Source organism: Rhodococcus sp. 06-221-2 (genome assembly GCF_002258365.1).
Lineage (GTDB): Bacteria > Actinomycetota > Actinomycetes > Mycobacteriales > Mycobacteriaceae > Rhodococcoides > Rhodococcoides fascians.
Map to the genome: position 1 here is coordinate 399,058 of NZ_NOYJ01000035.1, position 112,937 is coordinate 511,994.

The 112,937-nt window shown below is 63.8% G+C and carries 121 protein-coding genes and 1 pseudogene (2 of these 122 only partly in view); 56 read left to right on the forward strand and 66 right to left on the reverse strand.

What is annotated here, in order from left to right; genetic code table 11:
- Both CH281_RS23565 and CH281_RS23570 read left to right on the forward strand, forming a co-directional pair.
- Positions 1-390: the 3' portion of a glycosyltransferase gene (locus CH281_RS23565; RefSeq protein WP_094621402.1), read on the forward strand. Its footprint begins 726 nt before the window's first position; the window shows 390 of its 1,116 coding nt (coding positions 727-1,116); its start codon lies beyond the left edge, outside the window; it ends in the stop codon at positions 388-390.
- A gap of 4 nt (positions 391-394) precedes the next feature.
- Positions 395-1,423 carry a hypothetical protein gene (locus tag CH281_RS23570; RefSeq protein ID WP_094695653.1) on the forward strand — a complete coding sequence of 343 codons (1,029 nt, stop codon included), beginning with the start codon at positions 395-397 and terminating at the stop codon, positions 1,421-1,423.
- Between the two features lie 114 nt (positions 1,424-1,537).
- Here CH281_RS23570 and CH281_RS23575 read toward each other — a convergent pair whose 3' ends face one another.
- Both CH281_RS23575 and CH281_RS23580 read right to left on the reverse strand, forming a co-directional pair.
- Positions 1,538-3,079, reverse strand: coding sequence for an MFS transporter (locus CH281_RS23575; RefSeq protein ID WP_094695654.1), 1,542 nt, complete (start codon positions 3,077-3,079; stop codon positions 1,538-1,540).
- Positions 3,080-3,406: 327 nt separating this feature from the next.
- A complete protein-coding gene (locus tag CH281_RS23580; RefSeq protein WP_094695795.1) occupies positions 3,407-3,805 on the reverse strand; it encodes a GNAT family N-acetyltransferase in 399 nt (132 codons plus the stop codon).
- Between the two features lie 77 nt (positions 3,806-3,882).
- Between CH281_RS23580 and CH281_RS23585 the strand changes: the two genes are divergently transcribed.
- The gene (locus tag CH281_RS23585) at positions 3,883-4,557 is read left to right on the forward strand and encodes a TetR/AcrR family transcriptional regulator (RefSeq protein ID WP_032389735.1); all 675 of its coding nucleotides are present in this window, start codon (positions 3,883-3,885) and stop codon (positions 4,555-4,557) included.
- On the opposite strand, the gene CH281_RS23590 is transcribed toward CH281_RS23585, so the two are convergent.
- The gene (locus CH281_RS23590) at positions 4,541-5,155 is read right to left on the reverse strand and encodes a LysE family translocator (protein ID WP_032392167.1); all 615 of its coding nucleotides are present in this window, start codon (positions 5,153-5,155) and stop codon (positions 4,541-4,543) included. The genes CH281_RS23585 and CH281_RS23590 overlap by 17 nt on opposite strands.
- On the reverse strand, positions 5,152-6,165 hold the full coding sequence (locus CH281_RS23595; RefSeq protein WP_218829793.1) for a redoxin family protein: 1,014 nt from the start codon (positions 6,163-6,165) through the stop codon (positions 5,152-5,154). The genes CH281_RS23590 and CH281_RS23595 overlap by 4 nt, the downstream gene beginning before the upstream one ends.
- A 136-nt stretch (positions 6,166-6,301) precedes the next feature.
- On the opposite strand from CH281_RS23595, the gene CH281_RS23600 reads away from it, so the two are divergent.
- Positions 6,302-7,456: an FAD-dependent oxidoreductase gene (locus tag CH281_RS23600; protein WP_094695655.1), complete on the forward strand. Its 1,155-nt coding sequence runs from the start codon at positions 6,302-6,304 to the stop codon at positions 7,454-7,456.
- On the opposite strand, the gene CH281_RS23605 is transcribed toward CH281_RS23600, so the two are convergent.
- Positions 7,419-8,282 (reverse strand): helix-turn-helix transcriptional regulator, encoded by an 864-nt coding sequence (locus tag CH281_RS23605; protein WP_094695656.1) that lies wholly within the window; start codon positions 8,280-8,282, stop codon positions 7,419-7,421. The two genes, CH281_RS23600 and CH281_RS23605, sit on opposite strands and share 38 nt — an antisense overlap.
- A 150-nt stretch (positions 8,283-8,432) precedes the next feature.
- Here CH281_RS23605 and CH281_RS23610 point away from each other — a divergent pair, with 150 nt between their 5' ends.
- A complete protein-coding gene (locus CH281_RS23610; RefSeq protein WP_094695657.1) occupies positions 8,433-9,212 on the forward strand; it encodes an NAD(P)H-dependent oxidoreductase in 780 nt (259 codons plus the stop codon).
- Here the strand turns inward: CH281_RS23610 and CH281_RS23615 are convergent, their stop codons facing one another.
- The gene (locus tag CH281_RS23615; RefSeq protein WP_094695658.1) at positions 9,213-9,782 is read right to left on the reverse strand and encodes a CGNR zinc finger domain-containing protein; all 570 of its coding nucleotides are present in this window, start codon (positions 9,780-9,782) and stop codon (positions 9,213-9,215) included. It abuts the gene before it with no gap.
- 66 nt (positions 9,783-9,848) lie between these two features.
- Here CH281_RS23615 and CH281_RS23620 point away from each other — a divergent pair, with 66 nt between their 5' ends.
- Positions 9,849-10,262, forward strand: coding sequence for a hypothetical protein (locus tag CH281_RS23620; RefSeq protein ID WP_256984019.1), 414 nt, complete (start codon positions 9,849-9,851; stop codon positions 10,260-10,262).
- Between the two features lie 71 nt (positions 10,263-10,333).
- Here the strand turns inward: CH281_RS23620 and CH281_RS23625 are convergent, their stop codons facing one another.
- Positions 10,334-10,729 (reverse strand): DinB family protein, encoded by a 396-nt coding sequence (locus CH281_RS23625; RefSeq protein ID WP_256984020.1) that lies wholly within the window; start codon positions 10,727-10,729, stop codon positions 10,334-10,336.
- Between the two features lie 133 nt (positions 10,730-10,862).
- Between CH281_RS23625 and CH281_RS23630 the strand changes: the two genes are divergently transcribed.
- Both CH281_RS23630 and CH281_RS23635 read left to right on the forward strand, forming a co-directional pair.
- Positions 10,863-11,285, forward strand: coding sequence for a hypothetical protein (locus CH281_RS23630; protein ID WP_094695659.1), 423 nt, complete (start codon positions 10,863-10,865; stop codon positions 11,283-11,285).
- A 96-nt stretch (positions 11,286-11,381) separates the two neighbouring features.
- Positions 11,382-12,404 carry an ABC transporter substrate-binding protein gene (locus CH281_RS23635; protein WP_094695660.1) on the forward strand — a complete coding sequence of 341 codons (1,023 nt, stop codon included), beginning with the start codon at positions 11,382-11,384 and terminating at the stop codon, positions 12,402-12,404.
- On the opposite strand, the gene CH281_RS23640 is transcribed toward CH281_RS23635, so the two are convergent.
- Positions 12,379-13,662, reverse strand: coding sequence for an MFS transporter (locus tag CH281_RS23640; protein ID WP_256984021.1), 1,284 nt, complete (start codon positions 13,660-13,662; stop codon positions 12,379-12,381). The two genes, CH281_RS23635 and CH281_RS23640, sit on opposite strands and share 26 nt — an antisense overlap.
- Before the next feature lie 333 nt (positions 13,663-13,995).
- On the opposite strand from CH281_RS23640, the gene CH281_RS23645 reads away from it, so the two are divergent.
- Positions 13,996-15,243 carry an SMI1/KNR4 family protein gene (locus tag CH281_RS23645; protein WP_143544859.1) on the forward strand — a complete coding sequence of 416 codons (1,248 nt, stop codon included), beginning with the start codon at positions 13,996-13,998 and terminating at the stop codon, positions 15,241-15,243.
- A 191-nt stretch (positions 15,244-15,434) separates the two neighbouring features.
- Here CH281_RS23645 and CH281_RS27445 read toward each other — a convergent pair whose 3' ends face one another.
- On the reverse strand, positions 15,435-15,596 hold the full coding sequence (locus tag CH281_RS27445; RefSeq protein ID WP_256984022.1) for a hypothetical protein: 162 nt from the start codon (positions 15,594-15,596) through the stop codon (positions 15,435-15,437).
- A 388-nt stretch (positions 15,597-15,984) separates the two neighbouring features.
- Here CH281_RS27445 and CH281_RS23655 point away from each other — a divergent pair, with 388 nt between their 5' ends.
- Together CH281_RS23655 and CH281_RS23660 are read left to right on the forward strand one after the other, a co-directional pair.
- Positions 15,985-16,677: a hypothetical protein gene (locus CH281_RS23655; RefSeq protein WP_143544860.1), complete on the forward strand. Its 693-nt coding sequence runs from the start codon at positions 15,985-15,987 to the stop codon at positions 16,675-16,677.
- Between the two features lie 45 nt (positions 16,678-16,722).
- The gene (locus CH281_RS23660) at positions 16,723-17,031 is read left to right on the forward strand and encodes a hypothetical protein (protein WP_094695665.1); all 309 of its coding nucleotides are present in this window, start codon (positions 16,723-16,725) and stop codon (positions 17,029-17,031) included.
- On the opposite strand, the gene CH281_RS23665 is transcribed toward CH281_RS23660, so the two are convergent.
- Genes CH281_RS23665 through CH281_RS23675 form a run of 4 tightly spaced genes read right to left on the reverse strand, consistent with a single transcriptional unit; the run spans position 16,992 to position 20,770 of the window.
- On the reverse strand, positions 16,992-18,308 hold the full coding sequence (locus CH281_RS23665) for a hypothetical protein (RefSeq protein ID WP_094695666.1): 1,317 nt from the start codon (positions 18,306-18,308) through the stop codon (positions 16,992-16,994). The genes CH281_RS23660 and CH281_RS23665 overlap by 40 nt on opposite strands.
- Positions 18,305-18,724 (reverse strand): hypothetical protein, encoded by a 420-nt coding sequence (locus CH281_RS23670; protein WP_306427560.1) that lies wholly within the window; start codon positions 18,722-18,724, stop codon positions 18,305-18,307. Before CH281_RS23670 ends, CH281_RS23665 begins: the two co-directional genes overlap by 4 nt.
- Before the next feature lies 1 nt (position 18,725).
- A complete protein-coding gene (locus CH281_RS27035) occupies positions 18,726-18,890 on the reverse strand; it encodes a hypothetical protein (protein WP_167326471.1) in 165 nt (54 codons plus the stop codon).
- On the reverse strand, positions 18,887-20,770 hold the full coding sequence (locus tag CH281_RS23675; protein WP_094695667.1) for a hypothetical protein: 1,884 nt from the start codon (positions 20,768-20,770) through the stop codon (positions 18,887-18,889). Before CH281_RS23675 ends, CH281_RS27035 begins: the two co-directional genes overlap by 4 nt.
- 139 nt (positions 20,771-20,909) lie before the next feature.
- Here CH281_RS23675 and CH281_RS23680 point away from each other — a divergent pair, with 139 nt between their 5' ends.
- Entirely contained in the window at positions 20,910-21,704 is a 795-nt protein-coding gene (locus CH281_RS23680; RefSeq protein WP_094695668.1) for a hypothetical protein, read from the forward strand.
- Here CH281_RS23680 and CH281_RS23685 read toward each other — a convergent pair whose 3' ends face one another.
- On the reverse strand, positions 21,705-22,112 hold the full coding sequence (locus CH281_RS23685; RefSeq protein ID WP_094695669.1) for a hypothetical protein: 408 nt from the start codon (positions 22,110-22,112) through the stop codon (positions 21,705-21,707).
- A gap of 297 nt (positions 22,113-22,409) precedes the next feature.
- Here CH281_RS23685 and CH281_RS23690 point away from each other — a divergent pair, with 297 nt between their 5' ends.
- Together CH281_RS23690 and CH281_RS23695 are read left to right on the forward strand one after the other, a co-directional pair.
- Positions 22,410-23,192: a GAF and ANTAR domain-containing protein gene (locus CH281_RS23690; protein WP_094695670.1), complete on the forward strand. Its 783-nt coding sequence runs from the start codon at positions 22,410-22,412 to the stop codon at positions 23,190-23,192.
- Positions 23,193-23,256: 64 nt separating this feature from the next.
- Positions 23,257-24,396, forward strand: coding sequence for an alpha/beta hydrolase family protein (locus tag CH281_RS23695; RefSeq protein WP_094695671.1), 1,140 nt, complete (start codon positions 23,257-23,259; stop codon positions 24,394-24,396).
- Here the strand turns inward: CH281_RS23695 and CH281_RS23700 are convergent, their stop codons facing one another.
- On the reverse strand, positions 24,397-24,939 hold the full coding sequence (locus tag CH281_RS23700; protein ID WP_094695672.1) for a MarR family winged helix-turn-helix transcriptional regulator: 543 nt from the start codon (positions 24,937-24,939) through the stop codon (positions 24,397-24,399).
- A 74-nt stretch (positions 24,940-25,013) separates the two neighbouring features.
- On the opposite strand from CH281_RS23700, the gene CH281_RS23705 reads away from it, so the two are divergent.
- Positions 25,014-25,736, forward strand: a complete 723-nt coding sequence (locus CH281_RS23705; protein ID WP_027495473.1) for an SDR family NAD(P)-dependent oxidoreductase — start codon at positions 25,014-25,016, stop codon at positions 25,734-25,736.
- Here the strand turns inward: CH281_RS23705 and CH281_RS23710 are convergent.
- Positions 25,733-27,496 (reverse strand): 2-isopropylmalate synthase, encoded by a 1,764-nt coding sequence (locus CH281_RS23710; RefSeq protein WP_027495472.1) that lies wholly within the window; start codon positions 27,494-27,496, stop codon positions 25,733-25,735. The genes CH281_RS23705 and CH281_RS23710 overlap by 4 nt on opposite strands.
- Before the next feature lie 51 nt (positions 27,497-27,547).
- Here CH281_RS23710 and CH281_RS23715 point away from each other — a divergent pair, with 51 nt between their 5' ends.
- Together CH281_RS23715 and CH281_RS23720 are read left to right on the forward strand one after the other, a co-directional pair.
- Positions 27,548-28,228 carry a FadR/GntR family transcriptional regulator gene (locus tag CH281_RS23715; protein ID WP_027495471.1) on the forward strand — a complete coding sequence of 227 codons (681 nt, stop codon included), beginning with the start codon at positions 27,548-27,550 and terminating at the stop codon, positions 28,226-28,228.
- A gap of 118 nt (positions 28,229-28,346) precedes the next feature.
- The gene (locus CH281_RS23720; protein ID WP_201245346.1) at positions 28,347-28,685 is read left to right on the forward strand and encodes a bile acid:sodium symporter family protein; all 339 of its coding nucleotides are present in this window, start codon (positions 28,347-28,349) and stop codon (positions 28,683-28,685) included.
- Here CH281_RS23720 and CH281_RS23725 read toward each other — a convergent pair.
- A complete protein-coding gene (locus CH281_RS23725; protein WP_027495469.1) occupies positions 28,672-29,052 on the reverse strand; it encodes a VOC family protein in 381 nt (126 codons plus the stop codon). The two genes, CH281_RS23720 and CH281_RS23725, sit on opposite strands and share 14 nt — an antisense overlap.
- 42 nt (positions 29,053-29,094) lie before the next feature.
- On the reverse strand, positions 29,095-30,165 hold the full coding sequence (locus CH281_RS23730) for an NAD-dependent epimerase/dehydratase family protein (protein ID WP_032367017.1): 1,071 nt from the start codon (positions 30,163-30,165) through the stop codon (positions 29,095-29,097).
- 105 nt (positions 30,166-30,270) lie between these two features.
- On the opposite strand from CH281_RS23730, the gene CH281_RS27040 reads away from it, so the two are divergent.
- From CH281_RS27040 to CH281_RS23745, 4 genes are all read left to right on the forward strand, one after another.
- Positions 30,271-30,423, forward strand: coding sequence for a hypothetical protein (locus CH281_RS27040; RefSeq protein WP_167326464.1), 153 nt, complete (start codon positions 30,271-30,273; stop codon positions 30,421-30,423).
- 74 nt (positions 30,424-30,497) lie between these two features.
- Positions 30,498-31,550 carry a YihY/virulence factor BrkB family protein gene (locus CH281_RS23735; RefSeq protein WP_094695673.1) on the forward strand — a complete coding sequence of 351 codons (1,053 nt, stop codon included), beginning with the start codon at positions 30,498-30,500 and terminating at the stop codon, positions 31,548-31,550.
- A 94-nt stretch (positions 31,551-31,644) separates the two neighbouring features.
- On the forward strand, positions 31,645-32,409 hold the full coding sequence (locus CH281_RS23740) for a GAF and ANTAR domain-containing protein (RefSeq protein ID WP_032383110.1): 765 nt from the start codon (positions 31,645-31,647) through the stop codon (positions 32,407-32,409).
- 70 nt (positions 32,410-32,479) lie between these two features.
- Complete coding sequence (locus CH281_RS23745; RefSeq protein WP_094695674.1) at positions 32,480-34,618, forward strand: catalase; 2,139 nt, start codon at positions 32,480-32,482, stop codon at positions 34,616-34,618.
- A gap of 2 nt (positions 34,619-34,620) precedes the next feature.
- Here CH281_RS23745 and CH281_RS23750 read toward each other — a convergent pair whose 3' ends face one another.
- The 5 genes and pseudogenes from CH281_RS23750 to CH281_RS23765 form a co-directional block, all read right to left on the reverse strand.
- Positions 34,621-35,028 carry an ankyrin repeat domain-containing protein gene (locus CH281_RS23750; RefSeq protein WP_230592012.1) on the reverse strand — a complete coding sequence of 136 codons (408 nt, stop codon included), beginning with the start codon at positions 35,026-35,028 and terminating at the stop codon, positions 34,621-34,623.
- Between the two features lie 80 nt (positions 35,029-35,108).
- Positions 35,109-35,612, reverse strand: coding sequence for a hypothetical protein (locus CH281_RS23755; protein ID WP_032392152.1), 504 nt, complete (start codon positions 35,610-35,612; stop codon positions 35,109-35,111).
- 21 nt (positions 35,613-35,633) lie between these two features.
- Entirely contained in the window at positions 35,634-36,845 is a 1,212-nt protein-coding gene (locus CH281_RS23760) for a GMC family oxidoreductase (RefSeq protein ID WP_032406097.1), read from the reverse strand.
- Positions 36,846-36,938: 93 nt separating this feature from the next.
- Positions 36,939-37,049: pseudogene (locus CH281_RS27585) on the reverse strand (NAD(P)-binding protein); the annotation flags it as partial.
- Positions 37,046-37,738, reverse strand: coding sequence for a carboxymuconolactone decarboxylase family protein (locus CH281_RS23765; protein ID WP_143544861.1), 693 nt, complete (start codon positions 37,736-37,738; stop codon positions 37,046-37,048). The pseudogene CH281_RS27585 and the gene CH281_RS23765, both read right to left, overlap by 4 nt.
- A gap of 136 nt (positions 37,739-37,874) precedes the next feature.
- On the opposite strand from CH281_RS23765, the gene CH281_RS23770 reads away from it, so the two are divergent.
- The gene (locus tag CH281_RS23770) at positions 37,875-38,624 is read left to right on the forward strand and encodes a TetR/AcrR family transcriptional regulator (RefSeq protein WP_256984023.1); all 750 of its coding nucleotides are present in this window, start codon (positions 37,875-37,877) and stop codon (positions 38,622-38,624) included.
- A gap of 67 nt (positions 38,625-38,691) precedes the next feature.
- On the opposite strand, the gene CH281_RS23775 is transcribed toward CH281_RS23770, so the two are convergent.
- From CH281_RS23775 to CH281_RS23810, 8 genes are read right to left on the reverse strand one after another with little or no spacing between them, the layout of a single operon-like run.
- Positions 38,692-39,528 (reverse strand): methylamine utilization protein, encoded by an 837-nt coding sequence (locus tag CH281_RS23775; RefSeq protein WP_094695798.1) that lies wholly within the window; start codon positions 39,526-39,528, stop codon positions 38,692-38,694.
- Between the two features lie 32 nt (positions 39,529-39,560).
- Entirely contained in the window at positions 39,561-39,869 is a 309-nt protein-coding gene (locus tag CH281_RS23780; RefSeq protein WP_094695677.1) for a biphenyl 2,3-dioxygenase, read from the reverse strand.
- Positions 39,866-40,204: a plastocyanin/azurin family copper-binding protein gene (locus CH281_RS23785; protein ID WP_032387665.1), complete on the reverse strand. Its 339-nt coding sequence runs from the start codon at positions 40,202-40,204 to the stop codon at positions 39,866-39,868. Before CH281_RS23785 ends, CH281_RS23780 begins: the two co-directional genes overlap by 4 nt.
- 10 nt (positions 40,205-40,214) lie before the next feature.
- Entirely contained in the window at positions 40,215-41,780 is a 1,566-nt protein-coding gene (locus tag CH281_RS23790) for a multicopper oxidase family protein (RefSeq protein ID WP_094695678.1), read from the reverse strand.
- 20 nt (positions 41,781-41,800) lie between these two features.
- Positions 41,801-43,054 (reverse strand): hypothetical protein, encoded by a 1,254-nt coding sequence (locus CH281_RS23795; RefSeq protein ID WP_256984028.1) that lies wholly within the window; start codon positions 43,052-43,054, stop codon positions 41,801-41,803.
- 56 nt (positions 43,055-43,110) lie between these two features.
- On the reverse strand, positions 43,111-43,809 hold the full coding sequence (locus tag CH281_RS23800) for a methylamine dehydrogenase light chain (RefSeq protein WP_032387663.1): 699 nt from the start codon (positions 43,807-43,809) through the stop codon (positions 43,111-43,113).
- A 34-nt stretch (positions 43,810-43,843) separates the two neighbouring features.
- Positions 43,844-44,458, reverse strand: a complete 615-nt coding sequence (locus CH281_RS23805) for a redoxin domain-containing protein (RefSeq protein ID WP_032374910.1) — start codon at positions 44,456-44,458, stop codon at positions 43,844-43,846.
- Positions 44,459-44,484: 26 nt separating this feature from the next.
- Positions 44,485-45,066 carry a MauE/DoxX family redox-associated membrane protein gene (locus tag CH281_RS23810; protein ID WP_179274278.1) on the reverse strand — a complete coding sequence of 194 codons (582 nt, stop codon included), beginning with the start codon at positions 45,064-45,066 and terminating at the stop codon, positions 44,485-44,487.
- 339 nt (positions 45,067-45,405) lie between these two features.
- Here CH281_RS23810 and CH281_RS23815 point away from each other — a divergent pair, with 339 nt between their 5' ends.
- The 3 genes from CH281_RS23815 to CH281_RS23825 all read left to right on the forward strand — a co-directional run bounded on the left by CH281_RS23815 (position 45,406) and on the right by CH281_RS23825 (position 48,197).
- Entirely contained in the window at positions 45,406-46,905 is a 1,500-nt protein-coding gene (locus CH281_RS23815; RefSeq protein WP_094695681.1) for an APC family permease, read from the forward strand.
- Positions 46,902-47,678 (forward strand): IclR family transcriptional regulator, encoded by a 777-nt coding sequence (locus CH281_RS23820; RefSeq protein ID WP_094695799.1) that lies wholly within the window; start codon positions 46,902-46,904, stop codon positions 47,676-47,678. Before CH281_RS23815 ends, CH281_RS23820 begins: the two co-directional genes overlap by 4 nt.
- Positions 47,679-47,762: 84 nt before the next feature.
- The gene (locus CH281_RS23825) at positions 47,763-48,197 is read left to right on the forward strand and encodes a GNAT family N-acetyltransferase (protein WP_094695800.1); all 435 of its coding nucleotides are present in this window, start codon (positions 47,763-47,765) and stop codon (positions 48,195-48,197) included.
- Positions 48,198-48,294: 97 nt separating this feature from the next.
- Here the strand turns inward: CH281_RS23825 and CH281_RS23830 are convergent, their stop codons facing one another.
- A complete protein-coding gene (locus CH281_RS23830) occupies positions 48,295-49,464 on the reverse strand; it encodes an MFS transporter (protein ID WP_094695682.1) in 1,170 nt (389 codons plus the stop codon).
- The gene (locus CH281_RS23835) at positions 49,464-50,303 is read right to left on the reverse strand and encodes a MurR/RpiR family transcriptional regulator (protein WP_080729394.1); all 840 of its coding nucleotides are present in this window, start codon (positions 50,301-50,303) and stop codon (positions 49,464-49,466) included. Before CH281_RS23835 ends, CH281_RS23830 begins: the two co-directional genes overlap by 1 nt.
- Before the next feature lie 143 nt (positions 50,304-50,446).
- Here CH281_RS23835 and CH281_RS23840 point away from each other — a divergent pair, with 143 nt between their 5' ends.
- The 4 genes from CH281_RS23840 to CH281_RS23855 are packed head-to-tail and all read left to right on the forward strand — an operon-like array spanning position 50,447 to position 54,163.
- Positions 50,447-51,022, forward strand: coding sequence for a tripartite tricarboxylate transporter TctB family protein (locus CH281_RS23840; RefSeq protein ID WP_094695683.1), 576 nt, complete (start codon positions 50,447-50,449; stop codon positions 51,020-51,022).
- 3 nt (positions 51,023-51,025) lie between these two features.
- Positions 51,026-52,549: a tripartite tricarboxylate transporter permease gene (locus CH281_RS23845; protein ID WP_032406095.1), complete on the forward strand. Its 1,524-nt coding sequence runs from the start codon at positions 51,026-51,028 to the stop codon at positions 52,547-52,549.
- A complete protein-coding gene (locus CH281_RS23850; protein ID WP_032371761.1) occupies positions 52,546-53,538 on the forward strand; it encodes a tripartite tricarboxylate transporter substrate binding protein in 993 nt (330 codons plus the stop codon). The genes CH281_RS23845 and CH281_RS23850 overlap by 4 nt, the downstream gene beginning before the upstream one ends.
- A gap of 22 nt (positions 53,539-53,560) precedes the next feature.
- On the forward strand, positions 53,561-54,163 hold the full coding sequence (locus CH281_RS23855; RefSeq protein WP_094695684.1) for a methyltransferase: 603 nt from the start codon (positions 53,561-53,563) through the stop codon (positions 54,161-54,163).
- A gap of 118 nt (positions 54,164-54,281) precedes the next feature.
- Here the strand turns inward: CH281_RS23855 and CH281_RS23860 are convergent, their stop codons facing one another.
- The 10 genes from CH281_RS23860 to CH281_RS23905 all read right to left on the reverse strand — a co-directional run bounded on the left by CH281_RS23860 (position 54,282) and on the right by CH281_RS23905 (position 63,042).
- Positions 54,282-54,614 carry a DUF3140 domain-containing protein gene (locus CH281_RS23860; protein WP_032387659.1) on the reverse strand — a complete coding sequence of 111 codons (333 nt, stop codon included), beginning with the start codon at positions 54,612-54,614 and terminating at the stop codon, positions 54,282-54,284.
- Between the two features lie 134 nt (positions 54,615-54,748).
- Positions 54,749-55,492 carry an EAL domain-containing protein gene (locus CH281_RS23865; RefSeq protein ID WP_179274279.1) on the reverse strand — a complete coding sequence of 248 codons (744 nt, stop codon included), beginning with the start codon at positions 55,490-55,492 and terminating at the stop codon, positions 54,749-54,751.
- Between the two features lie 258 nt (positions 55,493-55,750).
- Entirely contained in the window at positions 55,751-57,043 is a 1,293-nt protein-coding gene (locus tag CH281_RS23870) for a lipase family protein (protein ID WP_236253894.1), read from the reverse strand.
- A 20-nt stretch (positions 57,044-57,063) separates the two neighbouring features.
- On the reverse strand, positions 57,064-58,653 hold the full coding sequence (locus CH281_RS23875) for a GMC oxidoreductase (protein ID WP_094695686.1): 1,590 nt from the start codon (positions 58,651-58,653) through the stop codon (positions 57,064-57,066).
- Between the two features lie 107 nt (positions 58,654-58,760).
- Positions 58,761-59,306: a TetR/AcrR family transcriptional regulator gene (locus tag CH281_RS23880; RefSeq protein ID WP_032383122.1), complete on the reverse strand. Its 546-nt coding sequence runs from the start codon at positions 59,304-59,306 to the stop codon at positions 58,761-58,763.
- Between the two features lie 34 nt (positions 59,307-59,340).
- Positions 59,341-60,099, reverse strand: a complete 759-nt coding sequence (locus CH281_RS23885; RefSeq protein ID WP_094695687.1) for a 1-acyl-sn-glycerol-3-phosphate acyltransferase — start codon at positions 60,097-60,099, stop codon at positions 59,341-59,343.
- Between the two features lie 6 nt (positions 60,100-60,105).
- Positions 60,106-60,498 (reverse strand): hypothetical protein, encoded by a 393-nt coding sequence (locus CH281_RS23890; protein WP_032367038.1) that lies wholly within the window; start codon positions 60,496-60,498, stop codon positions 60,106-60,108.
- An 8-nt stretch (positions 60,499-60,506) separates the two neighbouring features.
- On the reverse strand, positions 60,507-61,649 hold the full coding sequence (locus tag CH281_RS23895; RefSeq protein WP_094695688.1) for an NAD(P)/FAD-dependent oxidoreductase: 1,143 nt from the start codon (positions 61,647-61,649) through the stop codon (positions 60,507-60,509).
- On the reverse strand, positions 61,646-61,843 hold the full coding sequence (locus CH281_RS23900) for a ferredoxin (protein WP_032367040.1): 198 nt from the start codon (positions 61,841-61,843) through the stop codon (positions 61,646-61,648). Before CH281_RS23900 ends, CH281_RS23895 begins: the two co-directional genes overlap by 4 nt.
- Positions 61,840-63,042 carry a cytochrome P450 gene (locus tag CH281_RS23905; protein WP_032367041.1) on the reverse strand — a complete coding sequence of 401 codons (1,203 nt, stop codon included), beginning with the start codon at positions 63,040-63,042 and terminating at the stop codon, positions 61,840-61,842. Before CH281_RS23905 ends, CH281_RS23900 begins: the two co-directional genes overlap by 4 nt.
- A 157-nt stretch (positions 63,043-63,199) precedes the next feature.
- Between CH281_RS23905 and CH281_RS23910 the strand changes: the two genes are divergently transcribed.
- Positions 63,200-63,862, forward strand: coding sequence for a TetR/AcrR family transcriptional regulator (locus CH281_RS23910; protein ID WP_032374898.1), 663 nt, complete (start codon positions 63,200-63,202; stop codon positions 63,860-63,862).
- A gap of 251 nt (positions 63,863-64,113) precedes the next feature.
- Here the strand turns inward: CH281_RS23910 and CH281_RS23915 are convergent, their stop codons facing one another.
- On the reverse strand, positions 64,114-64,962 hold the full coding sequence (locus tag CH281_RS23915; protein WP_141214915.1) for a GAF and ANTAR domain-containing protein: 849 nt from the start codon (positions 64,960-64,962) through the stop codon (positions 64,114-64,116).
- 174 nt (positions 64,963-65,136) lie between these two features.
- On the opposite strand from CH281_RS23915, the gene CH281_RS23920 reads away from it, so the two are divergent.
- Both CH281_RS23920 and CH281_RS23925 read left to right on the forward strand, forming a co-directional pair.
- Entirely contained in the window at positions 65,137-65,619 is a 483-nt protein-coding gene (locus tag CH281_RS23920) for a DUF2975 domain-containing protein (RefSeq protein ID WP_094695689.1), read from the forward strand.
- Complete coding sequence (locus CH281_RS23925) at positions 65,619-65,825, forward strand: helix-turn-helix domain-containing protein (protein ID WP_027495448.1); 207 nt, start codon at positions 65,619-65,621, stop codon at positions 65,823-65,825. Before CH281_RS23920 ends, CH281_RS23925 begins: the two co-directional genes overlap by 1 nt.
- Before the next feature lie 12 nt (positions 65,826-65,837).
- Here the strand turns inward: CH281_RS23925 and CH281_RS23930 are convergent, their stop codons facing one another.
- Positions 65,838-68,195, reverse strand: a complete 2,358-nt coding sequence (locus tag CH281_RS23930) for a transketolase-like TK C-terminal-containing protein (protein ID WP_094695802.1) — start codon at positions 68,193-68,195, stop codon at positions 65,838-65,840.
- 237 nt (positions 68,196-68,432) lie between these two features.
- A complete protein-coding gene (locus CH281_RS23935; protein ID WP_094695690.1) occupies positions 68,433-69,062 on the reverse strand; it encodes a TetR/AcrR family transcriptional regulator in 630 nt (209 codons plus the stop codon).
- 118 nt (positions 69,063-69,180) lie between these two features.
- Here CH281_RS23935 and CH281_RS23940 point away from each other — a divergent pair, with 118 nt between their 5' ends.
- Genes CH281_RS23940 through CH281_RS23950 form a run of 3 tightly spaced genes read left to right on the forward strand, consistent with a single transcriptional unit; the run spans position 69,181 to position 71,726 of the window.
- Positions 69,181-70,161 (forward strand): SDR family oxidoreductase, encoded by a 981-nt coding sequence (locus tag CH281_RS23940; protein WP_094695691.1) that lies wholly within the window; start codon positions 69,181-69,183, stop codon positions 70,159-70,161.
- Positions 70,158-70,943 carry an SDR family NAD(P)-dependent oxidoreductase gene (locus CH281_RS23945; RefSeq protein ID WP_094695692.1) on the forward strand — a complete coding sequence of 262 codons (786 nt, stop codon included), beginning with the start codon at positions 70,158-70,160 and terminating at the stop codon, positions 70,941-70,943. The genes CH281_RS23940 and CH281_RS23945 overlap by 4 nt, the downstream gene beginning before the upstream one ends.
- A gap of 12 nt (positions 70,944-70,955) precedes the next feature.
- Positions 70,956-71,726, forward strand: coding sequence for a TetR family transcriptional regulator (locus CH281_RS23950; protein WP_094695693.1), 771 nt, complete (start codon positions 70,956-70,958; stop codon positions 71,724-71,726).
- Here CH281_RS23950 and CH281_RS23955 read toward each other — a convergent pair.
- Positions 71,695-72,354 (reverse strand): enoyl-CoA hydratase/isomerase family protein, encoded by a 660-nt coding sequence (locus tag CH281_RS23955; protein WP_027495442.1) that lies wholly within the window; start codon positions 72,352-72,354, stop codon positions 71,695-71,697. The two genes, CH281_RS23950 and CH281_RS23955, sit on opposite strands and share 32 nt — an antisense overlap.
- A gap of 28 nt (positions 72,355-72,382) precedes the next feature.
- The gene (locus tag CH281_RS23960) at positions 72,383-73,006 is read right to left on the reverse strand and encodes a TetR/AcrR family transcriptional regulator (RefSeq protein WP_080729392.1); all 624 of its coding nucleotides are present in this window, start codon (positions 73,004-73,006) and stop codon (positions 72,383-72,385) included.
- Positions 73,007-73,160: 154 nt separating this feature from the next.
- Here CH281_RS23960 and CH281_RS23965 point away from each other — a divergent pair, with 154 nt between their 5' ends.
- The 3 genes from CH281_RS23965 to CH281_RS23975 are packed head-to-tail and all read left to right on the forward strand — an operon-like array spanning position 73,161 to position 76,515.
- Positions 73,161-73,796, forward strand: a complete 636-nt coding sequence (locus CH281_RS23965) for a VOC family protein (protein ID WP_032371747.1) — start codon at positions 73,161-73,163, stop codon at positions 73,794-73,796.
- Positions 73,797-73,822: 26 nt separating this feature from the next.
- Positions 73,823-74,749, forward strand: coding sequence for a fumarylacetoacetate hydrolase family protein (locus CH281_RS23970; RefSeq protein ID WP_032389694.1), 927 nt, complete (start codon positions 73,823-73,825; stop codon positions 74,747-74,749).
- Positions 74,746-76,515: an FAD-dependent monooxygenase gene (locus tag CH281_RS23975; protein WP_094695694.1), complete on the forward strand. Its 1,770-nt coding sequence runs from the start codon at positions 74,746-74,748 to the stop codon at positions 76,513-76,515. Before CH281_RS23970 ends, CH281_RS23975 begins: the two co-directional genes overlap by 4 nt.
- Here the strand turns inward: CH281_RS23975 and CH281_RS23980 are convergent.
- Entirely contained in the window at positions 76,503-77,264 is a 762-nt protein-coding gene (locus tag CH281_RS23980; protein WP_094695695.1) for a TspO/MBR family protein, read from the reverse strand. The genes CH281_RS23975 and CH281_RS23980 overlap by 13 nt on opposite strands.
- A 66-nt stretch (positions 77,265-77,330) precedes the next feature.
- Between CH281_RS23980 and CH281_RS23990 the strand changes: the two genes are divergently transcribed.
- The 4 genes from CH281_RS23990 to CH281_RS24005 all read left to right on the forward strand — a co-directional run bounded on the left by CH281_RS23990 (position 77,331) and on the right by CH281_RS24005 (position 81,444).
- On the forward strand, positions 77,331-78,197 hold the full coding sequence (locus CH281_RS23990) for a hypothetical protein (protein WP_143544870.1): 867 nt from the start codon (positions 77,331-77,333) through the stop codon (positions 78,195-78,197).
- A 9-nt stretch (positions 78,198-78,206) separates the two neighbouring features.
- A complete protein-coding gene (locus CH281_RS23995; RefSeq protein WP_094695698.1) occupies positions 78,207-79,424 on the forward strand; it encodes a lipase family protein in 1,218 nt (405 codons plus the stop codon).
- Between the two features lie 19 nt (positions 79,425-79,443).
- Complete coding sequence (locus CH281_RS24000) at positions 79,444-80,277, forward strand: alpha/beta fold hydrolase (RefSeq protein ID WP_094695699.1); 834 nt, start codon at positions 79,444-79,446, stop codon at positions 80,275-80,277.
- Between the two features lie 84 nt (positions 80,278-80,361).
- Positions 80,362-81,444 carry a M20 family metallopeptidase gene (locus CH281_RS24005; RefSeq protein WP_094695700.1) on the forward strand — a complete coding sequence of 361 codons (1,083 nt, stop codon included), beginning with the start codon at positions 80,362-80,364 and terminating at the stop codon, positions 81,442-81,444.
- On the opposite strand, the gene CH281_RS24010 is transcribed toward CH281_RS24005, so the two are convergent.
- Positions 81,405-82,430, reverse strand: a complete 1,026-nt coding sequence (locus tag CH281_RS24010; protein WP_027495434.1) for a LacI family DNA-binding transcriptional regulator — start codon at positions 82,428-82,430, stop codon at positions 81,405-81,407. The genes CH281_RS24005 and CH281_RS24010 overlap by 40 nt on opposite strands.
- 202 nt (positions 82,431-82,632) lie before the next feature.
- On the opposite strand from CH281_RS24010, the gene CH281_RS24015 reads away from it, so the two are divergent.
- Genes CH281_RS24015 through CH281_RS24050 form a run of 8 tightly spaced genes read left to right on the forward strand, consistent with a single transcriptional unit; the run spans position 82,633 to position 89,631 of the window.
- Positions 82,633-83,499 carry a BtpA/SgcQ family protein gene (locus CH281_RS24015; RefSeq protein WP_230073156.1) on the forward strand — a complete coding sequence of 289 codons (867 nt, stop codon included), beginning with the start codon at positions 82,633-82,635 and terminating at the stop codon, positions 83,497-83,499.
- A gap of 3 nt (positions 83,500-83,502) precedes the next feature.
- A complete protein-coding gene (locus tag CH281_RS24020; RefSeq protein WP_094695701.1) occupies positions 83,503-84,399 on the forward strand; it encodes a carbohydrate kinase family protein in 897 nt (298 codons plus the stop codon).
- The gene (locus tag CH281_RS24025; protein ID WP_045841061.1) at positions 84,396-85,409 is read left to right on the forward strand and encodes a substrate-binding domain-containing protein; all 1,014 of its coding nucleotides are present in this window, start codon (positions 84,396-84,398) and stop codon (positions 85,407-85,409) included. Before CH281_RS24020 ends, CH281_RS24025 begins: the two co-directional genes overlap by 4 nt.
- A 4-nt stretch (positions 85,410-85,413) precedes the next feature.
- Complete coding sequence (locus tag CH281_RS24030) at positions 85,414-86,199, forward strand: ATP-binding cassette domain-containing protein (RefSeq protein WP_032367058.1); 786 nt, start codon at positions 85,414-85,416, stop codon at positions 86,197-86,199.
- Positions 86,196-87,230, forward strand: a complete 1,035-nt coding sequence (locus CH281_RS24035) for an ABC transporter permease (protein WP_094695702.1) — start codon at positions 86,196-86,198, stop codon at positions 87,228-87,230. The genes CH281_RS24030 and CH281_RS24035 overlap by 4 nt, the downstream gene beginning before the upstream one ends.
- Positions 87,227-88,252: a phosphotriesterase family protein gene (locus CH281_RS24040; protein WP_094695703.1), complete on the forward strand. Its 1,026-nt coding sequence runs from the start codon at positions 87,227-87,229 to the stop codon at positions 88,250-88,252. The genes CH281_RS24035 and CH281_RS24040 overlap by 4 nt, the downstream gene beginning before the upstream one ends.
- Before the next feature lie 9 nt (positions 88,253-88,261).
- Positions 88,262-89,014, forward strand: a complete 753-nt coding sequence (locus tag CH281_RS24045) for a glutamine amidotransferase (protein WP_027495427.1) — start codon at positions 88,262-88,264, stop codon at positions 89,012-89,014.
- Positions 89,011-89,631, forward strand: coding sequence for a TenA family protein (locus CH281_RS24050; RefSeq protein ID WP_094695704.1), 621 nt, complete (start codon positions 89,011-89,013; stop codon positions 89,629-89,631). The genes CH281_RS24045 and CH281_RS24050 overlap by 4 nt, the downstream gene beginning before the upstream one ends.
- Positions 89,632-89,699: 68 nt before the next feature.
- On the opposite strand, the gene CH281_RS24055 is transcribed toward CH281_RS24050, so the two are convergent.
- The 7 genes from CH281_RS24055 to CH281_RS24085 form a co-directional block, all read right to left on the reverse strand.
- The gene (locus tag CH281_RS24055; RefSeq protein ID WP_027495425.1) at positions 89,700-90,140 is read right to left on the reverse strand and encodes an Hsp20/alpha crystallin family protein; all 441 of its coding nucleotides are present in this window, start codon (positions 90,138-90,140) and stop codon (positions 89,700-89,702) included.
- Between the two features lie 175 nt (positions 90,141-90,315).
- Complete coding sequence (locus CH281_RS24060; RefSeq protein ID WP_027495424.1) at positions 90,316-91,713, reverse strand: MFS transporter; 1,398 nt, start codon at positions 91,711-91,713, stop codon at positions 90,316-90,318.
- Between the two features lie 159 nt (positions 91,714-91,872).
- On the reverse strand, positions 91,873-92,532 hold the full coding sequence (eda, locus tag CH281_RS24065; RefSeq protein WP_094695705.1) for a bifunctional 4-hydroxy-2-oxoglutarate aldolase/2-dehydro-3-deoxy-phosphogluconate aldolase: 660 nt from the start codon (positions 92,530-92,532) through the stop codon (positions 91,873-91,875).
- Positions 92,529-93,941: a mannitol dehydrogenase family protein gene (locus CH281_RS24070; protein WP_094695706.1), complete on the reverse strand. Its 1,413-nt coding sequence runs from the start codon at positions 93,939-93,941 to the stop codon at positions 92,529-92,531. The genes eda and CH281_RS24070 overlap by 4 nt, the downstream gene beginning before the upstream one ends.
- A complete protein-coding gene (locus CH281_RS24075; RefSeq protein WP_094695803.1) occupies positions 93,938-94,873 on the reverse strand; it encodes a sugar kinase in 936 nt (311 codons plus the stop codon). The genes CH281_RS24070 and CH281_RS24075 overlap by 4 nt, the downstream gene beginning before the upstream one ends.
- 8 nt (positions 94,874-94,881) lie before the next feature.
- Positions 94,882-96,087: a D-mannonate dehydratase ManD gene (gene manD / locus CH281_RS24080; RefSeq protein ID WP_032374833.1), complete on the reverse strand. Its 1,206-nt coding sequence runs from the start codon at positions 96,085-96,087 to the stop codon at positions 94,882-94,884.
- Positions 96,084-97,130, reverse strand: a complete 1,047-nt coding sequence (locus CH281_RS24085; RefSeq protein WP_094695707.1) for an alcohol dehydrogenase catalytic domain-containing protein — start codon at positions 97,128-97,130, stop codon at positions 96,084-96,086. The genes manD and CH281_RS24085 overlap by 4 nt, the downstream gene beginning before the upstream one ends.
- 119 nt (positions 97,131-97,249) lie before the next feature.
- On the opposite strand from CH281_RS24085, the gene CH281_RS24090 reads away from it, so the two are divergent.
- On the forward strand, positions 97,250-97,963 hold the full coding sequence (locus CH281_RS24090) for a GntR family transcriptional regulator (protein ID WP_032392123.1): 714 nt from the start codon (positions 97,250-97,252) through the stop codon (positions 97,961-97,963).
- A 69-nt stretch (positions 97,964-98,032) separates the two neighbouring features.
- Here CH281_RS24090 and CH281_RS24095 read toward each other — a convergent pair whose 3' ends face one another.
- Positions 98,033-99,202 (reverse strand): thiolase family protein, encoded by a 1,170-nt coding sequence (locus tag CH281_RS24095; protein ID WP_032371733.1) that lies wholly within the window; start codon positions 99,200-99,202, stop codon positions 98,033-98,035.
- Positions 99,203-99,295: 93 nt separating this feature from the next.
- Between CH281_RS24095 and CH281_RS24100 the strand changes: the two genes are divergently transcribed.
- Positions 99,296-99,766, forward strand: a complete 471-nt coding sequence (locus CH281_RS24100; protein ID WP_094695708.1) for a winged helix-turn-helix transcriptional regulator — start codon at positions 99,296-99,298, stop codon at positions 99,764-99,766.
- A 217-nt stretch (positions 99,767-99,983) separates the two neighbouring features.
- On the opposite strand, the gene CH281_RS24110 is transcribed toward CH281_RS24100, so the two are convergent.
- On the reverse strand, positions 99,984-100,574 hold the full coding sequence (locus CH281_RS24110; protein WP_094695709.1) for a LysE family translocator: 591 nt from the start codon (positions 100,572-100,574) through the stop codon (positions 99,984-99,986).
- Positions 100,575-100,626: 52 nt separating this feature from the next.
- On the opposite strand from CH281_RS24110, the gene CH281_RS24115 reads away from it, so the two are divergent.
- Positions 100,627-101,181 carry a CGNR zinc finger domain-containing protein gene (locus CH281_RS24115; protein ID WP_094695710.1) on the forward strand — a complete coding sequence of 185 codons (555 nt, stop codon included), beginning with the start codon at positions 100,627-100,629 and terminating at the stop codon, positions 101,179-101,181.
- Positions 101,182-101,397: 216 nt separating this feature from the next.
- Here the strand turns inward: CH281_RS24115 and CH281_RS24120 are convergent, their stop codons facing one another.
- The 7 genes from CH281_RS24120 to dcd form a co-directional block, all read right to left on the reverse strand.
- Positions 101,398-102,477, reverse strand: coding sequence for a fused (3R)-hydroxyacyl-ACP dehydratase subunits HadA/HadB (locus tag CH281_RS24120; protein ID WP_032374830.1), 1,080 nt, complete (start codon positions 102,475-102,477; stop codon positions 101,398-101,400).
- Positions 102,478-102,560: 83 nt separating this feature from the next.
- Positions 102,561-103,529, reverse strand: a complete 969-nt coding sequence (locus tag CH281_RS24125; protein WP_179274280.1) for an Hsp70 family protein — start codon at positions 103,527-103,529, stop codon at positions 102,561-102,563.
- A 137-nt stretch (positions 103,530-103,666) separates the two neighbouring features.
- Positions 103,667-103,954, reverse strand: coding sequence for an ANTAR domain-containing protein (locus CH281_RS24130; protein ID WP_027495414.1), 288 nt, complete (start codon positions 103,952-103,954; stop codon positions 103,667-103,669).
- A gap of 150 nt (positions 103,955-104,104) precedes the next feature.
- Positions 104,105-105,181, reverse strand: coding sequence for a hypothetical protein (locus CH281_RS27050; RefSeq protein WP_179274281.1), 1,077 nt, complete (start codon positions 105,179-105,181; stop codon positions 104,105-104,107).
- Positions 105,182-105,264: 83 nt separating this feature from the next.
- On the reverse strand, positions 105,265-106,704 hold the full coding sequence (locus CH281_RS24140; RefSeq protein ID WP_032369581.1) for a CYTH and CHAD domain-containing protein: 1,440 nt from the start codon (positions 106,702-106,704) through the stop codon (positions 105,265-105,267).
- Between the two features lie 85 nt (positions 106,705-106,789).
- Positions 106,790-108,319, reverse strand: a complete 1,530-nt coding sequence (locus CH281_RS24145) for an Hsp70 family protein (RefSeq protein ID WP_179274282.1) — start codon at positions 108,317-108,319, stop codon at positions 106,790-106,792.
- 105 nt (positions 108,320-108,424) lie between these two features.
- On the reverse strand, positions 108,425-109,003 hold the full coding sequence (dcd, locus tag CH281_RS24150; protein WP_027495411.1) for a dCTP deaminase: 579 nt from the start codon (positions 109,001-109,003) through the stop codon (positions 108,425-108,427).
- A gap of 140 nt (positions 109,004-109,143) precedes the next feature.
- Here dcd and CH281_RS27055 point away from each other — a divergent pair, with 140 nt between their 5' ends.
- The 3 genes from CH281_RS27055 to CH281_RS24160 form a co-directional block, all read left to right on the forward strand.
- Complete coding sequence (locus CH281_RS27055; RefSeq protein ID WP_051364987.1) at positions 109,144-109,872, forward strand: hypothetical protein; 729 nt, start codon at positions 109,144-109,146, stop codon at positions 109,870-109,872.
- Positions 109,869-111,983, forward strand: coding sequence for an Rv1355c family protein (locus CH281_RS24155; protein WP_162247557.1), 2,115 nt, complete (start codon positions 109,869-109,871; stop codon positions 111,981-111,983). The genes CH281_RS27055 and CH281_RS24155 overlap by 4 nt, the downstream gene beginning before the upstream one ends.
- A gap of 143 nt (positions 111,984-112,126) precedes the next feature.
- Positions 112,127-112,937: the 5' portion of a putative bifunctional diguanylate cyclase/phosphodiesterase gene (locus CH281_RS24160; RefSeq protein WP_094695714.1), read on the forward strand. It continues 983 nt past the right edge of the window; 811 of the gene's 1,794 nt are visible here — the first part of the coding sequence; the start codon lies at positions 112,127-112,129; the stop codon falls past the right edge of the window.

Below are 112,937 nucleotides of genomic sequence, written 5' to 3' on the forward strand. Positions count from 1 at the left end.
GCCAAGGATCCTGTCTACCCGGCGGGTGTGCGAGACCTCGGCTTCGTCGACGACCTGCAGGAATTCCTCGGCACGTGCCGTGCTCTGATCGCGCCGGTCGCCACCGGCGGCGGGGTTCGCGTCAAGATTCTCGACGCGGCGAGCAAGGGCCTGCCCGTCGTCGGTACGTCGGCGGCCGTCGGGTCGCTCGATTCCATCTTCGAGCTCCCCACGTTCGACGACACAGAGCAGTTCATCGCCGAGTGTCGCCACTACTTGCTCGACCGCACCGCTGCGGTCAAGGCGGGCGAACGCATCTACGAACTCAATACCGCCCGCTGGCACGACCGCGTCCCCCATACGACAGTCGAAGCCCTGATCAGCGCGCCGCTGACAACGACCAGAGGATGACCGCATGACTTTTCGCTCCCGCGTGCTGACCGTTGCCGCGGCCGCTGTTGTCGCCGTCGGGCTCTCGGCTCCCGCCGCCCATGCCGGCCCGCCTGCGGGTCTCGGGTTCACCAGCGGTGCAGCCTTTCTCGGCCTCGACGACGCCACGTTGAACAACGAGTTCGGTGCCGGCCGTGAGATAGGTGCCTCGTGGGTACGAGTGGTCGTCAACTGGGCGGCAATCGAAGCCGCACCGGGTGTGTTCGATTGGGGCAACACCGATCGCGTGATCAATGCTGCAACAGCGCTGGGCTATTCGGTACTCGCAGTCCTCGGCGGTACGCCCGGATGGGCTCAGGGCGGCGTCGCGTCACCGCTGCCCGGTGCAGTTCCCCTCGACCCCAACGCCTTCGGTGCGTTCGCCGGGGCCGCAGCCGCCCATCTGGGCAATCGCGTCGACAGCTACGAGGTGTGGAACGAGCCGAACATTCCGACGTTCTTCGCACCCGTCGATGCCGCTCGCTACACCGGCCTGCTGCGTGCTGCCTACCCTGCAATTCACAACGCCGACTCCGACGCGACGGTGCTCAGCGCCGGGCTTGCCACCACCATGGACTTCGGGTCGTGGACCGTCGCCCCAGTGACGTTCCTGCGGCAGATGTACGCCGCCGGGGCAGCCGGATTCATGGATGCTGTTGCGCTGCATCCCTACACGTTCCCCTTCACCGTCGAGAACGACCCCAACGGTCAATGGGCGCAGGTGGATCAGGCCTACGCCACCATGGCCACCAACGGTGACGGGGGCAAGAAGATCTGGATCACCGAGCTGGGCGCACCCACCGGCAACGGCCCCATGGCCGTGTCCGAGGACGCGCAAGCAGCCATTATCGGATCGAGCCTGAACAAGGCGTCGACCCTGCCCTACATCGGACCGGTCTTCGTCCACTCGCTGCGTGACTCCGGAACCGACCCCGCCGACTCCGAACAGAACTTCGGACTACTGCGGGCAGACTTCACCCACAAGCCGGCATTCGACGTGGTGCGGGGGCCGTAGCACTGCAACTCGCGCTCCACTCTGGGCCCTATGTCGCGGAATCCCGGCTGCAGAACCGTCGAGTGGAGCGTTCTGTGCGACGACCCTTTCTGCATGCGTCGCGTCGGATCATCCCTACTTCGTGAATTGCTCGATCGGCCGGCGAGATCGGTGCAGCGGGTGTCGCACTCGAGCTTCGACGGCGGCGCCGCGATCTGACCGCGCCCGCATCATGCCGAGCAACACGAGCGCTGCGGCTACCGCGGCGATGGCGAACCCCGCTACGGTGACTCCGGTTTGGAACGAGGCCGCTTCGTCGGCACTCCACGTTGTGGACGAGATATTGCCCGTGAAGAGCGCCGCAAGGATGGTGCCGGTGACAGCGATCCCGATGCCGGTGGCGACCTGGCTCGACGTATCGACCATGGCGGCACCGATTGTCGTGCGATTCTCCGGAAGGCCGGTCATGACATTGGTACCTGCGACGACACCCACGATGCGCATCCCGACGGCGACGAGAACGAGGGCGAGCGCGATCCAGATATAGCCGAAACGGCTACCCCCGGCGAAGACGGCGAGGCCCAGAACGACCGCCGCCGCGCTGATCCAGGCTGCGTGGTTCATCCCCACCCTGCGCAGGAATGGTGCGACGAGTCGGCCGCTGAAGAGCAACACGATGACCTGAGGGAGCATCCCTATCGATGCGAGAGCCGGCGACCAGCCCCATGCGAACTGCAACTGAAGGGTGACCATGTAGCCGAGGCCTGCGATTGCCAGACCGGAAGCGGCTTTGTAAGCGAGGCCGCTGGACACGAGTGGGAGGGCCACGAGTTCGAGGTCCAGGAGCGGGAACGTAGCGGTGCGTGCGCGGACGACGAAGAGGACTGCCGCTGCCACGGCACCGGCAGTTGACGCCCATGGCATCCACGAACCTGCGCTCTGTTCGACGAGCAGGGTCGGCGCTACGAGCACCAGGACGATGGTGGCCGTGCCGAGGAGTGCCCCCACAACGTCGAGAGGGTCGCGGTGCAACTCCTCGGGGAGGTCTTCGGCTACGCCCATGCGGATTCCGATGAATGCAAGGATCGCGATGGGTACGTTCATCAAGAGTAAAACCTGCCAGGGTGCGAAGGCCAGAACGAATCCGCCGACGGTCGGCCCGACCGCCAGTCCCACCAGGCCGACCGTCGAGATGAGGGTGAGCGCCCTCACGCGTAGCGGCTCCTCATCGAAGAGTCGGAAAGCCAGCGCCATGGAACCGGGGGTGGTCATCGCCGCAGCGACACCCATGACGGCACGGACTGCGACGAGTTGCTCGGGTGTTGTGACGAGGACGATGGCAGCGCTGGCGACGGCCAGCAGCGTCAGTCCGAGCAGCATCACACGGCGTCGGCCGAATTGGTCTGCGATGGCGCTGAACAGCAGCATCAGTCCGCCGAATACGACCGCGTAGGCACCGGTGACCCACTGGAGCGCGGTGGTCGACGCGTCGAGTTCACGCCCGATGGCGGGAAGAGCAACGTTGAGGATGGAGTTGTCGAGCATCTCGAACAGGAACACAGCCGAAAGGCCGGCTAGAGCTACCGCCGCGGCTTTCAAGGTGTGCGGACGGTGCCGCGGCGAGGGGACGTGCGCCTCGTCAGTATTGTTTGTAGCTCGCTCTTTTTTCGGGCTCATGGCACCTCTCCGGTCAAGGGAGAAGTGGCGGCTCGATAGAGCGGCGTGCGAACGCGGCTGACAGCCAGCGCTTTTACTTCCGGTGCAGTCAAATTAGCAGGCGATCGGGTCAGCAGCAACCGAACATGCCATCTTCACGGACCGCTCGCCTCGGCTCGGCTGACCACGGACTTACCGCCCGCGTTCGCCTTCGATTGCCGAACCTTCAGCTTGGACTTCGATGCCCGCGTCACCCAACAGCGCTGCCGGGACCGGGAACTACCGGTGAACCCGCGGTGAAATCGGATAACAGCCTTACCCTTCGGCTCGAATTCACGGTCGACTCAGTCACTTCAGCCGCAGCAGTCCAGCGGAGGTTGCATCGAATCCGCATGCCACAGAGTAGAATTCGACTAGATGTTCCTCGTAATCGACGTGCAGCCACTCGATATCGGTTGTACGCAGATCGGAAACGACATGAGAGACGAGCCTGGTGCCGATCGCCTGGTGTCGCCATTCCGTAGCAACTGCTGTGTCGAGCAGGAACGCGTGCTTGCCACCGTCCCATGCTGCGTTCACGAATCCGCACAGCACACTGCCATGGAAGGCACCGACCCACGACTTGCTGTGTCTGTGCAACCGAGATCCCCACGGCACCAACTCGTAGTTCCCCCCGAACGCATCGTGATGGAGCTGCGAAAGCTGGACATCATCGACGTCGAAGCGGACTCGGAAATCGATAGCCATGCCGAACAGCATAGAAATGTTGACGATAGCCCGCATTCGGTCATGGAACAACGTTCCAGTTGTGACAGGATTTGCGCATGCCCGAGAAGAAACCGACACCCACGCGACGGTCCGATGCCCTGTCCAAAGGACGCATCGTGCAGGCAGCGATCGAGATGCTCGACGAGGGTGGAACCGACGCTTTGACGTTTCGCACTCTCGCCGCACACCTGTCCACAGGTGCCGGGGCGCTCTATCACCACGTCGGCAACAGGGAAGATCTGCTCACGGCAGCGGCCAAAGCCGTCATGGCGTCGGTCTTGGAATCCTCGCCCGAAAACGAGCCGACAGAGCAGGGCGTTCGCGGCGTGATGATGAGGGTGTTCGACATGATCACCACGCGATCATGGGTGGCGACGCAACTTGCCGGTGCGCCGTGGCAGCCGGCTGTCATGCATCTGTTCGACCGCATCGGAACCGAACTGGACGTACGCGGAGTTCCGGAGAATGCGCAGTTCGACGCCGCGTCCGTGCTCATGTACCACGCCCTCGGGGCTGCGAGTCAGCGCGATGCCGGAAGGCAACTGGCCGCCACGGTGACGGACCGCGCGACATTTCTCGACTCCACACGCTCGGCGGTGACGGATACCGGCGACTATCCGTTCCTGACCCGAATCGCGTCTCAATTCGCCGAACATGACGACAGAGAACAGTTTCAGGCCGGTGTCGACATCATCCTGGCCGGCATCGACCGAACTAGCGCAAGACGATGAAGACAGCGCACAGGAGAAATACTCCGGCGGTGGTTCGGTCCACTATGCGTTGACCGCCGCGGTCGAAGAAGCGCCGAAGGCGCAATCCAGCGAGACCGTAGAGCCCGATGATCACCGCCATGACCGTGGTGAGGGTGAGTCCGAGCAACAGATAGTCGTCGAGGTGCACTTGTGTGAGGTCGATGACGCTGGGAAGTAGCGCAACGTAGAAGCCGATGGCCACGGGATTGGACATGGTGAGCACTATTCCGAGGCCGACACTGTGAGCTCGGCGGGGCGTGTCGAGTGTGGGCACTGATAGCGCCGGCGCTCCGGCTGTCCTCCACTTCTTCGCGGCGAGGTAACAGAGATACCCAGCGCCGGCCCAGGTGAGGACGCGAAGGATCGGCTCGTAGGCCGCCGTCGCCGCGGCGAGTCCTGCCATGGCCATGCCGAGGAGAGTCAACTTTCCGACGACGATGCCGGCCGCCAGTCCAGGAACGCCCCGGAACCCGGAGTCGAGGGATCGAGCCATCACCGCAACAACTTCGGGGCCGGGGGTGGCAGCCGATGCCGCGAACACTCCGGCGAACAGCGCGAGATCGGCGATGCCGATCACTGCCCGCCGCCGTCGACAGTGCGCGATGCGATCCGCGTCGGTGCCGTCTGCCGGGGGTGTTGATCGAGCCAGTCGAGGACGGTCTGCGCGTGGCGGTCCGGTGGGAACACAGGGTAGAACACGTGCTCGATGCTTCCCCCGGTGATGACGAGAGCAAGTCGTCGGTAGACCGTGAGATCGTCTGCGCTGAACGTCGGTAGTCCGATCACGTCGTGCAGAATCAGTTCGCTGTCGGTGAGCAGCGGATAGGGAAGTCGCAGTGCCCCAACCAGTTCCGATTGATATTCGACGGGTTGACTCGACAGTCCATAGACCGCGCTGATCCCGGCCTGCACCAGCTCTGCATAGTGATTACGCATGTCGCAGTTGTGCGGGCTGCATCCGCGGGCACCGGGGATGGCGTCCCAACCGTCGGGCATGTCGTGCCCTGGTGCACCGGTCATCGGAAATACATAGACCAGGACACGGCCCGTTCCGAGAGCGGCGAGGTCGACGTGACCACCGTCGGTGGACGGCAACCGGGTCGTCGGCATTGCCACCCCGCGCAGATGATCGGTCGCTCCGTCGTCGTGTGGAACGTCGAGGTCGGCCGGCAGCGGGACGAGATTGGGATTGTGCGCATCGGCGGTGGCCCACTCGTCGGCCATCCGTGCGCTTGCCTCGGCGAGGTTGGCGACCAGCGCGACGCGTTGGCGATCGAGGTCGTCGATGGCCTGTTCGACCCGCTGGATCGCCCGGCGATACCCCGACAGCGAGGCGGGGCAGGTGTCCGCGTGCAGACTTCCGGCGTTCAGGCAGTCGACGAACGGGTGCATGTCCGCGAGCGGAATTCCGAGTGCATTCAGCCGGTGGATCTGCGCGACGACTCGAATCTGGTGGCGGTCGTACATGCGGTAGCCGTTGGTTGCCCGTTCGGGGACAACGAGATTCAGTGCCTCGTAGCCACGCAACGCCTTCGACGAGGCACCGGTCTCGCGGGTCACATCTCCAACACTCAGCAGGTCGTCCATCTCCGTACCGTAAACCCGGCCCCCAGGGGACAGGTCAAACGCGAAAGGCGACCGAGGGCGTCCGCCTACTTGACAGCATTGGAACAGTGTTCCATTCTTACTTGGAACAACGTTCCAACAATGAGCGGAGACATTCATGAAGACATCCATCTCGATCATCGGTGCAGGACTCGGCGGCCTGGTGCTGGCACGAGTACTGCACGTGCACGGAATCGCCGCCACGGTGTACGAGGCCGACGCCACGCCTGACGTGCGCACCCAAGGCGGGCAGCTCGACATCCACGAGGACGACGGACAGGTCGCCCTCGCCGCGGCCGGGCTGACGGAACAGTTCCGCGCCATCATTCACGAGGGAGGCGAAGCGACTCGCGTCTTGCGTCCGAACGGTGAGGCTCTGCTCGACGAAGCCGACGACGGCACCGGAGGTCGACCGGAGGTACTGCGCGGCGACCTGCGACGCATTCTGCTCGACTCACTGCCGGCCGACACCGTTCAGTGGGGGCACAAGCACACCTCCGTCCGCCCACTGGGCAACGGGCAACACGCACTCGAGTTCGCGAACGGCGTCACTACAGTCAGCAATCTGCTCGTCGGCGCCGACGGCGCGTGGTCACGAGTCCGCTCTCTGCTCTCGGCTGCCCAACCCACCTACGTGGGCACCGTCTTCGTCGAGACCTACCTCCACGATGTCGACGTACGTCACCCCGCGACGGCCCGCGCAGTCGGCGGTGGCGCGATGTTCGCCCTCACCCCGGGCAAGGGGATCTCCGTACATCGCGAGGCAGGCGACATCCTGCACACGTACGTTCAGCTCACCCGTAGCTCCGACTGGATCGACGCGATCGACTTCACCGACACCGACTCCGCCAAAGCCGCGATCGCAGCCGAATTCGACGGTTGGGCACCGGAATTGACAGCGCTGATCACCGACGGCGAGACCGCGCTGGTTCCCCGCAAGATCTTCACGCTCCCCAACGACCACCGCTGGGACGCCACGCCGGGAGTAACCCTCGTGGGCGATGCCGCACACCTGATGCCTCCCTCCGGAGACGGCGCCAATCTGGCGATGTTCGACGGTGCCGAACTCGCTCTCGCCATTGTCGATCACCGCGACAACATCGATGCAGCCGTGTCCGTCTACGAGAAGGCCATGTTCACCCGCAGTGAAGCGGTGGCCATCCAGTCACACGAAACGCTCGACCTCTGTCTCGGGGAACGCTCCCCGTTCGGAATGATCGACCTGATCACCGGCGTCATCCCTGTGAGCTCGGGTGATCGTCTCTCGCAGTAGAAGATTCACTGCCCGACGCCGTATCGAGCGTGAGGGCTGCAAGCAGCCGCAAGCCGTCCTCGCTGGCACTGCCCGCCGCGGCACTCAGGACGATCATCTCCATGCCCGGCTCACCCGGCAGAGCGAAGTTCTCCTGATGAAGCTCCAACAAACCCACCAGCGGGTGACGGTAGGCCTTGCGCCCGTGCGTTCGAGCGCACACATCAGCGCGTGCCCACAGTCGACGGAATCGGTCACTCCTCATGGACAATTCACCGATCAGTGACGCCAACTGCGCGTCGTCCGGGTACTGCCCCGCAGCAAGCCGAAGGTGTCCGACGACATCCATGGTGCAGGTGTTCCAGTCGTCGTACAGCCCCCGCTCGGTTTCCTCGAGAAAGATGTGCCGCGCAGTGTTCAACCCCGGGATGGGTTGGCCGTACAGCACACGCGCAAGTCGGTTGCCCGCAAGCACATTCATGCGGTGATCCATGATGAACGCAGGCGCTCCCTCGACCAGATCGAGGACGCGCAGAAGTTCGGGGCGCACGCGCCCCTTTGGGGTATTCGCAGGTCGACGACGCCGACGGGCAAGCCGATCCAGGTGCGCCCGTTCGGTGTCGTCCAGAGCGAACACCCGTGCCAAGGCATCGAGAATCTGGTCGGATGGCTGTGTGGCGCGGCCCTGTTCGAGACGAACGTAGTAATCAATGCTGACGCCCGACAGGTGAGCGACCTCCTCGCGCCGCAGCCCGTCGACGCGGCGATATCGGTCGACGGGAATTCCGACGGAGGCCGGATCGACCCGGGCCCGCCGAATCCTCAAGAAGTTCGCCAAATCGTCCACACCTGAAGTATCCCTCGGATTCGTCGATCGAGAGTGGTACCGCCGATACCAGGAACACCGACCACAGGACATCGCGCCCCTGAACGAGACGGACAGAACGAGACAGGGTGAAGGCGTCACTCGAACACAACTCGACAACAGGGAGCACCCGTGAAGACGCTCATCGTCTACGCCCACCCAGAACCGCTGTCGCTCAACCACTCTCTCAAAGATGTTGCCGTCACCACATTGGAAGCCGCAGGCCACGAAGTGCAGGTGACCGATCTGTACGGATCGAAGTGGAAAGCTGCACTCGACGCGTCGGACTACGGACCTGCCGCGTCCTCGCCACTGCGGGTGGCTGCCGATTCCGGACGGGCCTTCGACTCCGGCACTCTCACGTCCGACGTCCGCACCGAGCAGGAAAAGCTGTTGTGGGCCGACACCATCATCTTCCAATTCCCCCTGTGGTGGTACTCGATGCCCGCAATCCTGAAGGGATGGGTGGACCGAGTGTTCACCTACCACTTCGCTTATGGCGTCGGCGAACACAGCGACACCAAGTACGGTGAGCGCTTCGGCGAAGGAACCCTCGCCGGCAAAAGAGCACTGCTGTCGGTCACCGTGGGCGGCCCGGAAGCCCACTACTCCGATCGGGGCATCAACGGCCCCATCGACGACCTGTTGTTCCCCATCCACCACGGTATCCTCTACTACCCGGGGATCGACGTGCTGCCTCCGTTCGTCGTCCACGGATCCGATCGATTGACGGCCGAGGAGTACGCGGTTGCAGCGAAGAACTGGGAACGGCGACTACTCGAACTCGAGACAACCGAACCAATAGCGTTCAGGAAACAGAACTTCGGCGACTACGAGATGCCGTCCCTTCGTCTCAAAGAGGGCCTCGAAGAACCCGGGCAGTCGAGTTTCGCCTTGCACGTGCGATCGTGATCATTTGTCGCCGAGCGCATTTCTGCGTTGCCGATGGTTGGCCACGTTGATCCGGTTACCGCACAGGTCGGGCATGCAATAGCGGCGTCGACCACCGCGACTGACGTCGACGAACACGCCGTTGCATGTCGGTGACGCGCACGCACGGAATCGCTCGAACCCGAGAATTCGCAGAGCACTCAGCAGGGCGTAGCCCGTGAACACGGTCAACTCCTCCGCCAGTGTGCCGACGCTCCCGGTCGTCGCTTTCCATCGCCACACGGTGCCGTCCAGCTCGACGAGTTCGACGTGATGCCGAACCGTCGACAGTAGCTCGTGCGTGAGGTCGACCAACTCCCCCGGCGACGACGCGTCGACGATCGGTCGCAAGCGCTCACGTAGCGCCCGGACCTGTTCCAGATCGCGTTCGTCGAGCGCTTCTGTTCGTACGTCGCTGTCGGCGAGGAACGCCTGTAGTGCCTGCGGGTCGCGCAGCTGGTCACCGGCGACCACCCACACCGCCGGAGAGGTGTTCACCAGTTCCGTCGCGAACGCGGCACCGTGGGTGTAATCGTCCAAAAGGGCTTGCACCGCTTACCTCCTGTCGCTACCGTAACCGAATAAAGCCACATTACTCCCTTACGGACGGATCTCGGTATGACGACGCGACAGCACTGCAGCTCCACCGCCGACGGCTATGCGCATCCCCTGACCGATCATCTTGCCGATGCACGCGATCACCTACGCCGGGCCGCGGCGTCCGCATCCCGAGCGCCTCTGGCTGGTGCCGACTTGTATTGGGCCTTAGGGATACTCGCCCAATGCACGTCGGCCGCCAACGACGTCATCCAAAGGATCGGGGTCGAAGCAGGCCAGCAGCTGCCCGACGGTTCGAATGCGAACGAGTCCGATCCGACCACGACGGCTCGCGATATCGCACTGGTCTCCGCGGTCTTATCCCTCGCCACCGCATCGGCCCGTTGCGGACCGGTGACAGCCGCGGTTACGGATGCGCAGATCGCCGTCACCGACCTGGTCGCCACGCCGACAGTCGGCAGTCGTCACGCCTGACGAAGGACGTCGCGTGTGAGCTCGAGCTGGCCGAGGTGCTGGGATAGCTCGCGCACCAGATGCGCCAACACCTATTCCGGGGTGGCGGTTGCGAGCTCCGGGCGTGTGGAACCCATGACGGTCCGATCACGAATCCCCTCGCGCAATGCCATATCCACCCACTCGGGCAGACGCGTACGAACGTCGTCGACCCGTCTGATCAGGTCATCGACCCGGCCGGTGGCAGTGAACTCCGTGGCGCGGTCCCGCGGAAGTTTCAGGCCGGCGATCACCGAGCCTCCCCAGTGCTCGATCACGGCGACACAGTGGAAGACGATTGCGTACGGACTGTTGGCGCCCGGCAGATCCGGTGTGGTGTTGGCCAGCTCGTCACCCAGGCCCCTGAGGATTTCCGTCATCGACGACAGACTCTCGCCGGTGATCACGAGAGTGGCGTCGGCTACGCGTCTTTCGGTGTCGTCCTGCATCACCGGACCGTACACCTGACCCTCTCCCCTACCCAGTGTCGATGGCGTCTCGATAGCTCGTTTGCCACCCTCTCGCCTCGAATAGGAGAGAGGATGGTGCCATCGCCGGATTCCGAAACCAGTGGAGGTTGTCATGGCAAGGCTTGTTCAACGGTTTGCAGTGTGCGGTGCGGTAATGGTCGGTGCGGCGTTCGCGTCGGCTGCAGTGGCGTCCGCGGAGGTGACGATCCCGTTCCAGTTCAACCCAGCCCCCTACGGAAACCCCAGGGGCAGTGTCGATTCACCCCCGAGCAATTGCGCCGTGGTGGTCGGCGAGCAACCCGGGATCGCCAAGGTCACCGACATCCCGAACGCGAACACCGGGTGCTACCTCATTTCCGACGTGCGCTGGGTGAACCTGACTACCGGGGCCAGTGGCAACGCCCGATTGTCCGACGCCCTCTTCGGATCCCCGCACGAGGCAATTGTGTACAGCGGGCCAGGGCAAGTGGTACTCGTCGGACTACCGACTTCCGCGACCACCGTGCCGGGGTTCGCGACGTTCTACGTTCCGTAGCCATTCGAGAAGGTATCGACCGCAGAACGTAGGACAGCACAATCAGGCGTGGGTGGTTTAGATTAGGGCATCCAAACTACGCTCGAAGGAGACTCGATGAATCCCGTGGTGAATCGGCGGACTGCGTTGTCGATGACGTTCGTGTCGGTCGCCGGACTCGTTGTTGCCGGCTGCGCCAACGGCTCGGCGCAACGTTCGGATGGTTCGAGTTCGACGGCGAACGTCGAGAGCGGTGCGTTCCCCGTGACGATCGAGCACAAGCTCGGCTCCACGACTATCGACTCCGCTCCCACCCGTATCGCCGCGGTGGGCATCGGCGACTCCGACGTGCTGCTCTCGTTGGGTTTGACGCCCGTGCTGGTGCCGGTGTGGAAGGGCTCGACCGACGACGGCATCGGCATCTGGGCCGAACCGACAGTCAAGGGAGACGAACCGGTCGCGCTGGCGAATGCGACGACCGAGTTCGATGTGGAGACGATCGCCGCTGCTGCCCCTGATCTGATCATCGCCGTCAACAACGCCATCGACGAGGACGTCTACGCGCAGCTCAGTGCGATCGCGCCGACGGTGCTGCACGCTGCCGACCAGACCGACTGGGTGCTGCCGTGGCAGGAGGTGACCACCAGAATCGGACGGTCGGTGGGCTTGCCGAGTGCCGCTCAGGCCGAGGTCGACCGCGTCGAAGCCCTTGTGGCGCAGGCTCGAACCGACAATCCGCAGTTCGTCGGCAAGACGGCTGCATTGGTCATCAGGTGGAGTGACGGCAAGCTACGGGCGTTCAGTCCCGACTCGGCGCGGGCCCAGCTGTTGACCGCACTCGGCTTCGAGGCACCCGCCGCATTGGCGTCCCAATTCGAAGGCAAGCTGAACACCGAACTGTCGGCCGAAAGCTACAGCTTGCTCGACTGCGACTACCTCTTCTTCGACAATTATGAACTCCACCGCGAGTCCATGGAATCGCAGGAGACATTCACCAATCTGGGCGTCGTGCGCAACGGTGGATTGATCGCGCTGGATCCGATTGTTTCCGATGCAGTGTCGATGCCGAATCCGTTGACCATCCCGTTCGTGCTGTCTGCGTTCATCGACGACATCAAGGCTGTCGACGCGGCCAGATAGCGTCGGACATCGACGACCACACACCGAGCACGAAGGCAGGCGCGGCGATGCAGCCGGCGACCACCAACCATGGGGTCGCCGCTGCAACGCTGCCGTCGTCGAGGCGATCGTAGAGATACCCGACGCCGATTGTGCCGATCAGCGACAGACATCCACCGATGGTGTTGAGCAGTCCGAAATGTGCTCCCAGATAACGTTCTCCGGCAATTCGAGCGAGCGTGTCTCGCATCGAGGGCACCATCAACATCTGCCCCAGGTGCAGTAGCGCGATCCACGCTGCAATCTGCACGTACGGCCACACCGAGTCGGTGATGGTGCCTGGTCCTACCGCCGGAATGACGAACGACGCCGCCATGACGGCCAAGCCGATGGTTGTTGCGGCCCGCGATCCCATCCGTGCCGCAACCGCCACCATCGGCCGCTGACCGACGATCACCAGTACCGCTGCCCCCACGTAGAACCAGCCGAGCAGATCCTGAGAGCCGATGCTCAGCGAAAGTTGCTCGGGCAGCATCAGATACAGCTGAGCGAGCGCGACGAACTGTGCGCTGCACAGCGTGGCCAGGACGACATAGCGTCGATTGCCCAACACCACACGCCAGACCCGGGTGATGGAAGTACCGACGACACTGCCCGTTTCGATTGTCTTGGGGAACAGAAAGTAGAACCCGAACCACATGCCGGCGAACAAGATTGCGGCCACGGCGGCGGACGCCGAGAACGGGAACACCAGGAGCACCGCCCCCAACGCGGGCCCGAGCACGGTGCCGAGCCGACTGCTCATCTGCTCATAACCGAACAGTTCGGTGCGCTTGATAACGCCCGAGTCTTCGAGCTGTCGACCGATATCGGCGTTGGCCGATTCCACCGCGGGCGCGAACAATGCTGCGGCGAAACCGATCAGCAGAATCCCGACGATCACAGCGGGGAGGCTGCTCGCAAGCGCCAGCACAACGAACCCGACGATGCGTATTGCTATGCCCCACAGAATGACCGGTCGACGACCGAAGCGATCGGCGATGCTGCCGCCGAGAAAGAACATGCCCTGCTGACTGAACGTGCGCAGACCCAATACGAGCCCGACGATCCAACTTGCGAATCCGAGTTCTTCGGACAGATGCACCGCCAGAAACGGAACCACCAGATAGAAGCCGACATTGAACAGCACCATCGACGCCAACACGAGCTTGACCACCGACGGAAGGTCTCGTAGTCGACCTCGCGCCGACGCACCACCGACTCCAGGGTTGATCGTCACGAGCGTCGACACTACTGGCGCGACGGTCGGTGCGGTCCCCTCAGCCTGGCAGACTTCCTTCATCGGGATGAGCCATCCAATTGGAAGCTGCGATAGGTTTGAGCGGCTGCAACATCACGGCTGAAGTAGATCGTTCGTGGTACCACATACCGATTGAGTCCCCGCACAGTAGATTCGGACGTTGTGAACACGGCGAACATTCATGTCCCCGATGGTTGGTACTCGCTGGTGTCGACCGGACACCACGTGCATGCGGTTCCCGACCCAGAGTCGGTCGTTGCGGCGTCTGAAATCGGTGTAAATGTCTGTGCTGCGCGTCCAGGCCAAGTCGCAGTGACCATCGACCTTGCGTATCGGCCGCCGACCGATCATGTTCCGCGGGGGTGGACCCTCGCAGCGTCCGGGACCTTCATCGCCGCGACACTGTTGCGTATCGAGACCCCCGACGGCGTTGTTCACGATGAGTTCGGGGGCCTTGCGCAGATCATCCTTCCCTCCGAGATCACGTATCGAATGTTTCGACGGTTTCGGGACGACACCGGCCTGGAGCAGCATCTCTTCGAGCTCACGCCGGCGATGATGCTCGATCCGCAGGGCCGACCCGCGCGCATCGACGTACCCGAGCACGGTGAGCTGAACCCCGACGACAACACGGGATGGCAAGTCGCATGCCCGACGTCGACACCGGGTTCCTCTGTTCTGGACAGCGGGCGGGAGGCCAATCGGGCCGAAGCGTTACGTGCCTTGGTCGACGCCGGTCTGAGCTTGACGCAACGCGAAACACCCGACGCCGGGCCACTGTCGCCGATCTTCGTGTGCTTGGGTGCGGAGTTCGCCTGGGTCAAGGGTTTCGGCGATCCAGCGTTGTCGAAGTCGGACCTCGCGCAGGTCGTTCTCGACGGCGTCGAGGGCGAGCGGCACCAGGCACTCGAGCGTGTGGCTGATGCTGCTACCCGTGCATCACGACCTCCCGTCCGGTATGCGACAGAACCATCGAGCGTCATGCGGCACTGGAATCGGATTGCCGCCTGGTTCGAAACGAATGTGCCGAACTACGTCATCACTGGTGCCGACGAAACTCGTATCGCCGATGCCCAGAGGCGAACCGGAGTGAAGTGGCCGAGCGAGCTCGTCGAACTCTTCCGCTGCGTCGACGGTCTCCCACGTGAGCCATGGATGGCATTGTTCCCCGGATACGAGTTGTTCGGTCTCGACGCGATGCTCGACGAACGTGACATGATGACCGACATCTGGCAGACCGGCGACGCGGAGAACGATCCCGACCGGGTGATCGCCAACACCGCGGGCGAAGCCGCGTGGACCTTCGTCGACGAGTTCATCCCGATCGCGGGAATGGACGGCTACTTTCTGTTCGTAGATGCCCGACCAGGTGAGTTGAACGGCTGCGTGACCGTCTTCGACAAAGTGAACGCGGATGATGCTGGGCCGCGATGGTTTTCCATCAGCGCGCTACTCGATGATCTTGCGACCAGTCTGGAGTCAGGGAGGCCATTCGACGGAGGGTGGCGTCCCTCGATTGTCGACGGCCGTCTGCAGTGGGACATCGAGGTCGAGCGGTAGAAGACCAGCCGATGGCGCATTCGATGCAGCAGGCAATGCCGCAACACCTACTTGGGAATCATCCCGACGTGCGGTGAGAGTTCTCCGAAAACTGGCTCCAGCCGACCGAAACGAACGCTGGATCCGTCATGCGGTCGACCATGCGGTGCAAGCAGATCCACGACGTTGATGGCGCGATTGCGCTCAAGTGATCACGTGCTCTCTGCGAGGTCTCCCATTCGTGTGATGCCGCCGTTCCTGTCACGCCACACAGCTACTTCGTCGACGAGCTGAGGGCTCATGAACCCGCCGGCATCACCCCACGGCCACGCTGTGTGGGCCTCGGCTACTGCGTTCTGGACAAGATCCGCCATCGACCACAACGCAGCATCTTCATCGGCATCGACATACGCGCCAGTGCCGTTGCCGTTCAAGCCGTTAGCTCGCCGGCCGGCGATGGTTACCGCGCTCGCAAGCCACACCGCGCCACCGTCGGGGTCGTACTCTGCTACCCAACCAATGTGTTCGATGTCGCCACCGTACTGACGCACATGCAGGTCATGGCTGAGTCGGTGGATAGCACGCAACCACGGGTCAGGCAGGTCAGCATGCGTTATCTCGACTCCACTCGATGGCGTCCATGTCCCGGTCAACACTTGCTCTCGGTTCGGGAAGAAGGGGTTCACCACGTGAGTATCCCAGCTGCACATGGGCGGCCGGGTGTCAGATGCGAACCGCTACTCCCTGTTAGGGTTTGGCGGCATGAGGTGGTCGATCATCCCGGTTGCTGCAGTGTTCGTGGCAACCGCATGCGGCACACCGGCCGTGGCCCCACCCACTACCGCGTCGCCGACGCCCGAGCGCTACTTCACCACCGCTCCTGTCAACGCTCCCGTCGACGACACCGCTGTATGCGTGGACTCCGACCAGCCGAACATCACCGAGGATGACTACGTCACGTACTGGCAGACGGTGTTCGACGACCAGCGTGCCGCCTACCCGGATCAATCGTTCCCATCACCCGCACAACTCGCCGAGGACAAGCGCACGGAGTGGCGATTAGGACCGAACGACGAAGTTCCGATCGGCGCAGACGCAGCCTTCTCACGTGCAGTGTGCGGCCTTCCCATCAATGACGGGTCGCTGCACTCGGGAGTCGAGTTCCGCGCCCTCCGAGGCCAGGTTGCACAGTACGGACGAGCAACGTGCAACTCGATCGCCGGTTCCGGAGTTCCCCAGATGTGGGAGCAACTGCATCCGAGCGATCGGGCGGCACCGTCGATTCCAAGCGATCAGGTCGCTCAATACGATCTTCTCGTCTACTCGGCACTTGCATACGTATGTCCGCAACTGGCCGACTATCAGGGCCTGCCCGTCATGAAGGACTGTGCCGACTTGACTCCCGACCGGTCGGCAGATCCCGAAGCGCGGGTTTTCTGTCGCGGTGAACGCTGAGCTCGGGATGTCGTCGTCTGGCACGCACTCCGTCATGATGTACCGGTGCCATCTATCGATCCGTTCCATGCCCTCGTTCTGATGAACGCTGTGTTCGCCTCAGCAGCATGGTGTCTGGCCAGGCCGTCGTGGCCCGCGGCGATATCGCTGAGTGTCGTCTCGGTGCTGTGGCTGTTCTTCAACGCCCCCATCGAAGGCAGAACGTTGTACGTGGTCGACGCAGAGAGAGGTCTCACCGAGTCCGACTTCCTCACACTCGCCGGGTTGGTGTTGGCAGCGGTGACGATTGTCAGGGTCCGGCGCAGGCGGCCCGATCACGCACCGAACAGCAGGAACAGTCCACCGAATGTGTAGAGCACCATCACGACCATCATGGCGAGTTGACCGGTAGCCGCGTGTTCTTTCGGCAGAGTTCGCAGGGACGCGTCATGGGCGAGGGTGATACCCACCAGGTGCCCCACCACGACCGCCAGGACGGCGATGCCGGCGACGACCGACGGGTGGTTGGACAGGACGTAGGAGACCGATGCATCCCGCAGCCCCAGTACATTCGCGCCGTTGCCGAGTGGATCAGACAGCGAAATGATTGTCTGCTGGCCCTTTTCGACGAAGTACGTGAGGTAGTGAGCCGTCTTGTAGCCCACCACGATCGGGATCAGGGAATGGGCGAGCAGGCCGGGTAGCGCGGAGCGACGACTACGCGACACTCCCCCGGTGGCACGGGCCGCACTCCAGAACGCCGCGCCGACAACGCAGATAATGGCAATCAACCCGAGTGTTCTGGTCGGCACCGATCCGAGAGCGGATTCGTCGACCAGCGAACGCCATGCCGGTATCTGCCCGATGCTGTCGAAGGCGGTGGACCCGAGCAGAACGGCGAGCACGGCCACCGTGCCCCGCTGCACCGGCAGGCTCACCGCACCGTCGAGCGGAGACCGCAGCGCCAGCACGCCGGACGCGGTATCTCGGGTGAGTGGAGACAACCGAGATACCGTGTCGCTGTACACCTCGAAAGGGTCTGCACGAGAGAACCATTCGTCGCCGAAGATCGCCGCACCGACTGCCATCACCACGACGTACACCGCGCACCACAGACGAACGGCCGAAACCGAGCCCGAGTCGGGTGAGGCCAGTTCGAGCCAGAGGAACGCGAAGAGACCGAAAACTGCTGGTACGCAACCCCATTCGCGTCGGTACGGGACGATTGCCGCCGACGTCGGACGACGCAACAGTCCGCACACGACCCGGTGTAGCGCCCGCATCGGAGACACGATTCGCCAGAACGGCCCCAACAACAGCGACGCCGGAACGATGCCCACCCACACCAGAACGTAGAAGGTGCCGAGCAACGCATTGCTGGAATCCTGTGGCCCCCACACCGATGCTGCGGCGACAGTACTTGCCAGCAACACCGACAAGGTCCCGACGAGACCCCGGACCACCGCCGAATCAGCCACCACCGTCGTCCGCGGCAACGCCACGACGACACGCGTGGGGTCGAGTCTGGGGCGACGCCACGCGAACAGCAGCAGCACGAACGACGCCGCCAGCGCCCACGCCCCTCCGATCAGTGCGTAGGTGACCGGGATCGGCAGATCGGTCGATCCGCCGAGGCCGTGGGCGAGAATCACGGACGAACGACGAGCGTGGCGACAGTGCGGTCGCTGTGGTGCAGTTCGATATCCACCTGTCCGGGTACGTCGACGGTGAACGTGAACAGCTGATCTTTGCCCGGCTCGATCTCGAAGGTGTGCTCGGGAACCGAATGCACGTGCAGCTCGTCGGTGATATCGCTTGTGATCGACATCGAAATCGTCTGCCCCACAGAGGCGTCGAGGCGTTGATTGGTCGGTTCGACCGTCCCGCCGTCGATCGACAGATTCATCCGCAGAATATCGAGCTGCGCGGATACCGACGCGGCGGAGTCGGTGCTGGGCACCGGTTCCGCTGTGGTGGGCGAGGTACCGCCGGACGACGATCCGCAGCCGGCCACCAGCGCCACCGTTGCACACCCGATGATCGCTGCCCGCACTGGCGACAGTCCCATGTCAGTGCTCTCCTTCTTGTTCGAGTTTCTCTGCGCGCTCGGCCCGGCGGTCCTTCCTGACGACGTACAGCACCGCGGCCACGATGATCAACGCAGGCGCGACCGCCGGAATGGCCAGCACCACAGAGTGATCGGCGAGATAGACGACGTCGGATGCTGCCGTCATACGGAGCTCGAATCCAGCGTCCTGCGTGACACCGATGCTCCCGGGGTCTCGGTACTGATGCGCACTGCGCCCCACGACAGAGCCCAGATCAATGCCAGAGTGCAGACGAGCACAACCAGTGATGCGGCACCGAACAGCCACGCCGGGTGATCGAAGCTCCGCTCACGCTGCAGCAGCGCGGTCTCGCTCTGCAGCTGCCGTGTGAACTGGGCGTCGGCCGAGACCTCGGATGCGCCGATGCCGGGATCGGCCGCCATGAAGATCGGCGTTCCGGTCAACGTTCGACCGTCCTGGATACGCAGGAACGTCTTCCACGTTCCGTGCGCCGGTACCGGACGGGTCGACTGATACATGCCGGGCCCGGTTCGTTCGAGACGATCGACGACCAGACCACGCAGGGTGTCACCGGCTCCCTGCCATGCCAGGATTGCCACCCATTCGGGGTCGTCGGACACCAGATCGGCTGGATCGAGACGGACCGTCGCCGTCACCATCCGGCCGCCGTCCTGCGGTGCGGCATCGGCGAGAGTGACCGTCGCCGTTGCGTTTTCCGGCACGTCGATCATCAAACCGTTGGCTGTTGCGCCGCCGAGTACGAGTACCAACGCGACGACGATCGTGCGCCGGACGGCAGGTGCCGGTAGCCCGTCACCGCTGAGCAGTTGCGCGAACAGTCCCGCCGTCAGCCCACACATGACGCCGACGGGTATTGCCATCGCAAGCGCCTCGACCCACATCGACGTCGGCCACGGGTAGACGAATACCGCGTCGATCCACAATGATTCGAGCCACAGGCCCACGGTTGCGGCAGCGAATCCTGCGAGCATTCCGAATCGAAGTCTGTGCACCACGAGCGGAGTGAGACCGACGAGTTCGACCACCACCGCGATCCCGAGGAACAGCGCGAAGACGTTGTGCGGTTCACCCAGAACTGGACCGACGACGAATGCCGTCAGCTCGCGAATGACCGCGGCGAATGCGACGACGAACAGAGTCGCGCCCCGTCCCACGACAAGTCGTGCGGCGACGAGTGCGAACGCGCCGGCACCGACGATGAGCATCGGTTGGAACACCAACCGGAACTGCTCGACTCCGAAGTCGAATTCGATCTGGAACACCGACAGGCCGATGAGGAGACCACCGAATGCGCTGGCTTTGAGAATCCAGGACAACACCGAGCGTCTGGGCCCCTGCGCAGTCTCGTCCACCTCGTCGGGGGACGTCTGCTGTGCTGCGGCGAGCGCCAGTCTGCCTTCGTGCTCGAGCAGCAGGACTCCGATGAGAGACAGTCCGGCACCGCCGATGAGCATCAGGTGAGTCGGCCCCCACAGCGTGACGTCCTGGCCGAAGATGCGGTGCCAGATGTCGTCCAACGGAAAACCGATGAGCGCATACAGACCACTGCCCGCGATCAGCAGACCTCCCGTGGGCGCGTACCAGGTGCGGGTGATCTTGACGGCCGCACGACCGGGCTTCTCGTCGAGCGGCAGGATGATCGCCAGCGCGCCCGCGATGAACAGGAAGAACAAGCCGACCAGGATGAAGTAGTGGGCCGGGTTGGCCAGTGGTCCCTCGTCGCGCCCTCGTCCGATGTGCAGGCTCACGTCCCAGATGAACCCGAAGAATGCCGTCAGGATCGTCGAGACGAACAGGACCAAAGGCAGCGCAGCCCAGCCGGGCAAGTTCAGTTTCCATCCCGCGTAGTCCGCCAGCCTCGCCAACCACGTGATGCGGCGAGTGCGGTGCATGAATGCCAGGTACAGCAGAAACAACGACACGACGGCCGCGGCTGCCGTCATACCGAAGACCTGGTCCAGCGCCGCGCCTCCGCTTTCCGACTGAGCAATGACGTTACTCGTCGTCACACTTACATTGACCATAGCGAGAGTATGGACCACAGGCCGCCGTTTCGGTGAAGTTCGGGACAATCGGTGGCTCGCTGCTCCTCGATCTAGTCCTACAGAGTGATGTGCGCCCGAGCTCTCGGTGATTGACTCTCGTGCGGAAAGGAGCCGTCCGATGAGTAAGTCCATCCCACGCGACCGCTGGTCGATCGTTCTGTTGGCATGTGCAGGGGCATTATTGGTAGCCGCGTTCGTTCTCGGACCGGCCGCTCTGCTGCGCGGAAGTTATCCCCAGTTCCAGGATCAGTCCGCCATGGGCGAGCTGCTCGGCCGTGGATTGGTCGAGTACTGGGGCAGCGGTGTTCGCACCTTTCCTCCCGGGTTGGCGGAGATGGTGGATTACTGGTTCGCGTGGCACGCCATCAAGATCGTCATCTCGGTGCTGTTGACCATCGTTCTGGGCCTGCTGTCAGCGACGCTGTGGGGGCGATCTCTGACTGCCGGCATGGGTTACGTGATCGCTGCGGGTACTTCGACCGTGCTGTCGCTGTTTTCGGTGTTCGTGGCCGTGATCAACATCCAGTCGACGGTAGCTCCCGTCGTCGCCCTGCTTCCGATGCTCTCCGACGACAACGCGGACGGGAAGACGGCGCAGTCACTGATCGAAAGCGGTGTGCGGAGCGGAGATACAAGGCCTCCTCTGCTCGAGCTGCTCACGCAGGTCGAGCATTACAACTGGGCGGTGATCGTCGCGACGGGTGTGGTGATCGCCGTTGTCGGTACCGGAACCGTGATCGCGTTCCGTCGGTACGCGGCGACGGACACGACAGACGCTGCTCACCGTCGAATGTTCGTCATCCTCGGGTCACTCGGCGCGCTGATGACGATCGGGATGGCGCTGCTGTTCATCGCGGCCGTCGTGGCCGTCGTCGATCCGGGAGAAGCGCTCCTGGGATCAGTCGGCTTGTGACTACTGCCGGCCGCGATCACGGGCACGCGCGCGGAATTGGCCGATCGCGAGGATGGTCAACGCGACCCCCAGCAGGGTGAGGGGGATTTGGGCGCGGGGCGCGTCGATATCGAGTACGAGGATCTGCCACACCACCCACCCGATGGTCACCAACCCCACGAACACGACACACGTCGGAGCGTCGTACGCATCGACGAGCACAGCAGCAACCGAGATCAACGATCCGAGTCCGAGAAAAATCAACACGAACAGCCCGGAGATGCGGTAGTCCCAGGTATGCCACGCAGGGAGCATGTCGACATCCAAGCCCAGTGACCGCCCGGTGGGGTCGGAGGTCAACGACATTCCATTGAACGTTCCGGCTGCACCCAACAGGATCAGCAGTGCCACCGTCGAGAGCTTGTTCACGGTGACGTCATCGTTCGTCGTCCTTCGGTCGCGGGAGCAGCGTCGACCCGAGTTGTGACGGGCCCGCACGCATGACCGTTGATTCTGCCAGAATCGGGCCGATCGGTCTTGTTCTTCAACTGCAGCCCACGGCTACCGGGTCCGTTGATCGACGCAATGCCGCTGTGCACGGTTATCGCTGCGTGATTGCCGCTGGGTTTGTATCGAAGTAAATTTGCGGGAACGGCCGAGCCCGCGCCGCGTTTGGCCGTGCGATCACCATCGGTGGCGTCGGTCTACGGAAGTGAGTGGTGCGTGATGACAACCGAATCGGTAGATCGAGGTAGCAGCAGCGAGCCCGCACACTTGCGCGACGCAGCGGCCGTCGCGTCCGAGGTCGCAGGCTACGCACACGCGCTGGAGAATTTGAGATCGAAGCTGATGGCCCGGATGGACCTGTCCGTGATCCTGCAGGCCATGTGCACCGAAGTGGTTCAGGCCCTGACCACGGCGGACCTCGCCGGAATCACACTGGTCGACGAGGACGGCGGCCATCCGGAGACAGTCGCGTCCACAGATCCCCGCGTCAACGACGTCGACGCCGATCAGTACCGCAGCAACGAAGGTCCGTGCCTGGAGTCGGCACGAACTCAGCAAATGGTCCGGCTGTTGGTCAGCGATGTCGAAGATCGCTGGCCGCGGTTTGCGAACAACGTGTCCGGTCTCGGCGTCGAGAGCTATCTGTCGGCCCCTCTGACGGTCGACGACCGCCACCTCGGGGCCCTGAACATCTACAGTTACGACCCGCACGGCTTCAGCGAAATAGACGAGGCCCTGGTAGGGCTGTTCGTCAGCTCGATCGAAACCGCCGTGACGATATCTCGACGAGCGCGACATGCAGAAGTGGAAGTCGACGGGCTCCTGACCGCGATGAAAACTCGCGCACAGATCGAACAGGCCAAAGGAATCATCATGGCCATGCGTGGTATCGACGCTGGACAAGCCTTCGCATTTCTGTCCGAACAATCCCAGAGCAGCAACATCAAAGTCGCCGACATCGCCGCCACATTGATCGCCTCGATCAGTACGGAAGATCCGTGACCCCATTCGATACCCCTCGACCGGCAGACTCACCACAACACTCACCGAGCACCTTCAGGAAGACATGACGACTCGATCCGCTGCGATTACGACGCTGGCTGCCGGACTGCTCGCTGCCACAAGCATTCTCACGCCCATCGCCGACGCGGCACCGGCAACGTCCATCGATGTGCTTCCGCGGCTGATCGACGGTGCCGCAGCGGGTTACGCACTGTCCTACGCAACCACCGACGAGCACGGGCGCGCCGCGATTGCCCGCGGACAGGTCTACCTCCCCTCCGGCACACCACCACCGGGAGGATGGCCGGTCGTGTCGTGGGCCAAAGGGACCGTCGGCGTGGGTGATTCATGCGCCATGAGCACAGCACTCGACGACGGGGCCGCCGAGGACCCCATGGCCGTCGCACTGTCCAAGCCCCTGCTCACCCAGCTGCTGCGAAGCGGCACAGCCGTTGTCTCGACGGACTACATCGGACTCGGAACCACCGACGCCCACCATTACCTGAACAGCATCTCGGAGGCGAACGCCGTCACCGACATCGTCAGCGCTGCCGCAGACGAACTTCCCGAGCTGTCGCGCACCTGGGTTGCCGCCGGACACTCTCAGGGCGGCGCAGCAGCACTCACCACCGGGGCTCGCGCCGATATCTACGGAGAACGGCCGGATTTTCGCGGGGTGATGTCGTTCGCACCGTCGTCGAACCTCGAAGCCGTCCTTCCGCTGCTCTCGCTCACCACTCCCCGGATCGCACCTCTCGACAACATCACGGCCACTCTGATCTACGTCCTGTACGGGCTCAGGGATTCTCGGCCGGATCTCGACGTGAACAGCTACCTCAGCGAACTGGGGAGCGACTACCTGGCGCACGCAGAAGACAATTGCATCAGCGACCTACGACAGAAAGTCGATGGTGTTGCACCACAACAACTCCTGGCTCGACCGCTGTCCAACCCCGCCATGACCTCGGCTATCCGCGACTACCTATCCGTGCCGACCACCGGTTACACACGGCCGGTGACCATCGAGCAGGGGCTTGCCGATACCGTCGTGCCGCCGGCTCTGACGACCGCCCTCGCTACGGAACTGGTGGCACAGGGCGTCCGCGACGTGACCTACCTGCCCGTGCCCGGTGCCACTCATTACGACGTCATCACCGCAACCGTCGACGACGCCCTACCTCGAATACTCGACATGCTGCACTGATCAGCCACCGACATGCGGCGGACGACGATCGCTGCCGAGCACGTCGTGTATTTCCCCGAGCAGTCGACGCAGCAACGATTCCAGCTGCTCCTTCTCCCGAGCAGCGAGGTTTTCGAGCAGCTCCGCCTCCCGTCCCAGCACCTCGTCCACAAGGCGTTCGACTGTGCGATGGCCGGATTCGGTCAGTTCGACGTCGACCTGCCGTGTTCCATCGGAACGGGGATGACGGACGACCAGACCCTGCTGCTCCGCACGATCGACGCGTTGAGTGATCGCCCCAGCCGTGACGAGCGCCGCGCCGGCGAGCTCCCTGGTGCTGAGACGGTACGGAGGCCCGGCTCGGCGAAGCGTCGACAACAGATCGAGGATGGCCGAGTCGGCTCCGGACTGCCTCAGCAGACGAGACCGATCGTCACCGAACAGCTTGGCTACGTGAGCAATTCGAGTCACGATGGCAATCGAGTCGACGGGCGTATCCGGGCGCTCTCTCGTCCACGCAAGGGCGATCGCGTCGATGGGATCATCCGGATCGAGATCGGTCACTGTTCGCTCCCCGCTGTCGTGTGATGTAGCTTCGTTTAGGTCTAAACGAAGTCTACAACGTCGAGGAGATCGAAGTGACACGAACAGTCGTGGTAACCGGAGGCGGCACCGGCATCGGACGCGCGATAGCAACCCGCTTCGCAGAAGACGGTGCGCGCGTGATCATTACAGGCCGACGGCTGACCGCTCTCGACCACGCCGCCCGAGACATTGCCGGGAGCGTCGAAGCGGCTCCCGTCGATGCAACGGACGCGGAGGCCGTGACGGCGTTCGCAGCAGAAGTCGGGCCGGTCGACGTACTGGTCAACAATGCCGGCGGCAACACCGATTTCGACCGCACAACGCCGAACGGCCTGAGCGACGTTGCCGATTCGTGGCGAGCGAACTTCGAGGCCAATGTGATCTCGGCTGTCCTGATGACCACCGGCCTGCTTCCGCGAATGAACGACGGCGGTGCCATTGTCACCATCGGTTCGATCGCCGCAGACAAAGGATCGGGCTCGTACGGTGCGGCCAAGGCCGCCATTGCGTCATGGAACATCGACCTTGCGCGCCAACTCGGCTCGCGATCCATCACCGCGAATGTTGTTGCGCCCGGCTACATTGCCGACACCGAATTCTTCCGCGACGTCCTGACCGACGACGCGAAGGACGGTATGGCCGCATCCGCCATGACCGGGCGCGCCGGAGCACCACGGGACATAGCCGAGATGGTGGAGTTCTTGGCCTCCGATCGCGCCCGTCAGATCACCGCCCAGACATTCGCCGTCAACGGCGGTGAGTGGCCATCCCGCTAGGTCGACGCGTTGGCCGCACGAAGGACCGCGTCGAGGGTGGCGGACAGAACGGAGCGATCGATCCCTGCCGCCCATCGAGACCCAGTGGCAGTGCGATATTCGAGCATCGACACCGCATCACTGTCGTTGCCGGCTCGCACACTCGTCTGCGTCAGCCCGAGGATGTCCAGGTGCCTGCCATGAGCAGACAACGCGTCGACGAGTGCCTCGACGGGTCCGACTCCCGTGTGTGAAGTCTCGAAGGACGTGCCGTCGATCTTCAATGTGATGCAGGTGTCGGCGGACCCGTCGTCGTCGTGAGAGTCGAAGCCGATCAGGGTCACGTCGGGTTCGTCGACACCGATGTACACCTCCCGGAAGACGTCCCAGAGTTGCTCGGCCGACAGTTCGGTACCGATCGAATCCGTGCGGGCCTGCACGTGCCGGGCGAGGTCGATCTGCAGGCGACGCGGAAGTTCGATGCCGTAGTTGGTTTCGAGGAGATACGCGATTCCTCCCTTGCCCGACTGCGAATTCACGCGAATGACCGCGTCGTACGAGCGACCGATGTCGTCGGGGTCGATCGGCAGGTACGGCACCCGCCATTCGATGTCCCGCTCGGAACGGCCTTCGCTCAGCGCCCGAGTGCGATGCTCGACGAAACCCTTCCTGATGGCGTCCTGGTGCGTACCGCTGAAGGCGGTGTGTACGAGGTCGCCGACATACGGATGCCGCGGGTGAATCTCGAGCTGGTTGCAGTATTCGACGGTGCGTCGAATCTGATCGATGTCGGAGAAGTCGATCATGGGATCGACACCCTGCGCGTGCAAATTCAATGCGAGAGTGGCGATGTCGACGTTTCCGGTGCGCTCGCCGTTGCCGAATACGCAGCCCTCCACCCGCTGCGCTCCGGCCAGGACGGCCAGCTCGGCGCAGGCAATGCCGGTCCCGCGGTCGTTGTGTGGATGCACCGACAGGATTACGCTGTCTCGTCGCGCAAGGTTGTCGTTCATGTACTCGATCTGGTCCGCATAGACATTCGGCGTCGCGACCTCCACTGTGGCAGGCAAATTCAGGATGACCGGCCGCTGCTGCGTCGCGTCCCACAGAGTCGTCACCGCATCGCAGACATCGAGGACGTAGTCGGGTTCGGTGAGATTGAAGACCTCGGGTGAGAACTCGAATCGCACGTTGGGCAGGTCGCCGGCAAGTTCGAGAACGTCGGCTGCGCCCGAAAGTATCAGTGAGCGAAGCTCGTTGGCCTCCCGGCCGAGCACGACCTCGCGCCACGTAGGAGCCGTGGCGGTGTACATGTGGATCACGACGTCGTTGGTGATTCCGCGGATCGACTCCACGGTTCGCTCGATCAGGTCGCGTCGGGCCGGGGTGAAGACGACCACGGTGACGTCGTCCGGTGCCAGATCGGTGTGTGCCAGCAGCCGCACGAAATCGAAATCGGTCTGCGATGCCGATGGATACCCGACTTCGATTTCCTTGTAGCCCATCGCAACCATCAACTCGAAGAACTGCTTCTTGCGGGCAGGATCCATCGGCTCCGGCAACGCTTGGTTGCCGTCGCGCAGATCGACCGGCACCCACAGCGGTGCCTCGGTCAACCGTCGCTCCGGCCAGCGACGCTTGGTCAGCAGAATGTCGACCTTGGCGTAGACGTCACGGTAACGATGCGACGGCATCTGGGAGTGCCGCTGCCGATTCCAGGTGGGCGCGCCGGCGGGAACGGGTCCGGCGGGAGTGGACAGAGTGGGGAAATCTGTGCGCATGCGAGCAATGTAGCATCACTCCTCAGACAAGCTGAGGAGTAGTCTTCGTTTGTGACCGCGATACGCCGAACGTCGTTGGCCGATCAGGCCGCCGCACTGCTGCATGCCAAAATTCAGTCCGGTGAGTGGCCGGTCGGCACCAAACTGCCAGGTGAAACGACCCTTGCCCCCATGTTCGACGTCGGGCGATCGACGATGCGCGAGGCCATCAGACAACTGGCGGGGCGCGGAATCCTCGTCACCCGGCAGGGATCAGGAGTCTTCGTCGAATCACTCGATGAGGCTCGGACGGACTGGGACCGAGTGTTGCAGCGGGTTCACATCACCGCTGTCCTCGAAGCCCGCCTCGCCATCGAAGGTGAGGCGGCTGCTCTCGCTGCGGCCCGACGCACCCCCAACGACCTCGACGTCATCCGTCGCTCACTCGAGCTACGCAACACCGCTCGCGCCGACGCGGTCGATCTGGTGGAGGCGGACATGGCTTTTCACCGCTCCATCGTGGTCGCGTCGCACAACGACATCCTGCTCGAACTCTTCGACTCCATGGCCCCACGGTTACGGACCGCGATGATCGACATGCTGAAGATCAAGGGCGCGTTCGGAGAGGACTCGGACCACGACACCCACGCCGACGTCGTCGAGGCAATCGCCGCACGCGAAGAGCACCGCGCTCACGCGCTCACCCGCACACATCTACTGGAGTTGTCGACGACCATCGCCCCTCCGACGTGAGCACCGGCCGGTCAAGGCTTGTCAGCTACTAACACCGTCCGAGTACAGAGTCCGGTGCAGCTGACCGCGCTCACCGCGGTCAGCTGCACCGGATTTTCACCGTTGCGTGGTTGTCCTCGTGGTGTCCGCCAGCGCGCCGACCCTGCTGTCGATCGGTGCCCTCATCGTCCTTGCCGTCGTGCTGCACAACTCGCTGGGCCTCGCGGTGGGCTACGGAATCGGTAGGGCATGCGGACTCGATGTCGCCAGCCGCCGTGCGATCAGCGTCGAAGTCGGTATGCAGAACTCCGGCTTGGCAGCGGCACTGGCCTCGGTCCACTTCTCACCCGCTGCAGCACTCCCCGCGGCGATCTTCTCGGTGTGGCACAACGTATCCGGATCGCTGCTGGCCAGCTACTGGTCCAGACGGTCGACGGGTGCCGATCACCGCCAGGACAGTACCGTCACACGGGACTGAGTCTTGGACGCAGCAAACAGAATTCGTTGCCTTCCGGATCCGCCAGCACGTGCCACGACTCCTGGCCGGTCTGGCCGATATCCACTCGTCGGGCACCGAGGGTGAGCAGTCGTTCGAGCTCGGCGTCCTGATCTCGATCGGTTGCATTGACGTCGATGTGCAGCCGAGGTTTCGCCGGCTCGGGATTCTCGCTAGGGACGAAGATGATGGTCGGCTGCGAGCCGCCGAAACCGTCGCGCGCACCGATCTCGACGGAACCGTCACCCTCCCTATCCAATACGACGAAGTCCAACACCTCACACCAGAACGATGCCAAGGCCTCGGGATCGCGACCTTCGAGTACCAATTCGCTGATTCGACATGCCATGGGCGGGAATTTACACCTGCCCCGGCGTCGGACATGCCGTGTTCACGGCCTTTTCGCGCGAGAAATGAATCCCCGTCGACCGAAGGCTCGCAGGCGGTCCTTCGCAGTACGCGAGCGCAGGGACGTGGTGGACGCACCCGCGTTGTCGCGCATACCCTGAATGACCTCTCGGGCCACGTCCGGACCATCGATTCGCGGAGTCCAGTCCAGGTCCCGTCGAGCGCGGTCGGTGTTCAACATCGGGGTGGCGAACGCGAGATCGACCCAACCGTGATGGACTGCGGACACGTGGGTCTCGAAGCCGAGGCGCGCAGCAGCAGACAACACCCGAGAGGGCACAGGCACGATGCGCGCACCGAACGCGTCGGCCACGTCGTGGGCTCGCACGGGCGTCGGGCCGCCGAGGTTGTAGGGCCCAGTTGCACGCCTATCCAGCACTCGCACAATGGCATCGGCGACATCGTCGCTGTGTGCGGCCGGAACGGCGAACGACCTGTCAATGGGCAGGATCGGCAGATGATCGACGATTGCCGACGGCACGAGATCGGGCAGGGCGTAACGCAACAGCGCACTCCCGAACTCGTACTGGCCGATCAGACCCGGCCTGATTCGAGCGACCGCGACGTCGGGATGTGCTGCCTCGAACTCGTCGAGCACATCCTCGGCGGCAGCCTTGTCCATGCTGTAGGTCGACGAGGACACCCCCGTTCTCGGCCACGACTCGTCGACTTTCTCGCCGTACGACCCTGGTGCGTACACCCCGCCGGAAGACATGTGCACCAGATGAGGAACTCCGGCGTCCGCACAGGCAGTTGCCACCGTGCGCACTGCGTCGACATTGACTGCCCGCAGATAATCGCGATCACGCATCGGCTGGAAGGCGATGGCCAGATGAACCACTGCGTCTGCGCCGCGGCACAACGCGCGTAGCTCGTACGGTGCGTGTTCGCCGGTGAGATCCAGCGGAACCCAGTCGACTTGCTCGGCAAAAGGATTGAGGCTCGGCGGACGCCGCGCTACGGCGACAATGGAGTTGCCCGGATGCTCGTCGGTGAGCCTTCGCAGCAGGGCGGTGCCGACATTGCCGGTCGCGCCGATCACTACAGTTCGCATCTCTACCTCCGAAAATCGACCACAGTCGAAGTGCCCCCTGCACATCGATCGAAACCACACTGGCTCAGGAGTTTGAGCCGCCATCCTCCCGGGCATCGAATCACCATGAGTGAAAACAACGAACCGACCCTCGACGACGTCATGATCCCCACCGAGGAAGCTCACCCCGACCACAAAGAGCACGCCAAGACGCCGAAGCATCTCGACGACAGCGACCTCGACGCGCGTACCGAGCACGAGCGCAACGAAGTGAACTGACGGCCGGATCGAACGACCGTCATGGCGGTCGCATTTCCCGGTTTCCACCGAAAAACCCCGGGTATGCGATCGCCATGGCCGATTCAGCAGCATCACCCGCACCCACCGAGGCAGATCCGGACGATCCGCGCAAAGCGGATTCACCCGCCGATCTGACCAAGCCGTCGTGGATCTATGTACTGAAGAAAACCGCCCGTGAGTTCTCCCGGGATCAGTGCACCGACCTTGCAGCCGCGTTGACCTACTACGCCGTGCTCTCGCTCTTCCCCGCCATCCTGGCCATCGTGTCGTTGCTGGGTGTGTTCGGCCAGGGACAGGCCACGGTCGACGGTGTGCTGCAGATCGTCGGCGATCTAGGCCCGCAATCCGCTGTCGACACGTTGCGTCCCACCATCGAACAGCTCGTCCAAGCGCCCACTGCCGGATTCGCGTTGATGATCGGTATCGCAGGCGCACTGTGGTCTGCGTCCGGCTACGTCGGCGCATTCGGCCGCGCGATGAACCGCATGTACGAGGTGGACGAGGGACGGCCCATCTGGAAGCTGCGCCCCGTGATGCTTCTGGTCACGCTCATCGCCTTGACCCTGATTGCGCTCGCCGCCGTCATGCTGGCCATCAGTGGCCCCGTGGCCAAAGCTGTGGGCGACGCCGTCGGACTGGGCGACACCGCACTGACGATCTGGAACATCGCACGGTGGCCGCTGGTTCTGATCGTGGTGGTACTCGCGGTCGCGATTCTGTACTACGCAACGCCGAATGTGCAGCAGCCCAAGTTCAAATGGATCAGTTCCGGTGCCGCGGTCGGCATCATCGTATGGATTCTCGCCACCGTCGCATTCGGTTTCTACGTCGCCAACTTCTCCAGCTACAACAAGACCTACGGCTCCCTTGCCGGAGCCATCGTGTTCCTGCTGTGGCTGTGGATCACCAACTTGGCCTTGCTGTTCGGTGCCGAACTGGACTCCGAACTCGAACGCGGCCGCCAACTCCAGGCCGGCATCGTCGCCGAAGAGCGTCTGCAACTGCCGCCCCGAGACACCCGGGTATCGGACAAGAACGACGAAAAGGATGCGCAGGCTGTCGAGGAGGGTCGCAAATTGCGGGAGGAACACAACCGGACTCCGTGAACATCCCGGACGCCACCGACCGATCGATGAAACAGATCCGCGGGGTGCGCGGATCCGGTGTGGCGGTTCGATTGACACAGAGAGGCAGGGCAACGTGGCCGAGGAAGAAAATACGGAAGAGTCCCGACGCGCCCACGCCCCGGACTCCGATAGCTTCGGCGCATCGATGTACGGACACCATCTGGAGGGGGTCGTACGAGTCAGCAAGCGGTGCGTGGCCGAGGCCGGCGTGGACGGAGCTGCTGTCGCCATCCTCACCGACGATGCCGATGCTCGGGATCTGCTGTACGCCACGAACTCCGAAGCAGCCCGCATCGACGAGCTCCAATTCACCACCGGCGAGGGCCCCTGCATCGATGCCTTCGTCACCGGGGAGCCGCAACTACACCCGGACATCGGTAATCGGCCCGATACCACGGGATGGCCGTCGTTCGCGTCGGAAGTTCTTCAGGAGCTCGACGTGCATGGGGTGTACGCGTTCCCATTGTTCAGTGGTGGTGCTCGACTCGGGGTCCTCGAGCTCTACACCCAAAAGTCGGGAACGATGACGACACAACAGATCGCCGCTGCCCAGGCCGCGGCGTCGCCCCTCGGTGACATCGTCGTCGGAGAAGTGGCAGCCCAGCCGAATTTTTTCGACGAGTCGACACTTCGACCACCCGAGGGTGCATTTCGCTTCGCTCGATCCGACATCAACATCGCAGTCGGTGTGTTGGCCGAACGTCTGCATGTGTCGCTCGACGAGGCAACCGCGCGGCTGCGTGCCCGTGCCTACGCCGATGCCCGCTCGATCTCCTCCCTCGCGTTCGACATCGTCCGCGGAGACGGCTTGTTCTACGACGACCCGGGGAGCGCGTGACATCGAAGCCCACCGTCCATCGACCACGAACGTCCGAGTTGACAGCTCCAACAACGAAAGAAGGCCGAACATGCCACCCATCCCTCGCCCGGATCAATCGTCGCCGGCACCCAACGGCCCGACCGGAGCTCGCGATACGAGAGCCCAGACCGGTGATTTCCTGACGACTGCGCAAGGCGTACGTCTCCCCGACACCGATCATTCGCTCAAGGCGGGCGATCGCGGCCCGACGTTGCTCGAGGACTTCCACCTCCGCGAGAAGATCACCCACTTCGATCACGAGCGAATTCCGGAGCGCGTCGTGCACGCACGCGGTGCCGCCGCACATGGAACGTTCGAGTCCTACGGGTCGGCGAAGACCGTGACCAAGGCAGGATTCCTCGCCCAGAAGGGCAAGCGGACACCGGTTTTCGTCCGCTTCTCGACCGTTCTCGGATCGCGTGGTTCCGCCGACACCGTCCGCGACACCCGCGGTTTCGCGGTCAAGTTCTACACCGACGAAGGAACCTTCGACCTGGTCGGAAACAACATGCCCGTCTTCTTCATCCAGGACGGCATCAAGTTCCCCGACATCATTCATGCCGGCAAACCGCAGCCCGATATCGAACTGCCGCAAGCTCAGTCGGCACACGACTCCTTCTGGGACTTCGTCTCGCTGCACACCGAGGCAACTCACCACGTCATGTGGAACATGAGCGATCGAGGTATCCCGCGCTCGTATCGCACGATGGAAGGCTTCGGCGTCCACACGTTCCGCCTCGTCGCCGAGAACGGCGAGACCAGGCTGGTCAAATTCCATTGGAAGCCACTCGCCGGAGTGCATTCGCTGGTATGGGAGGAAGCCCAGATCGCAGCGGGCGTCGATCCTGACTTCCATCGACGCGACATGTCCGACGGCATCAAGGCCGGTGCCCCACTGGAATACGAGTTCGGAATCCAGGTCATGCCCGACGATGGCACCGAGACCTACGAGGGCATCGATCTGCTCGATCCCACGAAAATCGTTCCTGAAGAACTGGTTCCGGTGCAACCCATCGGCAAGCTCACCCTCGACGCTAACCCCACGAACTACTTCGCCGAAACCGAGCAGGTCGCGTTCCACACGGGCCACCTGGTGCCGGGCATCGAAGTCACCAACGATCCACTGATGCAGGCGCGTCTGTTCTCCTACCTGGACACCCAGATCACGCGTCTCGGCGGCCCCAATTTCTCGCAACTGCCGATCAACCGGCCGCATGCACCTGTCAACGACATGCTGCGAGACGGCATGCACCAGACCGCCGTCCACACCGGCCTGGCCCCGTACCTCAGCAACTCCGTCGACGACGGAGAACCAGCGGTAGCAGGTGAGAAGGACCACGAATACGTGCAGACCGAACGCCTCATCGAAGGACGCGCAGTACGAGCGAACCCCGCATCCTTCGACGACCACTTCACCCAGCCCACCATGTTCTATCGCAGCCTCAGTGCCGTCGAGCAGGATCACCTCGTCGAGGCATTCACGTTCGAGTTGGGCAAAGTGTTCGAGCAATCGATCAAGGAACGCGAGCTCGAGGTTCTCTCGAATGTCGACGCCGATCTGTGCGAGCGCGTCGCCGCCGGCCTCGGCCTGCCTGCACCAGTCGGCACACCCGCTGAGGACGTGCTGCTCTCCCCCGCACTGTCTCAGATCGTCGAGGCTCCAGGACCGATTGCCGGACGCAAGATCGGCGTCATCGCCGACGCCGGATCGGACCTGTCCGGAATCGGCAAGCTACGGACGGCAGCCGCGCGCCGCGGTGCCACAGTGCACGTCATCGCTGCGGCCGGCGGCATCCTCGGTAAAGGCGTGCGCACTCAGGTGGTCGAGCGAACATTCCTCACAGTTCGTTCGATCGAGTTCGACGCTTTCGTCGTCGCGGGCGGAACAACACCGACGAACGACATCAAGCTGATCCTGCTGCTGCAGGAAGCATTCCGTCATTGCAAAGCGATGGGTGCCTGGGGCGACGGAGCGGCACTGCTCGAGCAGGCCGGAATCGGTGCCGACGACGCAGGCGTCGTCATCGGCGAGACAGCGGTGAAAGCGTTCAACGACGCGTTGCTCGCTGCGGTCGGATTGCACCGAGCCTGGGATCGTGCCCCCGCGGTGATGGCGTCGAACATCCCGCCTGCAGTCCCCGACAAGCCTGCTCGTAAGCGGGCAGCCAAGGCCAAGGCCAGGAAGTAGGGCTACCCCGACTGGGGCTCGGTCAGCATCGCTGCCATGTCGTCCAACTCGAAGTACTGGGCGATTGCGTGCGCCGATCGAGCCCCGGCTGCGGGGTCCGCGCCTGCCTTCAGCAACATCCTCACAATGGGCGTCGACCGACGAAACACCGCGGCCGCCAACGCTGTTTGACCGTTGTCGTTCACGCGATCCACCGCAGCCCCCAGCGTCAGAAGCATGCTCACCGCACCTGGTTGTACGTGATACGCCGCCAGAATCAACAGTGTGTCGCCCTTGTCGTTGGTCAGGTCGACGGACCCTCCGGCCTCGAAAAACGACTGCAACCACGAGGCATCACCGCTGCGCGCGCAGTCGAATGCATGCCGAAACACAGCCAGAACATCGTCGTCCAGAACATCGTCGTCGTCCACCAACACATGATTCCCCGAGCGACGAGATTCAACCGAGGCATCGTCCGATCCAAGTCGACGGTGAACGGCACGCATCGTGGTCACCGGTCCAAAGTGAAGTACATCAGCGTGATGCGTCGCCGCATGACAGTGAGGTACATCGCGGCAATGAACACCCCGGGCCCCATCGCAGCTGCTTCGCCGGTGATGAGCCGAACCGGCCGAGGGTTCGTACGCTGGTCGTAGTCCAGTGCTGCGTGGTGCCCGTCCTGGGCGGTCGTGATCGCGAAGTCACCGAATGTGCGGGGTCGTCGGCGACCGATCCACAGGTTGGTTCCAGTGTTGCCGTCGAATCTCTTGCCGCGCCATATCGGGCGCGCGAGCATCGCGACGATGGAGGTGATCGGAGTGCGCAGCATGCCCGGAAGTCGTTGCAGAGCAATCAAAGACACTATTCTTCCGGTGTAGTCGCCGGCAAGGACGACGGGTGACGGCGAGGCGTTCATCAGCGACGCCAGATCGGCGAAGCCGAGACCGTCACGAGATGTCGGTATCGGAGCAGTGGCGTCGACGAGGCTGTGCAAGCGAATTGTGTTGTCTTTCATCGGATTCTCCTGACAGGTGTTCTAGAGCCCAGAGGTTTCTGGGCATCGGTGGATCTGGTGGCTGATGCGTTCGGCCATTGCGGCGATGGTCATGGCGGGCGGAATGCCCGGCGCGGACGGCAGTATCGACCCGTCGGCGACGAAAAGTCCGGGATAGTTGTGAACCTGCCCGGAGGTGTCGACCACGCCGTTCGTCGGCGACTCGGCCATCGGTACTCCACCGAGTGGGTGGACCGAAGCCAGACGCGTGCTGCCGCGACCGAAAGGCGCATTGACGATCGTGCGTTTCGCCCGGTAGCCCGACGCGATCGCCGTGGCGTGCTCGGCGAGTCTCTCGAACAATTCGGAATCGTCGTCGCGGTTGGTGCCGAGGTGAAGATTGCGCCCGTCGTAGGTGGCCTCCGACGCGATACGGTCCGCGCCCATACCGATCAGCAGGGCAGTTCGTGGCAGCAATCTCGCCACCGCGGCGGACGGGGCCATGTGGTGCAGGCGAAGCCCCACCTCGGCAGTGAGGAAATCACGTCGGCCCTCCGCGGTCAGATACGCAGTGATCGGCGGTCCTGCAACGGAATCGACTCGCTGCGCGGTCCGATGAACCACGGTCACCATGTCCCCGTTGGGGGTGAAGCCACGTCCCAGGGCGGAGCTGACAAGGGGCAGCGTTCCGAGCCGGTCGCGAGCGTCGAACAGGAGCCGCATCGTTCCCAGCGTTCCCGCCGACAGGATCAATCGAGGTGCAGATTCGACATAGCTGCGACCGCGTTCGTGGTCTCGGTACCGCACCTGCCATCCGCCGTCGGGTGTCTGCGACATGGCGACGACCTCACTCATGGCCCGCAACTCGGCTCCGTGACGCAGCGCCATCGGCAGATAGGTCGTTCCCATCGTCGCCCTACTCGGTTTGCCATGGGGATGGCTCGTGAGAGCCAGATCGGGAAAATGCACCGGGCCCAGTCCCGCTGCGGTCACGGCGCGGTCGAATGCGCGCGCCTTCTGCGGAATCGGCGCAACCGGACGTGGGGCGAGCATTGTTCGGACCGCGTCGATATGTGGCCGCATCTCGGCTGCGTCGATGCAGTCGGGGAAAGCGTCGAGGTAGGCGTCCGGTGGTGGCACCTGCATGTCGGTGTAGACGAGAGATCCGCCGCCGACCCCGCTGGACACCACACAGGTCAACCGGTCGAACTGATGTAGCTCGTACAGTCCGTGACGGCGGACTCCGACAGACATACTGCGTGACCGAGTGGAATATCGGATCCCTCGCACCATATGCAATGGGCCCGTCCGACCCGATGCGGGAACCCGGTCGCCATCCCACCATGCCCCACGTTCGAGAATCAGAACCCGGTGGCCGCCTTCTGCCAGTCGTGCTGCAGTGACCGCACCGCCGAATCCAGACCCGACGACTATGGCGTCCCACGTGGGCTTCGTCATGAACCCACACGACCGTTCACGCTGCCCTGCGCGGTGAGAGCACGACCGTCGAATCGATCGAACTCGTGCCACACCTTCTTCGGGGACACCCGCCGTCGCAGTGCCAACGACAACGCCGAGACAACGGCCCCGACCAAGTAGGTTCCCCCGACAATCAGTTCGTCGACCACGCGACTTCCCGGTACCGAATGCCCGCGCATCCGGCGAATCAGCGCTTCTGCGGTATTGCCGGATACGTTCAGCAGCGTCATGACTCGAACGACGGTATCGAGGTCACGGATTCGCTGTGGGCTGTACCGGTTTTCCATCCGACGTTCGAGGGCCTCGTCAGCACGACCGAGACCGTTCGCCGCTCGGCTCTGCGCCCACACCACCGCGATCAAGACATCGTCGGTCGCGTCGGCCGGATCCAAGCCGACCAGCCGCGCCAATCCGTCGCGGTCCGCGCCGGAGGTGATCGCGGCATCGTCGTGCATGAAAGCGCAGAACTTGCAGTCGTTGACCATCGCAACGGCGAACATGACCTGCTCACGCAGCAGCGGGTTGACGCCAGTCGGTGTCCAGACGGTGACAAGGCTGCGTCCGCGCCTGAGAAGAGTGCCGACATCACGCGTCATGGCGGCCGCAGTGAACGTGCGTTTACGGAAAGGGGGCACTACGTCGGTGTGCCGACCGGGTTGAGCTGCCATGTTCGCCACTTCCTTCGATCGATGCGAAGCGCAATGTAATCATCGATAACATTTCGATCGGTGATCGCACAGTAGGCGCTGTCTGCCTAGACTGTCAACGGGGCACGGGAAGACAGGATCGGGAGGAGTGGTCACAGTGGGCGGAGCAGCTGCACCATCGCGTCGAGAAGCTCGACGTAAGGAGACCGTCGACGAGATCAAGACGCGGGCTCGTGCGCATCTGGCCGAACACGGGCCGGGCGGGTTGTCCTTGCGTGCTGTCGCACGGGAAATGGGAATGTCCTCGGCGGCGATCTACCGGTACTTCGACAACCAATCGGCCTTGATCGGAGCGCTCTGCATCGACGCATACACCGCGCTCGGCGACTCCATCGACGCTGCTCGAACCGACGCGGACCCACATGATCTGCAGGCCCAGTGGTGGGCCATGGGCCACGCAATCAGACAGTGGACGCTCGCCCACCCCCACGATTTCGCGCTGATCTTCGGAACCCCCATCGCCGGCTTTCACGCCGACGCCGCAGTGACCGGCCCGGCAGCAAGCCGCGCACTACTTTCACCGATGGTGGTCTATCTCGCTGCGGTCGAGAACGGATCGGCAGACCTGACTCGGTGCCAGATCCCCGAACTGCTCGAGCCCGGCGATCTCGGGACCTATTTGCTCGATCTGCAAGAGACTGCTCTCGCGAAAAGTATCGACCGCCAACACCTTCTGCGCATAGCGGCGGTAGGACTCAACGCCTGGGCGTCGATCTTGGGTTTTCTCGTCTCCGAACAGTTCGGCAATTTGCCACGCCTGGTCTCGAGTGTGGACGCGCTCTACGACTCACACCTTCGGACGGTGTTGTGCGGGATGGGGTTCACGGAGTCGGAACACCACGACTGATTCAGATCGGGAAACCACAAAAGGGGTGGCCCAGGTATCGAACCCGGGCCACCCCTGATTGCACAGCTCAGAGCAGGACGACTCCCGCGAACACGGCTGCACCGACGAGCACGGCCCCCGTGAACGCCTGAACGCGCCGGTCCACGACGCACATCAACGACAGGAAGCCGGGCATCGATCCGCCCCGACGGGTGTGCACGATTGCCAACGCGCTCGGCATGCAGCGGCCGAGCGAGACCGTGACGAACAGAGCCGCACCCAAAGCGGGCGAGCCCATCGCTGCCACACCAAGTGCCATCAGGTAGTACGCACTCGACCGGATGTAGATCAAGAAGCCCGGGCCGATGATGGCACCGAACAACAGCGACACCTTCCACGGTTCCATACTCCGCCGCAGATGACGCGGTAGCTGCTGCCTACGCATCGGAGTCGGCATCGAGATCAGGCCCAGCTCGTGCAATCCGTATGCGAAGGCGAGAACCGCCCACACTCCGAGTATCGCGGCGACCGGCACCGCACCCGTGACCAAGGCCCCGGCAGCACCGATCACGGCACCCGTCACCGAACCGGTGACGACAGAACCCATTGCATGCCAACCGAGTCGACGGACGGGCGTCGACGATCCCTTACGCCCCGGCTGCTTCGGCGCTACGACAACTCCAGCGACTGACATTCCGCACGTCGACCAGTTGGCTGCGAGCGCTGTGACAGCTCCCGCGGCAATTACGACACCGGTCAGCCCGGTCGCAGCAGTCGGTGTGAACGCGAGCGCTGCACCCGCGCCGATCGCAGCAGCGACCGAAATCAGAACGGTGCGTGTGCCGAGCCCCACCGAACTCTGCAGGGTCGGCCTGATCTGGGGCATATCCTGTTGCAGTGCAGTGTGATCGATGATCGTGGTCATGGATACCTCCTCGATTTCTGTGGTGGTGCACATCAGCCGACGTGAACCGTTCCGGACATGTACGGGTGAATCGAGCAGTGGTACTCCACGTCACCCGGCGTGTCGAACGTGAACCGAAACGTACTGTCTCCGTTGACACCACTGTCGAATACGCCCTCTGCGTGAACTTCGTGGAGGAGCCCGCCATCGTCGAACTGCCACTCGACGGTGCCCCCGACAGGGACGGTCACCTCCTGAGGATCGAAGCGGACGTTGCTGATGAGCACGGTGGCGTCGATCTCGGGTTCGGCCGAGCACCCGGCGGCGATCGTCAGTATCGAGACCGCCACCACCGTTCTCATTCCTCGACGACGACCGTGCCGAGCATCATCGGGTGCGGGGTGCAGTGATAGTCGAATGTGCCTGCCTCCTCGAAGGTGTAGGAGTAGCTACCTTCGGTCAGCAGCTCGCTCTTGAAGGTCTCGTCGGCCGTCTCGACCACATCGTGCGGCAGACCGTTGTCGTCGAAGATCCACTCGACGGTCTCGCCCTTCTTGATCGTCACCGACGCCGGGCTGTAGCTCATGTTCTCGACTCGGACCGTCGCCGCGGGGGCATCGCTTCCCGAGTCGCTACTGCACGCCGTCAGGCCCAGCAGCGCAACCAGCGCCGCGACCAGGACAAGTATCTTCTTCATGGATTACCTCTCATCTGATGTACATCAAGTTCGCCGTCATACCCGCCTCGAAGTGATAGGCATTGTGGCAGTGGAACATCCACTCGCCGGGATTGTCCGCATCGAAGTCGATCGCCAACGAGGTTCCGGGCAGGACGTTGACGGTGTCTCGGCGCAGCCCGCCGTAGTCCGGAACCGCGAACGTGTGTCCGTGCGTGTGCATCGGGTGCCACATGGTCGACGTGTTGTTCATGGTGATGCGAATTCGCTCGCCCTGCTTCATGACGAGCTTGCCCGCATCCGCCCCGGCCATCGCCCACACGTACCGATCACCGGCCTGCAGCAGATCCACCGAGAACTCGCGGTCGGGAGCTCTGTCGGCCAGCTTCGACTTCTCTGCCGGCCGGAGGTCACTCTCTAGAATCAGTTCGCGTCCCAGCTCCGGAATCGATGCTCCGACATCAGGATTCGCCAAGGGTGCGGCATCTGTGCTGCGCAATACCGTCGAGGCGTATCCCGGCCTGCCCTCCACTGCGGCCACCATCGGCCATGCTCCGGAAGCGACGGTCACCAGCACGTCGTATCGCTGTGCCATACCGATGAGAATCGCATCGGTCTCGACCGGCACCACGTCGAAGCCGTCGACGGCAACGATCGTCATGCGGTGTCCTGCGACCGCGAACCGATACGGAGTCTCTGCTCCCGCGTTGACGATTCGCAACCGTAGCCGAGAGCCGGTTGCGGCCTCGACGACGGTCGGATCGTTGGGAGGTCGCCCGTTGATCAGGTGCAGCGGATAGGCGATGTGTTGCGTCATGCCCCCGAGCACCTGCGACTCGCCGTGTCCCGACGAGGTCAACGACGTTGCAACCGTGGCTTCGTCTGCGCCGATCGGAGCCGGAGCCGCTCCCCCGCCGTGACCGGCGTGACCGCCGCCGTGCAGTTCCGGATTCAGCGCTGCCATGATCGCGTCGGGTGTGGTTCCCAGTCCGTCGACCCAATCATCCAGTACCAGAACGGCATCGGCGTCGGCACCGGAGTTGTCGTGGGGATCTTCGACGATCAGGGCCCCGAACAACCCCCGGTCGGCCTGAAGGCCCGAATGCGAGTGGTACCAATACGTCCCGGGATCGGGGGCGATGAACGAGTAGTCGAAGGTGCTGCCCGGAACTATCGCCTCCTGCGTCACGGGTGGCACGCCGTCCATGTCGTTGCGAATCCGGATGCCGTGCCAATGGATACTCGTGTCGCTCGACAGGGAATTGGTGACCGATGCGCGCATCGTGTCGCCGGCCGTGAGCCGTAGTTCCGGCGCTACCGCACCGCTTCCGTAGGTCCACGTGTTCACCAGACGCCCGCCCAGGTCCACCGCTGCCATGCCGGCCGCGAGGGCGTACGTCGCTGTCTTCCCGGAGGATGCGCGCGCCGCCTCGGCGGCAGCGACTTCTGGGTCGGTCGGCTTGATGTAGTTCAACTTGTCCGTGGATCCGGATGTCCCCTCGGAGGAGGCGCTGCAACCGGCGACACCGAGTGCACCGATTCCCGCCAGGCCGACGCCTGCTGTCGCGAGGGACAGGAAGCGGCGTCGGCCCAGCATCGTCCGGGTGTCCGATGAAGTCACTCGATTTCCTCGGGGGTGATCAGATTCGTGATCGGGTTGACTGCGCCGTCGATGTCGACGGAGCTGACCTGCTGCCCTGTTGCGGCATCGAATCCGACGAGCTTCTGGGGCGCGACCCCGTCGACCTCGGCACCGTCGCCCAGTACGTAGAACGTCTTGCCGTCCAGACTGAACGCCATAGAGGAGAAGCTCTCGATGCCGATGTCCGCCAACGTCAACGAGCGAACGGGGGCAAGATTCGCAGCGTCGGACAGTACTATCTTCGCCACCGAGCCGCCGCGCGCAGAGTCCGGATGGATGATGCTGTCGGTGTAGGTGATGGCCATGCGGGTCGCGTCGGCGTTGATGACGTTCTCCGAGAAGCGTCCGGACGGGTCGCCGGCGTTTCCGATCGGCTTCACTGCCTCGGTGGGAAGTCCGTTCGAGAAGTCGAAGACGAACACGTCGCCGTTCTCACTGACAAGCAGAGCCTTCTTCGCTTCCTCGGCGAACGTCGTCTTACGGGTACTGACGAAGTCGTCCGGGAGGACCTTCTCGCGGCCCACCTCGGTCGGGACGCCGTCGTCACCGATGTTGACGTGCAAGAGCTCTCGGGTGTCCTCGCACACGCTGTACAGATCATGGCCGACCATCCAGGTGAACGGCCCGCAGCCGATCATGCGGAGTGCGCCCGATTCCTTGCCGGCCCCCAGATCCACGACGCGAATTCCGTAGAGCCCGTCGTCCCAGCTGACAAAGTACTTGCCGTCGGAGGTGACGGCGTTCGATCCTTCCCGTGAGTGCACGCGTGCCACATCGGGGAGTTTCGCCTCCTTCGGTTCGAGCAGGTTTCCCGAATAGGTACTGACGGTGAAGTCCGCTGCCCCACGTGATCCACGGGGACGCCACACCTCGGCTGCGACAATGGCCGGGTCGCTGCTGGTCTCGCCGACGAACCCGTGCACCACCGGATCCCAGATTCCCGCACCGACGGTCACGCGCGTGGTGACCTTGCCGGTCGCTGGATCGAGTGCGTTGACGGTCATTTCGAGCTTGCCGAAACCGCCTTCGATGCCGAGGATCTGGTTTGCGCCGATCGGGGTGATCTCGCCGACGTGGAGCGGCTCGGGGATCTGGCCCGTGATCTCCTGATCCTCTTCACCGAGACCGATCCCCTCACCGGGCGCGGTGAATTCGACGGACGGGTAGGTGACCTCGGTCGACGAGGCCGAGTCCTCGGTGTCCTCGCTCGACGAACTGCACGACGTCATCGCCAGTAGGGCGGCCAACGGGGCGGCAGTGAGTACCGCGGTGCGGCGTAGACGTGTCACGAGCCGGCACCTACCTTCGGGCGAGCAGCGGGACGGGCCTGGCAATCCGCGCCGACGATCGGAGCCATGGTGCACGTGTAGGCCTGCGATTCGTCCGAGACGCACCAGATGATTTCTTGGTCGTAACTGCCGCTGACCGGGTTGTACATCGTTGCCTGCATGTCGGGTTCACCGCAGAATGCATTGGAACAGCTCGGCGCACCGCAGCAGTCGTAGTAGGCGATGAGGTAGGTCTTGCCGTCGGCAGGGTTGGTGCAGCAGCCGACCCAGAATTCGGCACCGGGCTTGGATCCTGGTGCACAGGTGGTCAATCCGCCGCCTTCGCATGCAGCACAGGACGTTCCGTCCATGCTGCACCAGCGCCAGTAGTCGCACTCTGCGGGGTTGCTGCCGTCGTACTCGGGAACCTGCGGCTCGGGTGTGGGAGCCGCAGGAGTCTCCTGCGCGTATGCCCGAGAGACCGGAAGCGCGCTGACGACGGCTACTCCCGAGGCACCGAGCGTCCATCTGCCGATCTTCGAGATCATGGATCGACGTGAAACACGTTCGGACAGTTTACGACCCGACCGGCTCGCGAAACTACCTCCGCGTCCTGCCATCCATTCGGCCTGCTCGGCCACGGTGTTCTCGTCGACCGGATACCGCTGCTCGCTACTACCCGAGTGCGGATCGTGGGGATGTTCGTGATTGTCCATGTGCTCTCCGATGTGTGAAGGGATCCGAGTGGGACTAGGCAGCGCCTGCGTGATTTCGGGCAGCCTGGGTGTGCAGGTGCTGCAGCGACGGCGTACCGGATTCGAGTGCGTTGAGCAGACTCTCGACCTGGGCCATGTGATTGCACAGACCCTTCGCCTTGATCTTGCCGTGTTCGTCGAGAATGACGCCGAACGGTGTGGTGCCGATCTGGTACGCGATTCCTACGTCTCGGCCGTCGACGTAGCTCAGCTCGGATCCCAGTCCGGCTCCGGCGAGGAACTCTGCGTGCTCGGCCGGGGTGCCGTCGGAGATCATGACGATGTCGAGGTCGGATTCACCCTTGGCCATCGACTTCATACCGGGCAGAAGCGATTTGCACGTCGAGCATCCGGGAGCGGTGAACAGCAACAGCTGCGGCCGCTCGCGATGGCCACCGACACTGACGGTTCGTCCGACGTGATCGGTCAGACCGTGGAAGCTCGGCCCAGCTTGCTCGATCTTCGGGCCGGTATCCATCATCCGCGCGCCGAGGGGCCCCAAACGCACTTGTACTCGGCCAATTTCGCGGGCCAGTCCGAGAATCATGAGCAGAAGCCCGGCAACGGCCACGGTGAGGACGAGAACCATGGTCACGAGAAATACAGTCATCGACGTGCCTTTCGGAATGAGTGAAATCAGTAGCGGCTGACGGACGAGATTGCGCGGAGCTCGATTGCGGCGTTGGTGAGGTAGTCGTCGATCGGTCGGCGGCCGAAGGACATGACCGAGCGCGCGTAGACCCCGACCCACACGAGTGCGACGACGAACAGGCCGACTCCCGTTCCGGTGAGGCGGTCGAACACGCCGATCTCAGGAGTCAGAGTCACGGCCGCCGCGAGGATCGCGAACGACGCTGCGCGGGCGGAGTGCCACCATCCGATGTGGGCGACCTCTTCGCCACCGGCCGAGAACGCGAAACATCCGCAATCGAGATCACGGCTTCCACGCAGCAGGTTGATCGTCAGTCCGGCGAAGAACACGACGAACATCGCCGACGCGACCGCGCCCGTCACCACCGGAGCGATGCCGAGAATCAGGCCGACCCCGAGCACGATCTCCAGCCAGGGAAGCACTCGACCCACAACCACGGCCAGCTGATCGGGCAGCAGGCGATACCCGCGCACTGCGCGGATCATCCGCTGGTTGTCCGTGACCTTCGGTATGCCAGCCACCAACAGAACTGCGCCGACAACGCACGATAGGGCTGCCCAGAGCATCGCCAACTCGTCACCTCGTTCGCATCACGCCGCCCGTCGCTCGGTCGGCTGTACGAATCATGCGAGGTGGATGCGACGCCGACGCTTCTCCCGAGTTACATGCGGAACGACGCCAAGTGGTGCGTCGAGTGGCCGATCGACGCAGGTCAGAGGGATCTGACGCGCCCGACTATGGCCTGTATCACTGCCCGTCCGACGTCCGGTTCGATTTTGGGTCGCCGATTCTCACTTGAAGTTCCAACCGTTGAAATCGTTGAAACACGGAAGAAATCACCGCGTCGTACCTTGTGCTTCTCGACCGGCTTCATTCCCACTCAGGACACCGCCCTCAGGACAACAATGAACACCAGTGCACTGCGTGCCGCCCTCGAACAGGCCGCTCTGACCGAGCGGCCCATCAATCCTGTGTACTCCCCGTTGAGCGCGCTCGGACGTAAGCAACTGACTCCGTTCGATTTGCTCGGTCAATCCATGTCGACCATGGCCCCCGCGACGTGCATGGTGTTCATCGCTCTGTGGATGTCGACGTTCGAGGTGGGCAGCGCCGGGCTCGTCGCCATCGTCGGTGCCACATTCGTCATGACCCTGGTCGCCTTCTGCATCCGGCAGTTCACCCTCCGACTCGCGGCATCGGGTTCGCTCTACAGCTTCGTCGCCCATGGCCTCGGAAAACGGGCCACCCTGACCGCCGCCGCGGTCTTGCTCGTCGGCTACGTGGGCGTGTCCATTTCGGTGCTGTCGAATGCAGGCGCGAACCTCGTCAAGGTGGCCGACGTATCGGGACTTCACCTCGGTGGTGGATCGGTGATGATAGCCAGTGCCGTTGTCGCTGTAGTCGTCGTGTCGATCGCGGTCAGAGGCGTGCGCTTCGCGAGCCGGACCATTCTCGTCATCGAGATCTGCACCCTCGTCCTCATCACCGCGCTGCTGATGCGCGCGCCGGTCGAGTTGGACATGACGAGCACCTCTACGGATGCACCGATCGGGTTCGTCCTCTTCCTTGCAATGCAGACCGTGCTCAGCCTGGCCGGATTCGAGAGTGCCGCGTTCTTCGGGCCGGAGGCCCGTACGCCCCTGCGCTCGGTAAGCCGAACGCTACTGGTGTCCCCGTTACTGGTCGGGGCGCTCTACGTGTTCGCCGGATGGGCCGGAATGACCGGGCACGCAGGCACACTCCTCAACGCGTACTTCGGCGGCGTCGATTCGGGGGCGAGCCTCCTTCTCGTGATGGCGGTGAACATTGGCGTGTGCTCATCCTGGATCGCCTCCACGCTCGGCTTCGCGCAGGCTGGTTCGCGATTGTTGTTCTCGATGAGCATCGAGAAGATCGTCCCGAGCTTTCTCGATCGCGTACATCCTCGCTTCCGGACCCCCTGGGCCGCAGTCACACTCTTCGTCGGTGTCTCGTTGTTCGGGTCGCTGTGGCACAACCCCGATCACGCACCGGACAACTACGACGTCGTGATCGAGATTGCGCTCGTTCTCGGTTACACGATGGTGTCGATTGCCGCATTGCGATTCCTCGGCCGAATATCCGAACACACCGTGTGGACTCGACTGTGCGGATTGTGCGCCGCTGCAGCCGGATCCGGACTGTTGATATTCGCTGTGGTCGACACAGCCAGATCCGGAGCCTGGGCGTACATCGCGTGGTTCGTGGCGCTCGGCGCGTCGGGCGCGATCTGGCATCTCTGCTTACGCAGATTCCGACCCGAAAGCATCGAGGCCATCGGAGTGTTCGACAGCGTCGAAACAGCCGATCTGTTACCGGGATCGGCCGAACTGGAGATGAGCGCAGCGGGCAAACCCGTACTGACTCCTCCTCGTCACGGGAGATAACCGTGGTGACCGAACGACACGATGCGCGCCGGGGTGGATCGGGAACAGGGTTCGGGGGACAACAGCCGAAAGCCGTGCAGAAGGCTCTCGCCATGCTGGAGGCGGTGGCGTACCTGGGTGCCGGTGCAACCGCGAAACAGATTGCGGCGCATACACATGTACCACCGGCCACCGCCTACCGCATGCTTAACTTCTTGGTGGCCGACGGCTTCCTGGTACGAGTGCCGGACCTTTCGGGCTTCGCGTTGGGGCGGCGTACATCCGAACTGGCCTATGCAGCAACGGGATCGGACCCGGTCCGGACTGTCGCAGACGTTCTCGGCGACATGCGCGATCAGACGCGGCACGGCCTCTACGTCGCCACGATACGAGGCGGCACAGTGCGCATGGTCGACGTGGACCCCGACCACGAGGTTGTCTCGGCACCGACGATCATGCGAAACCCGCATGCGCACGCCGTGGGAAAGCTCATGCTCGCGTTCACACCCCGGGCCGTCGACAACCTCGAGTTGCGGGCGGTCACCGCACACACCCTCGTCGACGAGCTTTCCCTGCACAGCGATCTTGCCCGCATCCTCGCCACCGGAGTTTCGTTCGAGAACGAGGAATCACGAATCGGCCGAGCCGCTCTGGCGGTACCGGTACGAACGCGCAATTCCGATGTTGTCGGCGCTCTGTGTCTGCAGGGAATCGCGGGCAGAGTCGATCCCGCCAACTCCGCCTTGCTCGAATTCCTCGTCCAGGGAGCCTCGGATTTGGAAGGACTCATCTGAGCCGAATCCGACACCGACGTGGGAGAATCGCTCGGTCCACCGCACACGATGCGAAGATTGATGCTTCCCGACGAAACGGACCCGATGACCACCCTCCATCACGCACCGCTCTCGCGCGTCGATCCGAGCACCTTGTACCGCATCATGGCGCTTCGGGTCGAGGTCTTCGTGCACGAACAGAAGATCGTCGACGAAGCCGAACTCGATGGCGCGGACCTACTTCCGACGACCGAACTGTTCTGGATCCAGGACGAAAACGGTGAGGTGTTGGCCACTCTCCGAGTGCTCGTCGACGACACGGTCCACATCGGCCGCGTCGCGACCGCAACTGCGGGCCGTGGCCGCGGATATGCCGGACAGCTCGTCGAGGCCGCGCTGAAGGCATACCCCGGGGTGGTCGAGATGTCCGCGCAAGCACACCTCGAAAAATGGTACGGGCGATTCGGATTCACTCGAGTGGGCGAGCAATACCTGGAAGCGGGAATCCCGCACGTGAAGATGTCCACCCATCCCAGCTGAGTCAGGCCCGTGTCGGTGCGTGTGCAACTTGTGCTCCACTCTGCGCCCCGAGTCGGAGAATCCTCGCGACCGAGGCGTCGAGTGGAGCGTCAATTGCTCAGGGTCGGCTCCGCGGATGCGAGGCTGCAACGATCGATCCCCCGAGCACGAGTGCATTGCCGAGCAGAATGCCCGTCACCCCGAACGGGCCGGCAAGCGCGCCGACCGTCAGTGGGATGAGGATCTGCGCAGATCTGTTGGCCGACATGCGCAATCCCAGCGCCTCCCCCTGCGTGGATTTCGGCACGATCGACACCACCCACGACATGGTCAGTGGCTGCGGAATACCCAACGCGATGCCGAGTGCAATCATGACTCCGATGGCTCCGACGGCCTGTACGAACGGCAGCACGGCGAGAGCGGTCGCGCCCGCCGCCAGCGAAACATTCAGCAGCACAGTGCGACCGAACTTCGCGTCGAGTCTGCCCAGCCCCACTCGGCTGACCACCGACACCCCGGCACGCAACGCCAGCAGCCACCCCACCGTCGTCACCGACACCCCACGCTCGACGGCCCACGCGGGCACGAAGGCATAGAGCAGATCGACCGTCACGAGCACCGCGCCGCTGACCGTCAACGATTGCCACATACCCGGCAGCTTCAGCAATTTCAGCCCCGACGCTTCCCCTTCGGCAGGCTTCTCGGCACGAATGTGGTTGCGGCCGAGCATCAAGAACAGTGCGGTGGGGAGCGCGACCGCGGTGAAGGCACCGGCAGTGAGGATGCCTGCCGTCGTGTTCGGGCTCTCGATGCTCGCGCCGCCGAATCTCGACGCGACGGCCGTCACGGCGAGCGGCCCCACCAACTGACCCATCGACGCGGCGGCAGTCAGTGCGCCGAAGGCACTTTCGTTCTTGCCGTCGACGTGGGCGTGTGCAACGAACGCCTGCTGCCCGATCATGATGAGCAGATTGCCCAGTCCGAACGCAGCCGTGCACACGAGCAACGCCCACATTTCCGAAAACGTGACGAGTACACCGGTTGCGATCGAGCACAACACGATTCCCGAAACGATCACCACCGGCCCGCCGAACCTGTCGGCGATGCGCCCGATCGGCAGGGCCGCCAATACTGCGGGCGCAGCGAAGAGTGCCGCAATCACCGCAAGCGTTCGAGTGTCGGCACCCTCGGCGATCGCCCGATAGCCGATCATCAACCGCACCCCGACCCACCCGGCCTGCGCAGTCGTCGCCTGAACGGTCAGAGCAATGGAGTCACGAGAAGGCATCAGCGCAAGGGAATTTCGTCGGTTCCTCCGACCAACCTCGACACGTCGTTGATGTCGTCGCGCACCGCCCCGTACCGATCGGGATCGAGGTGGAAGATGGCCAACTGCAGCGCGTACGCAATGGCAATGGGAATGATGAGGGTGTTGTATTCCGAATCGTCACCACGTTGGGCGACGAGCAGATGCGTCGGCGCGGGGCGAAAGTGATATCCCGGCGCGTCGCTGATCAGAATCGACGTGCCGCCGCGTCGTTCCGCTTCCCGGACCAGCGCAGGCAGCTGCGACGGTGCCTCGCGCAGTGCGAATGCGATAAGAACGGAGCCCTCGGTGAAGCTGACGAACCGCTCGGCGAGGTCCTTCCCTCCGAGCCCGAGCTCGACGACCACCAGGCCGAGTCTGCGGAGCCGTCGTGCCAGCATGTCCAACGCGGGCCGCTCGTCGGCCTTGGAAAACAGGTAGACCACCCGCGAACGGTGAATGGCTGTAGCCACCTCCACCAACTGCTCCTGTGGGATGAAACTCGACAATCGTTCGAGAGCACGCGCTTCGTCGCGAGCGAACACGGCAAGCTCGTGACCGGTGTCGCTCCTCATCAGTGCCGATGCCGCAACCGGTTCGAGGCTGTCGCGCTCCAGGTCGGCACGAAGGTCGGGGAAGCCGCTGTAACCGAGCTTCTGCGCAAGACGCACTACCGTCGACTCATGCGTCTGCGCACGGGCTGCGACCGGGGCCGCCCGCAGACTCGACGGTTCGGGCTCACCGAGAAGTACTGCGATGACACGTTTTTCGGATGCGCTGAGCGATTTCCCGCTGCTGGCAACCACTGTTCGGAAGCTCATACCCTCCACTTTCCACTGTGTCTGTTGACACACTCAACCACAATCCTGTAAACCTGTGCAAGATTGCAAGTGACGTGAAGCACAGCAATCCGGCCGACCCCTCCAGGCCACATCCGAACATATCGTCAGAAAGGCAGCCGGCCGTGAAGATACTGCTCGGCACACAACACACGATCGAATGGATCGTGCTCGGCGCGACGCTGGTCGTCGGCTTGGCGACGGTCACCATGGCAACCGGGTACGGCATCGCCGCCGAACCCGGCGTCGGGGCGGGCTTCCTGCCTTTGGTGGGCGGCCTCGGAATGATCCTCGGCGGCGCGATGTGGGCGATACAGCTCGTCCGAGCGCCGCGGGTGACGGCACCCGAACCGGAACTGGAGCTAGAACCCGCCACCTCTGCGGCCGTCGCGTTCCTCTCCAGCGACAACGAGGAGGACGCCGACGAGACCGAACTCCCCGACCGCGCAGGCTGGATCAGAATCGGAGTGGTCGTCGCCGCGATTGCCGGCGCGGCACTGGTCCTCCCCACCCTCGGCTACACGCTCTCGATGGCGCTGATGCTCGCCATCGTGTTGACGTTCGTCGGGAAGCGCACCCCAGTGGTTGCCATCGGCGTCGCAGTGGCCACCACACTCGCCACCCGACTGGTGTTCGACGTCTGGCTCGGCACCGCACTGCCGGCTTCCTCCATTCCGTTCCTCGCCGATTGGGGGTTGTGAGTCATGGGATTTCCCGATCTGATGGCAGGTTTCGTCAACGTCCTCACTCCGACGCATCTGCTCTTCGCACTCCTCGGCTGCGTACTGGGCATGCTCGTCGGCGTCCTCCCTGGGTTCGGCCCCGCCGCTGCGGTGTCGCTGCTGATCCCGATCACCTTCGGCCTCGACGCCACCACGGCGCTGATCATGCTCGCCGCCATCCTCTACGGCGCAGCATTCGGCGGCACTGTCACCGCGGTCCTACTGCGCATTCCCGGTGAGGCGTCGTCCATTGCAACGACACTCGACGGCTACGAGATGGCCAAGAGCGGACGCGGCGGTCCCGCCCTCGTCGTTGCCGCACTCGCGTCGTTCGTCGGCGGACTGGTCGGCGTCGTCGGATTCGTCGTCGTCGCCCCGTTCAGCCGATTCGCACTCGAATTCGGTGCTCCCGAACTGTTTCTCGTCGCACTACTCGGCATGGCCCTGATCACCAGCTTCTCGGGCAACAACCCCGCGAAAGCACTGATCAGCGTCGGGCTCGGCCTGGCCATCGCGTCGGTGGGTATCGACTCCGGCCAAGGCATCCAGCGATTCACGTTCGGCATGCCGGAACTGTTCGACGGCGTCGCACTCGTGGCCGTCGTGATGGGCTGCTTCGGCCTCACCGAAATCCTAATCCAAGCCCGCTCGGCAGGCGGTGCCGGCCGACGACCACTCGCCGTCGGTAAGCTGCTGCCCACCAAGACCGACATCACCAGGTCTGCAGGCCCCACGATGCGCGGCTCCGTTATCGGCTTCTTCATGGGCCTGCTCCCCGGATCTCCGGGTGCTGCAACCTCATTGGCGTCCTATGCGATGGAGAAGAAGCTCACCAAGCGTCCCGGGCAATTCGGTAAGGGTGCCGTCGAGGGTGTCGCCGGACCGGAATCGGCCAACAACGCACTCGCACTGTCGTCGATGATTCCACTGTTCACCCTCGGCATCCCCACCTCCGCGACCGTAGCCATCATGGCCAGCGCCTTCACCATCAACGGTCTGATCCCCGGCCCACTGTTGTTCCGCGACAACCCTGAAGTGGCCTGGACCATCATCGCCAGCTTCCTCGTCGGCAACATCATCCTGCTGATTCTCAACGTGCCACTGGTTCGCCTGTGGATTGCCGTACTGAAGATCCCGTTCCACTACCTGATGGCGATGATCCTGGCCTTCATGTTCCTGGGCGTCTACAGCATCAACGGCAGCGTCTTCGACATCTTCATCATGCTCGGCGCAGGCGTCATCGGATACCTGTTCCACCTCACCAAGATTCCACTGACTCCACTGGTGCTGGCCCTGATCCTCGGGCCTCTGCTCGAGGAGAACTTTCAGCGTTCACTCTCGCTGTCTCGCGGGGACTACGGCGTCTTCGTCGAAGGTCCCATCAACAAGGTTCTCCTGCTCGTCTTCATCGCAGCCGTTCTGTTCGGAATGCTGCGCCCCGTCCTCGCTCGCATCCTCTCCCGCCGCGCCACCCGAACCCAGCCCATCAAGGAGCCCGTCTCATGAGAACACTGCCCACCCTGGTCGCGGCCATCTCCGCTGCCGCCCTGATTGCCGGATGCGGCTCGAGCACAACCGATTCCGGAGCGCCGTTCCCACGGAACGGTGCCACCGTCGAATGGGTCGTCCCGTCCGCCGCAGGCGCAGGCAACGACATCCTGGCCCGAATCATGGCCCCCGCCATGGAGAACGAACTTGGCGTGCCGGTCAAGGTCGTCAACAAGGAGGGCGGCAGCCAGGTCGTCGGACTGAACTACCTGGCCAACGCCAAGCCGGACGGTGAGACCATCGGCTTCACCAACATCCCGTCGATCCTCGGGCGATACCTCGACCCGAGCAAGAAAGCCGGGTTCGATCGCGAAAGCTTCTCGCCCATCGGGTCGTTCGCATCGAACGACATCGTGATCGGGGTCAACAAGTCCAGCCCGTACAAAGACATTGCCGAGCTCTTCGACGCCGTGAAGGCCAACCCGGGGTCCATCACCGTGGGCACCGATTCCAGGGCCGGCGACGACCACGTCAACCTCCGCACCCTCGAAGACACCCTCGGCCTGGACTTCAACATCGTTCATTACAACAGCGGAGCCGACAAGATCTCGGCATTGGTCTCCGGCGAAACCGACTTCGCCCTCGGTGGAGTGTCCAGCTTCTACGGCCAGTTCGCCTCGGGTGAGGTGAACATCCTCTCGGTTCTCACCGAAGAGCAGAACAAGCTCATCCCCGAGGTACCGACGCTGGCAAGCGAGGGATACGACGCGCCGTTCATGACCAACAACTTCGCCATCAGTGCCCCCGCCGGCACCCCGGACGCGACGATGACCACGCTGCAGAACGCCCTTGAGACGGCACTGGCCGACCCGGCAGTCGCCGAGAAGCTGACCGGCGCTGCGACGCAGCCCGATTGGGTGTCCGGTGCCGACGTCGCGACCCTGTGGGAACAGCGCGAAACCGAGATCGAACCGATCATCGCCGAACTGCTCGCCGACCAGCAATAAGTCACCGAAAGGCATCGATCTCATGAGTACCGAAACCTATTCCGCCACTGCCGTATCCGACGATATGATCGAACGCTTCTCTCGAGTGCCCGCAGCCAACGTAGGCGATGCACAGGAGCGCTTCGGCATCATCGCCGGACTGCGGCCCATCTGGGCCGGAGCAGCAGTCACCGGCCGGGCGTACACCGTCTGGACCCGATCGGGCGACAACCTCTACATCCACAAGGCCCTCGACGACGCCCGCCCAGGCGACGTCATCGTGGTCAACGGCTCGGGTGACGACACACGCGCCCTCATCGGCGATCTCATCGGAATTCGCGCCAAATCGCTCGGCATCGCCGGCTTCGTCATCGACGGTGCCGTGCGCGATGCCGACGCCTTGGCCGAGTTGGGTCTGCCCGTATTCGCACGCGGTGTCACACCGGCGGGTCCCTACAAGAACGGGCCGGGCCGACTGAACGAGCCTGTTGCACTCGGAGGAGTCGTCGTCTCACCCGGTGACATCATCGTCGCCGATGCCGACGGAGTGGTCGTCGTCAAGAGTGCCGATGTGGACGACGTCATCGTCGCGGCCGAGGAAGTGGTGGCGCGCGAGGCCTCGAAGCGAGCGAGCTTCTCGTCGTAGATGCGCTAGTCGGGTCCTCCACGGTGCGAGCAATGTCTGCTCCACTCCTGAGCCCCGGTGGCGGGATTCCCGCAGCCGGGGCCCCGACTAAAGCAGACCTCCCGTCAGCGAAGCGAGATCATTTCTTCTTCGGGTCGTGGCCCCAGTTCATCAGCGAGTAGCGCCATTTGGTGTCGGTGATGTCCCCATCGGGCCGCTGCGCAAGGTGTCGTTTGCAGTAGCCGACGACCTTTCGCATGTGCTCGTAGTCGTCGTCGGACAGGTCCGCCTTCTTCGTCTTCAGGATTTCGACGATGCGGCGGCCGCTCTCGTGGCCCGTCGACTCGCCGCCCTCCTTCTTTTGACCGACGTCCTTCGAGTCGTCGGTGCCGAGAAACTCGTCGAGTTCCTTCGCCGTCATGTTGACGAGGTCATCGAACTCCGTCTTGATGTCACTGTCGTCATCGGCCATCAGTCCGTCTCCTTCGATTCACCCTCGGTGGTGGTGCCGCGTGTCTCCCGTTCGACCGCATCGGCCTTTCTGAACTTGTCTTGTTCCTGCCATACCCACAGTTGGGCGGTACTCAACCTGCTGGTCAGATCCGATCACAGCGCAGCAGGGCGGCCCACTCGGAAGCCCTGCAGCAGGTCTGCCCCGATCGACGCGGCCGCTTCGAGGTCGTCGTCGGTCTCGATGCCCTCGAACACGCACCTCGCCTCCGTTTTTCGCGCGAACTCGAGCACCAGTTCAGCCAAGGCAGACTTGACTCGATTGCCTTTCATGCCGTGAACGACGAACGCGTCGAGTTTGATGATCTGCGGCTCGAGCACGACGAGCTGCCGCATACCTGCGTATCCGGATCCCACATCGTCCACTGCGACAGCGACGCCGCCGCGTCGAAGTTCGGCCAACACTGCGATCACCGCATCCTCGTCGTCCTGGGCGGCATGTTCGGTGAGCTCGATTACCAGTGACCGTCGTCGGCCGAAGTCGAGCAGCACATCCACGAGGGCAGCATCGACCAGTAGCGTTGCAGCACTCAGGTTCACGGCAACGAAGCAACCATCCGGCAGACGCGCTGATTCTCCCAATGCCTTGACGGCCGCAGATCTGTCCAGAGCAGGACCGAGGCCGCACTGCGCTGCATCGGCGAACCACGCCTCGGTGTCACCGCCGCCCGCCGGGAAACGCGACAGGGCCTCGTATCCCTCGATCACCCCATCACGTGCACGGACGATCGGCTGAAAGACGATGTCCGGGCCACCGCCTGCAATCGCAGCCTCCACCCGACGCCGTGACCGCAACAGGGTCGAGCGTAGCGGTGTCGACGCTGCCCTAGTCGACGGCACGATTCCACACCCGCACCACCGGGTGAAGCTGAACCGGAGCTGCAACCGGGCGCATCGCGGCAACGACTGCATCAGGATCCCGATCGCCGAAGCTGCTGATCAGCACCCGAACTCGTCGTGTGTCGCGAGGCCAAAAGGCGCCGAAAGATTCGGCTATCGCGACATAGTCAGCGGCGCGTTGCTCGGCGCTCAGGCGTGCGGGACAGCGGTGGCGGAGTACGAATTCTCGCACCAGCCGCCAGCGCCTGCGGCCGCCGATCAGTCGATGGAGCATGGTGCCATGGGGACGTCGGCGAACCGATCCATCAGGAACGCTGCAGCGGCGCCGCCGTACCCGTCGATCAGCTGTGGCCCGAAGTGGTTGGGCAACACAGCACCCTGCAGGATCGGCGGCAACGGGTTGGTTCGGAACTCGACCGTGGCACCTCGCCCACACCAATCCTGAGCCAACTGCCGGGCCTGACCGTACGGCACGGTGTCGTCGTTGAGTCCGCTGGTGATCATCACCGGTGCGTTCGGAGTACTGCGACCGATCCGCTGAGCCTCGAGGATGCGACCCGCCTGCGGAATGGTGCCCAAGTTCTCGAGCATCGACTTGCCGTCCGCGGTCAACGATTCGGTTCGCAGGAACGGGTACTTCAGAATGGTGTCGCCGATGCACTGCGTCGACAGATCGTTCAGCACTGCCTTGCCGTGATCGGTGAGTCGCTCTTCGACGAGCGGCAGCAAGCTCGGATCCCGCTCTACGAACCCGTTGAGGGCATAGCCGATCACCCCTCCGATCAGCGTCCCGTCGACGGTCTTCAACACCTCGAGCAAGTCCGCTGTGGGAGCTCCGGCCCACGTACCCTTCACATTCAGACCTGGTGCGTACTCCGAGGCGAGTTCGGCCGCCGCGGCTGCCGCCCCACCGCCCTGGGAGTACCCCCAGATACCAACGGGTGCATCGGTATCACCGAGAAGCTCGTTCGCGGCACGAGCACCGTCGAGCACCGCATGAGCCTGCTCGACACGATTGACATAGGTGTGCACACCGGGCGTTCCCAACCCGATGTAGTCGGTCACGAACACGTTGGCACCCATCGATCCCCACAGAGTGGAAGACAACAACTCCTGATTGAACGAGATGGACAATGGTTGTGTCACAGCGTTGACAGTCGTCGGAAACGCACGAGAAGGAGCGCACTGATCGGCTTGACCCACCGTGCCGGGCGCGACGACGATGGTCGGCCGCGGGCCTGCACCACGCCAGGGCACCTCGGTCTCGATGAACGTGCCCGACACGCCCACCGGCGTATCGTCCTGCGTCCGTGACGTGTACAGCACCCGCTGCGCCTGAACGGGGTAGGCACCGTCCGCACCGGGCAGAGCCGCGAACAGTGACATCGGCTGCGTCCGCAACACGGCCCCCGGGTCGTCGACGACCTGAGCCGGAGGGACGTAGAATTCGTCGACGGGGTCGGCATTCGCTGCCGAGCCTCCAAGCACGGTCAGGGAAGACGCGAGCACGGCGGTGACTGCGACGCCGATCATGTTGCGGTACAGATGCATCGGTCTCTTTCTGGTGGGGGTCAGATAACGGTGCCGATGTCGTCGGCAACGATGTTGTCCAGCGCACGTTCGGCCAGTGCGGCGATGGTCATGGATGGGTTGCACGCTGCGGTGGTGCCGGGCATGAGTGCCCCGTCGAGGACATACAGTCCTCGCTGGCCGTGGACACGACCGTCAAGATCACATACTGCGCCCATGTTGGCCCCACCCAACGGATGCCAGGTGGACGGGAACAGTGCATTGGTATCGGTGAGAACACTGCCCGATCCGGCGATACGACGCACCGTCGGATCGATCGAACCGTCCTGAATCAGGCTGTCGCCGTTGGCCGGCCAATGTAGTCGCACCTGGTCCATGGAGGAGTCGTAGCCGAAATGGCCGCGGCCGCTGCTGACTCCGTACCCGACGAGCATCGTGCTGTGGGCATCGAACGACAACGGCGGTATCGAGGCCTGGATGACGGTGTGCGCAGTGTTCGGGTCGTCCCAGTTGAGGCTGCCGAACACCACCGGTCCGCCTTGGGGTGCACCGAATTGCTGCTCGATGCTCGACCACACGTAGATGCGATCGGCATTGGTGCCCCAGCCCTGCCCCAACTCGTTCGGGAGATCGGGAATGCCTCCGGTCGCTCCGGCGCGGACGAGCAGTTTGGTGGTGTTCAGACTTCCGGCTGCCATGATCAGCGTGCCGGCGGTGAGAACCTTGTTCTCCAGAACCGTTCCGTCGGAATCGATTCGATCGACATAGACCGTCCAACGGCCGTCGGCACGCCGCTCGACACTCGTGACATCGTGCTGCGTCGCGACCGTGGCCAGCCCCGTCGCCTCGGCGGCGGCGATGTAGGTGACGTCCACGGAGTGCTTGCCGCCGTTGTTGACTCCGAATGCACCGGACCCATCGGTGTACGACGGTGCCATCACCCCGCGCGTCTCGTCGAGGGCGAAGTTCCAGTCGATCGGCATCGGGATCTTGGACACCGGCAGACCCGCTCGACGAGCATTGGCCGCAAACACCCGTGCTGCTTGATAATTGGGCGTACCGATCAACTCGTCGGGGGCCTGCTGGAGCTGCAACATCCGTGCCACGCGTGGGTAGTGCACCCGATTCAGAGTCGGCCAATCCAGTCCGGCCGGAAAGTGTTCCTCGAACACCGGCTGCGATGGCTGCAGTGTCATTCCCTGGTAGATCAGGGATCCGCCTCCGACACCGGCCGCGCACAGCGCAGTCATGTTGTCTCCGGGCACCGCCTCGAGGAGGCCGACGTACGGATCGAAAGGAACTGGCCTTCCGAACAGGTTAGGACTCGAACCGTGCCACAACATCCGCTTGTCCGGTGACGTGGCATCGGGAAACGTGTCCGCATTCGGGCCTGTGTTCCAACGCCTTCCGCGCTCGAGCACCAGAACCGAAACCCCGGCTTCGGCCAGGCGCAATGCGGCGACGCCGCCGCCGAACCCCGATCCGATGATCACCACACGATGATCCTCGCGGGTCAGCGGGATCTGGACGCGTCGCCCGCCCGCTGCTCGCGCCACCCCCGCGCCCGACAGTGCGGCCAATCCAGCAACAGCAGTCGCGCCGAGAAACGACCGGCGATTCAAATTCGACACGTACCCCCCAATGGTGTGCAGCAGCGCGCACCGAGACCTGTGTCACGTGCACGTGCGAAGCAAAACTAGACAGATGCGGCTTATGGTGTCAAGTTTTTGGGGTCCTTTTAGAACAAGAGCGGAATCAGCCAGCGCCGCAGGTATGACCGCAAACCGTCGTCGTCGTGGATCTGCGCGTCGTCGAACAGGATGACGGACAGCGCCACTCGAACCAGCACTCGCTCGATACCTTCGAACCGAGTCGAATCGAATTGTGGGTTCCGTTCGATGTAGCCATCGAGGAATTGACGCGCCACTGGCTCGGCCCGATCCACGACGTCCGGATCGAACAACGGGTTGGCGTTGCCAGAACGTAGCAGCGAGTTGAGCACAGGCTCGCTGCGAACGAGGTTGCGTGCGGACACGATCATCTCGACGATGAACTCCGATGGCGTTTCGGCTCGATCGGCCTCCTCTCGGATGCCACCGATGATGCTGACGACAAGGCCGACCATGGCCTCGGAGATCATGTCCTCACGGGTGGTGAAAATCGAATACACCGTCTGACGCGTCACGCCCGCAGCCCGCGCAGCCGCGGCAATGGTGACATCCTCGAACCCACCCTGGACGATGAGCCCGAGGGTGGCGTCGAGAATCTTCTGCTTCGAGCGCATGGTCCGAGTATGACTGCATCGCCGGCTCGGCGAGTCATCCGATGAGAGGCCGCCGATTCTTCGTCAATTTTTCGAGCTCGGCCTGCATCGCCCCGTGCACCCGCCCCGCGAACTCCTCCGCCGACTCGTCGGCGTCGGGAAGCATGGGCGCGAGCACCGACGTCTCGAGTTTGGTGGGGAGCGGCAGGTACGGAAGAAGCCCGACCAGACCGAGATTGACGCCCCACGGAATGGACACCGACAACGGAAACGTTTTGAGCCGCAGTACCTTGTCCAACCTCAGCGCCTTCGCCAACCGCTTACCACTGCTGAGTACCAGCAGGGACTCCCCCGCTCCCGCTGTGACGACGGGGACGACCGGCACCCCCGCCTCGATTGCCAAACGGGCGAACCCGGTCCGACCCGAGAACATTATGTCGTTGCGATGCCGCCACGACTTCAAAGCATCGACGTCACCGCCCGGGAAGACCAGGACACTGCTGCCCTCCGCAAAAGCGTCCAGGGCCGTTTGTCGCCCGGCGGGCCTGGCACCGAACGGTTCGATCAGTTTCTCGGCATGCAGAGTCCACGCGATCTGGTGGGTCAGCGTGATCAACTCGCGGTCGATACCGAGCTCGTCGTATGCGGCCGCGAATGCGGACACATTGAGATCGATGACTCCGCCGAACCCGTGGTTGGCGACGAACAGCACGGGGGTATCCGGAACCGGTTGCGCTACGGTCACTTCCAATCGGTTGTAGAGGCGAACAGCACTGATGCTCGCCGCGCGAACGACTCGAGCGATGTTGTCCACCGCCGACTACCGGTCCAGTTGCAGGTCTGCCAGCGCGCCGGCGATCACGAAACCTCCGGCGATTGCACAGCCGGCCGTTCTCGTTCGTTGCGGCAGGTGAGCGGTGAGCGCGAACGCCGCGGTGTCCCAGACGTCGACGGCCACACCTGCTCGCAGCAGAGTGCGCACGGCCTTCGGCGCGTACCGAGTTGCCGCGTAGAGCCCGCCGCCGATGTATATTTCACGAATTCCGAAGGTGCGAGCCGCAGCTCGCGTCGTCGCCACCGCCGCGTCGGGCCCGGCGAGGAGTTCGTTGGCGCGAGTGGGCGCAACCATGTGGGCGATGCCGATCGCTGCCCGGGCGAGCCCGACCGCCTCGGGAAGACGACGAACCAGACCGGACGCAGAGCCGATAGCCATGAAATTCCTTACGTAGTGGGAACAACGGATTCGCGAGCAAGCCGTCGGAGCAGGCCGACAGCCTTCTTCATGCCGTAGGCAACGATGGTCGTGCGGCCGTCCTCGTGGTTCCACTGCAGCAGCGCCGATCCGTCGTCGACGGAACCCTCTAGCACGGTCGGATTACCCAGTAGCGGAAGAGGACCGACGACCTTGATGGACAGTCCCAGAATCTCGGTCCAGAAGTAGTTGTCGGTGGGCGCACACGTGGGTTCGAGGCCGAGTGCGGAGGCCGCTGCGACCTTGCCCTGCGCGACGGCATTGGACCAGAACGGGGCTCGACCGGAACCAGCACGTGAATACGCGACGTCGCCTGCGGCGAACACGTCGGGAACTGCTGTGGCGCAGCGCTCGTCGATGGCAACACCTCGATCGTCGGCAATTCCGGTGCCGTTCAACCACTCCGTCTCGGGCACATCACCGGCGCAGGTGACCACCACATTGGCGTCGAGGATGCGGCCCGCGAACTCGATCCCGGTAACGGGGTTGCCCGTCAACGTAACCGGGCTGTCCGCGCGGAGAAACTCGACCGACGCGGCCTCGGCACGCGCGGTAATCGCGTCGGACAGATAGGTACCCAGTAGCCGTGTCAACGGAGGGTCGACGTCCACGACGGTGACTGCGATTCCGCGAGAAACGCACGCACTGGCGACCTCCATGCCGAGGAATCCGGCACCGACGACGATCGCCGTCTGCGCCGCATCGAGTTTCGGGCGTAGTGCCCGAACATCGTCGAAGGTCCGCAGCACCGTCTCGCCCCTTTGCCCGGGAGCCGCAATGCGACGTGCAGCCGCTCCGGTGGCGACGATCAACCGATCGTACGGAACATCGGTACCGGCGGCGGTCGTGACTGTGTGGGCCTCGGGATTCACCGACACGGCCCGATCACCGATCGCCTCGATCCCGAGGTCCGACAGATCCCACGTTTCCGCCTCGGCTGCTTCGCCTTTGAGCACGTGCTTGGACAACGGCGGCCGCGCGTAGCAACCGTCGGCATCGGCCCCGATCATCGTCAGTGGACCTTCGAGTCCGCGGGCCCTCAGTTCGCGGACAGCGGTGCACGCGGCTATGGAGTCTCCGACGACGACGATCCTGCTCTCGAGAGAGCTCACACCTGTTCTCGCAGTGCCGCCACCGGACACACGCCGACCGCAGACCGGGCCGAGGCCGCGAGGTCGTCGGGAATGTCGTTGCCATCGAAGGCGTAGTGCAGTTCGCCCTCGTCATCGAGGCTGAACACCTTGGGTGCCTGTTCGGCACAGATGCCGTGGCCCTCGCAGCGATCCCAATCGACGTCGATCCTCATGGCTGTGTCCCTTCTGCTGCCACCAATTTCAGCGGCAACCGTTCGTATCGATGAATGACGTTGTTGACAGCTCGTACGGGTGTTCCTGCGGGAACAAACTTCTCGACCCGCTGCGCCAGCACCCGGAGCATGGTCTGGGCTTCCAGACGGGCAAGCCCCTGGCCGGCACACCCGTGCACTCCGGAGCCGAAGCCGAGTTGCCGCGCGGCGTCACGGGTGATGTCGAAGGCGTCGGGGTTGTCCCATTCACGCTCGTCGCGGTTCGCCGACGCGTAGACCACCAGTACGCGAGCACCTTTCGGGATTCGTGATCCGTCGATCTCGACGTCACGGATCGCTCGACGCGAGAACGCTCTGATCGGCGACTCGTATCGAACGACCTCGTTGATCGCATTGGGGATCAGGTCCGGGTCCTGTCTGATCGCCTGCCACTGCTCGGGGTGCCGCGCGAACAGGTCGAGGGCACCGGAAATCGCTCCGATGGTGGTATCGAGCGAGGGACCGAGGTAGTCGATCATCAACGCGGGACATGCCGACTTCTGAATCTTGTTGTCGTCGGCGGCCTTCAGAACGTCGTCGCCCATGCTTCCCGGAATCACCGATCGATCTCGCACCACGCGCCGCGAGAAGGCAAGCATCTCTGCGGCACCCTTGACGGCGGTGATCGAGTGTCGATTCACGGGGCCGAGGGAATCGAATGTCGCACCGGCCCAGCGGAGTAGATCCTCGCGGCCGTCCTCCGGCCACCCGACGAGATCGGGCACGATCGACATCGGCAGCGCTGTCGCGAGATCGTCCACGCCGTCGACGAATTGTTTCTTCAGTGCCGCGTCGACGATGCTCTCGGCCTTCTCCTGCACCGCCGCTTTCATCTTGCGGACGGCCTTCGGAGTGAGTCGATGCGCCAGCACCGATCGCTTGGTTGCATGCTCGTCGCCGTCACTGTTCAGTGTCGTTCCGCGGCCGAGCCGATTGGCGACGGAATTGAGTGCCACCCCGTCCCCCGAGATGAAGGTCTCGTCGTCGAGCAGCACCGCCTTGCAGTCCGCGTAGCGCGAGACGGCGAACACCTGCTGGCGCGGCAGCCACACCACCGGGCCGAGGGCGCGTAGCCGAACGTAGTGGGGGTACGGATCGAGAATCGCATCGGTGGAGTACAGATCGGTGCGGTACTGCGGGATCGTCGCGTTCGTCGTCATGAGGTCCTTCGGTGCCGCCGGAAGTCGATACCCCCGCCTTCGCAAGGTGTTGACGATATCGTCACTCACGGCACGGCCGTACGTCAAGGGTTTTTGACGAATTCGTCATCATTGATTCGCGATAGGCTGCATCGACACCGCAGAGCAGGAGCAGATCGTGACCGAAGGCAACCGCGTCGAGCGCCGCAAGGCACGCACCAGAGCCGCGCTGATCCAGGCCGCGCAAGGGTTACTCGCCAACGGGAACACCAACGCACCCGTGCTCGAAATAACGCAGGCCGCCGACGTCAGCAACGGATCGTTCTACAACTACTTCGAGAGCAAAGAAGAACTGTGGCAGGCCGCCATCGACGCCGCTCTCGAGTCCGTCGGCGACTACCTCGATTCGCTCACCGTCGGTTTCGAGGATCCGGTCGAGAAGTTCACCCAATCGTTCAGACTGTCCGGACGCCTGTTCCGCCTCGAACCGCAACTAAGCCGTGTCCTGCTCAACTCCGAGGCCGCCGCGTTCGCCGCGGCCGGTGGCCTGGCACCACGGTCGCGTCGCGATATCGAATCGGCCGCAGCGCAGGGGAGATTCGACGTCGACGACCCGGATCTCGCCCTCGCGATCGTCGCCGGTTCACTGCTTTCCATGGGCCGTCTGCTCCTCGCACAGCCCGACCGCGACGAAGCGGCGACGGTCGACGGCACCACCGAGCGAGTGCTCCGCGCACTCGGAATTTCGACCGACGAGGCACGCACACTGTGCAGCAGTCCACTACCGGCGTCCTACAGCGGCGACGTCCACGCGGCCGTCGTCCCCACTGCGTCGCACTGAGCCCCCCTGGGTTTGCCGTCAGCCCCTCTGATGTCGGGGTGGGCCGTGCACGGCTACCGGGGCCGGAACGGCCCGAGCTACCGGCTCGATCTTCCGACTCCCCCCGCCGGTGTCGATGTCGAGAAAATGCTGGAGTTCGTCGTAAATCGGAGTGTCCGTCATGGGCCTTGACCTTCTCGACCTTCGGAGATGCAGATCGTTCGGCTTCGCTGAACCATTGATGGTGCTCGGTGGACCGTGTGACCCCGACACTACGGCCCTTCGGCATCCTGCCATCGGCCGACGGAATCGACCATCCGAGCCGCCAACACGGCAACTCGCGTGTTCTCTCGCTGCGATTGCTGAACCAACGCGGCGAACGCGGCCCCAGGAGTCATAGATTGCGTTGCCATCAGGATGCCCTTGGCCTGCTCGATGGTGGCCCTGGTCGCCATCGCCGCACGAAGACCGACGACTTCCTGCTTCGCCTCAGCCGTGTGCCGGGAATTCCATACTGCCGCTTCGACCGACGTGACGAACATCTTCACCACCACTTCGTCGATATCGTTGAAGCCACCGGCATCGAAGCCGTAGATGTTGAGCGAGCCTGCATGCTCGGAATCGACTGCCAGCGGTGCCGACAGGTAACTCTGCACTCCGATGTCTGCTGCTGCGGCTGCGAATGCAGGCCAGCGAGTGGTGATCTCGTCGACTCGGACGCACACCAACCGATCGTGGCGCGCAGCTTCGAGACACGGCCCCTCGTCCGCTCGGTACTGATCGGCATCGATGTCCACCACACGAGCGTCCGAGAATGCAGCGGTGGCAGGATTCTCCGAATCATGATGCAGCAGGGTCACTCCCGCCATATCCGCCCCGGGAATTGCCACGACGGCCTGCTCGCACAGGCCCTGCAGCACAGTCTCGAATCGGCTGTGCTCGAGCAATATTCCGCGGAACACATCGAGCGCCTCGAAGGTGTCTTCCGCGAAATACGTCGTCGCACCCGGCACGTGTGATCGCCTCGGGAGTGCCGCCGCGATCTGCTCGTCGAACGCGGCTGCGGCCGCTCTCTCGGCAGCCGAATCGTCCGGCGTTTGCTCGGATGTCCGATCGGTCACGTGGTCCCGCCCCCATACGATGCGGCCATCACACCCTTCGCCGTGAACGAGCAACCTACGGCGTTGGCCCTCGCCGAATGTTACAACCGTACGCCCACTGTCAATCGGAACTGAATGATCCGGACACCGTATTGATCTATTGACTTTCGATAGATTCCTGTCGATACTCGCTAAATGCTGAGTGGATATCGAGTGGTAGTCCTGTTGCTTCGCCTGTTTCTCGCCGCGTTGTTCGCGGTGCTGGTGCTGATGCAAGTCATGTCGTTGCCCGGGCAGTTCGCCCACATCGCCCAGGAATCTCCCGAATCCGCGCACCTGCGATGGCCGCTGACCATCGTGTCGATCTTCTGGGTGCTGTGCATTCAGGTGGTCGTGATCGCGACATGGAAGCTAATGACGATGGTGAACCGCAACGCCATCTTCACCCGCGCTTCGTTGGTGTGGGTAGACACGATCACGTGGTCGATCGCCGCGGCCTGGGTGGTGCTGGTCGGCGTCTTTCTCTACGTCGGATTCGGAGCCGACGACCCGGGCCTGCCGCTACTGCTCTTCCTGCTCGTCGTCATCGTCGCCGTCGCCGCATTGTTGATGGTCGTCATGAGGACCCTGCTCAGTCAGGCCACGGAACTGCGCAGCGACATGGACGCGGTCATCTGATGGCCATCGTGGTGCGCATCGATGTTCAGTTGGCCAAGCAAAAGATGAGCGTCGGCGAGTTTGCCGAACGCGTGGGGCTGACGCCCGCCAACATCGCAGTCCTCAAGAACGGACGGGCCAAAGCCGTGCGCCTGAGCACCCTCGACGCCATGTGCCGGGTGCTGCACTGCCAACCCGGAGACCTCTTGGAATGGGTGGACGAATGAGCACCCGCGGCACTACTGACCGGTGACATCCAGAGCGGCACCGACGATCGAATCGGTGTCGATGTGATGATGCTTGTACACCTCGTCCAGCGAGCCCACCTGACCGAAGTTGCTGACGCCCAACGACGTCGACGCAACGCGGTTCACGTTCGCAAGGAACGCCAGCGTGTGCGGATGGCCGTCGAGGACGGTCACCATCGGTGTCGCCCGATCGGCCGGCAACAGCTGATCGAGAATCCACGACTCCGCGTTTCCGTGTCCCTGTCGAGCCTGGACGGCTCGATAGAGTTGACCCGGACTCGTGATGCACAGGACGTCCGCAAGAATGCCGATGCGCTCCAAACGTGCTGCGGCGTCGAGAGCTTCGGGCATGAGCGCACCCATCGCCGCGATCGTGACGGTGGCTCCGTCTCGTCGCACGAGCGGGTAGCCGCCGGCCACCACCTGTTTGCGCCTGCGTTCGCGGGCCGCCGGATCGCTGGGCACGTCGGCCAGCGTCTGATCGACCGGCCGGGTAGACAGGCGCAGGTACGCCGAGGTGCCGTCGGGACGACCCAACTTGGCGATGCTGGCGAGCAGCGTCCACTCCACGTCGATGGCGAACGCCGGCTCGTACGAGATGCACCCGGGCTGCTCCAGACCGATCGACGGAGTCTTGATCGACTGGTGCGCACCACCTTCCGCGGCCAACGTGACACCCGACGGTGTACCGACCAGAATCGACTGACCACCCGCGTAGATGCCGTACGACCACGGTTCGAGGGCGCGTTCGACGAACGGGTCGTACATCACCCCGATGGGGAACAACGGCTCTCCCCACCGACTCCACGTTGCACCCAGCTCGCCCATCAATCCGACCAGATTGGTCTCTGCGATACCGAGTTCCATGTGTTGACCGGTGGGACCCTCACGCCAGTGCATGATGGTTTCGGCATCGTCGCCGAACCAATCGTGCCGCTCCGACGACGACCAGACACCGACCTTGTTGACCCAACCGCCGAGATTGGTGGTCGAGCTGACATCGGGACTGACCGTGACCACGCGCCGCGCCGCATCCGGGGCCTCACGCGTCAGGTCGATCAGGGTGCGGCCGAGCGCGGCCTGCGTCGTGGCCGTGCCCTTGGGAGTACGGCCGATGTCGGTGGGAACTGCAGGCGGTGCCGAGACGGGCACCGGCTCGCGGCGCAGCCGTTCGGCGACATCGGCGCACAACTGCCCGGCAGCTGTGGCGTCGTCGAAGCGGCCCCATGGCGAACCGACGTCGGTGCCGAGAGTGTCTGCCAGAGCCGCATATTCGTCGACAGTCAGCAGAGACGAGTGGTTCTGCGGATGCCCCTGAGTGGGGAGGCCGAATCCTTTGACCGTGTAGGCGATGATCACCGTGGGCCGGGTGTCGTCGATCTGCGCGTAGGCCTCGCGCAGCGCGTCGAGATCATGGCCGCCGAGATTGCGAATCGACTCGGTGAGAATCAGATCGTCGAGGTCACCGATGAGCGCGGTGATCGCCGCGGCATCGGAACCGTTGCCGGGCAGTCGATCACGCAATTCGGACGCCGAGCACCGCAACAGCCGCTGATACTCGGGATTGGGCATGTCGAGGATGCGGCGCCGCAAGGCGTCGCCCCCGGTACGCGCGAACAGGTTCTCGAGCAGCCGACCGAACCGCACGGTGATGACCTGCCAGCCTGCCGCGTCGAACATCTTCTCGAGGCGACGCGCCGCGATGTTCGGCACCACTCGGTCGAGGGACTGCCGGTTGAGGTCGACGATCCAGACGATCTCGCCCAACTCACCGATGCCCGGATCGATGACGGCTTCCCACACGGCACCCTCGTCGAGCTCGGCGTCTCCGACGAGCGAATACTGCCGTCCGCGAAACCCACTCGGGGTGTCTGCGGAAAATGCGGAGTCGACGAAGCGGCGCGACATAGCGCCCCAAATAGGTGCCGTCGCACCGATACCCACCGATCCCGTCGAGTAGTCGACGGTATCGGGATCCTTGGCGCGCGACGGGTAGGACTGCAGACCACCGTACGAGCGCAGCGTCGTCAAATACTTCTCGTCCAGCTCACCGAGAAGGTAGTTGATGGCGTGCAGCACCGGCGACGCGTGCGGCTTGACCGACACTCGGTCGCCCGCTTCGAGCTGCTCGAACCACAGCGAGGTCATGATGGTGACCATCGACGCGCACGACGCCTGATGACCGCCCACTTTGAGACCCGTCGGATTGGGCCGGATTCGGTTGGCGTGGTGGATCATCGACGTCGACAACCACAGCACCCGCTCGGAAATGTCGTGCAGGGTTTCGCGCCCCCCGGTGACCGCGTCTCCGTCGGTCGAATTGCCGGTGGTCGAGCTGAGGCTGGTCATGGCGAGCACTCCTGAAATAGGCGACGAAAGATTGCATCGAGTGGAAGTGGCGGGACCGGATGGGTCCCGTCACTCCATGAGGCAAGCGTTCGGATTGCGAAGCGCCGAGTCAGTCGCGTCTGTGATGCAACCGGCGTCAGTCGACCAGAACCCGGCGGGCTGCGCAATAGTAGTCTTCGGTATTGAGCAATCTGCGCAATTTTCGGAATCGGCCTTTGCAGTTTCTGGTCGACCTGATCACCGCGGCCCGGCCCCTCGGCGAGTCGCGGAATCGATGACGGCCTCGAATGCGTCGACGATCAGCGCGACCGACTCGTCCAGATCGAGATCCGCCGTCTCGAAGAAGGCGTCGGCTGTTCGATCGAGAAAGCCGGTCCACCCCGAAATCGCGACAGCGACCAGTGGTGGCAACGGATCCGGGAGTTCGGCCAGGGCTGCGACCTGACGCTCGCCCTCGGCCCGAGCCTGCCAGAGGGCGCTCTCGACGCCTGCCTCGCCGAATTCCTCCTCGCGCACCACCCGCAGGTAGAGCGCGCGGTGATCCCGCAGAAACTCGATGTGCCGTCGGACGAATCCTTCCAGCCGAGCTCGGACGGTCCGCTCCTCGGACTGCGGCCCCTGCGCGTCGGACAATTTGCCCAGAACGTCGGCCAGTGCGGCCTGCACCAGGCCCTGCTTGTCGGTGAAGTAGTAAAAGAGCAACCCGTGCGCCACACCCGCTCTGCGCGAGATCGCCGCCGCGCTGATGTCTGCGCTGGCACCTTCGGAGATCATCTCGATCGCGGCGTCGATCAACGCCTGACGGCGATCGCGACGTGGGCGGGCGCGCCGCGACTGCTCTGCATCGTCGACGTCGTTCGAAGGCACCGTCCGAGACTAATGCAGATCGAGGCGGCTTTTGCGTCGGCCCCTTGCGTTATGTGCAGATCCTCTGCAATATATGCAACCGAGCCGGAGTTGCCGCGCTCACCATCGAGGAGGTGCGATGATCACAGTGACCAGTGCCGCAGGCGGGATCGGACGGTTGCTCGTCCGGCAGCTAACTGCGCAGAAGATGCCCGTCCGCGCTGTCGTGAAGAACGACAGCCAGGCTGCGACCACCCGTCGAGACGGGGCAACCGAGATCGTCGTGGGCGATCTGAGGTCGCCCGACACGCTCGACAGAGCCCTGGCCGGGGCCGACGCGCTCTATCACGCGGCTCCGACCCAGGTCATCGACGAAAGACCGATCATCGAGCACCTGATCGCGACGACGCCGGCAACTGGGTTGCAGCACATCGTGTTTCACTCCGTCATCCATCCAGACCTGCATCAGCTGACACACCATCACCAGAAGGACATCGCCGAGGGTCTGCTCCGCGACAGCGGAATCCCCACCACGGCGCTCAGGCCGTCGCACTACATGCAGAACTATCTGGAAGTGTGGGAGTTCCTGCAGGCAGGCGTCATGCCGTACCCGGTGTCGCCGGACAGCATCATGGGTGTCGTCGATCTCGCCGACGTCGCCGAGGCCGCGGCGAACGTACTGATCGACCCGTCGCCGCACACCGGCCGCACCTACGACCTGTCCGCGGTCGAACTCACCCGACACCAGATGGCCGAGATCTGGTCACGCGTGCTGGGGCATCCGGTGACCGCCATCCGAATCCCGCCCTCGTCGCTGACGAATACCCTCGATGTGGTGCCTGCACTTCCTGCCGTCATCGGTCACGCCGTGCGATCGACGAAGCTGCGTTCGCTCGGACATATCGTTCGCGGCGCGCAGGCCGCGTCGAATCCCCGCGATATGAAGAACTGGCCTGAAGATGCACGTCAGGCGTACCGCACGATGATGACCCACTACGACGGCCATGGCCTACCCGCAGGTGACCTGACGGTTCTTCCGACTCTGCTCGGACGCACACCCACCTCGTACGAACAGTTCGCCCGGCGCTCCGCCGCTGAACTCGGACGCACGGAACGATGAGCCGCAGGGCTTCTCGCTACAGTCCAGGCCGCACATTGGTCACCGGGGCGAGTTCCGGAATCGGCGCCGAATTCGCGCGAGTGCTGGCCGCCCGCGGCTCCGATCTGGTGCTCGTCGCCCGACGGGAAGATCGTCTGACAGCGCTGGCGGACGAGCTCGAATCGACCTACGGTGTGCGCTGCCGAACAGTGCCCTGGGACCTGTCGGAGGAGGCCAGTGGTCGGCGGCTCCGCGCCATCGTTCCCGAGCGCATCGACCTCATCGTCAACAACGCAGGATTTGCGGTCCAGGGACCCTTCGTCGACGGCGACGCCGACGACTTCGAGCGCCTCGTCGCCGTCGACATCCGGGCGGTCGTGGACATCTGCTCGGCCTTCCTCCCCGATATGGTGGCCCGCAGGTCAGGGACCATCGTCAACGTGGCCAGCACGACGGCATTTCAACCGGTTCCGACTCTTGCCGTGTATGCGGCCGCCAAAGCCTTCGTGCTGAGCTTCAGCCAGTCGCTGTGGTACGAAGCAGCGCAACACGGAGTCAGAGTGTTCGCACTCAACCCCGGACCCACCCACACCGAATTCTTCGACGTCATAGGCGATTCGGCCACAGCCACCGGTACCTACCAGACACCGGCCGACGTCGTCGCCACCGCCATGAAGGAACTCGACGCCAAACGGTCACGGCCACATGTTATTTCGGGTCGCCGCAATGCTCTGCAGGCGGCGATGGCGGGTATCGCCCCCGCACGAGTTCTACTCCCGGCCCTCGCACGAATGCTGCACTAGACTGTCACGATCATGGCCAGGGTCTCGAGATTCACACTCGCCGATCGCCGAGAGGCGGTGGCACGGGCATTCGGGGGTTCCGAAAGCCCGGCAGCCGTGGCCACGGACTTGGGCATCCACACCACCACGCTGTACCGCTGGGCCGGGTCGTCGGCCACGGACGAACCCGGGCCCGCACCGACGCGGCTCATCGAGGCGACCCAGGAGCTGCTTCGGCACGCCGACTATGCAGACATCACGATCGAAAGCGTCGCTGCCCGATGCGGTCTGGCCCCCAGAACTGCCTTCCACCACTTCCCCAACAAACGCCAACTCTTTCAGGCCGCCGTCGACGACGCCGCGACCGTTCTGGTCGAACGCATCCGTGAACGGTCTGCGGACGCCGGCTGGCCGAGCACCCCACTCGAGCAGCTGCAGACATTTCTGCGAATAGCTGCCGAGAGCATCTACGAGACCCCGCGCACGCACGTGCTGTTCCGTAATCTCGGAGTCCCGAAATCCGAAGGCACAGCCGAGCGTTGGCACGACAGCTTCGTCGATGCCATCACCGAACTACTCCGCGCCGCTGCCGAAACAGGGCAGATCGACAGTGCCACAGACCTCCCTGCCTCAGCCCGACTGCTCACCGGTGCCATGCGCGGCATCCACACAGCGGTGTTCGACGGTGCCGACGCCGACACGGCTCTGACCCTCGTCGGCCGCGTTCACCTTCTGATCCCGCCTGCGCAGCGCGACGCGACCGACTACGACGTCACTGTCGGCCCTGACGCAGCGCAGCGGTGACCGACGCGAACATGGTCGTCTTGATGGCTCCGATGGTGGCTTTGTCCTTACCGGCAATTGCCGAGAGCCGCTCCAGCGCAGCATCGATCACCGAGTCCTCGGCCGCTACGCCGTCGACGAGACCTGCAGTGAGGGCCTCCGCGCTCCCGTACCGATGTCCCGTGGTCATTGCGACCATGGCCGTCTGCGGAGAGAGCTTCGCCTGAATCAGAGCGGACATGCCGGGAGTGAAAGGGATGTTGATATCCGCTTCCGGAAAGCAGTAGTAGCCACGATCCTCGCGCATGAAGCGGTAGTCATGGGCAATGGCGAACATCGCTCCGGCACCGAAACTGTGCCCGTTGACCGCCGCGGCGGTGGGTATCGAAAACGTGAGTATTCGGGCGAACAGCGTCTGCACTCGATCGACGTACCAATCGGCGCGATCACCATGGGCCATCAGCCAGTCGAGGTCCAGTCCGTTGGAGTAGAACTTGCCCGCTCCTACTGTGATCAGCCCGCGCGCCGACCGCTCTATCTGGTCCAAGTGGGCGTCGACCGCATCGAGCCAGTCCGGTGAGAATCGATTCTCGTCCGAGCCGAGCGTCAAAATCGCTATGTCACTGCGAATTTCTAGCGTAGGAGTCATCGTGAGCTACCTTTCGAGGGTGCCGAGGCTATGAAGACTTCGGCGGTGGAGGGGGCGGAGGAAGAGTGAGGACGCCGCGCACGGCGGCAGCGAGTCGTTCGCGCACCGATGCGTCTGGCGCACGGCGACCCCGCAGGAGCAACGCGGCAGGGAGCTCGACGGTGCAATCCTTGATCACGGCTACGGCCGTGCGATCCGCTCGGTTCCACATCTCGGTCGACAACCGCACGAACAACTCGACGAGCGTCGAATCGAGCATACGAAGGTCGTCGGCAAGCGCGTCCGGAATATCGTTCGAGCCCAACAACTCTCGACGCGACACAATCATGAGAAACTGTCCGGCCGTTGGATGATCGAGTAGAAAGCGCGCCGGCGCATCCGCAGCAGCCACTATTGCGTCCACCGCGGTGCCCGTCGCCAATGCGTCGTCCACGGACCCTCGCTGCACGGTGAGCATGCGCTGCGCGCCGCGCAACCACACTCGGCCGAGGAGTCCGGCCCGCGACCCGAACGCGTGGTAGATCGCCCCGTTGGACACCGAGGTCAGCTCAGACAACGCGCGAATGGTGACCGCGGCCGGGCCCGACTCGACGGCCAACGCCTCGGCCACATTCAGTAGGTGGTCGAGATCGTGCACGCGTGGGCGGGGCATGACGTGACCGTAACAGAGCAACTGCTCTGTTACAACGACGCGCTCGACACCGCACCCATTCCGGATTTTCGACTGACCATCAGTCAAATTATTGACTGACAGTCAAACTGCACTTAATCTGGATCACACTCCGATCGCGACGAAAGGTCGATTCATGAGGGCAACGCACGATGCACCGACGATCGAGACGCAACGGGTCGCGCCCGACTACATCGCGCATTGGGTCGTCAAATCTGCGCGAACCGAGGAGATGGTCCGCTGGTACGGCACGGTATTCGGGGCCGAGATCGCCTACCAGGACGACGAGATCACGTTCTTGACCTGGGACGACGAGTCGCATCGACTCGCGATCATCGCCGTGCCCAAGCCGGTGAAGTTCCTGTTCCCCTTCGCCAAGCTGCGCCGCAAGGCCTACGGCATCGATCACATCGCCCTGACGTTCCGATCGCTGGAACGACTGCTGGAGAACTACGTGCGGCTCAAGCGCCAGGGCATCCTTCCGGTGTGGTCCATCAACCACGGGCCGACGATCTCGCTGTACTACGAGGACCCGGACGGTATTCGGCTCGAGTTCCAAGTGGAGAACTTCGATTCCGACCACACTGCGGCCTTCTTCTTCACCGAGGAATTCGCGCGCAATCCCATCGGCGTCAACATCGACCCCGACTACCTCCTCAGCCGACTCCGCAACGGAGCGACCCACGAGGAACTGCGGCAGCGTGAGGCCGGAACCAGGCCCGGCCGGCCGGTGATCGCCAACAAGAAGACCATCACACCGAAAACTTTGTGACCGATTGCTAGGGGGGATCGAAAGCTATGCCCATCAACATCATTCGAACCGAGGACGGCTGGTGGCGTCTCGACGGCGACCAGGCCGTCAGGATCGACACCACCGCGCAGACCACCCGTGAGCTACTGGCCGACCGGCCGGCCATCGACGCCGCATCGGGGACAGGCACGAATGTCGCCGAGCTCGAACTCCTCTCACCCATCACCGCACCGTGCCGAGTGGTGGCGCAGTTGCTCAATTACCGATCCCATGCGATCGACGCCGGCTCGGACCCGAAGACCCTGCAGCCGACGTTCTTTCGTAAGTCGTCCGCGTCGATCAGTGGCCCGAACGATCCCATTCGGCAACCGCCGGAGGTAGCGCTGCTCGACTACGAGATCGAGCTGGGCGTGGTGGTCGGTGCCGATATCCCCATCGGGACAACCGTCACCGACGACAACCTCGCGTCCTACGTGGCGGGCTTCGTCGTGGCCAACGACGTGTCGGCTCGGGAGATCCAGTTGACGAAAGTGCAAGTGTACGAGAGCAAGTCGTATCCCACCTTCACCCCACTCGGCCCTCGACTGGTGCTGCTCGACAACGACGAGCTGCGACGACTGCCCGAGCTACGGATGACGTTGGCGGTCAACGGGGAGATCCGTCAGGACCAGACCATCGGCGACGACCTCATCACTCCTCCCGCCGAGGCCTTCACCAGACTGGCCCGTTTTCAGAACATGACCGCAGGCGACGTCCTGTTGACCGGAACTCCGATCGGCACGGCAATCTCCGCGCCGCCCAAAGCGATCCAGAAGATCGGCGAACTCATCCCGCCTGCGCTGAAGTGGAAGTTCTTCTTCGCACGCCAAGCCAAGAACCCGAAGTACCTCTCGGTCGACGACGTCATCACTGCCACCATCCGCACTCCGGACGGGTCGATCGACCTGGGGACCCAGGAAACCGTCGTCCGATGAGCACTCCTGTCGTCATCATCGGTGCCGGGCCGGCGGGTACCACTGCAGCGCTTCTGCTGGCGCGCAGGGGTATTCGAACGGTATTGCTCGAGCGTCGAACCAGTCCCCTGTTCCATCCGGCGGCTCACGTCATCAATGCTCGGACGCTGGAGATATGGAACGAGTACAGCCCCGAACTGGCCAAGTCCATAGCGGCGATGTCGCCTCCGCACGAACAGGTCAATCTGATCAGCTGGTACGGTGACCTGGCCGGAGACGCGATCGGGTCGATCGATCTGCTGTCCGATCCCGAACGCAAAGCCATCGTGGAAAGCCAGAGCCCGTACATGGTGTCGCACATCGGCCAGCACATTCTGATGCCCGTGCTGTGGGACGCCGTGGACGCCGAACCGCTGATCGAATTTCGCCGCGGAGTCTCCGTCGAATCGGTCGAATCGAACTCCGGTGACGCGCGCATCGCCTTCCGCACCCTGACGGGTGACGTCGACGAACTCGGTGCGCCGTACGTCCTTGCCTGCGACGGTGCCAACAGCGCGACCCGCGACGCGGCCGGGATATCGCTGACCGGACCGGTACTGGCCAACATGGGCAGTGCGTTCTTCACGTCGACAACGCTGTTTCCCGACGACGCGCGTCCGCTGTTGAGTTGGATCTACACCCCGGACCTGTGCGGAGTGCTCATCTCGCACGCCGACCACCGCTACATCCTGATGACGGCCTATCTGCACCCAGCGCAGGAGATCGCCAGGAATGGCCGCCGATTCTGGGAGAAGACGCTACCGAAGGCGTTGGGTACGAACGACTTCACGCTCGAATCGACGGGCACGTGGGTGATGACGTCACAGACGGCCGACACCTTCCGCCACGATCGGCTGCTGTTGCTGGGCGATGCCGCTCACCGCTTTCCGCACACCGGCGGCTTCGGGCTCAATTCGGGAGTGCAGGATGCCCACAACCTCGCGTGGAAGCTCGATGCCGTGCTCTCTGGTGCGGCAGGCCCGGAGCTGCTGGACACCTACGACACCGAGCGTCGGCCCGTGGTGGAGAAATTCGCCGAACAGAGTGTGGCCAACCACTTCCGCATGGACGACATCGGCAAGCGCGTCGGGATCACCAACGCCATGCTGGCCAAGGCAACTCAGGCCATGGGGCGGGCACCACTGAACAAACTTCCGGGCCGACTGATCGCGCCCATCGCGGCTGCAGCAACCCGCAAGCAGATGAGCCGATCACGAAGCCTGCGCCCGGATGCCCCCGGGTCGGCGGAACTGCGCGCCGAAATCGCAGCCGCGATTCCACTGCAGTTGGAGCATTTCGTCTCCACCGGCCTGCAATTCGGCTTCCTCTACGACAGTCCACTGATCGCCCAAGACGCGTCGACGAAGCCCGTGGAAGATGTTGTCGATTACGTGCCCACCACGTACCCCGGTGCGCGATTGCCTCACGCGCTCGTCTCGGTCGACGGGCAACTCGTCTCGCCGCACGACGTGTTGGACCCGAACATGTTGACGCTGTTCACCTTCGACGGTTCCGCGTGGGAATCGGTGATTGCTGGTATGCGTGATGTACGCCCGGGTATGTCGCTCGTCGTACTGGACGCACCCGTCGGCGTCGATCGCAACGAACTGATATCGCTGTACGAGGTAGGTGAGTCCGGAGCAGTACTCGTCCGACCCGACGGTCACGTCGCCTGGCGTACCAACGATTCGGGGAGTTCGCTGTCCGACTTCCTCGAAACGCACTGGAGGAAGTACTACGCCGCCTGACGGACCGTCGACCGCCGTGATCGGAGCCTGATTCCCACCGTCACGACGGCGACGATCACTGCGGCAGATACTGCCGTCCATCCGACCATGGCGTTCGTCAGCTCGCCGCCGAGGCGCCCCTGTGCCAGCCATCCCAGTCCCCACACGATGGCGAACATCGGAGCGATCGCTCCGTTCGAGTAACGCGCCAGAGTCACCCCGACCATTGCTGCGACGGCCAGTACAACGACCGCCCAGACCGTCGCGCCACCGGTGACTCCGAGATCGACCAGCCACGCCGAGATGTTCGCGATGGTGGCCACGCACACCCACCCGAGATAGAGACCCATCGTGCCGTCGGTGATCACCGCGTCCACCACAGATTCCGGCCGCTGCTGTTGCAGGAGTACGAACACGCGCACGAGAGCGGCCAACAGCGCGACGATGACCACCACGCTGAGCCACACCTGCCCGAACTGAATCGCGAGAATCCACGCCGGATTGAGCAACATCGACGCGATGACCGGTGCCCGCAAGGCGTCGTGACGTGCAGTTCGACCGGGTAGGAACTGCCAGACGGCATAGACGATGAGACCGGTGTAGATCACCGACCAGATCGAGAACGCGGGACCAGCGGGAGCCACCAGCGTCGACGTGGCACTGAGCGCCCCGCCGGCTGCCTCGGCAATGGGCGTCCCTATCCACGCACCGGAGCCGAGAAACGACACCACAACCGCTACGACCGCACTGACAACGACGCCAATCCTCATGGCTGCGATAGTCCCCGAAAAACAGAAGCGACAAACCCTGAACTGCGATGCCGCTACGTTGTGCTGATGACATGGCGATGGACGGTGGCGGTGATGCTCGTCGCCATCACCGCGGTCACCTGTGCGTCGCCGGCGTCGCTGAGTCCCCACCGGGTCGTCGCCGAAATCGGATCTGCAGAGGCATTTCGGTGCGACCGAGGGCCCCAGATAGACGAGCCGCGGCCGAGATTCCCTCGGCCCACACCTGGGACGGTGCCGGACGATTTCGTTCCAGTCGCCGCGATCGTCTGCGACCAAATCGACGAGGGGGTCGCCCCCGACACCGTGCCCTACCGCGAGCACAGATACGAAGGTGACCTCACCGAGGTGATCCGCCTACTCAACGCGCCGTCCGAAAGCACGCTGATCCGCGGCTATTGCCCGACATACAGCGTCGTCGAGCCGCCGCAGATATGGCTCGTCGACAACCGAGGGCGCGCAATGGAACCGACTCTCCCTACTGGGGAATGCGGGCTGCTGAATTACAGCGCCATCGCCGAAATTCGGGCACTCGATATGGTTACCGAATTCGAACACGACGTATCGGTGATCAGCTACGACCGGCAACGAGTCTCGAGCTGCTCCCCTCACTACTCCGAGGTTCTCCTCGGCAGTGAGCGCGCAGCGGGTCTGACCATCGGCTACACGTACTGCTTGTTCTCCGGCACCGAATTCACCGGAGTCACCGGCGAAATCGAGATATCGATCGAGGACTTGGCACCCGCCGGACCCTGCACGATGTCTGCGACGCGGACGGCGGTGACGACATATGCTGCTGGATGGCCGTCGAACATTCGCAATTTCACCATCGAACTCGACGGATGCCGTCGCGCCATTCCCGACGGGTATGCGCCGCTGCAGGCGACCGACGAGTTGTTGGCTGCGTTCTGGTAGACACGCGATATGCCCGCATCCATTGCCCTGCCGTCTCGCCGAGTCTTCGCAATTGCGTGCGGGCTCACGCTGCTGACGGCCGTCGGATGCAGTTCGCCGCCCGCTGTGCCCGACTCGCCCGCGCCCGCAACGACGTCTGCAGCACAGTCGCAGTACAAGCTGACGGGTACTGCGGGGACGCTGCTCGAATCGGAGGATTTCGGGTCCCGGTCGGCCAGGCTCGCTGCGACGGGTGCGACCGTCTATCGTTTCGTGTACGAATCGACGTCCGGTGTCGATGATTCTGCGACTGCGGTCTCCGGTGTCGCCGCTGTCCCACCCGGCACACCTCCGGCAGGTGGATGGCCGATCGTCGTCTACGGCCACGGCACCACCGGCGTACAAGCCGACTGCGGGCCCTCCCTCTACCCCGACCTACTCGGATTGGACTCCACGGTCGAGGCTTTCACCGAACTCGGCTACGTCACGGTGCTACCCGACTATCAAGGACTCGGCAGCGGAGACGGCACCCACCCGTACCTGGAGCCGCGCACTGCGGGCCACAACATGATCGACGCGGCTCGCGCCGTCCACAACGCCCTGCCCGAGACCTCTGCTCGGTGGGCGGCCGTCGGACTGTCACAGGGCGGGCAAGCTGCTTGGGCTGCAAACGAATTGAACTCCAGCTATGGGCAAGGGCTGGAACTGATCGCCTCGGTCTCACTGTCCCCGCCCACGGATCTGGCACCGCTTGCGCGTGCCGCCAGGGACGGCACCCTGACCACACCGCAGAAAGGGCTGCTGCCGTACCTGCTCTACGGGGCGCAACAGGTCGATCCCACTCTCGACCCTCGGGACTACAGCGGCACGGTGGCCCAGACCAACACAGAACTGCTACTCGCGTGCCAGGGCACGAACACCGCAACCAAGGAGCGCGCGGTCAGCGAGATGGCACCGACGGAGTTCGCACCGAGATCCCCCGAGGCAGAACAGAAGCTGTTCGATCTGATCGGCCGCTACACCCTCCCTCAGGTACGAACCACCGTGCCGATGTTCGTCGCCTACGGTGCGCGCGACGACATCGTGCTACCGCAGTGGACGGCCGACGCCGTCCGCGCAGCGTGTGCGCTCGGCGATCGGGTTGTCGCTCAGGAACAACCAGAGCAGGGACACAACGTGAGCGACGACTCGGCCATGCAATTCCTCGCCGCCGAATTCGCCGGTGCATCGGTTCCCAGCACGTGCTGACCAACGAAAGGATTCTTCGGTGAGCGGGAGGATCGCACGCTACACCCATGACGGACTCGAGTTCGACGTCCTCGACCAGGGACCTCTGGACGGACCGATTGTGTTGCTGCTGCACGGCTTTCCCGAACGTGCCGCGTCGTGGTCCGCCGTGATGAACGAGCTGAACGAGGCGGGGTTCCGAACAATCGCGCCCGATCAACGCGGGTACTCGCCGGGTGCCCGACCCAAACGCCGACGCGACTATCGCGTCGGTGCGCTCGTCGACGACGTCGTGGCCCTCATCGACGAAATCGGTGCCCCGGTGCATGTGGTCGGCCACGACTGGGGAGCGATGATCGCGTGGGTCACCGCAGGCCGACGCCCCGATCTGGTGTCGTCGCTGACGGCATTCTCCGTCCCGCATCCCGGGTCGTTCATGACGGCTCTGCTCACCTCACGACAAATTCTGCACTCCTGGTACTTCGCATTCTTCCAACTGCCGGTGCTCCCCGAGAAATGGATGACACGGCCTGGCCAGAGGGCCGAAAAGTGGTATGAGAAAAGCGGTATGAATGCGGACGACCTGGAGCGCACGCGCACGGACGTCGTCGACTACGGCGCACTTCCCTTCGCTGTCACTTGGTATCGCGGACTGCCGTTCTCCAACCCTGGTATCGGCCGTCTGCGCATCACAGTCCCGACATCGATGGTGTGGAGTGACGGCGACACCTTCATCGGCCGCTCGGCCATCGAACGCGCACAACAGTACGTCGATGCCCGCTACACCCTGACTGTGCTTGCCGGAGTGACACATTGGATCCCGACTCAGGCACCGACCGAAGCCGCGCAGGCAATCATCGCCAACGCCTCATAGATGCCTGCGGCAGTGGTGCGGTTATGTGCCCTCTGCGGCGCTTTGCCGCACCACTGCCGCAGGCACCACGGGCATACTGGAGTCATGGATTCCGTCGGACTTCTCACCGAACTGGTCACCCAGCCCACTGTGTCGGGTAATCCCCGTCCCCAGCGCTCGTCGATGGACGCAATCGTGTCCGTGCTCAGGGCCCGCGTCGGTGACCTTGCCATCGACGGCGATCCGGATGGTCCCCACCCATGGCTGTTGATCACCAATCCCTCCCCGCCGACGTCGACGCGATTGATGTTCGCGTGCCACGTGGACACCGTGCCGGCGGGTGATCTGTCGAATTGGCAGTTCGATCCCTTCGCTGCAGATATCGAACACGGTGTTCTCCGTGGCCGCGGCACCTCGGACATGAAGGCCGGGCTTGTTGCCGCCACCGCTGCGGTGATGGACGCCTTCGACAACGGGGTTCCTGCCGCCCTGTTGCTCACCAGCGACGAAGAGATCGGGTCACTCGGTGCGCGTGCCGCTCGCCACGCCGTCGCCGAGTGCGCCGTGGGAGCGGTCGTGGTTCCCGAGGCAACGGGGAATCGCGTCCATCTCGGGCATCGAGGAGCACTGTGGGTCGATGTGACCACCAAAGGCATTGCAGCACACGGAAGTACTCCGCATCGGGGTGAGAGTGCAATCATGAAACTGGTCGACGTGTTGGCACGAGCCCGCACCGAGCTCCCGCTGTCTACGGATCAGTTCCTGGGCGCCGAAACGTTCAACGTGGGATTGATCGACGGCGGCTCGGCACCCAACATCGTTCCTGACACCGCACACGTCGTCGTCGACCATCGCACCGTCGGGGACGGCTCGGCACTGCTGTCCTGGTGGCGCGATCAACCCGAGGTCGATCACGCCGACGCTCGCATCGATCTGCCCGGAGTTCGCACACCCCAAGGCGACCGATGGGTGGATGGCCTTCCGCATACCGTTGCTACAGAACCGGTCACGTACTTCACCGACGCGTCCATCATCGCCGCGGCGGCTCCCGGTGCCCCTATCGTCGTGTGGGGACCGGGGACGCCGGCACTGATGCACGCCGCCGACGAAAACGTCACGCTCGCCGAACTCGACGCGGCGATCGTCGCCTACACCGCGGCGACGCGTGCGTGGCCGACCGTCGACTGACGGACCACCAACTCCGGCTGCAACGCGATATGCGCAGTGCCGGTGTGATCGCTGTTCATGGCCTGATCCAGCAGGCGAGTGGCCTCCGCAGCGATTCGTTCCTGCGGTTGCCGGATGGTGGTCAGCGGCGGATTGCTCAATGCGGAGAACGGAATGTCGTCGAACCCGGTGACCATCACATCGCCCGGGACCGACAATCCCAGAGCCTGGCAGCTCTGCAGCACCCCGAGGGCGATCAGGTCGTCCGCACCCACCACCGCATCGGGCCGCGTGGGAGAAGCGAGGATCGAGCGCGACGACTCACGCCCCCAGTCGATCGAATAGTCACCCAACAACGTCCACTCGTCCCGCGTCCGAATCCCCACGCGCTCGGCATGGCGGAAGAAGCCCGCCCGCCGCAACTCCGTCGACGAATTGGTCAGCTCGGAACTGATGAATGCGGCACTCCGAACACCCTGTGCAGCAAGGTGATCCATGATCAGACCCTGAGCGGCATCATCGTCGACGCCGACCCAATCGGTATGAGTATCGAGAGCGAAGCGGTCGAGCTGAACCACAGGGATCGCACGGGCCGACGCACGAACCGCCTCGGCAGAACGTTCTCCATGGCACGGGCTGATGATGATGCCGTCGACCTGACGTGAGACCAGGCTACGCAGCCGTTGCGCCTCTACTTCAGGATCCGATCGCGAATCGCACAGGAACAACTGCAGTCCACGCTGCGAGAGAACGTGTTCGACGTTGACGACGAGCGAGGTGAAGAACGGGTTGGCAATACTGGGCACCACCATCCCGACCGTGTCCGTGCGGTTGCGGCGCAGAGAGCTGGCGATGATGTTGCCCGAATAGCCGAGTTCGGCCGCCGCCTGCCGAATACTCGCGGCAACGTCGTCCGACACCGGACGTGACCCCGAGAGCGCCCGAGACACCGTGGCTGTCGAGACGCCCGCGCGCTCCGCGACGTCACGAATGGTTGCTTTGCGCATCCAACTCCTACTCTCGCGTGTGAACCGAGGCTAGCGAACCGCACGGTCGCTTGCGATGCTGTTTACACAGTAGAGGTAATCGTTTACATAAACGACTCAAGAATTCCTTGACACGCCCCGGTGTCGATCCCCTACGGTGCATACATACGAGGCAATCGATTACATCGCCTTGGTCGACGCCCACACCAGAGGAGCTCCTTACGTGAGTACGTCCCCGTCGGATCCGAACCCCTCAGCCGCGCTGGGGGTATTTCCGACCAAGCCGTCGGCGCTGGCCGAGATGTTCACCTCCGCACCCGCACTCATCGGCGCAATCCACCTGCCCGCATTACCGGGCAGCCCGCACTACAAGGGCCAGCCCGTCTCCGAGATCGCAGCCTTCGCCGTGGAGGAGGCGCACGCGTACATCGACAACGGATTCGATGGCGTCATCGTCGAAAATCATTGGGACATACCCTTCCTCAAGCCCGGAGAGCACGGATACGAAACAGCGGCCAGCATGGGTGTCGTCACCGCCTCCGTCGTCGGTGAGTTCGGCAGCAGAGTCGGAGTATCCATCCTGTCCAACGCGGGCGAATGCGGCGTGGCCGCAGCGTGGGCCGCCGGAGCAAGCTTCGTGCGGGTCAACCAGTGGGCAAACGCCTACATCGCCAACGAGGGATTCATCGAAGGCCAGGCAGCCAAGACCACCCGCTTTCGCCACCGCATCGGTGCCGACCCGGTCAAGATCTTCGCCGACGTTCACGTCAAGCACGGTGCCCACGCCATCGTTGCCGATCGCACCATCGCCGAACAGACCGAGGACGCAGAATTCTTCGACGCAGACGTGCTCATCGCAACCGGCTCGAGAACCGGTGACGCCGCCTCGGTCGACGAGGTGTCGGTCATCAAGAACAACACGGTGCTCCCCGTCATCATCGGATCGGGAATCACGGCGGCCAACGTCGCCGACCTGATGAACGAGTGCGACGGTGCCATCATCGCTTCTTCGGTGAAAGAGAACGCACGCTGGTGGGGCCGTGTCTCCGGCGAGAAGGTTCGCGACGTGTCCCGCGCAGCCGGGAAGTAGACGATGATCGTATTTTTCGGCTACGCCAACAACGATGTGACGGTTCATGTTCCGCATGTTCCGACCCTCGGAGAGAGGGTGCAGGCCACGACGATCGAGTCGATCGACGGCGGCATGAATGCCAACGCCGCAGTGTCGGCAGCCCGCATGGGAGCCCGCGTCGCGTTCGCCGGAGCGGTGGGCCCGGACATCCGATCCTCCGAATTCCTCGCGGCCCTCGAACGCGACGGAGTCGACACCAGCTGGGCACCGCGCGACGCATTCCTTTCCACCGCAGTGGTTCTCATCGCCGACGGCGGGGACCGATCGATCATCAGCCAGGACGACGCCAACGACGCAGGCAGACTACGCACGGTCCTCGACAAGCTCTCGATCGACGGTGGACGCGTGTTCCTCGACGGCTACCGCGCATCGATGCTCCCACCCACGCTCCCCGACAACGTCGGCCTCGCCATCGACCTCGACGGCTGCGACGACGTCGACGCCGCACTGCACGCATTTGCCCTTGCCGACCACGTCATCGTCGGACGCAGTCTGTGGCAGAACAGCTTCGGCATCCCAGCCGAACGGTGGCCGATACTGACCGCCGAGCACGACACCCACCTCGTCGTCACCGACGGCGAACGCGGGTGGACTCTGGTCACACCCTCGGGTGAGACCATCACAGAACCGGCAGTATCGGTCGACGTCATAGATGCCGTCGGAGCCGGAGACTGCTTCTGCGGCACCTACATCGCCTTCATCGACGCGGGCGAACCCCCGATCCACGCAGCCCGAATGGCGGGAGCCTCGGCAGCTCTGGCCTGCGCCACAGCCGGACCACGCGGATGCCCCACGCCGACCGAACTCACCGACTTCACGACCACGCTCGCCACTGTCGACCTTCAGGAGACCCGATGATCAAACGCGCACTCCCCCTCGTTCTCGGTGCCGCACTCGCGCTCACCCTCACCTCGTGCGATTCCGCATCCAGCAGCGACACCGCGGGCGGAACCGACGCAGCCGCGTCGAGCATCCCGGATCCGAGCCGCGTCGCCGATTCGTGCGACGGTAAGAACGGTGCCCTCAAGGTCGGTCTCGTCACCATCAACCTCCAGGCGCTGTTCTTCAATCAGATCAACAATGCTGCCCAGAAGATCGCGGACCAGACCGGCGTAGAGCTGCAGATCATCAGCGGTAACGACGACTCGGTCAGCCAGGCCAACGCTTTCGACAATCTCATCGCCTCGGGCGTGGACGCGATCATCGTCGACGCCATCGACACGGACGGCATCAAGCCCTCGATCGTCAAGGCCGATGCTGCGGGCATCCCGGTCGTCGCCGTCGACGCCACCGTCGACGATCCTGCCGTGGACACGCAGGTCGGCACGGCCAACGCCGAAGGCGGAGTTCAGATCGGCAACACTCTCACTGCGTTGGCGAACAACACCGGCACCGTAGGAATCGTCGGCGCACTCAACAGCACCATCCAGCTCGAACGTCAGAAGGGCTTCACCGATACCGTCTCGGCGGCCGGGATGACCGTCGGCACCGTGGTCGACGGCCGCAACATCCAGGAGAACGCGCAAACCGCAGCCGAGAACCTGCTCACCGGCAACCCGGACATGCAGTACGTGTACGCCACCGGGGAGCCTGCTCTGATCGGGTTGGTCGCCGCCGTGAACAGTCAGAACGCGCAGGACCGAATTCAGGCCGTCGGCTGGGATCTGTCCGATCAGGCCGTCTCCGCTCTCAACGCAGGGTGGCTGAAAGGCGTCGTGCAGCAGAACACCTTCGAGTTCGGCTACGAGGCCATGAATGCCGCCATCGACCTCGGCTGCGGACGGACCGCACCCGCTGACATCCCGGTACCGACCCAGATCGTCACTCCGGAGAACGTCGGCGACTACATGTACTACCTGGAGAAGTAGCCCTATGGCACAACAAGACCTGACGGTCGCGCCACTGATCGAACTCTCGGGAATCACCAAATCGTACGGCCCGGTGAAATCGCTTCGCGGAGTCGACCTTCGACTCGGTCGCGGCGAAGTACTCGGGGTCGTCGGAGACAACGGCGCCGGCAAGTCGACGCTCATGAAAATCCTTGCCGGCGCCGTCCAACACGACGGTGGAGAGATGCGGGTGAACGGGGAACCGGTGCGCTTCTCGACACCGCTGGACGCGCAACAGAAAAAAATCGGCATCGTCTACCAAGACCTCGCCCTGTGCGACACCTTGGACGTCGCAAGCAATCTGTTCCTCGGCCGCGAGCCACGCAAGGGGCCGTTCCTCGATCGCCACGGGATGCACGAACGTTCCGCCAAGATTCTGGCGGACCTGCACGTGAAGGTGAAGTCGACCTACCAGGAGATCGGGCAACTCTCCGGTGGGCAACGCCAGACGGTGGCCATCGCACGCGCGGTCTCGTTTCGACCGGACGTGTTGATTCTGGACGAACCCACCGCCGCTCTTGCTGTGGCAGAGGTCGAATCGGTCCTCAAACTCATCACCGACGTCGCAGCCCAAGGCGTCGGAGTCATCCTGGTGACGCACCGCCTACAGGACCTGTTCCGGGTCTGCGACCGCATCACCGTCATGTACGAGGGACAGAGCGTCGACGATGTTCCGATCGGCGATCTGAACATCGAGTCGCTCGTCGGATTGATCACGCGCACGCCGGTTCCCCAGCGTTCACCCTCCTCGCCGGAAGGCCGCCCATGATCACCGTGGACAAGAAAGCCCAGCCGACCGTGGAGAAACTCGCGGCTCGCCCGACTCTGTGGCAGCAGACCAACAAACCGACCCTGGCCATGCTGGCGGTCACCGTCGCAGTGGCCCTGGTGTTCTCGGTGACGACGTCCTCGTTCTTGACCTTCACCAACATCTCGAATCTCGCGACGCAGATTGCTCCGGTTCTCATCATCGCCGTTGCCATGACGTTCGTGATCACCACCGGTCAGATCGACCTGTCGGTCGGAGCAACGGTTGCCTTCGTCGCCGCGATGAGCGCCGAACTCATCCAAGCCGGAGTCGACTCGTCGGTGGTATTCGTCGCGGCACCTCTGATGGGTGCCGCATGGGGCTTGGTCAACGGTTGGCTCGCCGCGTATCAGGGCATTCCGCCGTTCATCGTCACCCTGGCGACCCTGTCGATCATTCGCGGGATCGCGTTGTACAGAACCGAGGGCTTCTCGGTGCCGATCACTCCCGGTACCGCCTTCGCGAAACTGGGTACGGCGTCGTGGCTGGACTTTTCGGCAAGCGCATGGATTGCTCTGGCCGTAGTGATCGTCGGCGCTGTTGCGCTCAACCGCACACGATTCGGCCGCTACGTCACCGGAATCGGCTCGAACGTCGAATCCGTCCGACGCTCCGGCGTCAACACCCGTCGCGTGCTGATGATGACCCTGGTGTTCACAGGGCTCGCCGCGGGCATCGCGGGCCTCTTGATCGCTGCACGACTCGGTTCGGGATCGGCCAACTCCGCCAATGGTTTCGAGCTCACCGTCATCACCGCAGTGGTGTTGGGAGGCACCAACCTGTTCGGCGGCCGGGGAACGGTCATCGGCACCGTCATCGGTGCAGTGTTGACCGGCATCATCGCCAACGGCCTGACGCTACTCGGTGTGAGCCCGTTCCTGACACCGATCATCACCGGTGTCGTTCTGCTCGTTGCCATCTGGATCAACATGCGCGGGCACTCTCTGGCTTCGCTGTTCAAGCACCTGCAGAGCGCACCGGGTAAGCAATGATCGTCCAGACCGTCACCGGGCCGATCGACTCCAGCGAACTGGGACTGGTGCTACCGCACGAGCATCTGCACAACGACGCCTCGACCGCGTATGCCGAAGCTGCCGACCCGGCTCTGGCGCAGTTGCTGTCCGGTCCGGTATCGGCGGACCGCGCCTGGCTGCTGCACGACAACCCGTACCACAGCGCAGACAACTGCCGAGTGGACGATGCGGCGGCCGTACTCGACGACCTGAAAGTGTTCGCGGACAACGGCGGTACCACGGTCGTCGACCTCACGCCGCCGGGCATCGGGCGGCGACCCGAGATCCTCGAGCACTACTCACGCGAGTCCGGAGTACGCGTCGTCATGGGTTCGGGCTGGTATCTCGAACCCACGCACCCGCCCGAGGTCACCGCGCTCGGTATCGACAACCTCGCGGCCCGGCTCATCGCCGAATTCACCGGCGACGGGCCGCGGCCGGGGGTGATCGGTGAGATCGGCGTTTCGCCGTCCTTCACCGACGCCGAGGCCAAAGCGCTGAGAGCCGCCTGCATCGCCCAAAGAGAAACCTACGTACCCTTGTTCGTCCATCTCCCGGGCTGGCAACGCAGAGGGCATCAAGTCCTCGACATCGTCGTGGACGAGATGGGTGTCGACCCGGCAGCTGTGGTGCTCTGCCACATGGACCCCTCGGGCGACGACCCCGACTATCAGTGCGCCCTCGCCGATCGCGGAGTCTTCCTCGAGTTCGACATGATCGGCATGCCCTTCGAGTTCGCAGGCGAGGGCCAGTCGCCGTCGCCCGCCGATACGGCGTTCGCGATCTGCGGCCTCGTCGGTGGCGGCTATCGATCCCAGTTGCTGCTCAGTCACGATCTGTTTCTCAAGTCGATGCTCCGCAAGTTCGGCGGCAACGGATTGGCCTACGTTCCAGTCTCTTTCGCAGCGCGGCTGGTCCGCAGCGGAATGGACGCACACCACGTCTCCTCGCTCATGCAGGACAACCCCAGGTCGCTCTTCGAGAGCGCCGGAAAAGGATAGAGAACCACCATGGGTAAGAAAGTTCTGATCGCCGGCGAAAGCTGGATGACCTCGTCCACCCACGTCAAAGGCGTCGACGAATTCACCGTCCATTCCTATGTCGAAGGGGTCGGACCCCTGCGTGACGCACTCACCTCGCGTGGGCACGAAGTGGTTCACATGCCCGCGCACCTCGTTCCCACACAATTCCCCGGCACGGCCGAGGCCCTGTCCGAGTTCGACGTCATTGTGCTCTCGGACATCGGAGCCAATTCGATTCAGCTCGCGCCCAACGTGTTCGACCGCTTCCAGGCCGGCGACGACAGGCTTGCCGCACTGCGTGAGTGGGTGAGCAGCGGAGGAGGACTGATCATGATCGGCGGGTACCTGTCGTTCTCCGGTTTCCAAGCGCGCGCCGCGTATCGGCAGACTGTGCTCGCCGACGTATTGCCGGTGACACTGCTGGCCGAAGACGACCGAGTCGAGGCTCCCGGCGGAATGGTTCCCGATGTCGTCGACAGCACGCACGCCGCACTGGGTGCCAGCGGAACACAGTGGCCCGCCTTGCTCGGTTACAACCGAGTGGTACCGAAGGAGGGCGCTGCCGTGCCCGCCACCATCAATGGAGATCCGCTCGTCGCGGTCGGCGAATACGGCTCGGGCCGATCCGCGGTCTTCACCTCCGATTGCTCGCCGCACTGGGCCCCGCCCGAGTTCTGCGAACAATGGCCCGGTTACACCGACCTGTTCGACGGCTTGATCACGTGGGTTGCCGGCGCGTGACCCGCTCGCAGCAACTCGTCGAGCGTCAACAGCCCAACCTCGCTGCTGCTCAGCAAGTTCGGTTCATCGTGCAATCGACGGACGGATCACTCTCCGACGAGGCCTTTCGAAGGTACCTGGTGATCGAGGAGGCGTTCGTACTCACTGCAGTCCGCATTCTGGGGCTGGTCGTCGCGGAGTCGACGTCGTTGGACGACGCGTCGGATCATGTGATGTCGATGTCGAACCTCGTCGGAGAACAGCGAGCGTACTTCGCCGGTCTCCGCGAGAAGTTTCCGTTCGACGGCAATACCGAAGAGTTGATCGCGAGTTCCTCGGCGCTGTCGGACTATGCCCTCGGACTCGCGCAGCGAGAAGGTAGAAGTGCCGCTCTGGTAGCGATGTTCGCCGCCGAGACTCTGTACTTGTCGTGGTGCCGAACTGCGATGAGGTTCTCCACCGAACGCGAACCGGCACTTCAGGAATGGATTGCGATGCACACTCGATCAGCGTTTGCCGCTCAGGTCGACGCTCTGGCCCGAGAAGTCGACCGGATGGCCGCCGTGGACGACGAGACACTCGACAGGTGGTTCGAGGGGATGCTGGCCGCCGAAAACGAATTTCACAACGCAGTGTGAGTGCCTGCGGCAGTGGTGCGACTATATGCCCTCTGCGGCGCTTTGCCGCACCACTGCGCGAAGCGCACTCAGCTCTTCTGCGGCTCGATGGTCTTCTGCGTGTTGTCGTGGGCGATCTCGATCTTGCGCGGCTTCGCGCGCTCCGCCAGCGGGATGGTGACCGTCAGGACCCCGTTGTCGTAGGAGGCCGAGATCTTCTCCGCGTCGACGCCGTCTCCCAAGGAGAGTTGCCGACGGTACGTTCCGGCGAACCGCTCCGACGAAAGCCACTGCACACCATCACTACTCGGAGCGGTGCGATGTGCCGTCAGAGTGAGGGTGCCGCGGTCGATGTCGACGTCGATGGAGCCGGGATCGACGCCGGGTAGGTCGGCGTTGAGTACGTAATGGTCGTCGAGCTTGTACAGATCCATCGGCATGAATCTGGGCGCACGGTCCGAACCACTGGTCGCGCCGAGCATGCCGGCAGCAATGGAGTCGAGGTCACGGAACGGATCGAAGCGAAGCACAGCAACCACCTCCTGTACGACGAAGCGTCCGCCCCTGTGGCGGGCCGCCCTTCACTGTGCAGAACCCAAATTAGCACTCTCCACCGGAGAGTGCCAATAGGGTAGTTCGATTTTTTTGTGTCCAATTGTGTTGCAGTGGTGCAGCTGTGGGCTCAACTGCACCACTGCGGACATCTCAGGCTGCGTCGGCCAGTCTGACGAGATCGCGCCCCTTGGTTTCCGGTGCCAGGTAGGCCGACACCAGGGTGATCGCGGAGTAGATCACGAGCATTGCCGCGATGGGCCACCAGCTACCGGTCCATGCGGTGAGGCTGGCCGCGAGCAGTGGTCCGATGGCGGTGGCGAGAATGCCGCCGATCTCCTTGGACAGCGCGAGCTGTGTGAATCGGGTACGTGCGCCGAACAGCTCCGCCATCGTCACGCTTTCGAGCGAGAACAGACCCAGCACACCGAGGTTCAGAGCAAGAACCATTGCGACGACGAGGGCTACGGTGTTGCCGCTGGTGACCATCAGCATCAGCGGGAACGCCAGGATCATGGTGAGCGCACTGAGCACCATGTACATCGGACGGCGGCCGAACTTGTCGCCCAGGATTCCGATGATCGGAATGGTGGCGAATCCGATGAGCGAGCCGTAGACGATCGCGCTGGTGGCGATGGAACGATCGATCAGCAGCGTCGACGCGATGTAACCGACCAGGAACGTCTGAATCAGTCCGGAGTTGCCCGCCTGACCGAACCGCAGACCCAGCGCGATGAAGAACGCGCGCCCCTTCTTCTGCTTGAGACCGGACTCGAGAACGCTGACCTTCACGTCCTCGTCGGTCTTCTCGATCTCGTCGCGCGAGAGAGCCACACCGTCGACCACGTCGGCACGCTCCTCGAAGACCGGGCTCTCCTTCAGGTTCGAGCGCAACCACACCGCGAAGATCATCAGGAAGAAGCTCGCGAGGAACGGCACTCGCCAGCCCCAGCTCAGCAACTGATCCTCGGACAGGACAGCGAGCAGAAGGGCCCAGATAGCCGAGGCCGCAAGGGTTCCGGAGTTGGTCCCCAGGGAGACCAGCGATGCGATGAGGCCACGACGCTTGTCCGGTGCGTATTCGACCAACATGACCGTCGCCCCGGCGATTTCGGCTCCGGCACCGAACCCCTGGATCAGGCGAAGGGCGACGAGCAGGATCGGTGCCATGATGCCGATCGCGTCGTACGTCGGCAGTGCGCCGATGAGGGTGGTGGATGCGCCCATCATGGCAATGGTGATGAACAGGACCTTCTTTCGACCGATCCGATCGCCCATCCGGCCGAAGTAGATGGCACCGACCAGGCGGGCCACGTAGCCGACACCGTAGGTGGCCATGGCGGCGATCAAGCCGATCGCCGGGCTCACGTCGGGGAAGAAGATGCGATTGAAAACGATTGCGGCGGCGAGCGAATACAGCTGGAAGTCCATGAACTCCATTGCCGTACCCAGCCAACCGGACATCGCCGCCTTGGTGAGGTCTTTAGTGCTGCGAGTCGGGACGGCGGTGTTACCGCGATCGTCCGTCGACTCGTTGGTGTCCTGTGACATCCGAAGCTCCATTGCTGGTGATGATCGATGAGTTCATGATGCGAGTTTCGCCGCGGCCTCCGCGAGACCTGTGCCTCATCGAGGAAGGTTGGTGGCGCTCGCCACAGTGATATACAAGCACTGTTATACCAATACGTCAATGACCCTTCGCGAACCGAACTACGCGGTGCCGAGCGCACTCGCAGAACGGGCCAGTTCCTCTATCGCGGCCCAGTCCCCCGCCTGCACCAGTGAGCGCGGCGTGAGCCAGCTACCGCCGACGCACACCACATTCGGCAATGCCAGGTAGTCGACAGCGTTCTGCGGAGTGATCCCGCCGGTGGGGCAGAACGTCAAGTGCGGCAACGGGCCTGCCAGCGCGCCCAGTGCCGCTGCGCCACCCGAGAACTCGGCCGGGAAGAACTTCATCTCGGTCGATCCGGCCTCGGCAACGGTCATCGCCTCGGTCGCAGTCGACACGCCTGACAGAACAGGCACCGGTAGCGTGCGTACCGCGTCGAGAAGACCCTTCGACGATCCGGGTGAGACCAGGAACCTCGAGCCGGCATCCACCGATCTCATGGCATCGTCGCGGTTCAACACCGTTCCTGCGCCGATGACCACTTCCGGCACGTCCGCAGCGATTGCCGCAATGGCACCGAGCCCGGCCTCGGACCGCAACGTCATCTCGATGATGCCGATACCGCCCGCATAGAGTGCACGCGCCAGCGGCACTGCGTCCTCGACCCGATCGATCACGACGACGGGAATCACCGGACTCACGCGTAATACATCTCGGGCAGTGAGGTTTTCGAGCAATGCTTCGCGTTCGGAGGTCATACCAGCACTCGTTTCCACTCGCTCAGCGAGTCGGTCCGTAGGAAGTCGGTCCACGCAACGACCTGCGTGCCGAACGGTGACGTGGGCCCGAGATCGGACCCGAAAATGGACTCGACAGCGAGCAGGTCCGACGCCGACCCGGCCCGAGCCAATTGCGCCGACAACGGATCGTCCAGTGCACGTCCGGCTTCCGTCTCGGCGAGAACGAAGGCGCACCAGGCTGCGACGGCGAGGGCGAGCATGTCCGTCGAAGCACCGGCCGACGCGGCATCCCGCACGGTTCCGAGTAGGCGCGGTCCGAGTTTCTGCGATCCGTCCATCGCCACCTGCCGGGTGGTGTGTTTCAGCGCCGGGTTGGCGAATCTCGTGCGTACCTCGTTGCCGTACCCGACAGCGTCCATTCCGCCGGCCGTCGTCGGCGCAACATCTCGCAGGACCATGGCCCGGCATATCTCGTCGAGCTCCGGATCCTGGACCGCCTCCGCGATGGTGTTGTGTCCACGCAGAATTCCGAGGTAGGCCAACACCGAGTGGGTGGCATTGAGGACGCGCAACTTCATGGTCTCCCACGGCTCCACGTCGTCCACGAACTGCACGCCCACCCGTTCCCAGGCCGGACGCGGACCAGCGAAATCGTCCTCGATCACCCACTGCCGAAAGGGTTCGCACACCACCAGGGCGTCGTCGCGCAGTCCCGTTCTTCGTTCGTTGTCCGCCCTGTCCTCATCGGTGGTAGCCGGCACGATTCGATCGACCATGCTGCTGGGGAATGTGACTCGACGCGAGATCCATTCGGCCAGGCCGTCGTTCATGCCGCGTGCCTCGACGAAAGCACTGACGAGTTCGGACAGAATCCGCCCGTTCGACGGTAGGTTGTCGCAACACAACACCGTGAGAGGCGCATCGCCCGCCATGCGTCGAGCCAAGCCCGCCACCAACTGTCCGGCAACGGTGCGCGGCGGCCTGCCGGCCAGATCCGCCGCGATCTCCGGATCGTCCAGGCGCAATCGACCCGACGCGGGGTCGAGTCGATAGCCCTTCTCGGTCACCGTCAGCGTGACGATGTGCGTTGCGGGATCGGCGATGGCCTCGACCACCGCGTCGGGGTTCGCGGCTGCGTTCCGTACGTCGAGCATCGAACCGACGACGGTCGCCGTCGTCTCCTCGGTTCCCTTCTGCACCAGGGTGAACAACCCGTCCTGTGGGGCAAGCTGTTCCACCACGGTGTTACTGCGCTGGGTGAAACCGGTGATGCCCCAATTGGTCTCACCGGTCAGCAGCGCCGCCTCGTAGGTGAACGCGGCCTGATGCGCCCGATGGAATGCCCCGACGCCGAGATGCACGATTCCGCTGGCGGTGGGACGAACGACCTCGGCGGTCGCATCGGACAATCGTGTGGCCCCCGTCATGTCGTCACTCGTTCTCTGTGACGTCGGATTTCGGACAGCGGTGCGATGAGACCAGTGCCGCCCCGCCCGCCTACGCTCAGCGATGCCGCAGCAGCTGCCAGTGCCGCCGCCTCGCGAAGATCGTCGCCGAGCGCGAGCCGCGCCGTCAGGGTGCCGGCGAACACGTCACCGGCACCGGTCTGGTCGATGACGTCGAGCGCGGGGATCACCGGTTGGTGAGACGGCCCCGCAGCGGTGAAGATGCTGGACCCTTCGGACCCTCGCGTGACCACCACGGAACGTGCACCCCAGCCCATCAGGAAAGCTGCAGCAGCCTCCGGTTCGGTTGTGCCCAGAAGCAATTCGATCTCGCTCGGTGCCGATGGCACCATCACCTCGGTACAGGGAGCAACGCTCTGCAGGAATGCGCGGGCCTGGTCGGCCGTGGTCAGCCTGGGGCGAAAGTTGGGGTCGTAGACGAATCTGCCCGACCGCTGCGCCGCGTGCAGCATCGTGCGGGCGAGCGTCGGCGACAGTGCAGCAGCGATTCCGCCGCCCAGCACGGCACCCGCCTGCTCGATGACGCCCTCGGGCAAGTCTGCCACATCGAGCTGACTGCCCACCGATCCAGCTCGGGCATAGGAGAACTGGCGATTCCCCTCCGGATCGATGTGCAGGAAATAGACACCCTGCTGTCCGGGAACTCGCCGAATGTAGGTGTCGTCGATGCCGAGTTCACGAATTCGTCGACAGACGGCGTCGCCGAGCTCGTCGTCGGATACCCGCGCGATCAGCGCGACCGAGGCACCCGCGGCCGCGGCAGCGGCACCTGCGTTGACGACATCTCCCGACACCCCGAGCACCCCGTGCGCTCCGTGTCGGAAGGCCTCGGTGGTCGAAACCTCGACGAGGGGCTCGCCGAGCAGGACGACATCGAATTGCGTTGTGGTCATGTGGCGCTTCACCAATCGTGCATGCTGCCGTCGAGACGGCGATTGACGGGCAGATACTTGGGGTTGTACGGGTACTTCGCGGCGGCCTCTTCGTTCACCTCGACGCCGATGCCCGGCTTGTTTCCCGGGTGCATGAAACCGTCGGTGAAGGTGTAGCTGGTCTGGAACACATCGCCGGTCGGGTCGACGTGACCCATGTACTCCTGCACGCCGAAGTTCGGGATCGACAGATCGACATGCAATGCGGCTGCGAGGGAGACGGGCGAAAGATCGCCCGCACCATGAGATCCGGACCGAACGCCGTAGAGATCCGCCAACGAGAAGATTCTGCGCAGATGGGTGATGCCGCCGGCGTGTGAGACCGACGCTCGGATGTAGTCGATCCACCGGTTGGTGATCAGATCCTGGCAGTCCCAGATCGAGTTGAAGATCTCGCCGACGGCGATGGGGGTGGTCGTGTGTTGGCGAATGGTGGCGAAGGCACTCTGATCCTCGGCTGGAGTGGGATCCTCGATCCAGAACATCCGCATCTCTTCGAGGTCGCGACCCAGGCGTCCGGCCTCGATCGGACTCAGACGGTGATGCACGTCGTGCAGGAGATGGAAGTCGAACCCGTGACGTTCGCGCACGGCACCGAGCATCTGCGGTGCGAACCGCATGTACGGGGCGGTATCCCACGAATCTTCCTGCGGCGCAGCGCCGGATGCGGGTTCGTAGAAGCCGTCGACCGGAATTCCGTAGGTCTTCTTGAGACCGGGAATGGCCGACTGGGCACGAATTGCTTTGTAGCCCTTGTCGAGATGCGCTTGGACGTCGTCGAGCATCTCTTCGATGCTACCGCCGCTGGCGTGCCCGTAGACCATGATCCCGTCTCGTGCAGCACCACCGAGGAGCTGGTAGACCGGCATATCGGCGGCCTTGCCCTTGATGTCCCACAGTGCGACGTCGACGGCTGCGATGGCCGTCATGGTCACCGGCCCACGTCGCCAGTAGGCACCCTTGTACAGGTACTGCCAGATGTCTTCGATCCGATGGGGATCGCGTCCGATCAGGAGTGGCGCAATGTGGTCCTTCAAGTACGACTCGACTGCGAGCTCGCGTCCGTTCAGCGTCGCATCACCCCACCCGACGATGCCCTCGTCGGTGGTGATCTTGAGCGTGACGTAGTTGCGGCCCGGAGCCGTCACGATGACGGTGGCGTCGATGATTTTCATTGCGGTCCTTGCGAAGTGGTGTCGATGACGATCTTGAGCTGGGTGGGGTCGGTGAGCGCGGCCTCGAGCGCTGAGGCAGATTCGGCCAACGGGTACGTCGATGTGACGAGCGCCGCGAGGTCCACTCGAGCCGATCCGGCGAGTGCGATCGCGTCGGCGAATGCCGAAGGGCCGTAACGGAAGCACCCGCGGATGTCGAGCTCCCAGCGTTGCACTGCCCCGATCGGGAATTCGGCAGACGCGCGTCCGGGCACGCCGACGAGCGCCAGAATTCCTGCCGGGCCGAGTGAGCGTGCCGCGTCGGCAATGGCTCCGGGATGTCCCGAGCAGTCGAAGGCGATGTCGAAAGCGCCTTCCGGCAGTGCGTCTTCGCCGGAACGCAACGTCGTGGTGGCACCCAGCGCTGCCGCGACCTCGAGCCGAGCGGGTGCGACGTCGGTGATGGTCGTCTCCGACGCGCCCAGGGCAATGACCGTCTGCAGAACCAACAGACCGATGGGCCCGGCACCGGTGATCGCGATGCGCTTGCCCAGCACCGACCCGACCCGTGCGGCAGCCCACGCTGCGACGGCCAGGGGCTCGATCAGCGCAGCGACGTCATCGCCGATCGAATCCGGAAGTGGGTGCGCGAATTCGGCTGCGAGAACGACGGATTGCCGCAGCAGTCCGTGGTTCGGTGGGGATCCGAAGCAGACGACGCTGGGGCAGACGTTGTAGTGACCGCTCAGGCTCAGCGGTGAGGTGCCGTTCGGAATCGCGGGTTCGATGGCCACTCGCTGGCCGATCCGGTCCTGGGACACGCCCGCGCCGACCTCGGTGACGACCCCGAATCCCTCGTGGCCCAAGACGGTGGGCTGTGTCAGCGAATTGGAGCCGTTGCGGCCGTCGGCGTAGTAGTGCAGGTCCGAGCCACACAGGCTCACGCCGTGCACCTCCACCCTGACCTGGCCGTCGCCGACCTGCATACGGTCGATTTTCTCGATCCGCAGGTCACGTGGACCGTGCAGGACGGCTGCCTCGTCGTTGCCGCTGATCACTGCCATCGCTGTAGAGCCTCCGCCGTAGTGCCTTGAATATCAGTACTACCATACTAGTGACGGGCAGCACTTCGTCAAGGCTTCGGCCCTGTGGGTCACCGACGAGGTCACGTTAGTCTTGACCGGTGAGCACACAGAGCAGCAGGAAAGTCACCGCACGGGAGCGGGCGTACCGAGAATTGCGCCTACGCATCGTGTCGCTGACGCTCCCCCCGGGTAGCCCGCTGTCGGAGAACGACCTCGCCGAGCAGATGTCCGTGAGCCGCACACCCGTCCGCGAAAGCTTGATCCTGTTGGCCGAAGAGGGTCTGGTTCAGGTCTTCCCACAACTCGGCACCTTCGTCTCGCGGGTCGACACCGACCGTGTTGCCGATGCCCAATTCGTCCGGGAGGCAATCGAAACCGCGTCATTGAAAGACGCAGTCGCGTCTCGCTCGGACCAGGACCTCTCTGCGTTGCGCGCCAATCTGGCAGCGCAGGCCGAGCCTGGAATCGACATGGACCAATTCTTCGAGTTGGACGAGCAATTCCACCAGCTACTCCTCGCAGCCGGAGGACATTCCGCCGCATGGCGATCCGTCGAATCCGCGAAAGCTCATCTGGACCGAGCCCGACGACTCGGTCTGCGCGACACCCGTCCCATCCCCGACCTCATCGAACAGCACACCGCAATAGTCGACGGCCTCGAAGCCCGAGACTTCGAGGCCGCGGCCCAGTCGATGCGCGAGCACCTGCGCGCCGTGTTCGCCGACGTCGAATACATCAAGAGCAAAAGCCCACACCTGTTCTCCAACAGCAACGAACGCCCGACGCGCAAAGTCGTCTCCAGCTGGGAATGAGTGCGGCTGCGCCGCAGTGGTGCGATTATGTGCCCTCGAGAGCACATATCCGCGCCACTGCCGCAGGCATTACAGGCGTTCGATGATGGTGGCGTTCGAGAGCCCGCCGGCCTCGCACATCACCTGTAGGCCGTAACGCTGCTCGCGCTCGGCGAGCGCGTGGACCATGGTCGTCATGATTCGGGCACCGCTGCCGCCGAGCGGATGGCCGATGGCGATGGCCCCGCCGTTGACGTTGACCTTGTTCATGTCTGCGCCGGTTTCCTTCGCCCAGGCGAGCACAACCGACGCAAAGGCCTCGTTCACCTCGAACAGGTCGATGTCGTTCATCGTCAGCCCGGCCTTGGCGAGCACCTTCTTCGTCGCCGGAATGACTGCGGTGAGCATCATCAACGGATCGTCGCCGACCACCGCGAAGCTGTGCAGCCTCGCCATCGGAGTCAGGCCGAGTTCCTTCGCTTTCTCACTGGTCGTGATCATGACGGCCGCACTACCGTCGTTGACCTGACTTGCGTTGCCTGCGGTGATGTTCCAACCGATTTCCGGGAACCGCTGCGCCATGGCGTCGCTGAAGTAGGCCGGTCGCAGTCCCGCCAGCGCATCGAGTGTGGATCCGGTGCGGATCCCCTCGTCGCGTTCGAGTCCGCGGATTGCGGTGATCTCCCGCTTGAAACGCCCCTCTTCGGTGGCTGCGGCAGCCTTCGCATGACTCACTAGAGCGAACTCGTCCATCTCGGTACGGCTGATACCCCATCTCGCCGCGATCAATTCGGCACTGATGCCCTGCGGCACCAACCCTTCCGGATACCTCTCGATGAAACCGACACCTGCCGGATCCTCGGTTCCCACCAGGTTCGACCCCATCGGAATGCGGCTCATCGACTCCGAACCGGTAGCCACGGCCAGATCGTAAGCACCGGAGATCACGCCCTGTGCGGCGAAATGTATTGCCTGCTGGCTACTTCCGCATTGCCGATCGACGGTGGTTGCGGGTACGGATTCCGGATAGCCCGCCGCCAGCGCCGCGCGCCGAGTCATGTTCGACGCCTGATCCCCTACCGCGGTGACAACTCCGCCGATGACGTCGTCGATCTGGCTCGGGTCTATCCCACTGCGCTGCACTACTTCCCGCAGGCTATGGGCCATCAGGTCGACTGGATGCTCGGGATGCAACGTGCCGTTCGCTTTGCCCCGTCCGACCGGGGTTCTGACTGCCTCGACGATGACTGCGTCTCTCATGACGGCTCCTTGTCCGATCGATCCGGTCCTGTCGGATCGCTGACACCACGGTACGAGCTGGCTATAGTTTTGTAAAGTCAGTAGGATCGTGGCATGCCCCTCCACATGGACGGCCCACTGTCCGATCTCGACAGCTGGACAGCAGGTGACCGTTGCTCCATCGCACGCGCGCTGTCGGTGGTCGGTACCCGATCGACGATGCTGATCCTGCGAGAAGCGTTCTACGGAACCACCCGCTTCGATGACTTCAGCCGACGCGTCGGCATCACCGACGCCAGCAGTGCGGCCCGACTCAAAGAACTGGTCGACGTCGGAATCTTCGTCAAGAAGCCCTACCGCCCCGAAAAGGGCAGAACGCGCTACGAATACGTTCTGACGAGAATGGGCGAGGATCTGCTGCCCGTCGTACTCGGATTGATGCAGTGGGGCGACCAGTACCTGCAACAAGACGACGGACCGCTCGACGTCGTCGATTCCCGAGGCGAGCCCGTGCGCGTATGCGTCACCGATGGCGACGGTTCCGAAGTGCCGATGAACGAGCTGCGAGTACGCGTTGCCGGATGATTGCCGGGCCGACGCGTAGCGTGTCCGCGATGGACGATGAATCGTGCATCGAAACCGAGGACGACCCGCGGGCACAGTGGCGACAACTACCGGAGCCGGTGGAACCCACCCATGAGGGCCAGACGCTTGAGTCCGACACTTCCATTTGGGACCACAAACCCAAGAACGACCCGAGCATGGACATCGTTCGCTGACTTGCGCAAGTGCCTTCTTCGGGTCACAGCGCCTCGACGGCGAGTGCGACTCCGATACCGATGAACAGGACTCCGATCACTCGGTTCCAGGATGTCGACTTCGACGAACCACCGGTCAGACGGCCCACAGCCGCGGTGACCACCGCCCAGACCACCAAACCGATTGCCACATCCACGATTCCGAGTAACCCGATCTGCAGGGGAAGCGGTCCGTCGGCATCGACGAACTGCGGCAGCAGCGCGACGAAGAACAGAATGGCTTTGGGATTGAGCACGTTCGTCACCAGACCCATGCGAAACCAGCGCACGTCGGACGTCGCACCCCTCTCCGACGACGACTGTCGCAGTGCGGCAGTACCGAGCCACACCAGGTACAGACCCCCGAGAATGTGAATGATGCTCAGCGCCATCGGTGATCGTGAGATGAGCAGTGACAGCCCCACCACCGCAGCGATCATGTGCACGCACAGTCCGGTCTGCGCGCCGAGGCCCGCTCGCCACCCGGCACTACGGCTGCTCGCTGCCGCCCGGGCCACCACCGCGAAGTCCGGACCGGGTATCGCGTAGGCCAACAGCACAACACCGAGGAACGGTAACCATTGGATGTCCGTCATCGTCTCGACGGTATCTGATGCTTTTACATCCGTAAACCATTAGACTCGGGCGATGGACTGGAACTGGCTCGGCGACCACTTCGCGCTCGACGTGGTCAACACCGTGCAGTTGCAACGCGGCACCTACGTCGAACTGATCGCCTCCACCGCCGATCTCCAGGAATGGGCCGGGCTACAGGGTGCCCGGGTACCCGAAACAATCCCTGACGATGCCGACATCGACACATTCCGGCTGACGCGAGATCACATGCTGGCGCTACTACGGGCGGTGGCGTCGGACATGGAAGTTCCGGGAGACAGCGTCGACCACATCGACGACATTGCCCGACGCCATCCGGTGACCCGTCGGCTCGATCTCGGGGGCGGCGGTGGCGTCGGACATGTTGTGGGTACGTCGGATCCGGTCGACGCGATACGCGCCCGTGCAGCGTCAGCGGTCATCGATCTACTGAATGGCCCGGATCGCGCACGATTGTCACTCTGCGACGCTCCGCGATGCGGTCAACTGTTTTTGCAGGATCGGCCCAATCAGCAATGGTGTTGCAGCGCATGCGGAAATCGAGCACGTGCGGCACGACACCACGCAAAGGAGAAGAGCGGATCATGAACAGTTCAGTACGCCAGGTGGCTCAGCCGACACATCTACGCCCCTAGCAGCAATCCACACCCCCCACACGGGGCGTAAATTCCGAACCGGGGCGTAGATTGCAACCCCCACCCACACATCCACGCCCCCACCGACACATCAGCTCCCCACCTCGGAAACCCGACGCCGATCGGAGTCAGAAATCCGAAACTGAGGAGCCGATACGCGGCAACAGGCTCAGCCCAATTGCACTGTCGCAGTAGCGCGGTGGCCGAAGATTCGCTTGCCCTCGAAGGTCGCGCCGATCGAGATGACGGCCGTACGGGACTCCTCGTCCTTCGACTTGATCTTGCCGCCGAAGACGATTTCGGCCGGCTTGTGTGTGTCCACCGGGATCGGGGTGGTGAATCGAACGGTGTAGTCCTTCACCGCGCCTGGATCGCCGAGCCACTCGCTGATGAAACCGCCGCCGACACCCATGGTGAGCATGCCGTGCGCCAGGACGTTCTCGAGATCGATCATCTTGGCGAACTTCTCGTCCCAGTGAATCGGGTTCGCGTCACCGGCGACGCCGGCGTAGTTCACCAGATCTCCGCGAGTCAAACGCACAGTGCGCGAGGGCAACTCGTCGCCGACATTCACCTCGTCGAACTTCCGAGTGGGCTGACCCCGGTACTCCTCGACGATGAGCGGCTCGTGTTCCTGCGGAGTGGACAGGGTGTCGTGCTCACTCGCCTCGGCACTGCTGGTGTCGGTCGTCGCACCGAACATCACGATGTTGCGAGCCGCCTCGGAGATGGCCGGATCGATCTCGCCGGATCGCCCGACGAGCAGCGTGGTGTACGTGGTCTGCACCAGTTCGTTCTTCTGGTTGGACACGACGTTCTTGGTGATCATCATGTCTCGACCCATGACCGTCTTGAACGCGTCGAGGGAGACATCGCAGGTCAACTGGTCACCGGCCAGAATCGGCTTCTGGAACACCAGCACCTGATCGGTCTGCAGAATCTGGCTGAGGTCGTAGCCCTCGGCGATGGACTGCAACAGCTTCTTCTGCGCCAGAGTGCCGACCAACGACATGAACGTCAGCGGGGCCACCAGAGCGCTGTGGCCCAGCGCTGCCGCGGCATCGCCGTCCCAGTGGGCGGGGTGGAAATCCTGAACGGCACGGGCGTACTCGCGAACCTTCTCGCGGCCCACCTCGTAGTAGTCCTCGGTGCGGTAGTGATACCCGACCATGCTGCGCGCGTGCTCCGCCGGGTCGAATGCTCCCGCATCGGATGCTGCTGCGCCGGACTCCGCTACCTGCTCTGCCACTGTTGCCCCACCGTCTCGTCCCTACTGTTCATCATTACCCGAGCAACCTACCCAACGACGACGCACGTTGGCCAGGAAGGGGCTCAGGCAGAACGGTGCCGCGGGGCGTCCCGGTACCCCACCATGCCCACCATCGCGGCCGGCTCAGTCAGCACCGACGCACTGCTCATCGCGCCGCGCGGACGGTGTTGGCGCGACGCGACCGCATCGATCGCCATCAGGGCCGCCCCGTGCGCAGTGAGGGACTCGGGATTGGCAGGCGCGACGACGGGCAACATCAGATCGCGGCGAAACATCCGACGAAGCGACGGCAGGTTGGCGCATCCGCCCACCATCACCAACGCATTCACGGCGCAGGGTGCGTCGACGATGATGCTGGCCACCCAATCTTCCAGCGATCGGATACTGCGCTCGAGAACATCGTCGAACGTGTTGCGCCACAAGCGGACCGGCCCGCTGACGAACGGCCCGGCGACCTCGGCCACCCGCAGGCGTGACAGCTGTTCGCGTGCCGTGCGAACGGACACCAGCAACTCCGCGCGCGCCCGTTCCGAGGCCAATTCGTCTGCCCCGTAGACGGACAGGAGGTAACGCGAGATCTGGGCGTCACACCCGATCCCGCCGAACAACGTGGTGCGGACCGAACTGTGCACCGCTCCCGTGGCAGGGTCGGCGATGGACACGGTGGTTCCCGACGCTCCGATGTCGCACACGGCCACGGTGCGCGCACCCTCGAGCATCCCCGTGCCGCGTAGATACCGAAGTTGTGCCCCGAGCTCCGACGCCACCAGCAGACGATCGGCCTCGTACGTCGAATATGCCGACGTGCGTCCGCGCGCACCGGGATCGTCCGGGACGGCGAGAACGATGTCCGGTCGATCCACCATCTGATCCCGCGACATCGAATCCAACAGATCGAGCGCGACCTGCAGATGGTCGTCGGGATCGAACGATCGCACGACGTGCGCAGAACGTACCGACTCGTCCGACGTATCCAGGGCTACACCCCGGGCAATGGCTGAACCCACCGAGACACCAAGGACAGATCTCATGTTCCCTCGACTCGCCTAGCTACTCCGACCTGGCGATCGTAGCGCCTCGAACCGTCGAGGAGTCGGTAAATGCCCTGTTCTATTCAACTTTCGGTTTGTTTTGGGATTCATTACAACAACTCGGGCGACGAATTGGGTCAGGCGACGTGCCCGAACCCGTCCCGACGGTCGGCGAGCAACGAGCCCCACTCCTCCTGCGCCGACGACATCGCGGCACAGCCCACGCCGTTGTCGGAGTCCATTCCTCGTGCCGCAGTGACGATGGACCGAGCCGACTGCACGAGAGAAACATCGAAACGGAAACTGTGCGCTGCCAATTCGGCGAAGGCCTCATCCGGACTGCAGCCGCGCAAGGCAATGAGGACACCCACCGCCCTGTCGATGGTCGTGCGCGTCACCGGTTCTACTGCGGATTTGTCGGTCATCGAGAACTCACCGTCTACTGGTCGATCACCCGATGGTAGCCAGGCTCGAGCAGAAGTTCAGGTGTCCGAGTCGAATTCACACACCTGTCACACCACGGACTTTTCGAAGTAGCGAACCCGCTCGCTCACAACGGATTATCGATGAAATCGTCACTCGGCCGGTTCGGTGACAGGTGGTTCCTCCGTCCGAGGCGCGGGCTCGGGATCCGTCGGCCCCGAAGGCTCCGTGGGCTCCACGGGCTCGGTCGGCCCCGTGGGCTCCGTCGGCTCCGTGGGCTCCGTCGGCTCCGTGGGCTCGGTCGGACCCGGTTCCGTGGGATCGGGGACGTCCGTATCGGTGGGAGCTGTGGTTTCGTCGTCGGTCGGCGGAGTCTCGGTCTCGGGCTTCGAGTTCTCTGTTTTCGTATCCCGACCACCGGGGGCGGAATAGCCGCCACCCGAGTTCTCCCGTCCCGTCGACGACGAACTCGGTGCGTTCGACGTCGCACTCGGGGCGTCCATCGGGAACGCGTCGATCCAGACGTCGCCCGACCCGGAGCGGGCGGTCGACACATCCAGAACACCCGCGCCGATCGGTGGAACCGCGGACGGCCCAGCCACAGGAACAACCGGCCCGGCGCTCGACGCCGGCCGACCGGGCGTCGATGGGGCGATGCTGGAATCTGCGGTATCGAGTACTGCGTCCTGAGTCGGCGCGGGCGAGGAGAACGCCCACACGGTTGCCCCACTCAGAGCAGCCAGCACGGCCACACCCAATCCGACCATGGTCCATCGAGATCCCCGCGACGCAGCATCGTATTCTCCGGCCCGATCGTCCCAGTCGGGTTGCCCCGCAGCGATCTCGTCACCCGACGGACGGCCCGTCCTGGACGCGGCACCGACGACGGCGGCGGCCACGTCCAACGGGTACTCGTCGGGCAACCGCGGATCGTCCATCGCCAATACCTCGACGTCGACGACGCGGTGGTCGGCCAGCGCGGCCCGAACGATCTCGCCGTGCAGAAGGTTGTCGCAGACCACGGCGGCACCGTCGACGATCAGGTCTCGTTGAGCTGCCTGTACACGCATGATTCCGAGAACCGTCGCAACGGCGTCACCGATTCCGCCGGGGGCAGCGGCGATCGACACGGGTCGCGAGGTAACCGGGCCCAGACCCGGCAGATCGGTTTCGACCAAGACGGCCGAGATCTCATCGGTTCCGACGTGAACGCCCAACGCAACGGACATACCCGTCGACCCCCCCTACTCGATTCGGTCTCATAGTACACTTCGAGGGTTGAAACGGGGAAAACGACGGTTTGTGTACTCGGTCAGAACTCCAGCTTGCTCGCCTCGTCACGAGCCAGTTCGGCTGCACGGCGCTCACGCTCGAAGAGGAGTCCGAACGTGAACCCGTTCTCGCCGGAGGTGGTTCCCGCTCGAGCCCCGAGGGTACGCAGAATCTCCGCCGCGATGACGGCATCCTGATGCTCGCCCAGAACTTCTTGAATCTGCTTGTATCTCTTGATATTCGACTTGGACACCTTCTTGTCCACGACGGGTGCCACCAACTCGGCCGCATACCGAGCCCGCTTCGAGGCCTTCCTCGCGCGGTGCAGTTGCTCATCGTCGGTGCCTCGCACAGCCTTCTCGGTGCGGTCTACGGCCTTCTTACCGGCCTTGCGCGCCAGCTTGATCAGCAACCGCTCGCTCACCTCGCCGTCGATCGGCAATCCCCTCGACCAGGCAGCCACGGTCGTGAGCAACTCTCGATACCGTTCGCCGTCGAGCTCCGCCATCGCAGCTTCGCGGTGGCGGATCTGCTCGGCCAGCAGGTCGTTCTCGATGCGCGACGCCACCGGGCCCAGAACCAGTTCCGACGGAAGGTCTCGCAGCGCCGCTGCAAACCGCGCCCGCTGCACCTGCCGATCTCGCACCTCGCCGAGCAGGCTTGCATACCAAGACAATTCGGCTTCGAGTGCGGCCGCGGGCTCGTCCTCGAACACGCTGCCGAAGACGCGAAGCGTACTCCGATAGCGCCTGATGGCCACCCGCGTGGAGTGAATCGGATCCAGTCCGCGGCGCAGATACACGTCGCCGGCCACGATGGCCTGCGCTTGCTCGTCGAGATAATCGACGAGCAACCGAAGCCCGTCGTGCGCCGGCTCCTCCCGAACCACCGACAGCGCACGATTCAACTTGGACGGATGTGCCGACGGCGTCGCACCCGACGCGCGAAGCACCTTGCTCGCCTTCTTCAGGAACGATTCCGAGCCGGCGGGCCCGAGCTCGACCTCCACCTCACGCCACTGCGGCCCGGTCGCGCCGCCGATCAGGACGACCGACACCGCGTCGTCGGCGAATTCGGCCACGACGGCTCCGGATGCATCGGTGACGGTACGAATCTTCCGACGCGTCGTCAGGGTGGCGACAGCCGACAACTGCTTGCCCATGACCGCCCCGCGCAGTACGTCGGCCAGCTCGTCGGGCACGACCTGCGGGTCGCCGTGGCCGAGCGGAAGCCTGATCTCGGTTCGCGCCTTCTCCGCAGGAACCTTTGCGTGCCAACCGTTGTCGGAGTCTCCGGTGCGTCGCCGAAGGGTGATTCCCCGACGCAGCAGATCGTGACCGGTGGTGTCGAAGTACTCGCTGACCAGTTCGGTGTCGGTCTCCACCGCCGCGCCGTCGGCAGGAACGAGCGAGGTGAGGGAGGGGAACTCGAAGTCTGCATCGACATCGAACTTGTCTTCGCGCTCGGTCTGTGACTCCATACCGACCATCCTGCCTCGAGGATGCTGCCCCGTGGCGGTCGAAACCGTAGATCTATCACCGCCACGGCGAAACGAACGGCGGTGTCTACGGTCGCCGAGGCGTGGTTATCGTGGGTTTCGTCGGGGTCGAGGCGCGAGTGGTGTTGTGCGGCAACGTCGTTCTGGTCGGCGCAGTGGTTGTCGGCGCAGTGGTGGTCGGCGCAGTGGTGGTCGTGGGGTGAGTCGGAGCCGTCGTGGTGGTCGGAGCCGTGGTCGTCGTCGGAAGTCGAGTGCCTTCACGCGCGGGCCGAAGGACAGTGACGTCAGGAATCGTGCGGGTTGGAGGCGGTGACTCGGCACTGTTCGGCGAGGTGGGTACAGGAGAGGACGTCGAGACTCCGGATGTCGGAGACGTCGAGGACGACGGGGCCATGTCCGTGGCCGACACCGAGGGCGGCGTCGACACGGACGGTGAGCCGTCCACCGCCGGCATCACAGCCTGCGATCGGGCGGAGGGCGACGCGTTCTGCGAGGTCGCGATCGACGGTTCGGGGGTGTCGTCGGTGGTCCGGGCCGCTGCCGCGACCACGGTTCCGGCCACGCACACCGCAACGAGCGCGGCGAGTGCGCCCCCGACGCGGCGGGACTTCGCTGCCCTGGCCATTCGCCTCGACGGGCTGCCGCTGTGCCGCGGACGACGGGAGGGCACGGCGGTCACGGCCATCACGGCAGGGGCCGGTGCAGGCCTGGCTCCCACGGTCCGCGCGATCCCGGCTGCCCCACGGGCGGCCAACAATTCCGGTCGTTCCGGAACGTAGACGGGCACCGACACGGCGTCGAACAGTGTCTGCCGAACGATCTGCATGTTGGCACCGCCGCCGACTGCGACAATCGCCTCCACGTGAACGCCGCTCGCGGCGACGGACTCGAGCACGTCGACGGCAGTGAAGACTGCTGCACGAACGGCGTCGCCGATGAGCTCGTCGAGGTCGTGTCGCCACAACGAGGCGCGACCGCCGACGAACGGCCCGACGACGGAGACGCTGCGCAGGATCGACAGCTGGTGTTTCCCGTCTCGCACGTCGTGCACGAGCTGTCGACGAGCTGCCACCGTCAACGCCTCCGCCGCGCCGAATGTCTCGATCAGGTGGTCGCTGAGCACACGGTCGCAGTCGTCGCCGCGGAGTTCTTCGGTGCGATGCGAGGCCAGGACGCGACCGGACTCGACGTCGACCACCGACACGCTGGTGCCGGATGCGCCGACGTCGAACAGCGCGACGCAACGCTCACCGGCGAGCACTCCGGTTTCTCGTAACGCGCCCAGCTGCGCACCCAGTTCGGATACGAGCACGATGCCGTCGGAGAAGTCCTCGCGGAAGGCCGTGTCGGGATCGCTCTCACGAAGGGCGAGCACCGGGTAGTGGCGAGTGGACGCGTATTCGTCTGCCGTGCTGTGCACCGATGCGACGACGGCATCCCAGGGATCCGGGGCGAGACCGTTGGGCGCAGGCCCGGTGGCAACCGGTTCGAGGACGTGGAGCACCGTGTCGACACCCGAGCTGTCGCTGATCACACTGCGGACGCCACTCGACCCCAGGGAAGCGCCGAGTACGGACGGATCGGGTACCGCGGACACGAGAAACCTCATTCTGGTAGGCCCCAACCCACGTTCGAGCACCAGAATACCGCTACAACCGGGAACTCACCAGGTTTCGTCCAAGAAAACAAACCGAACGTTGGTCTATGTCACGTCCGACTGGATGAAGTTCAGATACGCCTTCGACGGAGTGGGACCACGCTGCCCCTGGTACTTGGAGCCCACCGCGGCGCTGCCGTACGGATTCTCCGAGGGCGACGACAGCCGGAACAGACACAGCTGCCCGATCTTCATTCCCGGCCACAGCGTGATCGGGAGGTTGGCGACGTTGGACAACTCCAACGTGATGTGACCGCTGAATCCGGGGTCGATGAATCCTGCCGTCGAGTGCGTGAGCAGTCCCAGCCGGCCCAGAGAGCTCTTCCCCTCGAGTCGACCCGCCAGATAATCCGGCAACGTCGTCAGTTCGAGAGTGGAACCGAGGACGAATTCCCCCGGATGAAGAACGAACGGCTCACCCGCTCGTGGCTCCACCAACGTCGTCAGCTCGTCCTGCTGCTGGGACGGATCGATGTGGGTGTACCGGGTGTTGTTGAACACCCGGAACAGCTTGTCGAGTCGCACATCGACGCTCGACGGCTGCACCATCGACGGATCGAAGGGATCGATCGCCAGGTTGCCCAGGGTCACTTCGGCACGAATGTCACGGTCGGAGAGCAGCACCACTGCAGGCTACTGGTCCTCACGGGCCTTACGCGAAGCACCCGAGTGACCACTTCCACAGGTACGGGCGGACCGAACAGTCGGACAATCGATCGGTCACACCTCTCACATTCGGTGAAACTCCCTCAGGAAGAGCCCCTATGTACATTCGACCCAAGCGCATTCGAATCGACGTTCCTTCGTACTTCGATCATCCCTCCCAGTGCCACATTCTGGCCACGACTCCCACCCGAAGTCCCGCTTTGTGGACGCAATTTCTCGACGGTGCCGAAGAAAGCTACCGACGCCACGACGTGACACCAGCGCTCGAGATATCGGCAATTCGCGACGGCGGGACCACCGCATTGTTCTTCGCCGCTCTCGACCGAACCGGAACGATCCTCGGCGGCGTTCGCGTTCAAGGGCCGTATTCTTCGGCCGATCAATCACACGCACTCGTCGAATTCGCCGCGCATCCCGAGGGCCGTCATCGCGTTCGCGCGATGCTCGACAGCCGTATCGAGGACGGGGTCGTCGAGATCAAATCGGCGTGGGTTGCCCCGGGAGCACCCCGCGGTCGCGCCGTCACCACCATGATCGCGCAGTCACCGGCGTACAGCACAGCACTGCTGGGCGCTCGTTACGCGCTGGCCACTGCCGCCTCCCACGTCCGCGCCGCGTGGCTGCGCACCGGAGCAGCGATCGCAACGCACATCGAACCGGTGCCGTACCCCGACGATCGATACCGAACCGAGGTGTTCTGGTGGGACCGAACGACTCTCGCGTTCGATGCCGAACTCGAGACGTGGCGGCGCATGAAACGCAACACGGTCTCGCTGCTCGCGCAGCACGGCACGTCGAAGAACCTGCACTCGGCGGTGGCGTCGTGACGATTCCGAACACTGTCGAATACAGCTGGCAGCCTGTGATATTCGACGAGACGGTCGCCACACAGCGGGCCGCCCTGGACGAGCTACGGGGTGACACCTCGATCACCGTTCTCGACGAACGCGCCACCCAGCGAGCCGGACTGCATGCATTGTTGCCGAGCCCTGAGCAGAGCCTTCTCGACGAAAGCGACAGGTGGGTCTATTTCCCGTGGCGCAATACCGTCGTCGCCGTTCTCGGTCCGAATTCGTATCGGCACCTCCGACTGGACCGAAACAGAAACAAGATAACCCTCGAGGAACAGCAGAAATTGGGAGATCTCACGATCGGCGTCATCGGATTGAGCGTCGGACACGCCATTGCGCACACTCTCGCACTCGAGGGAATCTGCGGAACTCTTCGCCTCGCGGATTTCGACGAGATAGAACTGTCGAACCTCAACAGGATTCCGGCGTCGATCATCGATCTGGGCGTCAACAAAGCCATCGTCGCCGCCCGGCGAATCGCCGAAATAGATCCGTACCTGACGGTGGAGGTCTTTCGGAACGGGATCGACGAGACCACGATCGACGAGTTCTTCGACGGACTCGACCTGCTCGTCGAGGAATGCGACTCCCTCGACATCAAGGTCCGCGCACGAGAGGCGGCCAGGTCGCGTCGAATCCCCGTACTGATGGAGACCTCCGATCGAGGTCTGCTGGACGTCGAGCGATTCGACCTCGAACCACAGCGGCCGGTGTTTCACGGCGTACTCGGCGACATCGAGTCCGCCGGCCTGCACGGACTCGGAACCCGCGACAAGATTCCCATCGTGCTCGATCAACTCGACGCCTCCCTGCTCTCGGCTCGGATGGCGGCCTCGATGGTGGAGGTGGGCGAAACGATCGAGACGTGGCCCCAGCTGGGCGGCGACGTCCAACTGGGGGGTGCCACCATCGCCGCGGCGGTCCGACGCTTCGGGACCGGAGCGCACCTACCGTCCGGACGTATCCGCATCGATCTCGAGGTGCACCTCGACGGGCTGAACACGCCGGCCCCCACCCGCAGACAGGTCTCGGGTGATGCGGCCGGTCCGCAGAGTGTGGATTCCCACGACTCGATACTCGAAGCGGCACGACGAGCGCCTTCCGGCGGAAACAGTCAGCCGTGGACCTTCTCCTCGAACGGGCCGACCTTCCGGGTCGACGTCGATCGATCCCGAACGTCCACCCTCGATATCGCGTACCGCGGCAGCTTCGTCGCTGTGGGCGCAGCCGGATTCAACGCGCGCGTGGCCGCCGCCGCCCAGGGCACGCTCGCCGGCATCGAGATCACCGACGAGGCGGTCGAGCTGTCGTTGCGCGATGGTACCGCCGAGCCGATCACCGATCGACGCCTCCTCGACGCCGTGCTCACCCGATCCACGGACCGAGAGCTCGGGTCACCGTCGACGCTGGACGATGCGGTGGTCGCCGATCTCGTTGCGGCCGCAGCCGCCGAAGGCGGACGTGCCGTGCTGTTGACGACGCGCGAGTCCATCACCGCGGCAGCAGACATTCTCGCGGCCGCCGATCGGATTCGGTATCTCACGCCGCATCTGCACCGAGAGATGTTCTCCGAACTGCGCTGGGCAGGCGATCCGGACCCGGATCGGGGCATCGACGTCGCCAGCCTCGGCATCGACGCCGCAGACCTGTCCACGCTGGACATCATCGGGCGGCCCGACGTCATGGCCCTCGTGGCTGCCTGGAACGCAGGCGCTGCCCTGGCCACCGACATGCGCGATCGGGTATCGGCGAGCTCTGCGCTCGCAGTGATCGTGGTGCCCGGATCGACTCCGGCGCATTACATCCGGGGTGGATTTGCCACGGAGAACGTTTGGGTGACTTCACATCTGCACGCACTGGCAGTTCAACCCGTCTCGCCACCGTTCCTCTACGCACGCACGATGGACGAGCACCGAGAATTGTCTCCGACCCACGCAGAGACGTTGCAGCAGTTGAACTTCGAGCTGCGGACGTTGGCGGAACTGGACGAGGCCGAGTCGATCGCTCTGGTGTTGCGGCTCGGTACCGCGCCACGAGGCGCGATATACAGTCGCAGAGTCGCGGTTTCGGCGTCCTTACCGGGGTAGAGTCCGGCATAGACCAGGGGGAACAGTCCTGCACTGCGTCTACAGGAGCGGTTCACGAGACCGCGTCGACGAGAGGCGGGAGTAGGGCCCTGGAGAACAGTCGGACACTCGAGGTCCTCGTCACCGGCGTCGCCACCGAACTCATGGGAGTCGACGCGGCGACGGTGCGAGAAGCATACCTGTCGGTACTGCGTCAGCTCGTGGACTACCTCGGCATCGATTTCAGCTTTCTCCGGCACCACGATTTCGATGCCCGGGCAACCAGACTCACCGCGGAATGGCCACCGCGCCTGAGCGTGCCCGATCCCGACCCCCTGGCCGTCGTCTACTTCGACGAGGCCGACTCGGTCTTCGCGATGGCCGAAACACTGTCCGAACCGGCAGTGTTTCGGCCCGACCCGGAGCAGGAGGACTATCGCCGACGCGTCGAGACCGCCTCGGGATTGAGCGCCACCTCGATGGCCGTCGTGCCGCTGCTGCACTCCGAACGCACCACCGGAATTCTGGGCTTCATCAAAGTGGGAGACCGGAGTTGGTCCGAAGCAGAACTGAACGCCCTCAAAGCAATTGCTGCTCTCCTGTCGCAATTGCAGGCGCGAGTCAGTGCCGAGGAACAGATCAGGTTCTCGGCCTTGCACGACGGTCTCACCTCACTCCCGAACCGCACCGCACTCACGCAGCACCTCCATGACCGACTCGATCCGTCGATGCCCGGTCCGGTGGCGGTGTTGCACATCGACCTGGACCGCACCAAGGCGCTGAACGACTTTCTCGGACACCTCGCCGGCGACCAGTATCTCCAGGCTGTCGCCGGGCGCCTGCAGACGTTCGTCGACGAATCGGCGAGTCTCGCGGCCCGCCTGAGCGGCGACGAGTTCGTCGTGGTCCTGGCGGGCCCGTGTTCCCACCGCGTCGCCACCGACCGTGCCCGCACGATCGCCGGGTCGATACAGG

Excerpts from the sequence above, each read along its gene's own strand:
- CH281_RS23830 (WP_094695682.1), bottom strand. The coding sequence starts at position 49,464 with ATGCCTTCTCGTGACTCCATTGCTCTGACCGTTCAGGCGACGACTGCG.
- CH281_RS27055 (WP_051364987.1), top strand. The coding sequence starts at position 109,144 with ATGTACATTCGACCCAAGCGCATTCGAATCGACGTTCCTTCGTACTTC.
- CH281_RS23955 (WP_027495442.1), bottom strand. The coding sequence starts at position 72,354 with ATGACTCCTACGCTAGAAATTCGCAGTGACATAGCGATTTTGACGCTC.
- CH281_RS23960 (WP_080729392.1), bottom strand. The coding sequence starts at position 73,006 with ATGCCCCGCCCACGCGTGCACGATCTCGACCACCTACTGAATGTGGCC.
- CH281_RS27445 (WP_256984022.1), bottom strand. The coding sequence starts at position 15,596 with ATGGCGGATCTTGTCCAGAACGCAGTAGCCGAGGCCCACACAGCGTGG.
- CH281_RS23900 (WP_032367040.1), bottom strand. The coding sequence starts at position 61,843 with ATGAGGATCGACGTCGATTGGGATCGCTGCGAGGGCCACGGCATCTGT.
- CH281_RS23860 (WP_032387659.1), bottom strand. The coding sequence starts at position 54,614 with ATGGCCGATGACGACAGTGACATCAAGACGGAGTTCGATGACCTCGTC.
- CH281_RS24060 (WP_027495424.1), bottom strand. The coding sequence starts at position 91,713 with ATGTCACAGGACACCAACGAGTCGACGGACGATCGCGGTAACACCGCC.
- CH281_RS23630 (WP_094695659.1), top strand. The coding sequence starts at position 10,863 with ATGGCAAGGCTTGTTCAACGGTTTGCAGTGTGCGGTGCGGTAATGGTC.
- CH281_RS23745 (WP_094695674.1), top strand. The coding sequence starts at position 32,480 with ATGCCACCCATCCCTCGCCCGGATCAATCGTCGCCGGCACCCAACGGC.
- CH281_RS23675 (WP_094695667.1), bottom strand. The coding sequence starts at position 20,770 with ATGGTCAATGTAAGTGTGACGACGAGTAACGTCATTGCTCAGTCGGAA.
- CH281_RS24095 (WP_032371733.1), bottom strand. The coding sequence starts at position 99,202 with ATGAGAGACGCAGTCATCGTCGAGGCAGTCAGAACCCCGGTCGGACGG.
- CH281_RS24140 (WP_032369581.1), bottom strand. The coding sequence starts at position 106,704 with ATGGAGTCACAGACCGAGCGCGAAGACAAGTTCGATGTCGATGCAGAC.
- CH281_RS27050 (WP_179274281.1), bottom strand. The coding sequence starts at position 105,181 with ATGTCCGTTGCGTTGGGCGTTCACGTCGGAACCGATGAGATCTCGGCC.
- CH281_RS23815 (WP_094695681.1), top strand. The coding sequence starts at position 45,406 with ATGAACACCAGTGCACTGCGTGCCGCCCTCGAACAGGCCGCTCTGACC.
- CH281_RS24045 (WP_027495427.1), top strand. The coding sequence starts at position 88,262 with ATGGGTAAGAAAGTTCTGATCGCCGGCGAAAGCTGGATGACCTCGTCC.
- CH281_RS23835 (WP_080729394.1), bottom strand. The coding sequence starts at position 50,303 with ATGAGCTTCCGAACAGTGGTTGCCAGCAGCGGGAAATCGCTCAGCGCA.
- CH281_RS23795 (WP_256984028.1), bottom strand. The coding sequence starts at position 43,054 with ATGACGTCGTGCAGTTCGTCGAGCGAGGACACCGAGGACTCGGCCTCG.
- CH281_RS23965 (WP_032371747.1), top strand. The coding sequence starts at position 73,161 with ATGAGGGCAACGCACGATGCACCGACGATCGAGACGCAACGGGTCGCG.
- CH281_RS24110 (WP_094695709.1), bottom strand. The coding sequence starts at position 100,574 with ATGACGGACATCCAATGGTTACCGTTCCTCGGTGTTGTGCTGTTGGCC.
- CH281_RS24130 (WP_027495414.1), bottom strand. The coding sequence starts at position 103,954 with ATGACCGACAAATCCGCAGTAGAACCGGTGACGCGCACGACCATCGAC.
- CH281_RS23580 (WP_094695795.1), bottom strand. The coding sequence starts at position 3,805 with ATGGCTATCGATTTCCGAGTCCGCTTCGACGTCGATGATGTCCAGCTT.
- manD (WP_032374833.1), bottom strand. The coding sequence starts at position 96,087 with ATGAAAATCATCGACGCCACCGTCATCGTGACGGCTCCGGGCCGCAAC.
- CH281_RS23890 (WP_032367038.1), bottom strand. The coding sequence starts at position 60,498 with ATGGCTATCGGCTCTGCGTCCGGTCTGGTTCGTCGTCTTCCCGAGGCG.
- CH281_RS23595 (WP_218829793.1), bottom strand. The coding sequence starts at position 6,165 with ATGGACGACCTGCTGAGTGTTGGAGATGTGACCCGCGAGACCGGTGCC.
- CH281_RS24085 (WP_094695707.1), bottom strand. The coding sequence starts at position 97,130 with ATGGCAGTGATCAGCGGCAACGACGAGGCAGCCGTCCTGCACGGTCCA.
- CH281_RS23730 (WP_032367017.1), bottom strand. The coding sequence starts at position 30,165 with ATGCGAACTGTAGTGATCGGCGCGACCGGCAATGTCGGCACCGCCCTG.
- CH281_RS23930 (WP_094695802.1), bottom strand. The coding sequence starts at position 68,195 with ATGACCAGCCTCAGCTCGACCACCGGCAATTCGACCGACGGAGACGCG.
- CH281_RS23950 (WP_094695693.1), top strand. The coding sequence starts at position 70,956 with ATGGCCAGGGTCTCGAGATTCACACTCGCCGATCGCCGAGAGGCGGTG.
- CH281_RS24025 (WP_045841061.1), top strand. The coding sequence starts at position 84,396 with ATGATCAAACGCGCACTCCCCCTCGTTCTCGGTGCCGCACTCGCGCTC.
- CH281_RS23785 (WP_032387665.1), bottom strand. The coding sequence starts at position 40,204 with ATGAAGAAGATACTTGTCCTGGTCGCGGCGCTGGTTGCGCTGCTGGGC.
- CH281_RS23880 (WP_032383122.1), bottom strand. The coding sequence starts at position 59,306 with ATGCGCTCGAAGCAGAAGATTCTCGACGCCACCCTCGGGCTCATCGTC.
- CH281_RS24030 (WP_032367058.1), top strand. The coding sequence starts at position 85,414 with ATGGCACAACAAGACCTGACGGTCGCGCCACTGATCGAACTCTCGGGA.
- CH281_RS24070 (WP_094695706.1), bottom strand. The coding sequence starts at position 93,941 with ATGACGGGGGCCACACGATTGTCCGATGCGACCGCCGAGGTCGTTCGT.
- CH281_RS23995 (WP_094695698.1), top strand. The coding sequence starts at position 78,207 with ATGCCCGCATCCATTGCCCTGCCGTCTCGCCGAGTCTTCGCAATTGCG.
- CH281_RS23680 (WP_094695668.1), top strand. The coding sequence starts at position 20,910 with ATGAGTAAGTCCATCCCACGCGACCGCTGGTCGATCGTTCTGTTGGCA.
- CH281_RS23825 (WP_094695800.1), top strand. The coding sequence starts at position 47,763 with ATGACCACCCTCCATCACGCACCGCTCTCGCGCGTCGATCCGAGCACC.
- CH281_RS23575 (WP_094695654.1), bottom strand. The coding sequence starts at position 3,079 with ATGAGCCCGAAAAAAGAGCGAGCTACAAACAATACTGACGAGGCGCAC.
- CH281_RS23855 (WP_094695684.1), top strand. The coding sequence starts at position 53,561 with ATGAGTACCGAAACCTATTCCGCCACTGCCGTATCCGACGATATGATC.
- CH281_RS23600 (WP_094695655.1), top strand. The coding sequence starts at position 6,302 with ATGAAGACATCCATCTCGATCATCGGTGCAGGACTCGGCGGCCTGGTG.
- CH281_RS24115 (WP_094695710.1), top strand. The coding sequence starts at position 100,627 with ATGGACTGGAACTGGCTCGGCGACCACTTCGCGCTCGACGTGGTCAAC.
- CH281_RS23805 (WP_032374910.1), bottom strand. The coding sequence starts at position 44,458 with ATGACTGTATTTCTCGTGACCATGGTTCTCGTCCTCACCGTGGCCGTT.
- CH281_RS23765 (WP_143544861.1), bottom strand. The coding sequence starts at position 37,738 with ATGGCAGCTCAACCCGGTCGGCACACCGACGTAGTGCCCCCTTTCCGT.
- CH281_RS23905 (WP_032367041.1), bottom strand. The coding sequence starts at position 63,042 with ATGACGACGAACGCGACGATCCCGCAGTACCGCACCGATCTGTACTCC.
- CH281_RS23810 (WP_179274278.1), bottom strand. The coding sequence starts at position 45,066 with ATGCTCTGGGCAGCCCTATCGTGCGTTGTCGGCGCAGTTCTGTTGGTG.
- CH281_RS24100 (WP_094695708.1), top strand. The coding sequence starts at position 99,296 with ATGCCCCTCCACATGGACGGCCCACTGTCCGATCTCGACAGCTGGACA.
- CH281_RS23690 (WP_094695670.1), top strand. The coding sequence starts at position 22,410 with ATGACAACCGAATCGGTAGATCGAGGTAGCAGCAGCGAGCCCGCACAC.
- CH281_RS24035 (WP_094695702.1), top strand. The coding sequence starts at position 86,196 with ATGATCACCGTGGACAAGAAAGCCCAGCCGACCGTGGAGAAACTCGCG.
- CH281_RS24040 (WP_094695703.1), top strand. The coding sequence starts at position 87,227 with ATGATCGTCCAGACCGTCACCGGGCCGATCGACTCCAGCGAACTGGGA.
- eda (WP_094695705.1), bottom strand. The coding sequence starts at position 92,532 with ATGACCTCCGAACGCGAAGCATTGCTCGAAAACCTCACTGCCCGAGAT.
- CH281_RS23775 (WP_094695798.1), bottom strand. The coding sequence starts at position 39,528 with ATGACCACGATCATCGATCACACTGCACTGCAACAGGATATGCCCCAG.
- CH281_RS23735 (WP_094695673.1), top strand. The coding sequence starts at position 30,498 with ATGGCCGATTCAGCAGCATCACCCGCACCCACCGAGGCAGATCCGGAC.
- CH281_RS24125 (WP_179274280.1), bottom strand. The coding sequence starts at position 103,529 with ATGAGATCTGTCCTTGGTGTCTCGGTGGGTTCAGCCATTGCCCGGGGT.
- CH281_RS23755 (WP_032392152.1), bottom strand. The coding sequence starts at position 35,612 with ATGAAAGACAACACAATTCGCTTGCACAGCCTCGTCGACGCCACTGCT.
- CH281_RS23920 (WP_094695689.1), top strand. The coding sequence starts at position 65,137 with ATGCTGAGTGGATATCGAGTGGTAGTCCTGTTGCTTCGCCTGTTTCTC.
- CH281_RS23945 (WP_094695692.1), top strand. The coding sequence starts at position 70,158 with ATGAGCCGCAGGGCTTCTCGCTACAGTCCAGGCCGCACATTGGTCACC.
- CH281_RS23670 (WP_306427560.1), bottom strand. The coding sequence starts at position 18,724 with ATGGGACTGTCGCCAGTGCGGGCAGCGATCATCGGGTGTGCAACGGTG.
- CH281_RS23925 (WP_027495448.1), top strand. The coding sequence starts at position 65,619 with ATGGCCATCGTGGTGCGCATCGATGTTCAGTTGGCCAAGCAAAAGATG.
- CH281_RS23625 (WP_256984020.1), bottom strand. The coding sequence starts at position 10,729 with ATGCAGGACGACACCGAAAGACGCGTAGCCGACGCCACTCTCGTGATC.
- CH281_RS24010 (WP_027495434.1), bottom strand. The coding sequence starts at position 82,430 with ATGCGCAAAGCAACCATTCGTGACGTCGCGGAGCGCGCGGGCGTCTCG.
- CH281_RS23850 (WP_032371761.1), top strand. The coding sequence starts at position 52,546 with ATGAGAACACTGCCCACCCTGGTCGCGGCCATCTCCGCTGCCGCCCTG.
- CH281_RS23635 (WP_094695660.1), top strand. The coding sequence starts at position 11,382 with ATGAATCCCGTGGTGAATCGGCGGACTGCGTTGTCGATGACGTTCGTG.
- CH281_RS23710 (WP_027495472.1), bottom strand. The coding sequence starts at position 27,496 with ATGCGCACAGATTTCCCCACTCTGTCCACTCCCGCCGGACCCGTTCCC.
- CH281_RS27035 (WP_167326471.1), bottom strand. The coding sequence starts at position 18,890 with ATGACGGCAGCATCCGACGTCGTCTATCTCGCCGATCACTCTGTGGTG.
- CH281_RS23585 (WP_032389735.1), top strand. The coding sequence starts at position 3,883 with ATGCCCGAGAAGAAACCGACACCCACGCGACGGTCCGATGCCCTGTCC.
- CH281_RS23570 (WP_094695653.1), top strand. The coding sequence starts at position 395 with ATGACTTTTCGCTCCCGCGTGCTGACCGTTGCCGCGGCCGCTGTTGTC.
- CH281_RS23760 (WP_032406097.1), bottom strand. The coding sequence starts at position 36,845 with ATGTCTGTCGGAGTCCGCCGTCACGGACTGTACGAGCTACATCAGTTC.
- CH281_RS24020 (WP_094695701.1), top strand. The coding sequence starts at position 83,503 with ATGATCGTATTTTTCGGCTACGCCAACAACGATGTGACGGTTCATGTT.
- CH281_RS24075 (WP_094695803.1), bottom strand. The coding sequence starts at position 94,873 with ATGACCACAACGCAATTCGATGTCGTCCTGCTCGGCGAGCCCCTCGTC.
- CH281_RS23725 (WP_027495469.1), bottom strand. The coding sequence starts at position 29,052 with ATGGCATGTCGAATCAGCGAATTGGTACTCGAAGGTCGCGATCCCGAG.
- CH281_RS23940 (WP_094695691.1), top strand. The coding sequence starts at position 69,181 with ATGATCACAGTGACCAGTGCCGCAGGCGGGATCGGACGGTTGCTCGTC.
- CH281_RS23800 (WP_032387663.1), bottom strand. The coding sequence starts at position 43,809 with ATGGACAATCACGAACATCCCCACGATCCGCACTCGGGTAGTAGCGAG.
- CH281_RS23780 (WP_094695677.1), bottom strand. The coding sequence starts at position 39,869 with ATGAGAACGGTGGTGGCGGTCTCGATACTGACGATCGCCGCCGGGTGC.
- CH281_RS23975 (WP_094695694.1), top strand. The coding sequence starts at position 74,746 with ATGAGCACTCCTGTCGTCATCATCGGTGCCGGGCCGGCGGGTACCACT.
- CH281_RS23845 (WP_032406095.1), top strand. The coding sequence starts at position 51,026 with ATGGGATTTCCCGATCTGATGGCAGGTTTCGTCAACGTCCTCACTCCG.
- CH281_RS23655 (WP_143544860.1), top strand. The coding sequence starts at position 15,985 with ATGAGGTGGTCGATCATCCCGGTTGCTGCAGTGTTCGTGGCAACCGCA.
- CH281_RS23970 (WP_032389694.1), top strand. The coding sequence starts at position 73,823 with ATGCCCATCAACATCATTCGAACCGAGGACGGCTGGTGGCGTCTCGAC.
- CH281_RS27040 (WP_167326464.1), top strand. The coding sequence starts at position 30,271 with ATGAGTGAAAACAACGAACCGACCCTCGACGACGTCATGATCCCCACC.
- CH281_RS24005 (WP_094695700.1), top strand. The coding sequence starts at position 80,362 with ATGGATTCCGTCGGACTTCTCACCGAACTGGTCACCCAGCCCACTGTG.
- CH281_RS23980 (WP_094695695.1), bottom strand. The coding sequence starts at position 77,264 with ATGAGGATTGGCGTCGTTGTCAGTGCGGTCGTAGCGGTTGTGGTGTCG.
- CH281_RS23990 (WP_143544870.1), top strand. The coding sequence starts at position 77,331 with ATGACATGGCGATGGACGGTGGCGGTGATGCTCGTCGCCATCACCGCG.
- CH281_RS23620 (WP_256984019.1), top strand. The coding sequence starts at position 9,849 with ATGACGACGCGACAGCACTGCAGCTCCACCGCCGACGGCTATGCGCAT.
- CH281_RS23790 (WP_094695678.1), bottom strand. The coding sequence starts at position 41,780 with ATGCTGGGCCGACGCCGCTTCCTGTCCCTCGCGACAGCAGGCGTCGGC.
- CH281_RS23870 (WP_236253894.1), bottom strand. The coding sequence starts at position 57,043 with ATGCATCTGTACCGCAACATGATCGGCGTCGCAGTCACCGCCGTGCTC.
- CH281_RS23695 (WP_094695671.1), top strand. The coding sequence starts at position 23,257 with ATGACGACTCGATCCGCTGCGATTACGACGCTGGCTGCCGGACTGCTC.